The 115,343-nt window shown below is 42.9% G+C and carries 77 protein-coding genes, 1 pseudogene and 2 riboswitches (2 of these 80 running past the window's edge); of the genes and pseudogenes, 51 read left to right on the top strand and 27 right to left on the bottom strand.

Going from position 1 to position 115,343, the window contains the following annotated elements; all coding sequences use genetic code 11:
- The 7 genes from BK049_RS06305 to BK049_RS06275 all read left to right on the top strand — a co-directional run.
- A protein-coding gene (locus BK049_RS06305; RefSeq protein WP_071168109.1) for an ABC transporter permease crosses the window boundary here: on the top strand, positions 1-504 show its 3' portion. 300 nt of this gene lie to the left of the window's left edge; 504 of the gene's 804 nt are visible here — the last part of the coding sequence; the start codon falls outside the window, past its left edge; the stop codon is at positions 502-504.
- 367 nt (positions 505-871) lie between these two features.
- Positions 872-965, top strand: a riboswitch (cyclic di-GMP riboswitch).
- A 146-nt stretch (positions 966-1,111) separates the two neighbouring features.
- Positions 1,112-11,830 carry a non-ribosomal peptide synthetase gene (locus BK049_RS06300; RefSeq protein ID WP_071168108.1) on the top strand — a complete coding sequence of 3,573 codons (10,719 nt, stop codon included), beginning with the start codon at positions 1,112-1,114 and terminating at the stop codon, positions 11,828-11,830.
- A gap of 19 nt (positions 11,831-11,849) precedes the next feature.
- A complete protein-coding gene (locus tag BK049_RS06295) occupies positions 11,850-22,547 on the top strand; it encodes a non-ribosomal peptide synthetase (protein WP_071168107.1) in 10,698 nt (3,565 codons plus the stop codon).
- Positions 22,548-22,592: 45 nt separating this feature from the next.
- A complete protein-coding gene (locus BK049_RS06290) occupies positions 22,593-26,426 on the top strand; it encodes a non-ribosomal peptide synthetase (protein ID WP_008357659.1) in 3,834 nt (1,277 codons plus the stop codon).
- Positions 26,427-26,488: 62 nt separating this feature from the next.
- Complete coding sequence (locus BK049_RS06285) at positions 26,489-36,625, top strand: non-ribosomal peptide synthetase (protein WP_071168106.1); 10,137 nt, start codon at positions 26,489-26,491, stop codon at positions 36,623-36,625.
- Positions 36,626-36,639: 14 nt separating this feature from the next.
- Positions 36,640-44,838: a non-ribosomal peptide synthetase gene (locus BK049_RS06280; protein ID WP_071168105.1), complete on the top strand. Its 8,199-nt coding sequence runs from the start codon at positions 36,640-36,642 to the stop codon at positions 44,836-44,838.
- A gap of 6 nt (positions 44,839-44,844) precedes the next feature.
- Positions 44,845-45,585, top strand: a complete 741-nt coding sequence (locus BK049_RS06275) for a thioesterase II family protein (RefSeq protein WP_071168104.1) — start codon at positions 44,845-44,847, stop codon at positions 45,583-45,585.
- Positions 45,586-45,612: 27 nt separating this feature from the next.
- Here BK049_RS06275 and BK049_RS06270 read toward each other — a convergent pair whose 3' ends face one another.
- The 6 genes from BK049_RS06270 to BK049_RS06245 form a co-directional block, all read right to left on the bottom strand.
- Complete coding sequence (locus BK049_RS06270) at positions 45,613-46,152, bottom strand: hypothetical protein (protein WP_071168103.1); 540 nt, start codon at positions 46,150-46,152, stop codon at positions 45,613-45,615.
- A 19-nt stretch (positions 46,153-46,171) separates the two neighbouring features.
- The gene (locus BK049_RS20085; RefSeq protein WP_071168102.1) at positions 46,172-46,705 is read right to left on the bottom strand and encodes a stage II sporulation protein M; all 534 of its coding nucleotides are present in this window, start codon (positions 46,703-46,705) and stop codon (positions 46,172-46,174) included.
- On the bottom strand, positions 46,662-47,351 hold the full coding sequence (locus BK049_RS06260; protein ID WP_071168101.1) for an ABC transporter ATP-binding protein: 690 nt from the start codon (positions 47,349-47,351) through the stop codon (positions 46,662-46,664). The genes BK049_RS20085 and BK049_RS06260 overlap by 44 nt, the downstream gene beginning before the upstream one ends.
- A gap of 8 nt (positions 47,352-47,359) precedes the next feature.
- Positions 47,360-48,784, bottom strand: a complete 1,425-nt coding sequence (locus tag BK049_RS06255; RefSeq protein ID WP_071168100.1) for a hypothetical protein — start codon at positions 48,782-48,784, stop codon at positions 47,360-47,362.
- A gap of 61 nt (positions 48,785-48,845) precedes the next feature.
- Positions 48,846-49,145, bottom strand: a complete 300-nt coding sequence (locus tag BK049_RS06250; protein WP_071168099.1) for a hypothetical protein — start codon at positions 49,143-49,145, stop codon at positions 48,846-48,848.
- Between the two features lie 1,036 nt (positions 49,146-50,181).
- Positions 50,182-50,883: a 4'-phosphopantetheinyl transferase family protein gene (locus BK049_RS06245; RefSeq protein ID WP_071168098.1), complete on the bottom strand. Its 702-nt coding sequence runs from the start codon at positions 50,881-50,883 to the stop codon at positions 50,182-50,184.
- Between the two features lie 74 nt (positions 50,884-50,957).
- Here BK049_RS06245 and BK049_RS19725 point away from each other — a divergent pair, with 74 nt between their 5' ends.
- Both BK049_RS19725 and BK049_RS19720 read left to right on the top strand, forming a co-directional pair.
- Positions 50,958-51,131, top strand: a complete 174-nt coding sequence (locus BK049_RS19725) for a hypothetical protein (protein WP_232532074.1) — start codon at positions 50,958-50,960, stop codon at positions 51,129-51,131.
- Between the two features lie 73 nt (positions 51,132-51,204).
- Positions 51,205-51,363 carry a GyrI-like domain-containing protein gene (locus BK049_RS19720; protein WP_237739201.1) on the top strand — a complete coding sequence of 53 codons (159 nt, stop codon included), beginning with the start codon at positions 51,205-51,207 and terminating at the stop codon, positions 51,361-51,363.
- On the opposite strand, the gene BK049_RS06240 is transcribed toward BK049_RS19720, so the two are convergent.
- Together BK049_RS06240 and BK049_RS06235 are read right to left on the bottom strand one after the other, a co-directional pair.
- Positions 51,350-51,940 (bottom strand): hypothetical protein, encoded by a 591-nt coding sequence (locus BK049_RS06240; RefSeq protein ID WP_071168097.1) that lies wholly within the window; start codon positions 51,938-51,940, stop codon positions 51,350-51,352. The two genes, BK049_RS19720 and BK049_RS06240, sit on opposite strands and share 14 nt — an antisense overlap.
- An 85-nt stretch (positions 51,941-52,025) precedes the next feature.
- Positions 52,026-52,670: a YczE/YyaS/YitT family protein gene (locus BK049_RS06235; protein ID WP_008357646.1), complete on the bottom strand. Its 645-nt coding sequence runs from the start codon at positions 52,668-52,670 to the stop codon at positions 52,026-52,028.
- Positions 52,671-53,215: 545 nt separating this feature from the next.
- Between BK049_RS06235 and BK049_RS06230 the strand changes: the two genes are divergently transcribed.
- The 3 genes from BK049_RS06230 (at position 53,216) to BK049_RS06220 (ending at position 58,213) form a co-directional block, all read left to right on the top strand.
- Complete coding sequence (locus tag BK049_RS06230; RefSeq protein WP_071168096.1) at positions 53,216-57,253, top strand: isopeptide-forming domain-containing fimbrial protein; 4,038 nt, start codon at positions 53,216-53,218, stop codon at positions 57,251-57,253.
- Between the two features lie 6 nt (positions 57,254-57,259).
- Positions 57,260-57,820: a class D sortase gene (locus BK049_RS06225; RefSeq protein ID WP_008357642.1), complete on the top strand. Its 561-nt coding sequence runs from the start codon at positions 57,260-57,262 to the stop codon at positions 57,818-57,820.
- Positions 57,821-57,928: 108 nt separating this feature from the next.
- Positions 57,929-58,213: an AbrB/MazE/SpoVT family DNA-binding domain-containing protein gene (locus BK049_RS06220; RefSeq protein WP_008357640.1), complete on the top strand. Its 285-nt coding sequence runs from the start codon at positions 57,929-57,931 to the stop codon at positions 58,211-58,213.
- 39 nt (positions 58,214-58,252) lie between these two features.
- On the opposite strand, the gene BK049_RS06215 is transcribed toward BK049_RS06220, so the two are convergent.
- The 3 genes from BK049_RS06215 to tcyA are packed head-to-tail and all read right to left on the bottom strand — an operon-like array spanning position 58,253 to position 60,503.
- On the bottom strand, positions 58,253-58,996 hold the full coding sequence (locus tag BK049_RS06215; protein ID WP_071168094.1) for an amino acid ABC transporter ATP-binding protein: 744 nt from the start codon (positions 58,994-58,996) through the stop codon (positions 58,253-58,255).
- A 12-nt stretch (positions 58,997-59,008) separates the two neighbouring features.
- Complete coding sequence (locus tag BK049_RS06210; protein ID WP_008357636.1) at positions 59,009-59,701, bottom strand: amino acid ABC transporter permease; 693 nt, start codon at positions 59,699-59,701, stop codon at positions 59,009-59,011.
- Positions 59,688-60,503, bottom strand: coding sequence for a cystine ABC transporter substrate-binding lipoprotein TcyA (tcyA, locus tag BK049_RS06205; protein ID WP_008357634.1), 816 nt, complete (start codon positions 60,501-60,503; stop codon positions 59,688-59,690). The genes BK049_RS06210 and tcyA overlap by 14 nt, the downstream gene beginning before the upstream one ends.
- 328 nt (positions 60,504-60,831) lie before the next feature.
- Positions 60,832-60,933, top strand: a riboswitch (purine riboswitch).
- A 262-nt stretch (positions 60,934-61,195) separates the two neighbouring features.
- On the opposite strand from tcyA, the gene BK049_RS06200 reads away from it, so the two are divergent.
- From BK049_RS06200 to BK049_RS20225, 9 genes are all read left to right on the top strand, one after another.
- Positions 61,196-62,464, top strand: a complete 1,269-nt coding sequence (locus BK049_RS06200) for a cytochrome P450 (RefSeq protein WP_034738804.1) — start codon at positions 61,196-61,198, stop codon at positions 62,462-62,464.
- A gap of 52 nt (positions 62,465-62,516) precedes the next feature.
- On the top strand, positions 62,517-63,146 hold the full coding sequence (locus BK049_RS06195) for a dienelactone hydrolase family protein (protein ID WP_071168093.1): 630 nt from the start codon (positions 62,517-62,519) through the stop codon (positions 63,144-63,146).
- On the top strand, positions 63,143-64,330 hold the full coding sequence (locus BK049_RS06190; protein ID WP_008357628.1) for an MFS transporter: 1,188 nt from the start codon (positions 63,143-63,145) through the stop codon (positions 64,328-64,330). Before BK049_RS06195 ends, BK049_RS06190 begins: the two co-directional genes overlap by 4 nt.
- A complete protein-coding gene (locus tag BK049_RS06185; RefSeq protein WP_083381092.1) occupies positions 64,320-64,766 on the top strand; it encodes a hypothetical protein in 447 nt (148 codons plus the stop codon). Before BK049_RS06190 ends, BK049_RS06185 begins: the two co-directional genes overlap by 11 nt.
- Positions 64,767-65,038: 272 nt before the next feature.
- The gene (locus BK049_RS06180; protein ID WP_083381091.1) at positions 65,039-66,472 is read left to right on the top strand and encodes an amino acid permease; all 1,434 of its coding nucleotides are present in this window, start codon (positions 65,039-65,041) and stop codon (positions 66,470-66,472) included.
- Between the two features lie 278 nt (positions 66,473-66,750).
- On the top strand, positions 66,751-66,999 hold the full coding sequence (locus BK049_RS06175; protein WP_008357622.1) for a hypothetical protein: 249 nt from the start codon (positions 66,751-66,753) through the stop codon (positions 66,997-66,999).
- A 57-nt stretch (positions 67,000-67,056) separates the two neighbouring features.
- The gene (locus tag BK049_RS06170; protein WP_008357620.1) at positions 67,057-67,785 is read left to right on the top strand and encodes an ATP-binding cassette domain-containing protein; all 729 of its coding nucleotides are present in this window, start codon (positions 67,057-67,059) and stop codon (positions 67,783-67,785) included.
- Between the two features lie 640 nt (positions 67,786-68,425).
- On the top strand, positions 68,426-69,106 hold the full coding sequence (locus tag BK049_RS19715; RefSeq protein WP_237739200.1) for a hypothetical protein: 681 nt from the start codon (positions 68,426-68,428) through the stop codon (positions 69,104-69,106).
- A gap of 253 nt (positions 69,107-69,359) precedes the next feature.
- A complete protein-coding gene (locus BK049_RS20225; RefSeq protein ID WP_145939395.1) occupies positions 69,360-69,734 on the top strand; it encodes a metalloprotease family protein in 375 nt (124 codons plus the stop codon).
- Positions 69,735-69,796: 62 nt separating this feature from the next.
- Here the strand turns inward: BK049_RS20225 and BK049_RS06150 are convergent, their stop codons facing one another.
- On the bottom strand, positions 69,797-71,290 hold the full coding sequence (locus BK049_RS06150; RefSeq protein ID WP_071168089.1) for a peptide MFS transporter: 1,494 nt from the start codon (positions 71,288-71,290) through the stop codon (positions 69,797-69,799).
- 262 nt (positions 71,291-71,552) lie between these two features.
- Between BK049_RS06150 and BK049_RS06145 the strand changes: the two genes are divergently transcribed.
- The 12 genes and pseudogenes from BK049_RS06145 to BK049_RS06085 all read left to right on the top strand — a co-directional run bounded on the left by BK049_RS06145 (position 71,553) and on the right by BK049_RS06085 (position 84,763).
- The gene (locus BK049_RS06145) at positions 71,553-73,337 is read left to right on the top strand and encodes a right-handed parallel beta-helix repeat-containing protein (RefSeq protein WP_083381090.1); all 1,785 of its coding nucleotides are present in this window, start codon (positions 71,553-71,555) and stop codon (positions 73,335-73,337) included.
- Between the two features lie 198 nt (positions 73,338-73,535).
- Complete coding sequence (locus BK049_RS06140) at positions 73,536-74,861, top strand: LLM class flavin-dependent oxidoreductase (RefSeq protein WP_071168088.1); 1,326 nt, start codon at positions 73,536-73,538, stop codon at positions 74,859-74,861.
- 17 nt (positions 74,862-74,878) lie between these two features.
- A complete protein-coding gene (locus tag BK049_RS06135) occupies positions 74,879-75,382 on the top strand; it encodes a GNAT family N-acetyltransferase (protein WP_071168087.1) in 504 nt (167 codons plus the stop codon).
- Between the two features lie 22 nt (positions 75,383-75,404).
- On the top strand, positions 75,405-76,199 hold the full coding sequence (locus BK049_RS06130) for an amino acid ABC transporter substrate-binding protein (protein WP_008357604.1): 795 nt from the start codon (positions 75,405-75,407) through the stop codon (positions 76,197-76,199).
- A 24-nt stretch (positions 76,200-76,223) separates the two neighbouring features.
- Positions 76,224-76,898, top strand: coding sequence for an amino acid ABC transporter permease (locus BK049_RS06125; protein WP_008357602.1), 675 nt, complete (start codon positions 76,224-76,226; stop codon positions 76,896-76,898).
- Positions 76,899-76,910: 12 nt separating this feature from the next.
- The gene (locus BK049_RS06120) at positions 76,911-77,657 is read left to right on the top strand and encodes an amino acid ABC transporter ATP-binding protein (RefSeq protein WP_071168086.1); all 747 of its coding nucleotides are present in this window, start codon (positions 76,911-76,913) and stop codon (positions 77,655-77,657) included.
- Positions 77,658-77,730: 73 nt separating this feature from the next.
- Positions 77,731-78,849: an amidohydrolase gene (locus tag BK049_RS06115; protein WP_167358869.1), complete on the top strand. Its 1,119-nt coding sequence runs from the start codon at positions 77,731-77,733 to the stop codon at positions 78,847-78,849.
- Positions 78,840-80,174, top strand: coding sequence for an MmgE/PrpD family protein (locus tag BK049_RS06110; protein ID WP_071168085.1), 1,335 nt, complete (start codon positions 78,840-78,842; stop codon positions 80,172-80,174). The genes BK049_RS06115 and BK049_RS06110 overlap by 10 nt, the downstream gene beginning before the upstream one ends.
- A 121-nt stretch (positions 80,175-80,295) precedes the next feature.
- A pseudogene (locus BK049_RS18785) lies at positions 80,296-81,448 on the top strand (IS3 family transposase).
- A 284-nt stretch (positions 81,449-81,732) separates the two neighbouring features.
- A complete protein-coding gene (locus BK049_RS06095; RefSeq protein WP_071168082.1) occupies positions 81,733-82,281 on the top strand; it encodes a GNAT family N-acetyltransferase in 549 nt (182 codons plus the stop codon).
- A 369-nt stretch (positions 82,282-82,650) separates the two neighbouring features.
- Complete coding sequence (locus tag BK049_RS06090; protein WP_008357026.1) at positions 82,651-83,343, top strand: response regulator transcription factor; 693 nt, start codon at positions 82,651-82,653, stop codon at positions 83,341-83,343.
- Complete coding sequence (locus BK049_RS06085) at positions 83,333-84,763, top strand: sensor histidine kinase (protein WP_008357028.1); 1,431 nt, start codon at positions 83,333-83,335, stop codon at positions 84,761-84,763. The genes BK049_RS06090 and BK049_RS06085 overlap by 11 nt, the downstream gene beginning before the upstream one ends.
- A 148-nt stretch (positions 84,764-84,911) precedes the next feature.
- Here BK049_RS06085 and BK049_RS06080 read toward each other — a convergent pair whose 3' ends face one another.
- The 4 genes from BK049_RS06080 to BK049_RS06065 form a co-directional block, all read right to left on the bottom strand.
- A complete protein-coding gene (locus BK049_RS06080; RefSeq protein WP_071168081.1) occupies positions 84,912-85,757 on the bottom strand; it encodes a GAF domain-containing protein in 846 nt (281 codons plus the stop codon).
- A gap of 162 nt (positions 85,758-85,919) precedes the next feature.
- Positions 85,920-87,296, bottom strand: coding sequence for an aspartate kinase (locus BK049_RS06075; protein ID WP_008357030.1), 1,377 nt, complete (start codon positions 87,294-87,296; stop codon positions 85,920-85,922).
- Positions 87,297-87,470: 174 nt separating this feature from the next.
- Positions 87,471-88,904 (bottom strand): MDR family MFS transporter, encoded by a 1,434-nt coding sequence (locus BK049_RS06070; protein ID WP_008357031.1) that lies wholly within the window; start codon positions 88,902-88,904, stop codon positions 87,471-87,473.
- A 16-nt stretch (positions 88,905-88,920) separates the two neighbouring features.
- Positions 88,921-89,787, bottom strand: coding sequence for a TetR/AcrR family transcriptional regulator (locus BK049_RS06065; RefSeq protein ID WP_008357032.1), 867 nt, complete (start codon positions 89,785-89,787; stop codon positions 88,921-88,923).
- Between the two features lie 247 nt (positions 89,788-90,034).
- On the opposite strand from BK049_RS06065, the gene BK049_RS06060 reads away from it, so the two are divergent.
- Entirely contained in the window at positions 90,035-90,346 is a 312-nt protein-coding gene (locus BK049_RS06060; protein ID WP_008357033.1) for an ArsR/SmtB family transcription factor, read from the top strand.
- 79 nt (positions 90,347-90,425) lie between these two features.
- On the opposite strand, the gene BK049_RS06055 is transcribed toward BK049_RS06060, so the two are convergent.
- Positions 90,426-90,977, bottom strand: a complete 552-nt coding sequence (locus BK049_RS06055) for a DUF4865 family protein (protein WP_071168080.1) — start codon at positions 90,975-90,977, stop codon at positions 90,426-90,428.
- A gap of 99 nt (positions 90,978-91,076) precedes the next feature.
- Between BK049_RS06055 and BK049_RS06050 the strand changes: the two genes are divergently transcribed.
- Positions 91,077-91,808 carry a LysR family transcriptional regulator gene (locus tag BK049_RS06050; protein ID WP_071168079.1) on the top strand — a complete coding sequence of 244 codons (732 nt, stop codon included), beginning with the start codon at positions 91,077-91,079 and terminating at the stop codon, positions 91,806-91,808.
- Between the two features lie 65 nt (positions 91,809-91,873).
- On the opposite strand, the gene gabR is transcribed toward BK049_RS06050, so the two are convergent.
- On the bottom strand, positions 91,874-93,298 hold the full coding sequence (gene gabR / locus BK049_RS06045) for a MocR-like transcriptional regulator GabR (RefSeq protein ID WP_008357046.1): 1,425 nt from the start codon (positions 93,296-93,298) through the stop codon (positions 91,874-91,876).
- A gap of 108 nt (positions 93,299-93,406) precedes the next feature.
- Here gabR and gabT point away from each other — a divergent pair, with 108 nt between their 5' ends.
- The 3 genes from gabT to BK049_RS06030 are packed head-to-tail and all read left to right on the top strand — an operon-like array spanning position 93,407 to position 97,502.
- Positions 93,407-94,723, top strand: a complete 1,317-nt coding sequence (gene gabT / locus BK049_RS06040) for a 4-aminobutyrate--2-oxoglutarate transaminase (RefSeq protein ID WP_008357047.1) — start codon at positions 93,407-93,409, stop codon at positions 94,721-94,723.
- A gap of 21 nt (positions 94,724-94,744) precedes the next feature.
- Complete coding sequence (locus BK049_RS06035) at positions 94,745-96,133, top strand: APC family permease (RefSeq protein WP_071168078.1); 1,389 nt, start codon at positions 94,745-94,747, stop codon at positions 96,131-96,133.
- Positions 96,108-97,502 carry an NAD-dependent succinate-semialdehyde dehydrogenase gene (locus BK049_RS06030; protein ID WP_008357051.1) on the top strand — a complete coding sequence of 465 codons (1,395 nt, stop codon included), beginning with the start codon at positions 96,108-96,110 and terminating at the stop codon, positions 97,500-97,502. The genes BK049_RS06035 and BK049_RS06030 overlap by 26 nt, the downstream gene beginning before the upstream one ends.
- 47 nt (positions 97,503-97,549) lie before the next feature.
- On the opposite strand, the gene BK049_RS06025 is transcribed toward BK049_RS06030, so the two are convergent.
- The 3 genes from BK049_RS06025 to BK049_RS06015 form a co-directional block, all read right to left on the bottom strand.
- Positions 97,550-98,146 carry an NAD(P)H-dependent oxidoreductase gene (locus BK049_RS06025; protein ID WP_071168077.1) on the bottom strand — a complete coding sequence of 199 codons (597 nt, stop codon included), beginning with the start codon at positions 98,144-98,146 and terminating at the stop codon, positions 97,550-97,552.
- Positions 98,147-98,278: 132 nt separating this feature from the next.
- On the bottom strand, positions 98,279-98,893 hold the full coding sequence (locus BK049_RS06020) for a YcnI family copper-binding membrane protein (RefSeq protein WP_008357054.1): 615 nt from the start codon (positions 98,891-98,893) through the stop codon (positions 98,279-98,281).
- An 18-nt stretch (positions 98,894-98,911) separates the two neighbouring features.
- Entirely contained in the window at positions 98,912-100,546 is a 1,635-nt protein-coding gene (locus BK049_RS06015) for a copper resistance CopC/CopD family protein (protein ID WP_008357055.1), read from the bottom strand.
- 506 nt (positions 100,547-101,052) lie between these two features.
- On the opposite strand from BK049_RS06015, the gene BK049_RS06010 reads away from it, so the two are divergent.
- From BK049_RS06010 to BK049_RS19705, 5 genes are all read left to right on the top strand, one after another.
- Positions 101,053-102,495, top strand: coding sequence for a PTS mannitol transporter subunit IIBC (locus tag BK049_RS06010; RefSeq protein ID WP_008357057.1), 1,443 nt, complete (start codon positions 101,053-101,055; stop codon positions 102,493-102,495).
- 96 nt (positions 102,496-102,591) lie between these two features.
- The gene (locus tag BK049_RS06005) at positions 102,592-103,026 is read left to right on the top strand and encodes a PTS mannitol transporter subunit IIA (RefSeq protein WP_008357059.1); all 435 of its coding nucleotides are present in this window, start codon (positions 102,592-102,594) and stop codon (positions 103,024-103,026) included.
- A 1-nt stretch (position 103,027) separates the two neighbouring features.
- Positions 103,028-104,149 (top strand): mannitol-1-phosphate 5-dehydrogenase, encoded by a 1,122-nt coding sequence (locus BK049_RS06000; protein ID WP_071168076.1) that lies wholly within the window; start codon positions 103,028-103,030, stop codon positions 104,147-104,149.
- A 97-nt stretch (positions 104,150-104,246) separates the two neighbouring features.
- Complete coding sequence (locus BK049_RS19710) at positions 104,247-104,534, top strand: cache domain-containing protein (protein ID WP_071168075.1); 288 nt, start codon at positions 104,247-104,249, stop codon at positions 104,532-104,534.
- A complete protein-coding gene (locus tag BK049_RS19705) occupies positions 104,510-104,953 on the top strand; it encodes a methyl-accepting chemotaxis protein (RefSeq protein WP_244887373.1) in 444 nt (147 codons plus the stop codon). Before BK049_RS19710 ends, BK049_RS19705 begins: the two co-directional genes overlap by 25 nt.
- A gap of 62 nt (positions 104,954-105,015) precedes the next feature.
- Here BK049_RS19705 and BK049_RS05985 read toward each other — a convergent pair whose 3' ends face one another.
- From BK049_RS05985 to BK049_RS05960, 6 genes are all read right to left on the bottom strand, one after another.
- Positions 105,016-105,915, bottom strand: a complete 900-nt coding sequence (locus tag BK049_RS05985; RefSeq protein ID WP_071168073.1) for an RnfABCDGE type electron transport complex subunit D — start codon at positions 105,913-105,915, stop codon at positions 105,016-105,018.
- Positions 105,906-106,847, bottom strand: a complete 942-nt coding sequence (locus BK049_RS05980; protein WP_071168072.1) for an FAD:protein FMN transferase — start codon at positions 106,845-106,847, stop codon at positions 105,906-105,908. The genes BK049_RS05985 and BK049_RS05980 overlap by 10 nt, the downstream gene beginning before the upstream one ends.
- A gap of 15 nt (positions 106,848-106,862) precedes the next feature.
- A complete protein-coding gene (locus BK049_RS05975) occupies positions 106,863-107,339 on the bottom strand; it encodes an FMN-binding protein (protein WP_008357068.1) in 477 nt (158 codons plus the stop codon).
- Between the two features lie 203 nt (positions 107,340-107,542).
- Positions 107,543-107,785 (bottom strand): DUF2651 family protein, encoded by a 243-nt coding sequence (locus BK049_RS05970; RefSeq protein WP_071168071.1) that lies wholly within the window; start codon positions 107,783-107,785, stop codon positions 107,543-107,545.
- A 31-nt stretch (positions 107,786-107,816) separates the two neighbouring features.
- Positions 107,817-108,107 carry a DUF5316 domain-containing protein gene (locus BK049_RS05965; protein ID WP_008357074.1) on the bottom strand — a complete coding sequence of 97 codons (291 nt, stop codon included), beginning with the start codon at positions 108,105-108,107 and terminating at the stop codon, positions 107,817-107,819.
- Between the two features lie 25 nt (positions 108,108-108,132).
- A complete protein-coding gene (locus tag BK049_RS05960) occupies positions 108,133-108,510 on the bottom strand; it encodes a VOC family protein (protein ID WP_034738615.1) in 378 nt (125 codons plus the stop codon).
- A gap of 185 nt (positions 108,511-108,695) precedes the next feature.
- On the opposite strand from BK049_RS05960, the gene BK049_RS05955 reads away from it, so the two are divergent.
- The 8 genes from BK049_RS05955 to BK049_RS05920 all read left to right on the top strand — a co-directional run.
- Complete coding sequence (locus BK049_RS05955; protein ID WP_008357077.1) at positions 108,696-108,962, top strand: excalibur calcium-binding domain-containing protein; 267 nt, start codon at positions 108,696-108,698, stop codon at positions 108,960-108,962.
- 103 nt (positions 108,963-109,065) lie between these two features.
- The gene (locus BK049_RS05950) at positions 109,066-109,845 is read left to right on the top strand and encodes a Cof-type HAD-IIB family hydrolase (RefSeq protein WP_406566825.1); all 780 of its coding nucleotides are present in this window, start codon (positions 109,066-109,068) and stop codon (positions 109,843-109,845) included.
- A gap of 216 nt (positions 109,846-110,061) precedes the next feature.
- Positions 110,062-110,820: a LamB/YcsF family protein gene (locus BK049_RS05945; RefSeq protein ID WP_008357081.1), complete on the top strand. Its 759-nt coding sequence runs from the start codon at positions 110,062-110,064 to the stop codon at positions 110,818-110,820.
- 24 nt (positions 110,821-110,844) lie between these two features.
- Entirely contained in the window at positions 110,845-112,062 is a 1,218-nt protein-coding gene (locus tag BK049_RS05940) for an NRAMP family divalent metal transporter (protein ID WP_008357083.1), read from the top strand.
- A 4-nt stretch (positions 112,063-112,066) separates the two neighbouring features.
- Positions 112,067-112,858 carry a putative hydro-lyase gene (locus BK049_RS05935; protein WP_046527410.1) on the top strand — a complete coding sequence of 264 codons (792 nt, stop codon included), beginning with the start codon at positions 112,067-112,069 and terminating at the stop codon, positions 112,856-112,858.
- Positions 112,859-112,877: 19 nt separating this feature from the next.
- Entirely contained in the window at positions 112,878-113,624 is a 747-nt protein-coding gene (gene pxpB, locus BK049_RS05930) for a 5-oxoprolinase subunit PxpB (RefSeq protein ID WP_008357087.1), read from the top strand.
- Positions 113,621-114,637, top strand: a complete 1,017-nt coding sequence (locus tag BK049_RS05925; protein WP_071168070.1) for a 5-oxoprolinase subunit C family protein — start codon at positions 113,621-113,623, stop codon at positions 114,635-114,637. The genes pxpB and BK049_RS05925 overlap by 4 nt, the downstream gene beginning before the upstream one ends.
- A gap of 14 nt (positions 114,638-114,651) precedes the next feature.
- Positions 114,652-115,343: the 5' portion of an IclR family transcriptional regulator gene (locus tag BK049_RS05920; RefSeq protein ID WP_008357091.1), read on the top strand. Its footprint extends 70 nt past the window's final position; the window shows 692 of its 762 coding nt (coding positions 1-692); it begins with the start codon at positions 114,652-114,654; the stop codon falls past the right edge of the window.

Raw genomic sequence — 115,343 nt, 5'->3', positions numbered from 1 at the left:
GGGAAGGAGGCTATTCAAGCCTTTATTTTGTCGCCTCTCATGATTCCTCAGGTCGTACTAGGGATTGCTATGCTTTATTTGTTTACGGCTATGGGCTTTACAGGGTCTTTGTGGGCGCTAGTCATTGGTCATGTCATCATTGGTTTTCCTTATGTGGTTCGAACGGTGGGTGTCAGTGTGTCAAATCTTGATCCACGTCTCGAGCTAGCTTCTATGAATCTTGGTGCAGGGCCAATACGCACATTCTTTCGCATCACGCTGCCTTTGATCAAGCCAGGAATCATCGCAGGCGGGGTGTTTTCAGCTGTTACGTCATTTGGGGAAATATCGATTAGTTTATTCGTCTCTTCTCCCCAAACCATTACGATTCCAGTGAGGACGTTTAATTATATTGAGCAAACCTTTGATCCTAGTGTCAATGCGATATCTGTCATATTTATTATCATTTCTATCATTGCGTTGCTAATTATTGAGAAAACGATTGGCTTGTCTAAGGTGATGTAAATATAATGAAGAAACAAGGAGCTGTCATTTGAAATGGCAGCTCCTTTTTTGTTGTTTTTATGGTAAAAATATTCAGAGTTTTAGGGAATATAGTTCTTAAGGTTTAAGAAAATGTGGAGCGTGAGAGGAGACCTCTCTCCTACATTTTCGGTCATATTTGCAAAAATTAAGGGGAAACATGAAATTTTTGCGGTATTTTGTCATTTATTTTCGGTGAAGCGCAACTATTATTAGTTAATTTCGGTAAATATCGTAAATTATGATGTGATTCCTTCGGCATAACGCATGAATCTTTACACCCATTTTTCGGTGAAAAAAACAATATTTTCATATAAAGTGTACGTAAATAGAAAATATCTAAAAGAAAAGAAGAAAAAGGCAAATCTATGGAAACATAGAGACGCAAAGCCATGTCCTAAGGTAAATGTTTCTTTTTTTGCTATGGTCGGCAGGCTACCGAATCAAAATGGGAGTCCCTCCGTTTTATTCGGGGTGGGCTCCTTTTCTGTCATTTCGTCTATTTTAATGAAATAGACTTGGTTCTTTTGATATAGAGGGTAAAGGGGATCGTATTGGTGTAGAAAACATAGAAGAGCGGAGGATGAGAATGAGTACAGTTTATTACCCCTTAACACATGCACAAAAGCGAGTATTCTATACAGAAAGATTTTATCCAGGTACAAGTATTTCTAATTTGGGTGGGTTTGCCAGATTAAGGTCGGTATCAGGTCTAAATCCTTCTTTGGTTGTTGATGTGCTTCAAGAGTACATTCGTCAAACTGACTCTCTTCGTTTAAGGCTGGTGTATCAAAACGAGCAGGAGGAGCCTGTTCAATATATCAAGCCATATGAAAAGCAGCCGATACGCCTGGTGAAAGGATGGAGTGAAGAGGAAGTAAGGACATGGGCGAACGAGCAAATCCGTGAGCCGATGGCGTTGATTGACAGTTCGTTGATTGAATTTACGGTCTTTCAAATCAGTGAGCAAGAATGCTGGCTGTTCTGTAAGGCACATCATATTGTGGCTGACGGTATTTCAATTATTCTGATGGGAAACCGCATCATCGATTTATATCATGACATGCTGCAGGGGGTAGACATCTCTCCAGTTGAGGATATTTCTTTTGTTGATCATATTATGAGTGAGCAAACCTATGAATCTTCTAAACGTTTTCAGAAAGACCGAAGTTTTTGGAACGAGCAATTTGCCGATATCCCAGAATTCGCTTCTTTAACACCGCATAAGGGATACGAGATGAGCTTACATGCGGAGCGGTTCTCGGGTGATATTCCAGCATCTTTGAAGGAGAAGCTTCGTGCTTTTTGTGAAGAACAGAAAGTCAGTATGCTTTCTATGTTTATGTCCACTGTTTATATTTATTTACACCGATTTAGCGGCATGGAGGATGTTGTCCTTGGAACCTTTATGGGCAACCGAACGAATGCAAAAGAAAAAAAGATGATTGGTATGTTTGTTTCCACCATCCCGATGCGGGCATCTGTGAATGGGTCACAATCCTTTCTTGATTTCGTGAAGCAGGTCATGGCGGATCAGATGAAGATATTGCGTCATCAAAAATATCCTTACAATCTGCTCATGAATGATTTGCGGGAAAGAGAAGGGTTTACAGGACGTCTTTTTGATATTTCTTTAGAATATCAGGTCATGCAATGGCAGAAAAAAGAGAATCTGTCCTTCATTACTGAGCCTATTTTTAGTGGAAGCGGCATGAATGACATTTCGATTCATGTGAAAGACCGCTGGGATACAGATACATTGACCATTGATTTTGATTACCGTACCGATTTATTTAGTGAAGATGAGATGAGTCAGATGTTTGATCGATTCACGATCTTACTAGAAGCGGCGGTTTCTCAGCCTGAGCAGCTCATCGGGACATTGCCTCTATTGTCAGCAGATGAACAAAGCGAATTGCTTCAATTATCTGAGTCTGTGGGAGATTCATTTGAATTACCAGTAGCGAAGCCGGTTCACCACTTATTTGATGAGACAGCAAAAAAGCATGCAGATCAGGCAGCCGTGGTAGCGGAAAATGGAACGCTCACTTATGGAGAGCTGTATCAACAGGCTGACAAGCTGGCACGTTTTTTACAAATGAAAGGTGTTTCTCGTGATGTACCCGTTGCAGTTTTAATGAACCGGACGGCGGATGCGATGGTAGCTATTTTTGGCATATTAAAGGCTGGCGGAGCATATGTACCAATCGATCCGGCATTACCTGAGGAACGTATTCACTTCATTGTGGAGGATTCGGGTGCTTCTATTGTTTTAACAGAGGAGTCGTTAGCTCAGCAGTACCCATCCTTCAAGGAGAAAATGATCGTCCAGCAGCATGTGTTATTAGATGATTGCTCGCTGCCAGACCTTTTCAATCAGACGGAATCAAAGGATTTGGCTTATATGATTTATACATCGGGTACAACGGGAAAGCCGAAGGGTGTCATGATTGAGCATCTTCAGCTGCATCATTTGGTTCATGCACTGCATCACGAAGTGTATCAGGGAGCAAGTCAGCTGCAAATGGCGCTTCTTGCACCATTCCATTTCGATGCATCTGTAAAACAAATCTTTGCTGCACTTTTATTTGGGCATACGCTTCATATCGTGCCAAGGGAAACGACAAGAAATGGTGTACAGCTGGCTGCGTATTACAGAGAACATCAAATTGAAGCGGCAGATGGAACGCCAGCGCATGTACAGCTTTTACTTGCAGCCGATTTGGATGGGCTTGCACTCACTCACATGCTGATTGGGGGAGAAGCATTGCCTGCGAAAGCGGCGCTGTCTTTAGTTGAAGCTGTTCGCATCAGCCAGCCGAATTTTGCTCTATGGAATGTGTATGGTCCGACAGAGACGTGTGTGGATGCGGCGGTTCATCGTATAGATCGAAGTGAGCTGCAGGAATCGTCTGAACAGCGCTATGTTTCGATTGGCAAGCCGCTAGGTCATCACCGGATGTATATTTTAAATGAATATGAGCAATTGCAGGTGCGCGGGGCGGCCGGAGAGCTATGCATTGCGGGCATAGGTGTTGGGCGCGGCTATGTGAATCAGCCTGAATTGACGGGGAAGGTATTCAGAGCAGACCCGTTTGTTCCTCATGAACGGATGTATCGCACAGGTGATTTAGTCAGATGGCTTCCAGATGGCACGATTGATTATCTTGGAAGAATGGATGACCAAGTGAAAATAAGGGGCTACCGTATAGAAACGGGCGAAATTGAAGCTGTGATGGAGCAGGTAGACGGCGTCGTTAAGGCTGTCGTACTTGTGGTCGATGAAACGGATGGTGAGAAGGCTTTAAGTGCTTATTATCAATCCCGTCAAGAGGCCCTCTCAGTGGACACGCTGCGAGCCGCTATTCAACATCAGCTGCCAGCTTACATGATGCCGCTTTATTTCAAACAGCTCGATGCATTTCCACTCACAGTCAGCGGTAAAGTCGATCGGCGTGCGCTAGCCGCATTAAAAGGAGACAAGGCTGTTAGTGCTGTTTATGTAGCGCCTAGAAACGATATAGAAACGAAGCTTGTTCGTTTGTGGGAAGAAATTCTTGATCAAGAGAACATTGGTGTGTATGACTCATTCTTTGATCGAGGCGGACATTCGCTCAAAGCAATGACAGTTCTCACGCATGTTCAGCGAGCTTTTCAGGTGGAGGTGCCGTTGTCCGTTTTATTTGAACAGCAGACGATTGCCGCACTTGCTGTCTATATTGAACAAGCGGAAAGATCTTCTCAAGTGGTGATACCGAAAGCGCCGCTTGCCGCCGATTATCCATTGTCACCACCACAGCAGCGTGTCTATATGGTGAGTCAATTGGAGCAGAGTACCGCATATCATATGCCTGCCGTTGTGAGGTTAAGAGGAACGCTGCAACGAGAGAAGCTGGATGCCGCCTTTGAAAAAATGATCGCACGTCATGATATGCTGCGGACTTCTTTTCATACAATCAAAGGAGTTCCTCGTCAGCGGGTCGCTTCATCAGTCCCATTTCAAATGGAACAGCTGACAGGCAGCACGATGGAAGAGAACATGAAGCAATTTGTCAGACCTTTTGACCTCGAGCGCGCGCCGCTTTTGCGGATTGGGCTTCAGTCTTTACATGATCAGGAGCACCTTCTCTTTTTTGATATGCATCACCTGATTTCAGATGGTCTTTCGATTGATTTGATATTGCGTGAGTTGTCAGATGCTTACGAGGGAGTGGTGAAAGCGCCATTGAAGCTTCAATATCAGGATTATGCCGTTTGGCAAGAGCATCAGGCAGATCAAGGTGACCAAAAGGACGAAGCATTCTGGCTGCAAGAATTTTCGGGAGAAATTCCTGCTTTACAGCTGCTCACCGATTATCAGCGCCCAGCTGTCCAGTCTTTCACAGGGGATCGTGTCATGAAAGAAATAGATGGTACGTTAAAAGCCCGATTACAAGAGCTTGCAGTCAATCATCACACCACGCTGTATACGGTTCTGCTTTCTGCTTACTATACACTGCTTGCGAAATACACAGGCCAAAAGGAATTCGTCGTCGGGACACCGACAGCAGGACGTGTGCATGCAGATCTGAATGATATGATCGGCATGTTTGTCCAGACGCTGGCTTTGCGGTCAGAGGTTGATCCGAACAGCACAATGACGCAGTTGATTGAGCATGTAAAGGAAAAGACGATGCGGGCGTTTGAACATCAGCAATACCCATTCGAGCGGCTGCTTGAAAAGCTGAATGTGCAAAGAGATTTTAGCCGCCATCCATTGTTTGATACCGTCTTTGCCCTGACGCCGGATCATTCGAAAGCACAGCATATTGGAGAGATGAAAGTCGAAATCGAGGAAACCAATTTCCATATTGCGAAATTTGATTTAACACTGCAAGCGATGGAGTCAGGTCAAGGTGTATCCTTCGTTCTCGATTACAGTACTGCTTTATTTAAACGCAGTACAGCAGAGCAGATGCTCAAGCATTATGTGTATCTTCTGGAGCAGATAGTTGAAATGCCGGAGGAAGCTATTCGATCGTACCGCTTACTGTCTGAACAAGAGGCGGAGGATCAATTGAATATGTGGAACCCGTTGCCTACGCCTTATCCTGCGGAAGAAACCATTGTGACGCAGTTTGAAGCACAGGTGCAGCAACAGGGGCATAAGCCTGCACTGCAATTTAAAGACGTGGTTCTTTCTTATCAAGAACTGAATCACAGAGTCAACCAGCTGGCTCATTATTTACGAGAACATGGTTTTGAAAAAGGGATGAAAGCGGCTTTATTCTTTGAACGGTCCAATGAGATGGTGATGTCAGTTCTAGCTGTACTAAAGGCTGGCGGTGTTTATGTACCAATTGATCCGGACTTCCCTGATGAGCGTGTAAAGCACTTTTTGACAGACAGCGGTGCACAGTTTGTGCTCACGCATCAGGTGCTGCGTCATCGTTCTGTGCTGGCTGATTTTGAAGGGACCATCATAGAAACAGAAGATCAGGCTGTTGATCAGCAGTCAGACAGCAATACGGGTATAGGTGTGTCACCTGAGGATTTGGCGAATTTGACCTATACATCTGGTACTACAGGCAAGCCTAAAGGGAACATGGTGACACACCGGAACATTTTGAGGACGGTGAAGCAATCGAATTATCTCACCATTCATCACGAAGATACGGTGATGAGCATCTCAAACTATGTATTTGATGCCTTTATGTTTGATGTGTTTGGGGCTTTATTGAACGGAGCGAAACTCATTGTTCTGCCAAAGGACAATATCTTAAACATGAATGAGCTTTCTGGAGCGATTGAGAAGGAAGAAGTCAGCATTTTAATGATCACAACGGCTCTTTTCCACTTACTGATTGATATGAAAAAGGACAGCCTGAAGAACGTGAGAAAAGTACTGTTTGGCGGAGAGCGCGCGTCAGTACCTCATGTTGCGTCAGCGCTTGAAACGGTAGGGGAAAACAAACTTGTTCATATGTATGGGCCGTCTGAAAGCACGATTTTTACAACGTATTATCCTGTCAATCAAATAGATGAACGGGCGTTATCTATTCCCATTGGAAAGCCAGTGAGTCAAACGGCTGTTTACATTGTAGATGAATGTGGACATGTGCAGCCGCCAGGTGTTGCAGGAGAGCTCTGTGTTGCTGGTGATGGACTGGTAAAAGGGTATTATCGCCGGCCAGAACTAACAAGCGAAAAGTTTGTAGCAAATCCTTTCCGATCTGGCGAGGTCATGTATAAAACGGGTGATTTAGCACGCTGGCTGTCAAATGGAGATATTGAATTCATTGGACGAATGGATCAACAAGTGAAGATTCGAGGACAGCGGATTGAACTGGGAGAAATCGAGCACCAGCTGCTGCAACATCCACAGGTGAAGGAAGCTGTTGTAATTGCAGCGTCAAATGATACATTGTGTGCGTATTTCACAGCAGACGGAGCTGTTCCGCTAGCGGATTTACGTGAGCAAGCAGGACGTGAACTGCCTGTTTATATGGTGCCAGCCTTCTTCATGCAATTAGACGAGCTTCCGCTGACAGGCAACGGCAAGGTAGATAGACGGGCTTTACCGGTGCCTGATTTGAGTGAGCAGACAGCAAATGAATTCGTCCCTCCTCAATCAGATACAGAGCGTATATTGGCACACATTTGGGAAGAAGTTCTTGAAGTGCCGAGAATCGGAAGACACGATCATTTCTTTGAATGCGGGGGTCATTCGCTGCGCGGCATGAAAATGCTGAACAGACTGTATGAAGAGATGAATGTGGAATGCACCCTGAAAACTTTATTTGAATCACCAACATTAGAAGCGTTTGCTCTTGCGGTTGATCAAACAGATCAAACCGAAATCAAGCGAGTGGAGAAAGCGGAAAAGGCGGCTTTTTATCCAGTGACATCTGCTCAGAAAAGACTGTTCGTTCTGCAAAAAATGACAGATGCTGAAAGCTATCATATGCCTGCCGCTTTAAAGCTTGAAGGCGTATTTGATGAAAAACGATTTGAACAAGCCGTTGAACAGCTTGTTCATCGTCATGAAGCGTTCCGTACGAGCTTTGATTTCGTTCAGGGTGCACCTGTTCAGCGGATTGAAGCAAATGTCTCTGTAGACATTGAAAAAATCGAAGGGAATGGCCGAGACATTCAGCAGCTAATGAATGACTTTATCCGTCCATTTGATTTAGAAAAAGCGCCTCTACTCAGAGTGGGGCTTGTGTCTGTCTCCGTCAATGTCCGTTATTTACTGATTGATATGCACCACATTATTTCAGATGGTGCGTCTGTCGGAATTTTAATTGAGGAACTTTCGAGCTTGTATCGAGGAGACGAACTAGAGGAATTACCTGTTCAATATAAGGATTATGCTGTTTGGTCAAAAAGTGAGGAATCCCTTGCGCAAAAAGAAATTGATGAGGCGTTCTGGCTGAAGCAATTACACGGAGAACTGCCTGTATTGGCACTGCCTGAAGACCTGCCAAGACCAAAAGTGCAGACATTCGAAGGAGATCGCGTCGCATTCTCGATCGACGGCCCGCTTAAAGAGAAATTGGATGAGCTGGTCAGATCGCTCAACAGTACGACGTATACAGTGCTGCTTGCTTGCTACAGTACACTTTTAAGCAAGCTTTCGAGACAGGAAGATATCATCATCGGTTCTCCGGTTGTGGGCAGAACTCATCCTGATATTCAATCTGTGATCGGCATGTTTGTCAATACGCTGGCACTCAGAACAAAGCCTGCGGGACAGCAGACATTTGCTGAATTTGCGTCAAAAGTTCATCAGCTTGTATTAGAGGCAAACGAACATCAACTGTACCCGTTTGAAGAATTGGTGGATCAAGTACAAACGGTGCGCGACACAAGCCGCCATCCAATCTTTGATGTGGTGTTCTCGATGGAAAATGCAGATATCCGTGATTTGTCAATGGATGGAATTCACATTGTTCCACAACCATTCAAAGAGAACATCGCCAAATTTGACTTGACCCTAACTGGAAATGAATCTGCTGATCAGATTGAGCTTGTGTTTGATTTTAACTCTGCTATCTTTCAACAGCCGTCAATTGAGAAGTGGAAGGAATATTTCCTTTATTTGATTGAACAAATGGTGTCAGCACCAGATCAATCATTAGATCAGATGCAATTATTGTCACCACAGCAGCAGCAAAAACTGCTGGGCGAATGGTCAGGGCCAGTCCTAGACGTCCCGTCCGATCAAACCGTTCATGCACTAATTGAAGCGCAGGCGTGCAACACACCTTATCAAAAGGCGGCTACCTTCTGCGGCACAAGCTGGACGTATGAAGAACTGAACAAACGGGCGAATACTGTGGCCGCAAGACTCATGTCCAGCGGCACAAAACCGGGAGATCGCGTCGGCATTCTCACCCGTCCGTCGCTGGATATGACAGCCGCTGTCCTTGGTGTTCTCAAGGCAGGTGCGGCATTTGTGCCAATTGATGCCGACTACCCTGCGCAGCGCATTGCGTACATGCTGGAAGACTGCGGGGCAGAGGTGCTTCTTATTCAAAAAGGGCTCACTGGACCACCTTCTTTCACAGGTCATACCCTCTTAATAGAAGAGGCGGCAGAAGGAGAAGCGCACGCGATTCAGGTTCCTATCAAACCAACGGATCTCGCCTATATGATTTACACATCTGGGACGACTGGACAGCCGAAGGGTGTCATGGTCGAGCATCAGTCACTAGTGAATCTCGCTTTCTGGCACAATGATGCCTTCCAGGTGACAACGGAAGATCGAACCGCAAAATATGCCGGCTTTGGCTTTGATGCCTCCATTTGGGAGATGTTCCCGACATGGATAGCCGGCGCAGAGCTGCATATCATCGACGAAGCGATCCGTCTCGATATGATCAAGCTCAATACGTATTTCAATGACGAAGGCATCACCATTGCGTTCCTGCCAACGCAGCTATGTGAGCAGTTTATGTCAATGGACAATCATTCTCTCCGTTACTTACTGACAGGCGGAGATAAGCTGAAACAGGTGAAGCCCGTTTCATACAAACTAGTGAATAACTACGGGCCGACTGAATATACGGTCGTGGCGACCAGCGGGATCATTGATCCGCATCAAGGCACGCTTCCTATCGGAACAGCGATTGCCAATAGCCGTTTTTACATCATGGGTTCGTTATATGATCTCTCGCCGCCAGGCGTACCGGGTGAGCTTGTCATTGCGGGGAAAGGACTGGCCAGAGGCTACTGGAATCTCCCCGAGGAAACGGACAAACGATTTGTCCCAGATCCATTTCATCCAGGAGAGCGCATGTACCGCACAGGCGACTTGGTGAAATGGACAGAGGATGGCGAGCTGATCTATCTCGGCAGAAAAGACCATCAGGTCAACATCCGAGGCTTCCGTATTGAGCTGTCGGAAATAGAAGCGCAGCTCCTTGCGATAGATTCTGTAAAAGAGGCAGTCGTGACAACAGTCCAAGATGCCAGCGATCAAGATGCCCTTATCGCTTACGTTATGACGGATGAAGAAACGACAGCCCTGAAAGAAAGCCTAAAACGCACATTACCAGAATACATGGTGCCATCATGGATCATAAAGCTAGACCAATTCCCCATGACGGCAAATGGCAAAGTCGATCTTAAAGCACTGCCAGTACCTGATATGGAAGCGAATCAAACGGCGTACGAAGCGCCAAGAGACGAAGTCGAAACACTGCTTTGCGGCATTTGGGAAGATGTGCTTGGCGTAAGCCAAGTCGGTATTCACGACCACTTCTTCTTCCTTGGCGGAGATTCAATTAAAGGCATCCAAATGGCAAGCAGGCTCACGCAAGAGGGATGGAAGCTCGATATGAAGCTGCTTTTCCAATATCCAACCATTGCGGAGCTTCGCCCATATATCGAAGAAGCCGACCTTCTCACAGCGGATCAATCACCGGTCGAAGGGGAAGTCATTTTAACACCGATTCAGCGCTGGTTCTTTGAACGCAACTTTAGTAGCCAGCATCATTGGAACCAGTCCGTTATGCTCCATTCGCCAAATGGCTTGGATGAGGCAATTGTTAAGCAGGTGCTCGAGCAGCTGATGATCCATCATGATGCCTTGCGAATGGTTTATCCAATAGAAGAAGGACGCATCATCCAGCGTCATCGAGGAGTAGAGGAAAACAATGTAGCAGTTGACGTGATAGAAGTGAAAGGGGAGCTATCACAGCAAATTGTGCAGGTGGAAAAGCTGGCAAATGAAGTGCAGGCGAGTATTTCTTTAACAGAGGGACCATTAATAAAACCTGCTATTTTCCGAACGGATCAGGGAGATCACTTATTGCTAGCGGTACATCACCTTGTCATTGATGGTGTGTCATGGCGTATTTTCCTTGAAGACTTCATGGCTCTTTATGAACAGTCGAAACGCGGGGAAGCCCTAACACTTCCTGAAAAAACACATTCATTCCAAGAATATGCCCAAAAGCTGACAGAATACGCTGTTTCAGACGATCTGCTAGCGGAAAGGGCCTATTGGAAAAAGGTACTTGCGCATTCAATCACGCCGCTTCAGAAGGATCATGTCACGGAGGATCAAAGAATGCTGCATACGAAGACAATCCGCTTTACTTTGTCTGAAGAGGAAACAGAAAGCCTGCTGACGGATGTACATGAGGCTTATCATACGGACATAAATGATATTTTGCTGACAGCATTAGGATGGTCCATGAAAGAGTGGACAGGTGAAGACAGACACTTGATTCACCTTGAAGGACACGGAAGAGAGGAAATCCTTCCAGCGGTTAATGTGTCACGGACAATCGGCTGGTTTACGAGCATGTATCCCGTGTTACTAGATATGTCGCATACAGAAGATCTTCCTTATCAAATCAAATATTTAAAAGAGGAACTCAGGCACATCCCGAACAAGGGAATCGGTTATGGCATTTTAAAATACTTAACGCCTGACAAGATGAAAAGTGATATTGCATTTGATGTCACACCAGAAATCAGCTTCAACTATCTCGGTCAGTTTGATGAACAGATCGGCGGCGGTGAGCTGAATCGATCCGCGTGGCATGCAGGACAATCGCTGAGCCCTGAATCAGAGAAACCTCATGCGTTAGATATTGTTGGATTCGTAGAACAAGGCATGCTCCATATGACGATTTCATACAATCAACTTGAATTCGAAGAGCGTACGATGGAGCAATTCAAGGAACTTCTAGAAAAGAACGTGAAGGCCTTAATCTCACATTGTGTATCACAGGATGAGACTCAGATCACACCTAGTGATGTAGGGGATGACGATCTTACCATGGATGAACTTGAAAAGCTGATGGATATATTTTAAGCAAACGAAGAGGTGAACTATGAGCAAACAGAAGATTCAAAAGGTATATCCTTTAACGCCAATGCAAGAGGGCATGCTGTATCATGCCATGCTAGATCCTAATTCCTCCTCTTATTTCACACAGCTAGAGCTTGGAATAAGAGGAGAATTCGATCTCGATCTTTTTGAAAAAAGTCTCAATGAGCTCATACGCACATATGACATTCTCCGTACAGCCTTTGTATATCAGCAATTACAAAAGCCTCGTCAGGTTGTATTGGCAGAACGTCATTTAGAGGTGCATAGAGAGAATCTATCTCACATGAATCATCAGGAACAGCAAAAGGTACTAGAACAATATAAAAAGCAAGTGAGAAAACAAGGCTTCCACTTAACGAATGATCTGTTATTGAAAGTCGCTGTTTTCCAGCTAAATGAAACAAACTGGCATCTCATTTGGAGCAACCATCACATCATCATGGATGGTTGGTCCATGGGTGTTTTGATGAAAAAGCTGTTTCATTACTATGAATCTTATCGAAACGGCAAAACGCCGGATCGCTCACAAGGTAAACCTTATGCAGACTATATCCAGTGGCTTGGAAAGCAAAATAAACAAGAAGCGGAAGGCTATTGGAAGGAGCGTCTAGCTGGTGCTGTTCAGCATCAAGGACTGCTGCATCAGAAAGAGACGGGCGGACAATACGACCATCAGGAATGGACGTTCACATGGGATGCTGAAATGGTCAACACCATTCAAGAGGTCGCAAGAAATTGCCAAGTGACACCGCCAAATATGTTTCAGGCTGTCTGGGCAGTTCTTTTAGGCACATACCATGCGGCAGATGATGTCACTTTCGGAACAGTCGTATCAGGAAGACCGCCAAGTGTGTCCGGTATAGAACGTATGGCAGGGCTGTTTATTAATACGATACCAGTCAGGGTGACAATAGATCAGGCGTACACCTTCAAACAGCTGTTTCAAAAGGTTCAAAAGCATGCGCTGGAAGCGGAAAACTATGATTTTATGCCACTTTATGACATTCAGCAGCAGACAGCCGCTGGAGGACAGCTCTTCGATCACTTGGTTGGGTTTGAGAACTATCCTTTAGATCAAGAGCTATCTGGTGACACCATGTCTGCGCGTCTAGGTTTTTCGATTGATGTAAAAGACGGATTTGAGCAAACGAATTTCGATCTAAATGTACTTGTATATCCAGGTGAAACATGGACATTGAAAATCAAATACAATGCGAAGGCTTTTGAAGAAAAGGTCATTGAACATATATCGAAACACCTGACCCATCTCATGAAGCAGATCATCCACAACCCGGAAATTCGCCTTCATGAAGTGACATGTATCACAGATGAAGAAAAACAGCAGATTGAAGCATGGAACAAGACAGAACGAGATTATCCAAAGCATCTGTCTATTCCTGAGCTTCTTAAAGAACGCATTCAAACGCAGCCAGATCATCTTGCATTAGTCGAAGGAGATCGGTCATTTACCTATAAGGAGCTAGGCCAAGAAATTCATCGCATAGCTGGCAGCTTGGTGGCTGAAAACGGAGTAAAGTCCGAGGATGCCGTTGCTGTGTATATGAACCGATCAGCAGATGCAGTGCTGTCCATATTAGCAGTTCTTCATGCAGGTGCTGCTTACGTACCAATTGATCCATCCCAGCCTGAGGAGAGAATCCGATTTATGCTTGAAGACAGCGGCGTATCGATTTTGCTCTATGCTGACAGTCAGCCGCCAGCTCATGAAGGCATCCAAGCTGTCAATGTGTCAGAGCTGTCTAAGCGTTCACACGTGCCATTGTCAGTCCAGACGTCTCCTGCGCAGTTGGCGTACATCATGTATACGTCAGGATCAACTGGACGGCCAAAAGGTGTTCAAATTGAGCATCAGCATATTGTGAGATTAGCATGTTCACAGGAAAAATTGAGTTTGAACGTGTCGGATCGTATGGCGCATACAGGTGCAGTCAGCTTTGATGCGATTACCTTTGAAATTTTCACGACATTGTTAAATGGGGCGACGCTTTATCCTGTTGAACGTGACACGTTATTAGACATCAATCGATTTGAACAATTTATCCAAACGAATCAGATCTCGGCGCTCTTTTTAACGACTGGATTATTTAATCAGCTCGCTCAGCAGCGGCCGCAGATGTTTAAAGGGTTGTCCACATTGATCACAGGTGGTGATGTGATCAATGTGAAGAGTGCAGAGCTTGTGAAGAAGAGCCATCCATCACTTGTGTTACTGAATGCATATGGTCCAACAGAAAACACCACCATCTCGACCATTTACGAGGTGAGAGGGGATGAAACGGGCACAATCCCAATTGGTCAGCCGATCAATCATTCGTCCGCTTACATTTTAGATGACAATCAAAGGCTTCAACCAATTGGCGCGCCAGGAGAGCTGTATGTTGGCGGTGATGGTGTCTCAAGGGGATATCTCCATCGCCCAGATTTAACAAAGCAAGCATTTATCGCGGATCCTTTTAGGCCTGAAGGACGTTTGTATCGAACAGGAGATATGGCTAGGTATAACTCTGACGGTCAGATCGAATTCCTAGGCCGGACAGATGATCAAGTGAAAATTCGCGGCTTCCGTATTGAGCTTGGTGAAATTGAAACGGTTCTTCAGCAAGAAATGGGTATAGATGATGCGGTTGTAATCGTCCATGAGTCTTCTTCAGATGAAAAAGAAATAACCGCATACTATACAGGCACGATCACAGAAGAAGAAGTGCGGACTCTATTCAATCGAGCGCTGCCTGCGTATATGGTGCCGCATCATGTCATGAAGCTAGAGGCTTTCCCGATTACCTCAAACGGAAAGGTCGATCGAAAAGCATTACCAAAGCCAGACGAAGCGCATGGTGAAGACATCAAGATCCTTCCGCCTGAAACCGAGACGGAAAAGGCGCTTGCTCATATTTGGGAGGAGCTCCTGGGGAAAACGGTTGGAATAGACGAGCATTTCTTCATGGCTGGCGGGCATTCACTCAAAGCGATGATGATGTCAGCGAAGATTCAAGAAGTGTTTCAAAAGGAAGTTCCAATTCAACAGATTTTTGAGAAACCAACGATTCGCTCACTTGCGGCATCTATCGATCAGGATGGTGAACAAGAGCAGGTACATCCGATCTTGCCGGCAGCGCAGGCGGAGGACTATCCGGTGTCACCAGCTCAGCGCCGCTTATACATTTTGCAAACACTTGAACCTGAGAGCACGAACTATCATATTCCGATCGTCTTAACGCTTGAAGGTACACTTGATCATCAGCGGCTCAGCTCAGCGTTTGATGAATTGATTCAAACGCATGAAATCTTAAGAACGAGCTTTCATATGAAAGGGGAACACATTGTTCAAAGGGTGCATGAACGAGCTGCATTTCATCTTCCCGTCCATGTTGTAAAGGAAGAAGATGCAGAGGCGTTTCTTTCTGAACGTCAGGCGCCATTTGACTTGACAGCCGCTCCTCTCCTGCGAGCACAGCTGCTTAAAGTCAGTGAGGACCGTCATCTTCTAGTTGTGGAAGCACATCATCTGATTACAGATGGCAGCTCCATGAAGACGTTCATTCAAGATTTGGCAAAGGCTTATGATGGAGAAACGCTTGCAGAAAGACCGATTCATTATAAAGACTATGCTGTTTGGCAGTTAAGTGCAGAAGAAACGGAGAAACAGCGTGAGCATGAAGCGTATTGGCTGAAGCAATTCGAAGGAGATATACCGGTTTTAGATTTACCAACAGACTACCCGCGTCCAGCGGAACGTGATTTTTCAGGAGAACGGGTGATGTTTGGCTGTGATCAAGCGACGACTCAGCGCATTCATGAATTGCTTCAGAAAACGGATACGACCTTGTACATGTTCTTATTATCCGCCTTTCAAGTGCTGCTCGCTTCCTATAGCGGGCAGGAAGATATCATCGTTGGTTCGCCTGTTGCAGGGCGGACACATCCGGATATACAGGATATGCCGGGGATGTTCATCAATACCATTGCGATGCGCGGGAAACCTGAACAAACCAAGTCGTTTTTACAGCTGCTTGAAGAAATAAAAGAAACGAGTGTAGCTGCTTTTGCACATCAAAGCTATCCGCTCGAAGAGTTAATTGCGCGTCTTCCGCTTGATCGCGATACAACCCGGAGCCCGCTCTTTAGTGTTTCGTTTAATATGCAGAACATGGAGATTCCGGCTTTAAAGCTCGGCGATCTGAACATTTCGCCTTATGCTATTCAACATCGCTCGGTCAAATTTGATCTGTCTCTAGAAGCATTTGAACGCGAGGGAGAATTAAAGCTAAGTCTTGACTATGCAACGGCGTTATTTAAAGAGGAGACCATCCGCCGTTTTGGAACACATCTTCTGACGATTATTCGTGAGGCGGTTTTACATCCAGATGAACAGATCGGCTTGTTCAATCTATTGGATCAACAAGAGCAAATGGAGCGTTTGGAGAAAAGAGACGATGGACAAACGAGTCAGCATGAGCCATTCCATGTGCAATTTTCTCGTCAAGCAAAGGAAACACCTGATGCCATGGCGGTCATGGATGATCAAAGGAAGCTCACCTACCGTGAACTTGAGGACATGTCGAATGCACTGAGCGGTGAACTGAAGGCTCAAGGCGTAGAGAAAGAAAGCACTGTGGCGCTCATCATGGATCGCTCTGTCTATGTCATCGTATCGATGCTCGGAGTGATGAAAGCAGGCGGTGCATTTGTGCCAATTGATCCGGCTTTTCCTGCGGAACGTATCCGCTACACATTAGAAGATTCAGGGGCACAAGTCATCGTGACAAATGAGTCTCTGCTCGATTCCGATCAGTATCACAAATCAATTCAGGTGGTACATGTTGAAAAAGCAGTGTGTCAAAACCATTCGCTAGACCTGCCGGAAGTATCGGTTGATCAGCTGGCTTATGTGATTTATACGTCGGGTACAACAGGGAAGCCGAAGGGCGTACAGCTCACGCATCGTAATCTATCTCATTACGTCAACTGGCTGACCAATGAGGTGACAATGCAAGAATGTGATCGAACCGCACTGCTGTCTTCTTATGCATACGACCTTGGTTACACAAGCATTTTCCCTGTCTTAAAAGCAGGGGGTGCACTCTATGTTCCTCGTGAAGACGTGTATACAGACCCTGTGTGTCTCATGCGTTTTATTGATGAACAAGAGCTGACTTATATCAAAATGACACCATCCTTATTTCATATGATGGCAGACTCTCCGCAGTATGCATTTGATGCTTTGCGCCTTGTTGTACTTGGAGGAGAACCCATTGTTCCTAAGGATGTTGAGACATTTATGAAGCACCATCCTTGCGTGGCAGTGATGAACCATTACGGTCCGACGGAAACAACCATTGGTACAGTCACCAAGCTGATCACACCGCATGAGCTGGATGCTTTGAAGGAGCGTTCTTTAATCGGAAAGCCAATTGCTCACACAAGCGCGCTTGTATGCAATCGTGAGCATCGCCTTGTCCCATATGGCGCACCGGGTGAGCTCTATATATCAGGCGAAGGCGTGTCGAGAGGATATTTGAACCAGCCTGAATTAACAGCAGAGCGTTTTCTTGAAAATCCATTTTTCCCTCAAGAGCGGATGTATCGAACAGGGGATTTGGTCAGACAGCATGCAAATGGAGACATTGAGTTTCTTGGAAGAGTAGATGACCAAGTGAAAATTCGCGGCTATCGAATTGAGAAACAAGAAATTGAGCATGCCGCACGGGCACTTTCATTCATTCAAGAAGTGTATGTCAAAGTGATTCACATGACCCGTTTACCAGAGCTGGCGTTATATTATACAGCGCCTGAACCTATTGGAACACTGGTGTTTAGAGAAAAGCTTTCAGAGACACTGCCTGATTATATGATTCCAACCTATTTTGTCAAAGTGGATCATATTCCGCTTACACAAAACGGCAAGGTGGATGCGAAGTCTCTGCCGCTTCCTCATGAGGCACATATGAGCCGCACAGTACACGCAGCACCAGAAACGGCGCTTGAGCAGGCGCTTTGTGATATTTGGTCAGATGTTCTTGGAATTGAGCAAATCAGTGTTCATGACCATTTCTTTGAATTAGGGGGGCACTCTCTCAAAGGCATGGTGCTCATATCAAAGATGCAAGCTAAGCTGAACAAACATGTGCCACTCAAAGTCCTTTTTGAAAAGCCAACCATACGGGCGATGGCGGCATATTTGGAAGAAGCTGATTCTGCGGCGGTCACAGCCATTCAGCCAGCGAAAAAGCAAGACTTCTATCCTGTCTCGTCTGCACAAAAGCGGATGTACGTGTTACAGCAGCTACATCCAGAAGCAGTCACCTACCATATGCCAGCAGTGTTAATGATGGAAGGAAACCTTGACCTGAAGCAGCTAGAAGAAGCACTTCAAGCATTAATTGACAGACATGAATCATTGCGGACAGCCTTTGTTGAAATTGACGGTGTCCCAGTTCAAAAAGTATATCGACGTGTGCCGTTTACGTTAGAGGTTGTTGAAGTAGAGAGCGGTCAGGAACAATCTGCCATAGAAGCATTCATCACACCATTCTCATTACACCATGCACCATTGATGAGGGCGAAGGTGGCAAAGCTTTCTGATGAGAGATATATGTTCATGATGGATATGCACCATATTATTGCAGATGGTGTCACACGTGGTCTGCTCATTCAAGAATTGGCCGAGCTATATGAGAAAAAGGCATTACCGCCAGTTCAGCTGCACTACAAGGATTATGCGGTGTGGCAACAGGAAGAAAAGCAGCAAGCATTGCTTGAAAAACAGAGGCAGTATTGGCTGGAGCAATATGCACAGCCGCCAGAGGATTTGGTGCTTCCGCTTGATTTTCCGCGCCCTAGTGTTCAGTCATTTGAAGGAGATCGAGTCGATAGATGGCTGTCTGCTGAAAAGACGCAGCACATCAAAGCGCTTATGGCTGAAAAAGGTGTGAGCCTGAACATGGTCATGCAAACGGCCTTTACTCTTTTCCTTCATCAATTAACTGGGCAGACAGACATCGTCATAGGTGCTGTGACGGCTGGACGTACGCATGCGTCACTCGAACGGATTCCAGGCATGTTTGTGAATACACTAGCTCTTCGGCATGAAGTTCAGCTAGAAGAAACCGCCGAGCACCTGCTTGAAAAAATCAAAGATCACAACCTATCAGCCTATGAACATCAAGCGTTCCCGTTTGAGGAATTGGTTGCGCAGTTAGATCTTCCGCAAGACACGAGCCGTAATCCGTTGTTTAGTGTCATGTTGACAACAGATGATCGTGACCTGACGTTACCGAATTTAAATGGGCTAAAGCTTTCGCAAAAGCAGCAAGAAACGGTTCATGCAAAATTTGATTTAACGCTCGGTGTCTTTGAGGAACAAAATCAAGTGGGTCTTCGCTTTGAGTATGCAGCGGCACTGTTTAAAAAGAGTACCATTCAGCGCTGGAGTCGATACTTTGAACAAATCATAGACGAACTGATGGCGAAGCTGAATCAGCCAATCTCAACACTATCAATCCTAACGAAAGAAGAAAAGCAAGACCTACTGAATGAATGGTCAGGGCCAGTCCTAGACGTCCCGTCCGATCAAACCGTTCATGCACTAATTGAAGCGCAGGCGTGCAACACACCTTATCAAAAGGCGGCTACCTTCTGCGGCACAAGCTGGACATATGAAGAACTGAACAAACGGGCGAATACTGTGGCCGCAAGACTCATGTCCAGCGGCACAAAACCGGGAGATCGCGTCGGCATTCTCACTCGTCCGTCGCTGGATATGACAGCCGCTGTCCTTGGTGTTCTCAAGGCAGGTGCGGCATTTGTGCCAATTGATGCCGACTACCCTGCGCAGCGCATTGCGTACATGCTGGAAGACTGCGAGGCAGAGGTGCTTCTTATTCAAAAAGGGCTCACTGCACCACCTTCTTTCACAGGTCATACCCTCTTAATAGAAGAGGCGGTAGAAGGAGAAGCGCACGCGATTCAGGTTCCTATCAAACCAACGGATCTCGCCTATATGATTTACACATCTGGGACGACTGGACAGCCGAAGGGTGTCATGGTCGAGCATCAGTCACTAGTGAATCTCGCTTTCTGGCACAATGATGCCTTCCAGGTGACAACGGAAGATCGAACCGCAAAATATGCCGGCTTTGGCTTTGATGCCTCCATTTGGGAGATGTTCCCGACATGGATAGCCGGCGCAGAGCTGCATATCATCGACGAAGCGATCCGTCTCGATATGATCAAGCTCAATACGTATTTCAATGACGAAGGCATTACCATTGCGTTCCTGCCAACGCAGCTATGTGAGCAGTTTATGTCGATGGACAATCAGTCTCTCCGTTACTTACTGACAGGCGGAGATAAGCTGAAACAGGTGAAGCCCGTTTCATACAAACTAGTGAATAACTACGGGCCGACTGAATATACGGTCGTGGCGACCAGCGGGATCATTGATCCGCATCAAGGCACGCTTCCTATCGGAACAGCGATTGCCAATAGCCGTTTTTACATCATGGGTTCGTTATATGATCTCTCGCCGCCAGGCGTACCGGGTGAGCTTGTCATTGCGGGGAAAGGACTGGCCAGAGGCTACTGGAATCTCCCCGAGGAAACGGACAAACGATTTGTCCCAGATCCATTTCATCCAGGAGAGCGCATGTACCGCACAGGCGACTTGGTGAAATGGACAGAGGATGGCGAGCTGATCTATCTCGGCAGAAAAGACCATCAGGTCAACATCCGAGGTTTCCGTATTGAGCTGTCGGAAATAGAAGCGCAGCTCCTTGCGATAGATTCTGTAAAAGAGGCAGTCGTGACAACAGTCCAAGATGCCAGCGATCAAGATGCCCTTATCGCTTACGTTATGACGGATGAAGACACGACAGCCCTGAAAGAAAGCCTAAAACGCACATTACCAGAATACATGGTGCCATCATGGATCATAAAGCTAGACCAATTCCCCATGACGGCAAATGGCAAAGTCGATCTTAAAGCACTGCCAGCACCTGATATAGAAGCGAATCAAACGGCATATGAAGCGCCAAGAGACGAAGTCGAAACACTGCTTTGCGGCATTTGGGAAGATGTGCTTGGCGTAAGCCAAGTCGGTATTCACGACCACTTCTTCTTCCTTGGCGGAGATTCAATTAAAGGCATCCAAATGGCAAGCAGGCTCACGCAAGAGGGATGGAAGCTCGATATGAAGCTGCTTTTCCAATATCCAACCATTGCGGAGCTTCGCCCATATATCGAAGAAGCCGATCTTCTCACAGCGGATCAATCACCGGTCGAAGGGGAAGTCATTTTAACACCGATTCAGCGCTGGTTCTTTGAACGGAGGTTCGAAAATCAACACCATTGGAATCTCTCGATGATGCTTCATGCGCCGAAAGGATTTGACTTGGCGATCACAGAACAAGTCCTGCAAAAACTGTTTTCACATCACGATGCACTGCGCATGGTGTACAGACAAGAGCATGGTGACATCCTGCAATATAATCAGCGGGAGCTCACAGAACCGATGTCGATTATTTCTTGTGATGTTTCAAAAGAGAAGGACGTGAAAAAGGCCATCTCCACATATGCCAATGAGTATCAGCGTCAGCTGAATCTCGAAAAAGGTCCATTGATGAAAGTGATTTGTTTCCATACAGAACAAGGTGATCACTTACTCATGGTCACGCACCATCTTGTCATTGACGGTGTTTCATGCCGGATTTTACTAGAGGACTTTATGACTCTTTATCATCAGGCAGAACAAGGAGAAGCGCTGGTTCTGCCGCCAAAAACCCACTCCTTCAAAGAATGGGCAGAAGCGATTGAACGATACGCACAGTCACAGCCGCTCAAAAGTCAAAAGGAGTATTGGGCAGAGATTGAGAGCATGCCATTTATCACTTTACCTGTTGACCATGAAGTGAAAGAAAGAAAAGTCACCGATACGAGAGCGGTTAAAATGCAGCTGACAGAAGCAGAAACCGAGCATTTGTTGACCGATACTCATCTTCCGTACACAACAGAAATGAATGATATTCTTCTGTGTGCTCTTGGGCTTGCCGTTCAGGAATGGACAGGGCAATCTCATGTACACGTGCAGCTCGAAGGTCATGGAAGAGAGGATATTTTATCAGGGTTAGATGTATCCCGCACGGTTGGCTGGTTTACGAGCATGTATCCAGTCGTTCTTGAAGCGAAGCCGAATCAGACAATAGCAGATGCTATTAAAGGAACGAAAGAGATGCTGCGGCGTGTCCCAAATAAAGGAATTGGCTACGGTATTTTAAAATACATGACAGCATCTGATCCGTCGGCCAAACACGTACACCCTGAAATCAGCTTGAACTATTTGGGGCAGATTGATCAGGAAGTCGCGACAGAACTCTTTGGGCCGTCAACCTATGATATGGGCCGACAAGCAAGCCCTGAATCAGAAGCTGTTTATAAGCTGAACATTAGCGGGCTTGTTCAACACAACCAATTCATTCTGTCATGTTCCTATTGTGCAAGTGAATACGAAGAACAAACGATACAGCAGTTCATCGCATTGTTGAAGGAGAAAATTAGGTCCATCATCACCCATTGCTTAGCACTTCACGAGCGGGAATTTACGCCAAGTGATTTCTCTGCTGCGGATCTTGAAATGGATGAAATGGATGAAATCTTTGACATGCTTGAGGAGAAATTGACCTAACACCACTAGATCAGTCATGAAAAAGGGAAAGGAGGAATGGAATAGATGAGTCAATTTAAAAGGGATCAAGTTCAAGATATGTACTACCTGTCGCCGATGCAAGAAGGAATGCTGTTTCATACCCTCCACCATCAAGAAAAGGGCTTTTATGTAGAACAAATGGATATGAACGTGAAGGGCACACTTCGCCATGACTTGCTTGAGAAAAGCATGAATATCATCGTGGAACGGTACGATATTTTTCGTACCGTGTTCCTCCACGAAAAAGTGAAGCGTCCTGTCCAAGTTGTCTTGAAAAAACGACCTTTCCAGCTTGATGTGGTGGACATACAGAACCTTTCTGAAAGTGAACAGCTTGAGCGTATTGAGCGCTTTAAAGAACAGGATCAGCTAAGAGGATTTGATCTCTCGAAGGATCTGCTCATGCGGGCATCCGTTTTTCAAACGGGCCCTTCAAGCTATCGCTGGATATGGAGCTATCACCATATCCTTCTAGATGGCTGGTGTTTTGGCCTTGTCGTGCAGGAGTTATTTGCGATTTATCATGGGCTTTTGCATGGTACGCCTTACAAGCTGCAGCCAGTCAAGCCATATAAAGAATATATTCAATGGCTGGAAAAACAAGATAAACAAGCATCACTTGAATATTGGACGCAATCGTTAGCCGGGTTTGATGGACAAACAACCTTTAAAGAACAGCGAAAGCAAACAAATGAGCATGAATTAGGCGAAATCGAATGGTCCATGAGTAGAGAAGAAACGGCTGCTTTATCAGAGTTAGCCTTGCAGCAAAATGCCACGTTAAGCAGTGCGCTTCAATCGGTTTGGTCCATTTTATTGAGCAGGTATCAGCGGTCAAATGATGTTTTGTTTGGAACGATTGTGTCAGGACGTCCGGCAGATTTGGCTGGTGTGGATCGGATGGTGGGATTGTTTATCAATGTCATTCCAAGAAGAATTCAGCTGACAGACCAAATGACGTTCCGTTCTCTATTATCAGAGACGCAGCAGCAGTCTTTAGCAGCTGAACCGCACCAATATATCCCAATATATGATATCCAGGCCAAGACAGGTCAGCGGCAGCTCATTGATCATATTGTGGTGTTTGAAAATGTCCCCGCTGCTAAAAAAGACGAGCAAGAGTCGCTGTTAGGCTTTACCGTAGAAGAAATGAAGGTATATGAAAAATCGAACTATGATCTCAATTTGCTTGCATCGCCCGGGGAACAATTGCAGTTGAAGCTGGCCTTTAACCAACGTGCATTTAATCCTGCATTTGTTCATCGATTAAAGGAGCAGCTGATTCTGTTGATCAAAGAGGCCATCGAGCATCCCGATCAATCAGTTCACACACTCACACTTGTGACGAAACGGGAAAAGCAGCGGATTCTTGAGGACTGGAATGCACCTGAGCTTGAACATGATCAGCTCTATTTGTCTAAGTGGTTTGAGCATAATGTCCGCAAACAGCCGAATGCGGTGGCATTATCAGCAGAGAATCACACAATGACCTATGCGGAGCTGAACGAACAGGCGAACCGTCTGGCAAGGCATTTGCAAAAACACGGAACCAAACATCAAACGGTTATCGCCATTTTAGCAGAGCGCACGCCTGAACTCATTGTGAGCTTGCTTGCCGTTTTAAAAGCAGGCGCAACCTATGTGCCAATTGATCCTGATTATCCAGAAAGCCGCATCCAATATATGCTGAGAGACAGCGGAGCGACGCATCTTCTCACTCATTCATCCTTTATCAGTCAAACGAAGGCGCTCGCGTTTAATGGTACGTATCTTTTTGTAGATGATCAGGAAATTTCACTGATGAGCTCAGAGAATCTGCCGCTTGAAGCTGGATTAGATGACACAGCATACATCATGTATACCTCTGGCACAACCGGACAGCCAAAAGGTATCATGACGACCCATTCAAATATTGCCCGAGTGGTCAAAAATACGAACTACTTAACCATTTCAGAAACAGATACATTGCTGTCGTTATCAAATAGCGTATTTGATGGCTTTACATTTGATGTATATGGCGCGCTTTTGAATGGAGCAAAGCTAGTCCTGCCGAAAAAAGACACCATTTTAGACATGCACGAGCTGACCAGGCTGATTAGGGGAGAAAATATCTCTGTCATGTTTGTTCCAACGGCTTTATTCCACCTTCTTGTTGATGAAGGAACAGACTGGATGCGCGGTGTGCGTAAGGTGCTGTTTGGAGGAGAGCGGGCATCAGTCCGGCATGTGAGAAAAGCCTTTGATGTGATGGGGAAAGGCAGATTAATCAATGTTTACGGTCCAACCGAATCGACCATCTTTGCGACCTATTATCCTATAGATGAAGCCATTCCGGCAGAGGCACGTTCAATTCCAATTGGAAAGCCGCTCAATCAGACGGGTGCTTATATATTAAGCAAGCAAGGACAGCTTCAGCCGATTGGCATGGTTGGCGAGCTTTGTCTGAGCGGCAAAGGGCTGGCGAAAGGATATGTGAATCGGCCTGATCTGACGAAACAAGCCTTTATCGCTCATCCATTCGCTGCGGGCGAGCGGCTGTATCGCACGGGAGATTTAGCTTATTTTCGAGAAGACGGTCTCATTGAGTATGCAGGCAGAGTTGATGATCAGGTGAAAATTCGCGGACACCGAATTGAACTGACAGAAATTGAAGCCCATCTCCTCCTGCATCCAGGTGTCAAACAGGCTGCACTTATTGCGGATCAGGATGAAACCAATCATACAAGGCTGTTTGCTTATATCACATGTGATGATGAATGGAAGGGCAAGCTCGATGAGATCGAATCAGGGCTGAAAGAGCGTTTACCGGCTTATATGCTGCCTCATAAGCTGACGGTGCTAGAGAACCTCCCGCTCACGCCAAATGGAAAAATTGATAAACGCAAGCTGCCAAAGCCAGAGGCGCCGCAAGGAAACCGCCATGTGAAACTGCCGGTAAATGAAGTAGAACAAAAGCTGCTGGTCATGTGGCGGGAAGTACTGGAACGAGATGATATTAGCACGGACGATCATTTCTTTGAGCTTGGCGGACATTCATTAAAAGCCATGTCTCTTTTGTCTAAAGTGTCAAAAGAGTTCGGGGTTCAGGTGCCTATTCACTTGCTGTTTGAGACACCAACGATAGAAGCGCTCAGTCGTTTCATTCAACAGCAGGACCAAGAAGCTGCTGGCTATCTTGTATTCAATGAATCTCAATCATCTACGGTCTTTGCTCTCCCACCATTACCAGGCTATGGCTTTATTTATCAGGAAGCAGCAAAAACGCTTGATGATGTTCGTTTGATCGCCTTTGATTTTATTGAAACGGATCAACGAATAGCGCAGTACGTTCAGCATATTCAGCAGCTTCAACCAGAAGGGCCGCTGACTTTGATGGGGTACTCTGGCGGATGTTACCTTGCCTTTGAGCTTGTTCAAGCGCTTGAACAAGCAGGGAGGACAGTCGAGAAGGTTATCATGATCGATTCCTATAAGAAAATTGGAGAAAGTAATTTAGAGGGGCGGAGCATTGATGACGATATAGAAGCGATTGTCCATCAGTCGAAACAAAGTGAACTTGCTCAAAGCGAGCTTGTCCAAGAAGCGCTTGCACAAAAGACGCGTGCCTACTATGAAACGTTTGTGAAGGGGGTGAATCAAGGAGCGATACAGGCAGATATTGCATTCATCCAATCTGAAGAACAAATCTCGATTCCGGACTGGATGGAGGGCTGGGAACATGCGACGACCGGTGCTTTTAGCCAGTATCAAGGCTGCGGTCGACATGCTGATATGTTCAAAAACAAAGAATGTGCAGCCCAAAATGCACAGCTGATAAAAAAGATACTGAATCAAAAAAATAGAGAACCAGTCTTGTAAACTTTAGATTAGGCAGGATGCAGTCTTGTACTCCTGCCTAACAAAAAAGGAAAGGAACTCATATGAAACCATCAACCATTAACCAAACGAGTGTACATGAATCAATGGATGCTATTTTACAAGATGTAAAGACAGCCATATTACAAACCAATGAAATCGAACGCTTCGCTGTTTTTTCACGTGAAAAAACCATTCGACCGCGGCCATATCACCTCTCTCATTTATTTCTCGACAAGCATATTGAGCAGGAGGCCGCAGCTGAAACTATACAGACGCAAACGGCTGAGCCTGCTTTGGCAGACATGCCGCCCGCCCTTTCTTATGGAGGAGATTTAGATGTTACAAGAGGTGCACAGACCTTACAGGAAGTCTTAACAGAGGCGGCAAAAACGTCAAATGGGCTTACGTATATTGTGAACAGTGAGAACGAACTCACGCAATCCTATGCGCAGTTACAGGAAGACGCCGAGCGGGTTTTGACTGGTTTAAGGGCACTGGGTCTTGAGGCAGGCGATCCTGTTTTCTTCCAATTTTCATCGAATCATGCTATGGTCACTGCCTTTTGGGCATGTGTATTAGGCGGATTTGTTCCAACACTTGTATCCGCTGCTCCCACCTATCGAGAGATGAATGCGGCAGTGAAGAAGCTTCATCATGCTTGGAAGCTGCTAGAGCATCCGCTCATCCTAACAGATGACTCACTGATCGACGAGGTGCAAGGATTAGCTTTATTGTGGAACACAGATCAATTGCGTGTCGCGGCAGTCGAACCGATGCTTTCTTTAGAACGGGATACAAGGGCTCATCCTGCCGCGCCAGATGATTCCGTCTTCTTTATCTTAACGTCTGGAAGCACAGGGATGCCAAAGTGCGTAGAGCATTCCCATAGAAGTGTGCTTGCGAATGTCAAAGGCACTGTGGCAGCCAATCAATTTACACAAGAGGATGTTTCGTTAGACTGGATGCCTTTAGATCATATTGGCGGTATCGTGATGTTCCACCTTGTCAATGTGTACACAGGGTGCGAGCAGGTACGGGCGAGAACAGATGATTTTATCGCTCAGCCGCTGCGCTGGCTGGACTGGATGGACCGCTACCGTGCAACGAAGACATGGGCACCTAACTTCGCATTTGCAATGATCAATGATTATGAGAAAGAGATTTCTTCAGGATCTTGGGATCTTTCTGCCATGACCTGCATGATCAATGGGGCAGAGGCGGTCGTACCAAAAACCATTCACCGATTTTTACATCTGCTTGCTCCGCATGGTTTAAAGGGAGATGTCATCAGGCCGGCTTTCGGCATGTCCGAAATCTCATCAGCGGTTGTCTTTTCCTTTGCGATTGAGCGGGGAGATGAAAACAGCGGGGTATTGACCTTTGAAGAAACTTCGCTGACAGAGCAGTTGAGGCCGGCGGAGGCACGTGAGACAGGAACCGTCAGCTTTACAGAGCTCGGAAGACCGATTCCAGGCATCACCATCCGCATCGTCAACCATCAGCACGAGCTTCTTCCAGAAGATCATATTGGTTGCGTGCAAATAAAAGGGCCAACCACAATGAAGGGCTATTACCAAAATGACGAAGCGAATGAAGAAGTATTTCAAGCGGATGGCTGGTTTCATACGGGGGATTTAGGTTTCCTTCACGAAGGAAGGCTGACATTAACCGGTAGAGAAAAAGACATGATCATCATCAACGGGAAAAATTATCACAACTATGAAATTGAAGCCATAGCAGAGGAAGTACCAGGCGTAGAAACGAGCTTTGTGGCTGCCTGCTCCGCTCGAATGGAGGCTTCTGCATCCGATGAACTGATTCTCTTTTTTACACCGAAGCTGTATGAGCCGTCTTATATTATGAGGGCAAGCCAGCACATCAAATCCCATATTGCGACAAAAATGGGTTTGTCTACAGCGCGTATCATTCCTGTCCAGAAGCATGCCTTTCCAAAAACAAGCTCTGGAAAAATAGAAAGGGCGCAGCTGAAGACGCGATGGCAGGAAGGCGAATTCGATGAAATCATCAAGGAAATGGACATAAGGCTTGAAAATGAGCATACCTTGCCTGATTGGAGTTATCAAAAGCAGTGGACACCTGCTCCGCTTGATGCAGCAGCTGACAAGCAAACAATAGGCGACATGGTGATCTTTGCAGACACATTAGGGCTGGCAGATCAATTGAAATCTCTTTCAAACAGCGAACAAGCATCTATTACGGTTGAACCGGGTCAAACATTCAAACAACTCACACACACACACTTCATCATCCACCCGAATCGGCCGTCTGACTACGAACAACTCTTTGAGACGCTCCGTTCGTATGGCGTTTCGGTGAAACACATCATTCACCTTTGGAACTATACAAACCAAGAAGACAAGCTTCATGTGGCCAAGGCGAAACAAGCGCAGAAAACGGGCAGCATGAGTGCATTATTTTTAACAAAAGCGATTTCCGTCTATGAGGAACCTGTGGCCATCACCTTTGTCTCAGCTCATGCAATGAATTTGCCGGAAGATCATACACATGATGTAGAAAAGGCAACGACAGCCGGGCTGTTGACAGCGGTTCAGCATGAATGGCCGTTTATTCAAGTGCAATGTCTTGATTTTTCTCTGACAGAATCGGCATCAAGTCATTCTCATGCATCAGCGATTATGGCAGAACTCACACATGACAAAGACAGTCATGTGACTGCTTATCGTGAAGGTGTTCGTTATATTCCCCTTTTAACCCCTCTTCATTTGGAAAAGGAACAGAGGGTGAAGAAGCCGCCATTTGAAGCATCTGGGCTCTATGTGATCACAGGTGGGCTTGGCGGAATTGGGCGTATGCTTAGTGAACATCTGCTCACATCCTATCAAGCACATCTCGTATTGCTTGGTAGAAAAGAGCAAGAGGCTTTATCTGCGGAGCAGCAAGAGACCCTGTCTTTACTGAAGGAACAGGCAAAAGTCTATGGCGGCACGGTTCTTTATGAGAAAACGAACATCACCGATGCAAAAGAGATTGAAGCCGCCATCTCAAGACATGAGGTCACTCGAGATCAAAGGCTGGATGGCATCATCCATTTCGCAGGCATTATTCAAGAAGAGCTGCTTGCTGATATGACGTCTGTGTCGCTAAATAAAATGTACGAAGCGAAGGTATATGGAACGATTGCGCTTCATGAGGCTGCCTCCAAACGGCAGAACGTCTTATTCCTTTCCAGCTCGTCAGCACGTACATTAAAGGGCGGAATGACGGTCGGCGCCTATTGTGCGGCGAATGAGTTCGTTGAACAATTTGCTCATTATCAGAAAATGACGTCTACAGTGAAGCCGTATTGCTTTAGTTTCAGCATGTGGGACGAGGTCGGAATGAGCGAAGGCTCCATGATCAAAGGCATTTTAAAAGAAAGAGGTTATCTTTCGATGTCCAAACAGGCAGGCTTCCAAACGATACTGGCATGTCTGATGACAGATGCTCCGCTCATTTATACGGGATTAGACCGGTCAAAGAAAGAGATTCAAGAGATGGTGGATGCGGAGATGCAAACAGAACAAGCCATTTATGTCTTTTTCAAAACCGATCAAACAAAGGCGGTTGAAGAACGACTGTATCAATTAATTCATACCTGCTTACAGTCCCGGCTGTCTGGTGAATACACGGTGCATCTGTATCCTGAAGAATATTGGAAAGAAACAGAAGATGGCATGCCGGACGAGGCGTATTTTCATGAATTAATAGAAGAAAGCGGACTAGATTCAGAGAACAGAGCACCTCAAACAGAGACAGAGAAACTGCTCGCACATATTTGGGCAGAGCTGCTCGATGTCTCAGATATCAGCTGCGGTGATCATTTCTTTCTACTAGGAGGTCATTCGCTGAAGGCAACGCAAATGCTGTCTGCAGTGAGACAAAGAACCGGTTTTGACGTGCCGCTTGCAGTTCTTTTTGAACATACGAGACTTGGAGAATTAGCGGACTGGATCGATTCACATGCGAAAGCAGATGAAGCAATTCCGATGAGAAAAATGGAAAAGGGTCAGGAGATTCCGATGTCTTATGCCCAGCAAAGACAGTGGTTTCTCTATCAATTAGAGCCCGATCTGCCATTTTACAATAATACGATTTCTTTTCGAATGAACGGACCTTTAGATATAAAGGTGCTTCAGGACAGCCTGCATCAAATGGTGGAAAGACATGAATCGCTCAGAACATCCTTTGCAATGAGCGGGGATGAACCGGTGCAAATCATTCATGACCATATGACCCTTCCAGCGCTTGAAGTGATAGATGTATCAGACCTGGAATCGCAGGAAGAAAAAGAACAAAAAGCGGCTGAATGGGCGAAAAAAGAGGCATCTACCCCTTTTCAACTAGAACGTGAAGCGCTCTTTCGAGTGAAGCTGATTCGGCTTTCACACGCAGATCATTTGCTGCTCATGTCCATCCACCATATCGTGTCAGATGGCTGGTCGATTGGTATTGTCGCAAGAGAATTATCCGAGTGGTACACAGCGGCCATCGAAGGAAGAGAGCCTCACCTGCCGCCGCTGCCGATTCAATATGCAGATTACGCATTATGGCAGAAAGAGTATTTGACAGGAGAGCCGCTCGATAAGCAGCTTTCCTATTGGAAGGAGCAATTTGCTACACCTGTTGAAGAGTTGGTCTTACCGTATGATCATCCGCGGCCGGTCGTTCAATCCTATAAAGGAAAAACGAAAACGTATCAGTTGTCGACGCCGCTGTCTGAACAGATTGTAGCCCTATCCAAGAAAACAGACAGCACACTCTATATGACTTTGCTGTCAGCCTTCTCTACGCTTTTACATCGGTTGTCTTCACAGGATGAGTTTGTCATTGGCTCGGTGATTGCTGGGAGAAATCGAGCGGAAATCGAGCATTTAATAGGTTTTTTTGTGAATACATTGGCACTTCGGATCGACCATAGCGGGAATCCAGCTTTTACAGAACTATTAGAGCGAGTGAAGGAGACGACAGTCGGCGCTTATGCGCATCAGGATGTGCCGTTTGATATGGTGGTCGATGAACTGAATATTGCACGTGATGCCAGTAAGCAGCCGCTGTTTCAGGTCATGTTCGTTCTGCAAAACTTACCGCTGGAAGCTTCTCCAATGGGAGAGGCAACATCGGTTTTAGCCATTGAAGATCATGATACAGCCAAATTTGATCTATCCTTGTTTGTTTTTGAAGGCGTTGAAGGTCTCCAGTTAAAGCTTGAGTATCATGCGGACTTATTCTCTGATGACACGATGGAGCGATTCCTCACATACTACGAGCACCTGCTCGAAAGGATTTGTGAGAATCCAGCGCAGCCGATCAAACAACTGAATTTCCTCCCAGAGAAAGAAAAGCATCAATTGCTCTATGAATGGAGTGGAAAAACAGATCAACCAAAAGGCCCGATTCTCATGACGGAACGATTTGAAGCGCAAGTGAAAAAGACACCTCATGCAGTGGCTCTTGAATTCCAGCGAGAGCAGTGGACGTATCGTGAATTACAAAAGAAAGTCGACCGACTTGCCGCTTATTTGCAGCAGCGAGGCGTCACGCCGCATGAACCAGTCGGACTGCTCATCGACAGATCGCCCGAAATGATTGTTGGGGTGCTTGCCATTGTGAAAGCAGGCGGGGCTTACGTGCCGATTGATCCTGAATATCCAGATACACGCATTGACTATATGCTGAGGGATACAGGCATTAAACTTTTGCTGACAAAAAATGAATGGCTGAAAAAGGTGTCCATCAATCAAACTGAACTCATTTGTCTAGATCAGGGGTATGAAGAATTTTTACCAGAAGCAGAGGTCATGCCTGCTGCACTAAGCCCTGATGGACTTGCTTATATCAATTACACATCGGGGTCGACTGGACAGCCAAAAGGGGTCCTCATTCCGCATCAAGCGGTCATCCGGCTTGTATGTGAAACGGACTATGTCACCCTTGATGAACATACACGAATTTTACAAATCGCCAGCTTCTCTTTTGATGCCTTTACGTATGAAATATGGGGAGCGCTTTTAAACGGGGGTAGGCTCATACTCACAGATCGAAATACGATTTTATCAATGGACGCACTGGCAGATACGCTGAAAGCTTATCAGATTACAACAGGTTTCCTGACTGTGCCGCTGTTCAACCGTTTAACAGAAGAGCATCCAGAAGCCTTATCTGGATTTCATGCATTATTGGTCGGCGGAGATGCATTATCAGCCGCACATATCCGAAAAGCACTGCCGTATTTGCCTGAAGGGCTTTTAAACGGTTATGGACCGACGGAGAATACGACGTTCTCCTGTGTGCATCATATTCGAGCATTGGATGAAGGGCAGGCGACGGTCCCCATTGGACGGCCAATAGCTTATTCACAGGCTTATATATTAGACGACCAGCTGCAACCAGTCCCGCAAGGCGTCATCGGTGAGATCTACGTTGGCGGAACAGGGCTTGCACTCGGTTACCTTGGAGATGAAGAAAAAACAGCGCAATCATTTATCCCGCATCCTTTCCAAGAAGGAGCGCGTTTATATAAAACAGGCGATATGGGCCGCTGGCTGTCAAATGGCCTCATTGACTGCCTTGGAAGAATGGATCATCAAGTGAAAATTCGTGGACACCGCGTCGAATGTGGAGAAATTGAAGCCGCTATGCTGACATTTGATGACATCACAGAATGTGCCGTTATCCCGCATCAGCACGAGAGTGGTCATAAGCGGTTGATCGGTTATTTTGTCCAAAAAGGTGACATGACCCCGCAGGACATTCGCCAAAACCTAAAAGATATACTGCCAGATTATATGGTGCCAAGCCTATTGATGGAGCTTTGCGAACTGCCGCTTACGCCAAACGGGAAGGTAGATCAAAAGCGTCTCCCGCCGCCGGAGTGGAGACAGGAAGAAGTAGAAACAACAACTGACAGAGCAGTCACTGAAGAAGAACGAGTGCTAGAAAAAGTATGGTCTCAACTGCTCGGTGCTCCTTCTATCGGCGTCCATGATAACTACTTTGAGCTTGGCGGAGATTCTATTATTGTCATACAAATGGTGGCGCGCTTAGCACAGGAAGGCTACGTCATCCAGCCGAGAGATGTTTTTGAAAAACAGACCATCTCGCAGCTTGCCAAGGCGATGAAACAGGCAGATGTCTCCGTGTCCTATGATCAGTCACCTGTGACAGGAGAGGTTCGTCTGCTCCCGATCCAATCTTGGTTCTTTGAGCAATCCATGACCAACCAAGATTATTGGAATCTATCGGCACATATTGAATTCAAGCAGTCAGTGACGCTAAAGCAGTTGACACAGGTTCTCTCAAAGCTTTTCGATCATCACGATATGCTGAGAGTGGTGTATACAAAAGAGGCAGATGGAACGTGGATACAAACAATTCGTGAGCCGGGCATCCTCCCGTACATCACATGCTTTGATTTGACGAATGTCTCTCAGGAGGAAGCGGTTGAACAAATTCGTTTAGAGACAGAGGCTTGTCAAGGTACATTGTCCTTAGAGCGTGGAGAAGTGATCAAAGCCATTCTTTTTCACACAAGTCATGACACGTCAGAGCTTTTCATTGCTGCACACCATCTCGTCATGGATGGAATTTCATGGCGCATCATACAAGAAGATATATTAAATGGACTGAAGCAGCTTGCTGCGGGGCAGGACGTGGTCCTTGCAAAGAAAACCGCCTCCTATAAGCAGTGGGCAGATGCGCTATATGAATATGCACAAACAGAGCAATTACAAGAGCAGGCCTCTTTTTGGCAAAAGATCACAGATCAAGAGGAAGTGGGCTCTCCTTTTCAACCGCCTGCGCTTTCTAACATAGAAGAACATGCAGAGATTCTGTCTGTTCAGCTCACAAAGGAACAAACAGATATTTTACTAAGACAGGCATCACAAGCGTACCGGACAGAGATAAATGATTTGCTGTTATCAGGACTTGTACAAGCCGTTGGACAGCCGGTGCTTATTACGTTAGAAGGGCATGGACGCGAGGATTTATTTGAACAGATGGATTTGTCACGGACAGTCGGCTGGTTTACGAGCTCTTATCCTATTTTTATTCCTTTTATTCAAACCGATGTTGAAAGACAAATCAAAGACGTCAAAGAAACCTTGAGAGCTGTGCCGCAAAAGGGAATTGGCTATGGCTTGCTTCAATACATGACAGAGCCTCGTCTGCTGAAAACGGCAGCGCCGCAGATAAGCTTTAATTACCTCGGTCAGTTAGATCAGACAGATGGCGATGCAAAGCTATATATAGCAGACGAGCGAAATGGGCATGTACACGATCCGAAGGCAGAAAGACAGCATTTAATTGATGTGTATGGGTACGTGATACATGGTCAGCTTCAGATGAATTTTATGATCAATCGTGAATTGCTCCAACAAGAAAAGGTGCGCCTGTTACCTGAACGATTCAAAGAGAGAATGGAGGATATTCTGACGCATTGTGTAGAAACGAAAGGCGGTTTTACGCCATCTGATTTTCCTATGGCTCAGCTCACGCAAAAACAAGTAGATGAGCTTCCAGACAATGTGGTAGATGTGTATCCGCTGTCTCCAATGCAGCAAGGGATGCTGTTTCATGCACTGCTGGATCAAGCATCACAAGCTTATTTTGGTCAGGTGCATATGACGCTCGAAGGCTTAACTAACGGCGATGCCTATGAACAAGCTTGGAATCTGCTTGTAGAGCGTCATTCCATTTTGAGAACAAAATTCGCTTGGGAAGGGCTAAAGGAGCCTGTCCAGTTCATTCAATCAGAAGGAAGCATTCACCTCACTCAGTACGATGTGCGCCACCTGAGTGATTTGGAGCAGCAAGAGACAATCGAACAATTTCTAGAATCTGATCGTTCAAAGGATTTCAATTTAGAACATATTGATGAACCACTCATTCGTATTGCTTTATTCCATTGTGATGAGAAAAAAAGCACGTTTGTCTTTAGCTTTCATCACATTTTAATAGATGGCTGGAGCTTGTTCAGCTTTATAGAAGAATCCTTTGCATTGTATCGCTCTCTTGTGGACGAACGAGAGATTCGCCTTCCTGCTGTCCGCCCATATAAAGATTTTATTGAATGGCTGCACAAGCAGGATCAAGAGAAGGCGCAAGAGTTCTGGCAGCGTTATATGTCAGGCGTAGAGGAAGCAACACCGCTGCCTGGAGACGGTGAGCATGCTTCGGATCAAAGAGCAGGCACTACGCAGGTGAGCGTGAAACTAACGCCGCAGATGCAGCAGAAGCTGGAAGAAATGACTGGCACGCAGAAGGTCACGTTGAGCACACTGATTCAGTCAGCGTGGGGGCTGCTCCTGCATCTTCATTCAGGATCAGAGGAAGTCATATTCGGCGTGACAGTATCAGGCCGGCCAGCGGACTTACCAGAAGTGGAAAGCATGACAGGTCTCTTTATTAACACATTGCCGCTCCGTTTGCCGATCACTTCAGACAAGACCATTGCGCAATTGCTGGCCTATACGCAGGAAACTGTTTTTCACATAAGAGAATTCGAGTATACCGTACTGCCAGATATTCAGCAGATGACCAAGATTCCGAATGGAGAAGCTTTGTTTCACAGCATTGTCGTGTTTGAAAACTATCCGATTGAATCTATTGAACCGTATGGTGTACGCATTTTAGACATTGCAAGTCATGAAGAAACGAACTATGACTTAACCCTTGTTGCAGTGCCTGGAGATACGCTTGAGCTTCGGGTCACATATCACTTAAATCAATATACAGAAAAGCAAATACAAACGCTGATGCAGCAGCTGATTCACACACTTGAGGCCATGACAGAACAAGTGAATACACCGCTCTCTTCCTTCACGATTGTGACAAATGAAGAAAAAGAACGGATGATCAGTGACTGGGCGCAAAACGCACAAGTCAGCGTGCTGTATCCAGACCAAGCAGAGGTCTATGCAGGAGTAAATGATCCTGCCTATGAAACAGAAATATTTATCCTGAATGAAGAGCATCAGCTCATGCCGGTAGGATTTCCTGGGGATATTTTTATCGGTGCAAAGGAGATTAAAGCACTTTGTGGGGAGCTTGCCGATTGGATGGAGACGCATAAAATTTCGCATCCATTCAAACATCAAACAGGCGAATTCCTCTATCCGACAGGGGATGTCGGCGTTTGGACTGAAAAAAGCAAGATTCAGATTTTGGATTGGATGTAGGAGGAGAAAAAAGAATGCTAGTAAGTAGACGAAAAGGAAATGCAGCAAATCATATTGTCAGGATCAACGGAAAACGAATCGATCTTAAAGCACTAGAGAGAGTCATGATGCTTCATTTTCCACTAGAGGAATGTGCTCTCATCCCGAAGAAAAATCAAGAGGGAGGCCTATCGCTTGTGCTATTTGCACAGGCGAAGGACCCTTCGCTGACAAGAGAGGATCTGATGAAAGGCCCGCTTCATCCTTATGAAGTGCCAGCCGCGCTCGTCTTATTACCTTCCTTGCCAAGGGCAGAAAGCGGAGCGGTCGATACAGAAGCGCTCCTTTCAATTGATGTACTAGATGAAGAGGAACGAAGAAAGATAGAAGAGCGCACCAAAGCCATAGATGGAGTAGAGGAAGCAGCCGTTTTGATAGATAGTCAGACAGAAAAACAAACACCCTATCATTTAGATGACTTATTTCCAGATAGACAGCGTACGAATGGAAATGAATCGTTTTCAAAAAATGAAGTCAGCCAAACAATAAAATCCTCCGCACAAGAAAAACCACCAGCTCTTGTTTATGGAGGTGATGTGATTAGAAAACCTGGTACACCAGTCACATTGACAGAGGTACTGATCCGAGCCGCCTTTATGTCACCAAATCGCGGAGTCACGTATCTCAAAGAAGGCGGTCAGACGGTGACCCAGACTTACCCGGAATTGCTCACAGGAGCGGAACGTGTCCTGTCTGGATTAAGGGCAGCCGGACTTTCAAACGGCGATCAAGTGTTGCTTCAATTGAAAGATCATCATGATTTTATCACGGTGTTCTGGGGCTGTATTCTCGGAGGAATTATTCCAACCCCAGTCTCTGTACCGCCTGTGTATGATGAAATGAATCAAGGGGTGAACAAGCTGAAGGGCGTGTTTCAGCTGCAAAATGAACCTTTCATTATTACAAACGAAGCGAGTGCTGAGGACATTGCTGGGCTGCGTGAAATGTTCGAATCAAAAGCGATTCCTATTTTAACAATCGAAACATTACTCGCCTGTGATCCAGATGAACAGCATTATGAGCCAGAGCCGGATGAGCCTGTGCTTCAGTTGCTGTCCTCAGGAAGTACGGGTGTACCAAAGTGTATCCGGCACAACCATCAAAGCATTTTATCTAGAATCATCTCCTTTGAGCAGGCAAACGGCTTCACGCATGAGGATGTATCACTGAACTGGATGCCGCTTGATCACGTTGGGGGCATTGTCATGTTTCATGTACATGATGTCTACCTCGGCTGTCAGCAAATAAGTCCATCCATTGATCAATTTATCGAACGGCCGATGGTGTGGCTGGATTGGATAGAAAGATACGGTGTCACCAGGACGTGGGCGCCAAACTTTGCCTTTGCCATGATGAATGAATATGAAGACGACATTCGCAAGGGTAGATGGGATCTTTCCACCTTGACTTATATCATGAATGCAGCTGAAGCGGTTGTTCCAAAAGTAACACAGCGATTCATGCACATCATGGGTCAGCACGGATTAAGCCGTCATGCGATGGTGCCTGCTTACGGCATGTCAGAAACATCCTCAGCCATTGTTCAGTCAAAAGAATTCATGCGTCAAGATGATCAGGATGGACAGCTGACCATTGATCAGACCTCATTAACAAGTGAGATTCAATATGTGGCGCATGATCATCCGCACAAGATGACCTTTACAGAGGTAGGCGTACCGATTCCGTCTGTATGGATTCGAATTGTAGATGAGCATCACCACGTGCTGCCAGAAGATCAGGTGGGACGATTGCAGGTGAAAAGCCCAACGATTATGATGGGCTACTATCAAAATGAGGAAGCCAATCAAGAAGTATTTGCAGAAAACGGCTGGTTTCACACAGGAGATCTAGGGTTTATTCATGAAGGGCGCCTTGTTCTCACAGGCCGTGAAAAAGACATCATCGTCATCAACGGAGCGAACTATTTGAATTATGAAATTGAAGCCGTTGTGGAAGAAGTCGAAGGGGTGGAAGTCACCTTTGCCGCTGCGTATGGCATTTACAACCCAGAATCAAGCAATGATACACTCGCCGTCTTTTTTGTCTCGCAAAAGGAATCAATAGAGGAACAACTGACAATGATTCAGCAGATTAGAGAGGCGGTCATTCGGAAAATAGGGATCGAACCTGACCACATCATTCCGGTGAAAAAAGACCAGTTTCCGAAAACAGAAAGCGGAAAAATTCAACGTGCCCAGTTAGGTGCGGCACTAAAAGATGGAATGTTTCATGATATTGAACGTGCACTTGATTTGGCTTCGGAAAATGAACAAACCCTCCCAGATTGGTTCTTTAAGCGTATTTGGGTAAAAGAGAATATCGGTCCATCTCAGCCGGTGTCAACTGATTATGTACTCGTATTTGAGGATGAAAAAGGGCTTTATCAATCGCTTTATGCACAATTTGAACAAATGAACCTGCCTTATGTTTCTGTGAAAAAGGGTCATGAATTTTTACGCCTGTCAAAAGGGATGTATCAGATGAATCCTCGAATCAAGGGGGATTACGTCAGGCTCGTGGCAGCGCTTGAAGCAGATGAATTAAAGGTCGACCGAATTCTTCATTTGTGGAATGTGTCAGACAAGCAGATGATTGCCAGCCCTGCGCAGTTCAAAGAACTGAATGCGAGCACCAGTCAATCCATTTTGTATTTGTATCAATCGCTGAGACAAGAAAATAAAGAGCCGATGCGTCTCGCTGTTGTGACAAACGGTGGTCAATTTGTGAAGGCGCAAGATGAGCTTCATGTGGAGAAAACATCTCTTGTCGGTTTATTAAAAACCATCCCGCAAGAATGGGAAGGAGCAGAAGTATCGCATATTGATATTGAAGCGGAGAATGTGGAACAGGATGCCAAGCACATTGTGGACGAACTCAGTGCGGTTCATATGAAAGCAGAAGTGTCCTATCGACAGGGGCAGCGCCTCGTACCAAAACTGGAAAAAGTCAATATGTTGGAGGCACCTCAAACAGAAGGATTTTTAGAATATGAAGGCCTGTACTTGCTGACTGGCGGACTTGGTGGCATTGGGTTTGAACTGTCTAAGCAAATGCTCCAATTTGGCTTAAAGCTCGTGTTAATTGGACGGACATCACTTGAAGTGGATAAGGAAAAAGAGGAGGCGTTCTCACAGCTTGAAAGAATGGGAGACGTCATCTATGTACAAGCGGATGTGACCGATTTATCTGACGTCGAGCAGGTAATTTATGAAGCAGAAAATCATTTCGGACAATCAATCCGGGGAGTCCTTCATTTAGCCGGGGCCGGCAATGTGTCTGAGCATTTTCAGCATGTGGACAAGTATACACTGGCTCATACAACGGAAGAAGATTTCACAAAAGAACTTTCAGGTAAAGCAGACGGTGCTTGGGTGCTGCAGGAAGCCTTCAAGCATGACCCGGCAGTACCGCTTGTCTTTTTTGGATCAGTGAATGGCTTTTTTGGCGGCACTACATTTGGGGCATATTCTGCGGCGAACAGCTTTTTAGATGGACTCGCGCATGTCCTTACCCATCATGAAGGAAGAAGAGCGATCTCTTTGAACTTCAGCATGTGGGATAACCTTGGTTTGTCAAAAGGGCATACTGGAGCAGCGCTAACCGTTCGCAAGGGCTTTCAATTGATTGGAAAGAAACAAGGTCTCCATTCATTATGTCTAGGTACTCGTCTAAAAGAAGCGCATCTATTTATCGGCCTGGACGGGGCAAATCAAGAAATCGCTGGACATCTTAAGCCGGCTCCGATCCCGCGTTTTGAAAAGAAGCTTTACTATACGGTTCAACCAGGCAAAGAAGTGCATGTGGGCAAGATCGCAGGCATCACAGAGGGGAAATGGGACATCAAGCAAGTGCCGGATATACCGAAAAAACAAGATGGCTCTATTGATCATCAAGCCCTCAAACAGCTCCATCACAAAAACGCACAGCCGCTTGAAAAGCAATTGCCAGAAACGAAGACAGAGCAGGTGCTTGCGGCAATATGGGAGGATATTTTAGAAGTAGATCGTGTGTACAAAGAGGATCAATTTTTTGACCTTGGCGGACATTCATTAAAGGCGACTCAAACGATTTCCCGCATCAATCATGAGTGTTCAATCAAGGCACCGCTAAAAATTTTATTCGAAAGCAAGAATCTGGCACACTTGGCGCAAATGGTGGATGACATTCAAGGAGCACCAGCCATTCAGGAAGCTGGCATTCCTAAGCTAGAAAAGCAAACAAGCTATGAGTTGTCACATGCCCAGCAGCGGATTTGGTTCTTATCCACATTAGAAAAGAGCCATCATTACAATATTTTAGGTGCTTGGAAGCTGACAGGCCGATTACACATTCAAGCTTTAACGAAAGCCATTGGACTTTTGACCAAACGACATGAGGCATTGCGTGCAACATTTCAAACGCTTGGCGGCAAGCCGGTTCAACTCATTCGAGAAGACCTGCCGCCATCAGTAACAGTGGCGAATTTTTCATTATTTAATGAAAAAACAAGAGTGAGAAGATTAGACCAGCTCATTCATCAAGAAGCAAATCGTATCTATGATCTAGAAAGAGGTCCGCTTGCACATTGGACGATTGTGGATATGGGCAAAGAAGAATATTATCTGCTTTGCGCGCAGCATCATATCATTTCAGATGCATGGTCGCTCAGCCTGCTCATTCAAGAATTAGAAGTGGTGTATGACGCTTTGCTTTTAGAAAAAAACCCTCAGCTTCCGTCGCTTGAGATTGAATGGACAGATTATGTCCATTGGGAAAATGAGCAATTAAAGAACCATCAGGACGCCCAGAACTATTGGCTTGATACCTTACAAGGAGAGCTTCCGGTGTTAGAGCTCCCATTTGACCGCCCTCGTCCGCCGGTTCAAACATTCAGCGGGGCTACAGAACAAATCGTGATAGATGAACCGCTTGTCCGGCGCTTACAGGCCTTGTCTAAGCAGCAGGGCACAACGCTGTTCATGACGATGTTGTCAGCGTATTATGTCCTGCTTCACAAGCTGTCTGGACAAACAGATGTCATTGTTGGATCGCCGATCGCTGGCCGTGATGTCGAACAATCAGAGCAGCTCGTTGGAATGTTTGTCAATACACTTGCGCTGAGACAGGACGTCTCAAAAGCGGGTACATTTGCTGATTTGCTGGCAAAGGTGAAAGAGATGACGTTAAAAGCCTTTGAACATCAGCATTATCCATTCGACAAGCTTGTGGATGACCTTTCGATTGATAGAGATTTAAGTCGCTCACCGATCTTCCAAGTCGCGATGGGATATGTAACCGACTCGTTAGAGATCAACCTAAAAGGGCTGACATCTGAACAAGTGATGGTCCATCATACAGTATCTAAATTTGATCTCACCCTGCATGTATTTGAGCAGGAAGACAAGCTGTCTATTCACGTAGAATATAATACGGATTTATTTGATCAAGAAACCATCCATCGTTTTATGAAGTATTATCTAAATCTGTTAGATGGCATGACGGCTCAGCCTGAACGGACATTTGTTGATTTTTGCCTAATGGACAAAGCAGAACAGGATGCCATGATCATTGGAAAAAATCAAACCGATACATCTTATCCAAAGCGTACGCTTCAAGAATTGTTTGAAGAACAAGTGCAGCGTGATCCGCATCGCATTGCTTTATCCTATATGGAAGAACACATGACGTATCAAGTTTTAGACGAGAAGGCGACACAGCTTGCTGCCTACTTGCAGTCAAAAGGCATTGGACCCGGTTCCCTTGTCCCGATGCTCTTTGATCGTTCCTTTGACATGATGGTCTCGGTGTTAGGGATCGTCAAGTCGGGTGCAGCTTATGTTCCGATGTCACCCGAGTATCCAGATGCCCGTATCGGTCTGATCGTCCGAGATACACAAAGCGATCTCATCTTAACCCAGTCTCATCTGATCAATCGTTTAGAGGGTCTGACCGCTACAAAGATTGAAATGGACAAGCCGTTACCAGAAACAGACGCAGTGTATCAAAGGGATCAATCGATTGTCGGAGAAGACCAGCTTGCCTATGTCAACTACACTTCAGGGTCAACAGGCACACCTAAAGGCGTGATGCTCCCTCATGCAGGAGTTGTCCGCTTAGTAAAAGAAACAAACTATATTGAACTAGGTTCAGACGATAAAATGCTTCAGTTGTCTAACTATGCATTTGATGCCTTTACATTTGAATTATGGGGAATGCTGCTAAATGGCGGTCAACTGATTCTGATTCCAAAATATGCCGCACTAAATATGGACGAATTAACTCGGTTAATCAAAACACATCAAGTCACATCCAACTGTCTGCCAACCGCGTTATTCAATCGATTGATTGAGCATGACCCTAAAAGTGTCGCTGGCTACCGCACACTGCTCGTTGGCGGAGAAGCCATGTCTAGTGAGCATGCACGAAAGGCATTGCCGCATATGAAAGGTGTGCTGATCAATGCTTACGGCCCAACAGAAAACACGACGTTAGCGACCACTCATCAAGTCACACACGTACCGGAGGATGCAAGATCAGTACCAATTGGTGTACCAGTCGCAAACTCAACAGTCGTCATACTAGATGAATACCTCAATCCAGTACCAATAGGCGTTAAAGGAGAAATCTATATTGGTGGAACTGGACTGGCGAAAGGGTATCTCCATGACCCAGAGCGGACGCAAGAAAGGTTTATTGACAATCCATTCCCGCAATTAAAAGGGGACAAGCTCTATCGCTCAGGTGACCTAGGCAAATGGCGGTCAGATGGCAGTATTGAATATCTCGGCCGAAAAGACAACTTGGTCAAAATTAGAGGCTACCGAATTGAATGTGGAGAAATTGAGACAGCCCTGCTCAAGCATCCGCAAGTAAAAGAATGTACCGTTATCGCCAAAACGTATGGCAGCTCAAAACGGCTGGCAGCCTACCTTGTCACAGACGGGGAAAATCCGGTTCCCGGCTGGAAAGCATTTTTACAGGAAAGCCTGCCAGGCTATATGATCCCAAGCTACTTTATCGTACTTGACGCAATCCCCGTCACAACGAATGGGAAGGTCGATCAAAAAGCACTGCCAGAGCCAACAGAAACGCTTTCTTCCTCACATGAGGACGATCAGCCGGCAACGGAAACAGAACAACTCATTGTGGCAGCTTTCAGGGAAGTGCTTGGTGTCAAACAAGCAGGTATTCATGATTCATTCTTTGATTTAGGTGGAGATTCGATTATGAGTATTCAAGCCGTTGCCAAATTAAAAGAAAAAGGTGTCCGTGTGGATCCGAAATGGATTTTCATGCACCCAGCGCCAGCACAGTTAGCGGCATATTTGGACACAGTGCCAGAAACAGGCGAGCCTGTCGAAAGAGCGCCGAAAGACTATGTGATCGAGTTGAAAAAAGGGGATCCGGCTGAACCGAGAATTTTCTTTGCACCGCCTGCTGGTGGAACGGTGATGGGGTATATCGATGTGGCCAAGCTCATGACACATGAAGGATCTGTTTATGCCTTGCAGTCTCCGGGCTTGTATGAGGATGAAGAACCACAATTCCTTCATTATACAGAGCTTGTCACCATTTTTATTGAAGCCATTGAGACATTCTATCGACCAGGCATTGATTATCTGGCAGGGCATTCCATGGGCGGACATCTTGCTTACGGAATGAATCAGAGACTCTGTCATGCAGGAAAAGCGCCAAAAGGATTGATCATTTTAGATACGGTTCCGGTATTAAGAGATGAGGCAGATCAAGCGCTTCATGCCGATATGAACGAAGAAGAAGTGAAAATGCTCGCCCTCGTCCTTGGTATGGGGAACCTCGTCGGCATCAAACCAGAAGCATTACAAGGGCTCAGTTTCCAAGAAGTGAAGCAGAAAATCCTCAAAGAAGCAGAAAAGGATGAAGTCGTTCATCAATTTATGAATGATCACTATTTAGATAAATACTTGCAAATGCAAACGCATAATACCATTATGTCACAAGCCATTGAATTAGAAAAAGAACCATTCCCTGTGCCGTTTTATATTGTACAGAGCAGTGACCACGCCACAGATTTTCAGAAGAAGTTTGCCGACTGGGAGGCTTATACGAAAGGGACGTGCACGTATTATCACATCAAAGGCGACCATGTCACCATGATGAAAAGACCTCAGGCAGATCATCTTGCACAGATTCTTGAAACGATTGTAAAGGGGTAAGGACGTATGAATCCATTATTTAAAACCTTTGAAAAAAAATCAGATCTCATTCAGCTTATTTGTTTTCCTTTTGCAGGCGGATATTCCGCCTCTTACCGTCCGCTCTTTGAACAGCTAAAGGGTACGGCCGAAGTGACAGCAGCAGAGCCTCCGGGTCATGGAACCAACCTCATGCCGCTAGAAACCAGCATTGACCGGCTCGCTGAATTGTACAAAGAAGGACTGACCGGCCAATTGAACCGTCCATTTATCTTGTTCGGACATTCAATGGGCGGACTAGTGGTGTATAGACTCACCCAGCTGCTAGAAAAGGAAGGCATCTATCCTGAAGCAGTTGTCATTTCTGCCATTCAGCCGCCGCAAACAAAAAGACAGATCCTGACCCATCTGTCCAATGAAGCATTTGTTCAGCATATTGCTGAAATGGGCGGGATTCCAAAGGAATTGTTGGATAACAAACCAATGATGGATTACTTTACACCGTCCTTACGTGCAGACTATCAAGCACTAGAAACCTTTCAGCATACGGACAAATCCATCATCGAATCACCCGTTTATTTATTCAACGGTAAGCAAGATAAGACATGCATGGAAGATGCAAACGGCTGGTTAAAATGGGCCAACACCATCGAACGCACTGATTTTGATGGAGGCCACATGTATATCAACACACACCTCGAGCGCTTCGCAGAGCATATGAAGCATGTCATTGAGCATAAAAAAAGACATCGATTATTAAAGGTTTAAAAAAACGGGCCCATATTGGGCCGTTTTTTATTGTGGAATGAAACTGGAAAACGCTGAAATAGCTAAAGAAAATAAAAACAATAATACAAATGGTATGTAAAACTTATAGTTTCTGTTTTCTTTGTCCTTTACGTAGGAATAGCACCATAAGCTAAAAGATACTAGGACAAAAATATTTAAATTCCATAGTATTGGAAGTGTTATCATATGCTCGGCATTCGATACATTCAATAGGTATAAAATAATAACAATGAGATTACCTAATAAAATACAGTAGTAAGCGAGTATCCCTCTTTTAAATATACTCTTATAGGATTGATTTATTCCGAGTGTAACAAAACCTAGAAAAATTACTAATGAAAAAAGCAAAACTTCTATTACTGGCTTGAATGTTTCCCCAATTACAGCAAGTGATATACCTATCCACTTACTCACTTCAATTATATCCTGATTTCCTTCAAGTTGAAGCTCTAGTAGATTATTATTAATTTCATCCATTTTCAATATAGAAAGGATGAAGGCTATAATGCCAGAGAGTAGACTTACTAATATAATATGCTTTTTCATATTACCATCCTTTTCAATATCAAATGTTTATAAAATAAAATTCAATAACCGAAGCAATAAATAACAAAAATAATCCTGTTAAAAGTTGTATGAAGTATATTTTCCCTCTTGTTCTAAATGGAATTCTATCTTTAGAAAGTATGTACTTTATTATGTGCTTTGATATATCGTACGATACAAAATAAAAAAGAAACAAACCAACAATTTCTACAGGTGAATGGAAAATTATATAATATAAGGCTATATCAATTCCATATATATAAGTATATGATATAAAAAAAGCTCCAAGGAAAAATCCATTTAAAAATATGATAATGCTAGACAGCAAACCTAAACTAACAATTCCGGATATTAAAATGAGGAGGGATACAAAAAGATTATTGATGAAAATCTCTTGATAACCATTAATTTGAATGTTGTTCTTAAAATCTATACTTCTTATAAACTTTGAAGTGAAAATACTTAAGATAAAACCACCAAAGAAAAATATCAAAAAAATTGAAAAGTTTTTAAGATAACTTCTCAAAAAACTTCTTTTTAAGTTGATCTTCATGAAACGTCACTCCTGAAGATTTTTTTTCTGAGTGTATGATACTACCATCATCAATAAAAAGGATTTCATCGCATAAATCTGCAGCGAACTGAATGATATGTGTGGATAATAAAATGATCTTGTTGTCATCTCTTAACTTTCTTAAATGTTTTTTCATATCGGCCATGTTCGTAGGATCAAGACCAGTAAAAGGCTCATCTAATAATATGATATTTGGGTTATGTAATAGGGTTAAAATAAAAGATATTCTTTGTCTCATTCCTCGAGACAAATTTGATGTACGACGATGAGCTTGTTCTTCTAACCCATATTTGTTCAATAGATCATTTATTTGATTAGTTTTCAAGGGGCGTTCTACAAGCATAGATTGATATTTTATCAATTCAAAACAGGTTAAGTTTTCAAAGAGGGTAGGATCGTCTTCCATGTATCCAACATAAGAAAAGCTTTGCTTGCTGTTATTTATGAAAATTTGTCCTTCATCTGGGACTATCAATCCCGCAATCATCTCTAGAATAGTAGTTTTTCCAGCTCCATTTCTTCCTAATAGCCCAATAATTGAACCCATTTTAAAATGCATCTCTGGAATCATTACTTTAAAATTAGAGTCTTTATATTCTTTAGTTAGATTATGAACTGATAACATAAAATCCCTCACTCAAATAATGTTTTAAACGATTTGTAATTCTTATTAATTGTTTTATTCCAAAATGAAAGTGTTAAAAATATTATTATAATTGTACTTGCAATCATAACTGTGTTTGTCACAATGAAATAAATTGTGCTATATGAGGAGATAACTGATAAAGCTAAAATAAACCCGTAGCAAATATTTAAGGTCAATTTACTAAGAGAACTTGGAACTTGATATACATATTCCCATTTGAAATAAGGAAATAAAACAGTCGTACCAACAGTACAAGTAGCTATTAAAAAGCTTGTGTTTATTAGAGTAATAACAACGAAAAATGGTTGGTCTAACTGTATAGTAAAAGTAGAAAATATGGTATACAGAATACAAAAAAACAAATGAAGTATGATAGATAAAGTTATTTTAGCTTTTATTTTATTGATGACCAAATTAGGTAATTTCTGTTTTAACGGGAGAATTGGACCATCTATATCGAATGAGACGTAAGGTTGTATTGCGTTCGATATTAAAATCATTGGAAAAATAACACTAAAAATAAATAAAAAATCGTTTTCTATATTTAGTGTTTCAAGCTGGTTTGTATGAACACCATATAGAATTAAACCAAATAAACCTCCAGATATTGTTAATATAAATAGTAAAACAGACCACTGTATAGGTGGATTTCTCAATAAAAGTATAGTCTCATAAAGGAAAATATGATCGAATTTTCTGGATTTTCTTGTTTTTATTTTTTTTGTTTTTCTCTGGAAATGAAAAATTGGCACATTACGAATGTTTTTGTTCCAATTAAGTATCAATAAAATACTAATTAAAACAAATGTTAAAATGATATAAATCGAGTTTATAGGTAGCGGGTTATTTAATAAGTTAAAATTGAATACTGTGAATACCCAAAGTGCAATAAGGCCTGTAGTTATATACCCAATTGTTGATGAAATGGAAAAAAATCTAGGGTTTGAAAGTACTAACAAGAAATGTAGTCTAAGTAGGTAGCCTAAAATAAAGGCAGTACCGCCCAACACTGCTAATGTAATAGATTTATCATACCCGTTTATAAGTATATTTGTTAAAAAAGATCCCAAAAAAAGGAATAACAAGCTAACAATAATACTGAAAAACTTGCTCATGTCTTTGGCGAAAATGTATTGATCAAGATTTATTTTTAAAATAGCCATCTGTTTTTTATCTTTAGAAAAGAGAATTCTCATCAAACTTTTATCAAGATTTATTGTTAATATTATAATGAATATTGATATATAGATAATTGGCAAATTTTTAACAAAATAAGCAGACAAAATTCCTAGTAATAGAGGGGCAATTATGTATAAGAAAGAAAAAAATGCAAAAATGAGAGCATTATTACGTTTATGATTTCTAAAATCATTGATTAATAAAATCTTTGTGTATGTTAAGTATTTATGCATTTACAACACTTCCATTTTATAATTGTAAAGAGAAGGTATTTACACCTTCTCTATTTAAAAATTAGAAAGCAATAGCGTATTTAACTCCATATTTTCTAGCATAACTAATTACTAGAGAAGCAATGGCGCCGAGTCCAAAAGTACCTAAAACTGCAGCGATAGCACCAACTGTACCAGCTGCATTAAGGATTGCACTAACTGAAGTCAATGCCCAAGTAGGTATTTGAGGATAGTTAGCTACTAGATTTGCAAATGGTGTAACTGGTTCAAGAGTCAATAAAACCATAGTTGTTAAAGTTAAAGTGAAAATAAGACTCAAGCCTAAAATTGCAAAAAATCTATTTTTTAAACTCATTTCCATATTTTCCACCCCCTCCCTTGATATACCTGTATTATACAAAAAAAGGATTTATAATAAATAGGTTTTTTATACTGTATTTAACTAATTTGGATTTGAATGTAAATTTTGATTTTGACATAAAAACTATTTTGTGTTTTGGCAACTAGTAAACAAGAAGTTGATCAATAAACAAATGAGTTTTTCCATGTTTTCATAACAACAGGGTTTCTCATTCACATTTTCACAGGTTAGTTACAAGAAGATAGAGAATTGAGAAATATATGTACTTAATAGTTATTATTGCAGAATACATTAGGCATGTCATTGAGCACACAACAAAAAAACAATTCTCCAGCCAATAAAAAAAGACACCGTCAAACGAGTGTCTTTTTCTTTATGAATTCTCCTTCCTCACCACATTCCCGCCAATGACCAGCAAATTTCCAATGATATGGTATGTATAAATCGATGAGCACCCCGGCGGCGACTGTAATAAAGGCAGACAGATTGTTGACCTTTGCTGCTTCAAGAAGGGAGAGAGCATTATTTGATGAATACGCTCTGAGTAGCGAGATAGATTGCCTAAGAAAAGTATAGACTATACAAAAGATGGATGTGTAAATGGACTGAAAAACTGTGGCAGTGTATCGTTTGCCGAGTGGCGAAAAAGCGCAGCGACATTGAAAAAGACAAACAAAAAGAATGTCATCACGAAAGTGAGTTCAATTACATGGAACCGATTCGCTTTTTCTATAAAATGCCAAGATGTCAAAGCTCACTTTGAATAAATTATTAAAAGCATGAGAAAATAGCCATTACTGAAACATAGGATGGCTACTTGGCTGATTTGGAATTCGATACAAAAAGAGACCCGATCTATTCATATGATCAGGCTGGGAAAGTCATTTAATAAAAAAGCTTCTTAAAAATCATTTTTCCAAGACTTCAAACAGGTGCTGTCGTCTTACCTGAGGAGCCAATCGACCGACATTACATTTCTACCTGTCATAAGAACCCCATTCTTCAGCTAACATTTAGCATGAGAAAGAAGAGCAAATCACACGTTATGAAGGCGGGCCAGTATTTCCTTGCAAGTGAGTATCTCGACGCTCTCAGCTGCAGCGGGCTTTCTTGTACATACAGCCATTTGGTAGGCAGGGTCGAGCGAGTACGTTTGAACCACACAAGGAGCTTCATGATCAGGCAAGGTCAAAGAAGCCTGTCCATCCTCTGACAGACGGGCTGTAAAGGACGAAAGACCATAGGATAATCCCTTTCCAGTCAGCTTAATAAAGGCTTCCTTCATTGACCAAAGATGAAAGAAATAAGCTTCCTGGCGCTCTGCCGGCTGCGAGAGTAAATCCTGATATTCATCAGCTGAAAAAAACCGTTTGGCAATGGCTAAATCAATGGGCTTGATCTCTTCAATATCTATACCAACAGGCGCATCATCTACTGCACAAACCACCCAATCGCCAGAGTGAGAAAGATTAAAATGAAAAGAAGGAATGTGCCGGACAACTGGCTTGCCGTTTTCTTCCGTTTCAAAAGTGATCTGTTTCATAGGCAGATCGTACATTTCATGAATGATTTGACGAATCAGTACCTCACCTAACAGCGTTCTTCTTGCATCTATCAAAAAACGAAAGCGCTCAGCGGCCGCGCGTTTTTCAGATGACACAAAGGGTTTGAGCTGATCTATTTGTTTTCGTGCATTGATTTCATCTAAATGTTGTAATTGGATAGCGAAAATCTCCATAACGGACCTCAATTTTTTACATTTATTGTACCATTGGAGGAACCTCTGCAAAAGAGAAACAGGCATCCTGTTCAATGAAAGCACAAACAATCATGGACAGTATTCAGTATATGGAAGAGAGGCTCGATCAGCCTGTACTGATTGAAGAAGTGGCGGAGGCCGTCTGTATGTCGACATGCCATGATCAGCGGCTGTTTCATTTGCTAACGGGAATTCCCGTACAGAATACATTCGAAAAAGACGGTTAAAGCTTACAGCTGAAGAAATGTTTTTCAAGCAAATGGACCTGTCGAACACACAGTTCATTCAACATGGACACGCATGTTCACTGAATGGTTTCCCGCCTCAGGATATGAACATGCTGGGGGAATGGAAACGTATCCCGTTGGTAGAGATATACTTTCTCAAGATCATGTGACGTTGATTTGGATCCCAATCGGCAAAGCAGCATATTCCGCTGCTTTTTTTATGTTTGTTTAAGGACGTGAACACCGTTCGGATCGATGGTATTCTTACAATTTGCATCCTTTATCATCACTTTCAGTAAGGAGAGGCGTTCTCCCTTTTCCAAGTGGATGGGCTGTATCAAACCGTCCAGCAGCTGATCGACGTTAGGTGTATGAGTCAAATCAGGCACTGCGATTGTCATCCCGCTAAGTGCTTCCTCTCCCGTTTCAATTACATCTGTCCGTCGCTGCAATTCAATTCTTAACCGAATCGGTGTTGAAAGAAATGTTCTTCGTTCCCCTGTTTGAATTCCCCAATGCTGCTTTTTCGCCTGTATTAGTAGCTGGTGATATTCATCGTCAGTTACAAGAAAGCCAATGTGATCAAAAATCACTTTTTTGCTATACCCAAATGTGACATTGATCTGTCCCTTTCTCATTTCAACGATACGAAAAACTGGGTTCTTTTCTCTAAAATCATCCCATGTCAGCGGAGGATGAAAGGAACCTTCCTTTGTGAAACGACTTTTTACGTCAAAGCCTAATGAAGTGTATGCCTTCTCCGTCTCTTCAACAAAGGGTGTCCAGTAATGATAGTGAAAAAGCTGCATCCTAGGATCAACTCCAATTGTAAGAATTATTTGTTTATTTAGTTTAGCACAAGAAAAGCCATTCTTTTAGAAGAATGACTTGTTCTTATCGGATAAGGGTTTGAACGGGTTTCTCTGCCGTTTTTGTAATGAGCAGCTGCAAGAGCCGTGTCGATTGCGGCAAGGAGAAACGGAGGACGAGTCCTGTAAAGATGGCGGTCAGAATCGTTCCAATACCGATCGGTCCGCCGAGCATCCATGCAAATACAAGCACGGTTAACTCAATTCCATTTCGAACCCACTGTACGTTCAACCCTGTTTTTGCGGAGATGAGCAGCATTAATGAATCTCTTGGCCCGGCGCCAAGATTGGCTGAGACATAAATGCCAACGCCATATCCAGACACAACAACACCCGTCATAAACACATATAAAGCAGGTAAATACCCATGTGGTGCAGGTAATACCGCGTTAAAGAAATCAATAAACACACCAATCAGCACCATGTTCAGTAAAGCGCCGACCTTTGGCCATGATTTCGTAAAAACAGAGGTCAGTGTCACAATCAGTGCACCAATCAGAATGGACCATTGTCCAATGGTTAAACCAAAGTGCTGAAACAGCCCATAATGGAAAGCGTCCCAAGGACCAATCCCAAGAATCTTTCCTTTCACTGTCAGCGATAGTCCAAAAGCAAGTACGATCAATCCAACAAAATAAAAAAACCAACGTAAAAGATGTTCCCGCTTCAAAGCATTCCCTTCTTTCTTAAACACTCGATTTTCATCGTAACATACTCGCACGCCCCTTTAAATGGCATTGCTCAATTGTAATCGCTTACTCGAAAAAAAGAATTTATTCAATAAAAAGAGTGAAAAACATCAAAAATTGGAGCAAGACTTTTAGATTGTTTTTTTTAACAAAGCGAACCAATTATTAACTTTTTTTATAAGAATAAGAAAAAAATTCATTATAAATTGACAAAAAAACAACCTTTATCCAATTAAAGATTCATTCATATAAAATAGAAGAGGTTGTATGTAAATTGCGTTATTAGGCCTGTTTGAATGACTAGATAAACTATTTATCACACGATAAAAAAACGTTCATTGTTGGAAAAAACATAGATGAATCATATGTTGAGAGTTGTATATGTCTAAAGGGCTATTTTTGTCGAAAATAGTCTTTTAGTCATGTTGAGGGTTCTGAAATGTTACTGATATTCTTTACCAAAGTATAGGAGGTGAGCTGGTACATACCTTTACTCGATGAACCAAGAAAAAAGGGAGGTCAAAGAATGAATATATTAAAAAGAACGAGTCAATTATTTCTTATATTGGTGCTGATTGTTGGAAATCTATTAACGGTCTCACCACCTATCTCAAAGGCTGCAGGAACGGTTGTAGTGAACAACACAGATTCCTATATGATTGGAAGTAGCCCATTAATTCTTTATCAGCTCGATGGGAATAACCCAACTAACGTAAAGGCTAGTGTTCAAGTGAAAGGAATCAATTCGACTTTAGTGAACGGTGTTGCCGTCAATGATCAAGAGAACGTTGTGTATGCAACGACATCAGTAAGCGGAACTCCTGTTCTTTATAAAATAAATGCAACTTCTGGACAAGCACAAGAAGTAGGTGCTTTAGCTGGAGCAGCGTCTAATGCAGTTGTGCACAATGGAAAATATATACACTCTTATTCTTCAGGTGGAGAGTACTTCCTTGGAACATATGATCTAACAACTGGGCAAAAAACGTCTAAAAAAATTGTCGGCTATGACATCGGCTCTGGTGTTGGCGGGGACCTTGTTGTTGATAAAGACGGTTATCTTTGGTTCGCATCAAATGGGAGTGGAGCCATTGCACAAATGAATCCAGATACGGCTGAAGTCATTCGTGTGATCCCAATTAAAAGTGCGGATGGTAAAAGCATTGATGGAGGCGTTCGAGGAATCAGCTTTTTGCCAAATGGGCAAATGCTGTTGCAGTCAGGATTAAATGCATCTATTGGCCATTCTACTCTGTATACACTTGATGCAAAAACATTAAGCACGACTTATATGGGCACTGTTGGTGATTCATTATCTTATGACTTAGCTTCACGAGTAAAGCCAGAATTTGATCCATATCCTCCAGAGCTTGAATCAGAAAAATCTGTGGTCTTACAGAAAAAAGCAGAGGGTAACACAGATGAGAAGCACCCGGAAGTGGGAGATACATTACTCTATACAATTAAAGCAAGAAGTACTGTTCAATATGGTATTGTTAAAAACTTAGTCATATCAGATAACCTTCCGAGCAGCTTAACCTATGTTCCAGGTAGCCTTAAGGTAGATGACGTAAGCGTGACAGATGCAAAAGACCAAGACAAAGGTGACTATACAAACGGCACCGTGACGGGTCAAATAGGCGATGTGAAAAATACCGCTTGGCATACAGTCACATTTGAAGCGAAAGTAGGAACAGGTCAAGCGGGTAAAGACATTCAAAATACGGCCAATGTCAAAGGGGAAAACACACCGCCAGATAAACCAACAACAAACATAGAAATTTATCCTCGTGATCCCAAGCTTGAATCAGAAAAATCAGCAGTCTTACAGAAAAAAGCAGAAGGTAATACAGATGAGAAGCACCCAGAGGTAGGGGATACGTTACTGTATACCATTCAAGCACGTAACGCTGTTGAAGACAGTGTGATTGAAGACCTCGTGATTTCTGATCAGCTGCCTCAAGGATTAGCATATGTACCAAATTCACTTCAACTAGATGGGAACCCAGTAACCGATGCAGTAGATGACGATAATGGCGATATGACAGATGGAATCATTACTGGAAAGTTCGGTGAGGTGAAAGATGCGAAATGGCATCGTGTGACGTTTGAAGTAACGGTTGAAAAAGGCCAAGCAGGCAAAGACATTCAAAATACGGCCAACGTTACAAGCGGTAACACACCACCAGACAAACCGACAACGAATATAGAAATCTATCCTCGTGACCCAAAACTAGCTTCAGAAAAAACAGCGGTCTTGCAGAAAAAAGCAGAGGGCAATACAGATGAGAAACACCCAGAAGTAGGAGATACCCTTCTCTATACAATTCAAACAAAGAATACGATAGAAGACAGTCTCGTTGAAAACTTAGTGATCTCAGATGAACTGCCAGAAGGATTATCGTATGTGCCGGATTCACTTCAAGTGGATGGAGAGGCAGTCACAGACGCAAAAGATGACGACAATGGAGACTTCACAGACGGAACCATTTCAGCTCAATTTGGTGACATAAAAGATACAGATTGGCATACCGTGACGTTTGAAGTGACGGTTGAAAAAGGTCAATCGGGCAAAGACATTCAAAATACAGCCAGCGTCACAGGCGGCAACACACCACCAGATGAGCCGACAACGAATACAGAAATCTATCCTCGTGACCCAAAGCTTGAATCTGAAAAGTCAGCGGTCTTGCAGAAAAAAGCAGAGGGCAATACAGATGAGAAGCATCCAGAAGTAGGAGATACCCTTCTCTATACAATTCAAACAAAGAACACGATAGAAGACAGTCTCATTGAAAATCTAGTAATCTCAGATCAATTACCAAAAGGGCTAAAGTACGTCACTGGATCACTTCAAATCGACGGGAATGCAGTCACAGATGAGAAAGACAATGATAACGGTGACTATACAGATGGAACGGTCACAGGTTATTTCGGTGATATCAAGGATACAGACTGGCATACCGTGACGTTTGAAGTGACAGTTGAAAAGGGACAAGCTGGTCAAAACATTCAAAATACTGCCGAAGTAACTGGTGAAAACACGCCGCCAGATGATCCAACAACGAAGACAGAAATTTATCCTCGTGATCCAAAATTAGAGTCTGAAAAAACGTCCGTTATTCAGAAAAAAGCAGAAGGCAACACAGATGAAAAGCAACCACAGGTAGGAGATACCCTTCTTTATACGATTAAAACAAAGAATCTTGAAGAAGATAGCTTCATTGAAAATCTAGTGATTTCAGATGAACTGCCAGAAGGACTTGCGTATGTTTCAGGCTCTCTCAAAGTAGACGGACAAGCGGTGACAGATGCAAAGGATGACGACAACGGAGACTACACAAAAGGTACGGTGACAGGACAATTTGGTCAGATCAAAGATACTGATTGGCATACAGTAACGTTTGAAGCGAAAATTACCAAAGGCCAAGCAGGTAAAACCATTCAAAACACTGCCAAAGTCACAGGCGATAATACCCCGCCAGACGAACCGACAACAGAAACGAAAATTGATCCAAGAGATCCAAAGCTTGAATCAGAAAAAACATCTGAGATCTCTCAAAAAGCAGAAGGCAATAAAGATGAAAAACAAGTACAAGTAGGCGACACCCTTCTTTACACGATCAAAACAAAAAACAGTGTAGAAGACAGTGTCATCAAAGATTTAGTCATTTCAGATGAACTTCCAGAAGGACTTGCATATGTCAAAGGTTCATTAAAAGTAGATGGACAAGCAGTGACAGATGCAAAGGATGACGACAACGGAGACTACACAAAAGGTACGGTGACCGGTCAATTTGGTGATATCAAAGACACAGACTGGCATACGGTTACTTTTGAAGCGAAGGTTGCTAAAGGCCAATCAGGTAAAAGCATTCAAAACACAGCGAAAGTAACAGGCGAAAACACGCCACCAGATGAGCCGACAACGGAAACAAAAATTGATCCAAGAGATCCAAAACTTGAATCAGAAAAAACATCCGAGATTTATCAAAAAGCAGAAGGCAACACAGATAAAAAACAAGTGCAAGTAGGCGACACCCTTCTTTACACCATTAAAACAAAAAACAGTGTAGAGGATAGTGTCATCAAAGATCTAGTGATCTCAGATCAGCTGCCAGAAGGTCTTGCATATGTCACAGGTTCACTCAAAGTAGATGGACAAACAGTGAGCGATGCTAAAGATGATGACAAAGGAGACTATACAAAAGGTAAGGTGACGGGACAATTTGGCGATATTAAAGATACCGATTGGCATACTGTGACGTTCGAGGCAAAGGTTGTCAAAGGTGCTGAAGGCCAGACAATCACGAATATCGCAGATGTGAAGGGCGAGAATGTAGACGAACCAGATCAACCAGAAAACACGACAACAGTTGAACCTCCTCATGAACCAGAGGTGCCGACTGTACCAGATCAGCCATCTGAGCCTCACACTGAAACACCTGGTCATCCACTGCCGAATACTGCAACCGTCATGTACAATCTTCTGCTTGCAGGATTTGCTCTAGTTCTCATTGGTGCATCTCTAATGGTGTGGAATAGAAGAAAAAGAAACGGATAATCCGCCATGTTTCAAAAAATCATTTCTACTGTATTGATCACAGCGGGCTTTTGTTTGTTGATTGGCGGGTATATAGGTATGATAGGTGGACAGAGGGAAATAGAGACATCGTTTCAGTCTGCTCAAGCAGTCGTTCAGCATCAGGTGCAAAAGGATTCATCTTTTGCGCCGCAGGCTGGTGAAACCATTGGGCTTTTGCACATTCCAAAACTAAAGGCTGAGCTGCCGATCGTTGAAGGAACAGCAGCAGATGATTTGGCAAAAGGTGTTGGACATTATCAGAAGAGCTATTTCCCTAATGAGCAAGGACAAATTGTGTTATCTGGACATCGTGATACCGTATTTAGACGAACAGGAGAGCTTGTGAAGGGGGATCAGCTTGTCATTGAGCTTTCATACGGTCGATTTGTTTATGAAATAGAGAAAACAAAAGTTGTTAAAAAAGACGATACAAGTATTGTGACACTGCAGCATGAAAAAGAAGAACTTGTCCTCACGACATGTTATCCTTTTTCTTTTATTGGGCCTGCACCAAACAGATATATTATATATGGAAAGCGTGTGTAGTCACTGATCCAGCCTGCGGCGGCTCCTTCATTTTCATGCCATCGAGCAGATCGCCCGATAAGGAGGTGATCGTCCATATAGTATCTATAGATGCAGGAGGGGGTCAATTTGATAAATGAAGACTATGTAAGGCATATAGATAAATTCGGGAGAGTTGTCCTTCCGACAGATGTTAGAAAACGATTAAAAATTCGACCGCAAGACTTTATAGAAATCTATCAAGAAGAAGGTCGCATTGTGATAAAACCTTATTGGCAGGATAAGCCTTGTATCGTCACAGGGCAAGTCACCTGTTCCAATAAGGCGCTGTCAGGCGGAGTAGTTGTCAGCCCAGAGGGAGCGAGACTGCTCCTTCAAGACTTATTGGCGCTTCGCCTGCAAAAAGAGATATAAAAAAAGGCTGTTCTCATCACATGAGAACAGCCTTTTTCATCATACTGGATTCAAAATCCGGTTTAAAAATTGCTTTGTTCGTTCTTCCTTTGGCCGTTTGAAGATTTCTTCAGGAGGACCTTGTTCGACGATCACGCCTCCATCAATAAAAATCACTTCGTCCGCCACTTCTTGGGCAAACTTGATTTCATGTGTGACCACCGCCATCGTCCAGCCTTCTTTGGCCAGATCCTTCATGACCTTTAAGACCTCACCGACAAGCTCAGGATCAAGTGCAGAGGTTGGTTCATCAAAAAGCATAAGCTCTGGCTGAATGGCAAGTGCACGGGCAATGCCGACACGCTGCTTTTGACCGCCTGACAGCTGGAAGGGATACAAATCTTTTTTATCCTCAAGTCCTACCTTTTGCAGGAGCTGAATCGCTTCTTTTCGCACCGCTTCTTTCGGACGGCGCTGGACTTGGACTGGACCTTCCATCACATTCTCAAGAACAGTGCGATGTGGAAACAGATGATAATCTTGAAACACCATGCCTGACTTCCGGCGAAGCTTGAGCAAATCAGCTTGTTTATTTTTTTTAGAAAAATCAATCGAGAAATCATCGAAGGTAAAGGAGCCGCCATTTGGTATTTCAAGTGCATTTAAACAGCGAAGCATCGTTGTTTTTCCTGAACCTGATGGACCAAGGATGGCCACAACCTGCCCTTTGTTGATCGTAAAATCTATTGACTTTAAAATCTCATTTTCACCAAAGGATTTGTTTAAGCCTTTGACTGTTAGCATGTCGTTCCCTCCTTACCTTGCGACATATCGATCGAGTCGTTTTTCAATGCGGTGCTGCACGAGTGATAGAATGAAGCAGAATACCCAATAGATCAGGGCGGCTTCCATATAAATAAATAAGATTTGATCCAAGTTTGCCGCAGCAATTTCCTGTGATTTACGGAACATCTCTGCCACGAGGATTTGGGAGGCAAGGGATGTGTCCTTCACTAAGCTAATAAATGAATTAGACAGCGGCGGAATGGATACACGCACTGCCTGCGGTAAAATCACACGGACGAGCGTTTTGCGATGGGTCATCCCGATCGAATAACCCGCTTCCCATTGCCCTTTTGGAACAGAAAGGACGGATGCCCGGATGATTTCCGACGCATACGCACCTACGTTTAATGAAAAAGCGATAATGGCACTTGGATATGGATCAAGTGTGATATTAAAGGTCGGAAAGAAATAGAAAATAATAAACAATTGCACAAAAAGCGGCGTTCCACGAACAGCCGACACATAAATGGAAAAAATCCATCTGAGCGCTTTGATTTTAGACATTCTAGCAAGAGCTGTTACAAGTGCGATAAAAAGACCAATGATAAAGGCAATGATGGCTAAGGGAATTGTATAATAAATTCCCTGCATCACCATTGGCCAAAAAGATTGCTGAAGAAGATCCCAAGGAATGACGACTCCTAGGGTATTACTTTGTAACATCTTCACCAAACCATTTCTTAGAAATCTTAGCAAGTGTACCGTCTTTCTTCATTTCTTTTAGTGCGCCATTCACTTTGTCAACGACTTCGCCGCTGCCTTTTCTGAAGGCAAAATAAGTTTCTTGAGGATCTCCTGTTTCAAATGCAACTTTTAGGTTTTTGTTCCCGCTTGTTTTCAAGTAATTCAAGACAGCCAGCTTGTCATTGAATGTCAGATCAGCACGTCCTTGCTGAATCAATTGAATGGATTGTGCAAGACCTTCGACGCCTTCAATCTTCGCACCAGCATCTGTTGCAAGTTTATTGTAGTTACTTGTTAATGATTGTGCTGCTTTTTTGCCTTTCACATCAGAAAGTTTCTTGATGTCGTTGTTATCCGATTTTGTCACAACAATGGCTTGAGACGTTGTGTATTTATCAGAGAAATCATATTGATTTTCACGTCCAGTTTTACCAACTTGGTTTGCTATCACGTCAAAACGTTTAGAATTCAGTCCAGCAAACATGCTGTCCCATTGAGTTTCTTTGAATTCTGGTTTTAAATCAAGGCGTTTAGCTACTTCTGTGATAACCTCAACATCATAGCCAGTTAATTTATCTGTCTTTTTGTCATGGAATGTGAAAGGAGCATAAGTACCTTCTGTCCCTATTGTTAAGACGCCTTTATCCTTTATAGATTTCCAAAGGTCACCTGATTCCTTAGACTCAGATTGTTTATTAGCGTTGTCATTTGCAGCTGATCCACATGCTGTGATCAATGCAACACAAGCGCCTAAAATAATGGCAAACAACATCTTTTTCATTTTATTCCCCACTTTTCTTGTTGGTATTTACAACATATGATCTTACAGAGAAGCAACCTAAAAGTAAAGCATTTGAAACTAGCTTGAGCGAATCTCACCAACTTTATGCCTGCTGTTACAGCCTTCTAGTAAGAAATAGGCCAACTAATGCCGCTATCCATATACCCGAATTAAAAGAGAGATCAAACTAAAATCGAGCAAATAGCGAAATGATCGTCAAGATATTTGAAAAATGTAATCATTTTTTGAACCATTTCAGAGTCAAATATGCTATGATAAAAATGTAAAAATAAAGTATTTTATTGTATTTTTTTACATTCGATTCGAATTTGATGTAGGCAGCAATACTCGTATACCTTCAGAAATATGGTCTGAGAGTCTCTACCTAATTCCCGTAAAGAATTAGACTACGAGAAGATTGCTACTTAATCTTACTTATAGGAAAAATGACAGGAACTATAACATTTTATATTGTTAGATTCCTCTAACTAAAAGCCTCTGTGAATCGTTTCAATCATACATTCTTTAAGACCAAGATCAGGTAGAACTTCTCACGCTATTCAGCGATGGTGGCAGGTTCTTTTTATCTTGGTTTTTTTATATGCCCCAGACTGATGAGAAGAGAAAGTTGTCATATTTCCACCAATCTCAAAAATGAATCGAAAATTTTGTATGTGAAAACAGAAGGGATGATGTTGAAATTGAAGACAGAACAGAGTGTGGAACAGTTGAGTTTGTATAGTAATGAATATTTTGAACGGCGATATGACATTTATAAGCAATTAAGAAATGAAGCCCCTGTGTGTTGGAATGAAGAGATGAAGTCTTGGTTCATCACAAGGCATGCTGACATGACCACAAACCTTCCAGGTGATCGGTTTATTTCTAGTCAAGTTATTCCTTTAAAGATGAATAACCTAGAAAAAGGTGAAGATCAGCACTTTAAAGATATCATTGACATCATTAAAACATGGATGGTTTATCATGACCGTCCTGACCATACAGAGCTAAGGGGGTATATGAATCGTGCGTTTTTAGTAAATGAAATTGAACTGATCACTCCTGAAATTAAAAAAATTGTTGCTACAATTATTGACCGTGTTCTTGAGAGCCACACAGAATCATTTGATTTCGTAGAAGAAATCGCACATCCTATCCCAGCGATGGTTCTTTGTAAAATGCTTGGTATTCCAGGAACAGAAGTAGATAAGTTTATCAAATGGTCTGATGATATTGCTCTTTTTATGCAAAACTTTGTTGTATCTCATGTACCTAGTAAAGAAATAAGCGAACAAGTCAGAGGAAGTGTGAAAGAGATTTATGCGTATTTATCAAATGCTATAGCTGAGAGAAGAAAAGAGAAGAAGAATGATTTGTTAAGTCGGCTTATTTCTGAGACACCGGGTGTTAATGGTGAGTTAACAGATGATCAATTAATTGCCCAGACGATGCATCTCATTTTTGGTGGGCATAAAATTCCGCAGTTTGTTCTCAGTAACTCGCTACATTTGTTATTTAAGAATCCAGAGATCCTCAAAATGTTGAAAAAGGATATGTCATTATTACCTAAAGTTTTAGATGAAACAATGAGGTTAGAAGGCCCCATCCAATATATTGTCAGACATGCATCCTCAGATATTGAGTTGCATGGTAAGCAAATTAGGAAGAACGATTCTGTTTACTTTTTCTTGGCATCTGCTGGAAGAGATGAAAGAGTTTTCGAACATCCTGACAAAATGGATATCACAAGAAAGGGGTTTCGTCATATGGCCTTTGGCGGGGGGTATCACACATGTATCGCAGCAGCATTTGCTCGTGCGGAAATTATGGAAATATTAAAAGAAGTCATTTCACGTTGTCCTGATATACAGCCTTTATATGATCTTGAAAATCCAGAATGGACTTCTAACCCTACATTTACAGGTATTTTACACATGGAAGTAAAGGTGAAGAGGAATTAAGAGTGGGGAAAGTCTTCTTGTTTTGCACTCTTAAGAAGGGAATGATGGACATTTGCAAACATTACATCAAAAACCCGTCATCATCTTGATACATGAGATTTATGGCATAAATGATCACATGGAGACTACGATCAAACATTTTGAAAGGGCTGGTTTTGAAGTCTATTGTCCTGAGCTATTAGGTCAAATCAAACCATTTGGTCGTGATAGTGAAGGCGATGCGTATCGCTATTTTATGAAAGAAGTAGGTTTTGACCGATCAGTCGACAAAGTCCTTCATTTAGCAAGAGAATTAAAAGCGAAAGATAAGAGTGTCTGTCTTTTTGCATTAGGTTTCAGTGTGGGAGCAACAGTCGCTTGGCTATGTAGTCGATATGATGGTTTATTTACTGGAGTCATCGGGTTCTATGGTTCCAGGATAAGAGATTATATGACGATTTCGCCTAAATGTGAAACGTTGTTGTTTTTTCCGACCATTGAAAATGCTTTTAAACCTAGGGAAATTGTAAGTGTTTTGGAGAAAAAGAAAGGAGTTCATGTGATGATGGTAGAGGGAAGACATGGATTCGCCAACCCATATTCAGAGGCTTTTAAAGCTCCCTCTAAAGATCGCTGTTTTCAACACATGAGTGAGTTCATAAAAGTACAATTGAATAAAGTCAGATCGGCAGAGAGAGTATGAATGCTAACAAATGGATGTCTATGCAGTTTTTTGGATTCTTTTTCACATTTGGTATATTTGTTCCCTATTGGTCGATTTGGCTTGTTGCAGATAAGAACTTTTCACCTGATCAAGCCGGCATAATTATTGCGATTGGATTACTGACCCGAGCGATGACCACCTTTTTTCTATTTCCTTTGGCAAGTCAGTATATGGGCTTGGCTCGTTTAAATCAATGGGTGGTTTTTTTATCGGTGCTCCTCTTTGTTCTTCTTATACCGGCAAATAGCTTTTTAGCGGTCATTGTGACCACGTTCTTCATTAGTCTTCTCTATCCAATGCCTTTAGCTATGCATGAAGCGATGGCCTCTAGACTGATGAAGAAAGGAGAGATTGCTTATGGGCGCAGCAGATCCTTTGGCTCTTTTGGATACATTGTGGCATTGCTACTTATGGGGATTATGATCTCCATATTGGGAGAAAGAGTCATTATTTATGTGATGATTGGGGGGCTGCTGTTATTTGCCTTATTGGCTTCTTTACGAGCTCCTAGTACCTTGCGAGAAAAAAATGACCCAGCGGGAATGAGCATAAAAAAACTATTTCAGTCAAAGTCCTTTGTGTTTGTTCTGCTTCTTTGTGTCATCTTACAGTCTGCGCATGCTGCATATTACAGTTACGCTGTGCTTTTTTTAGGCAATTTAGGGGTACGGCCAGAATATATAGGATTTCTTTTGTTAATAGCGGTCATTGCAGAAATTGTCTTCTTTTTTATTTCGGATTCGTTGTTTAAAAAAGGTTCAGTGACCACTTTATTGATGTTTAGTGTAACAGCATCAATTGTAAGATGGATGTCGCTCTTCCTTTTCGGGAATGTTTTCATTTTCATCCTGTCTCAACTACTTCATGCCTTTACGTTTGGCCTTACTCAAGTGGCCTTTATGAAATACCTAGATAGGCATATAAAAAATCAATTTTTCCCATATGCTCACGGGCTGTACGCAGCTTTAGGATTAAGTCTTGGTAACGGTCTGTTAACCATAGTGAGCGGGTACTTATTTTCTATATCTCCTTCCTATGCATTCTTAGGAATGGCTATTATTTGTCTGCCATGTTTTCTTTTGATTTATTTGTTGAAAGTAACTTTGAAAAATCACAATGATCATAAAAAAAGTAATGAGGAGCGACAAATGCATGCGAATTAAAAAAGAGAAGGAGTTCCAAGAGGTAGATGGCCAATTAGATCAAGTGATGAAAACGGATGTGGTTCATTTTTCAAATGAGCAGTCGATACAAGTTAAAATCCATCATACAGCGTCTTCACGTAGACAGGGAATTGTTCTTTTATCAGAAAATGGTTTTATTGTAGGGGGCGATAAAGTCTCTACTTTGATATTTTGGGAGAATACAGAAAATGATGAACACATGGTTACTTGTGTTGGAGGTACTATGAATTTATTCAATATCTGGGAAGAGGAAAGAATGCCTGGTTATCATGATCGAGGGTCAGGGATGAAAGTTGAAAAAAATCACAATGGCTTTGTTTATCATTGCTATGACAGGTACACGAAAGAAAAAGACACTTCTATGATATTCTCCATTTCCTTCTTGTCAGAGGGCTTCTGCAAAACAGATGAATAGAAAAATAAACTACAGACCAGTGTGAAAGTCTTCAACAGACGCACACTGGTTTTTATATTTAGGTATTCATGGAGCAGAAATATCACTTTCAAGGTGAGGATCTTCTTTGAGTTGTGCGAACATTACTAAAATAAAGACTTTGTGACAGTGACGTTAGAAGGAAGCATATTTATTATAAAAGATGTATAATTAGTAGGTTGTTTTGAAAATGGAATAATCACATGGAGACATGTTTTGATAACAGAACATCTTAGAAGAAGGAGGGCATCATTGTGGATGTTGGACAAAATCAGCCCGAACAATTGAAAAGGGCGATGACCTCCCGCCATTTATTTATGATTTCTCTTGGCGGTGTCATTGGGACAGGCTTTTTCCTTGGAACAGGCTATACGATTGGACAAGCAGGGCCAGTTGGAGCTGTTCTTTCCTATATTGTGGGCGGATTGATCATGTATTTAACCATGCTGTGTCTTGGAGAGCTGTCAGTCGCGCTTCCTGTGTCGGGGTCGTTTCATACGTATGCGACCAAATTTGTCAGTCCTGCCGCAGGCTTTGCTGTTGGCTGGATTTATTGGCTTGGCTGGGCAGCCACTGTGGCGCTGGAATTTTTATCAGCAGGGCAGCTGATGAGACGCTGGCTTCCACAAGTGGATGTGTGGATTTGGTGTCTCATATTTGGGCTGTGTTTGTTCTTATTAAATGCCAGGTCAGCAAAAGCGTTCGGGGAGTCGGAGTTTTTCTTTTCAACCATTAAGATTGTTGCCATCTTACTATTTATTGGCGTAGGCGGAGCGGCGATGTTTGGTTTTATTCAAACGACGAGCGGGGAACCAGCTCCTTACTTTAGTCATTTTGTGAGTGACGGTCTGTTTCCGAATGGCTTGCTGGCCGTTGTCGTCACGATGATCACGGTGAATTTTTCGTTTCAAGGAACGGAGCTGATCGGGATTGCGGCAGGAGAAAGTGAAAATCCAGAGAAAACCGTGCCTCGTTCGATTCATCAGACGGTTTGGCGCACCCTTGTCTTTTTCGTTTTATCTATTTTTGTCTTAGCGGGCATGGTGCCTTGGAAAGAAGCGAGTGTGCTGCAAAGTCCATTTGTGACCGTATTTGAGAGAACGGGCATTCCTTATGCGGCAGATATCATGAACTTTGTCATTATCATTGCTTTATTATCTGTGGCGAACTCTGGTCTGTATGCTTCGACAAGAATGCTGTACTCCTTATCGAAGGAAGGAATGGCAGGGAAGGCGTTTAGACGAGTCAATCAGCGCGGTATCCCAATGAATGCGCTGCTGCTTACCTTTCTATTTACAGGTATTTCGCTATTATCTGGTTTTTTTGCAGAGAAAACCGTCTTTGCCTGGATTGTGTCTATCGCCGGCATGAGTGCCCAGACCGGCTGGATTACAATTACATTATCACAGCTGCTTTTCCGCAGAAGATATGTGAAAGCAGGCGGCAAGCTGGAAAACTTAAAATTTAAAACCCCTCTTTATCCGGTACTGCCGATCATTGCCATCACGCTAAACTCGATTGTGTTAATCAGCCTTGCCTTTGATGCGGAGCAGCGGATTGGGCTATATGTCGGCGTACCGCTTATGATCATTGGGTATGTCGTCTATCACCGCTATGTGAAAAAGCATCAGGCGAAAAGTGAACCGCTCAAGCTGCAAATCCACGGAGAAGATGAGATTCGGTTTTAAGATCAAAAAAGAAATACTAAATATGTGAGTATGAGATATTTTAAAACACCTCTGATATAAATCTGAAGGTGTTTTTTTCTTGTGATCAATTGGGAAAATTTCATATTCAATCAGTCTATTGGACTTAATAATTATTGAAATAATGGATCGAGGAAAGGGTGATCTTTAAGAATAATAGATTAAAATAACCTTAAAATTGTAAAACAACCTTGAATTTTCCATATAATAAAATTAATATTATCTTGTATTTTGGAGAACAGCAGTTAGGAGAGAATAAAGTGTTTGTCATTAGTAAAATTGAGAATAAATTAATGTCTGGCCTATATAAAATGGGATCTTATTTAAATGAGAAACATAAGAACGTTATTGAAAATAAATGGATAGTATGGGTTATTATTTTAATAGCATTACTTTCGGGTATTGCTTATGCATTTTATTGTACAAGTAAAGGCTACAGTTTCTCTGGTAAAGTTAAGTGGAATTGGCCAAAGGTTTGGGATATCGGGATAGGCTGTAACGCAAAATAAATTAGTATATATGCTGTTCTTCAAAATCGCTATTAATCAAAAATAGGAATGATAAAAATGATTACTATAAATGAATTAGAAAAAAACTATAATGGTAGCCCTGTTCTGAATAACTTAAGTATAACGTTTGATTCTAAAGGAATCGATATCATTGTTGGAGTAAATGGGTCAGGAAAAACTACACTTCTAAATTGTATATGCGATATAACGTCCTTTCAAAAAGGAGATATAAAAATTAATTCAGTTAGCAGAAAGGAAAAAGAAGCAAAACTTAAAATGTTCTATATACCATCTGACTTTTATTTGCCTGAATATCTGTCTGGTAATGAATATGCTGATTTTATTTTTAGGAGATATAGGGATGTAAATAAGAAATTATTTGAGTTTATTACTGAAATGTATCATCTGACATCATTTTTAGACGAAAAAATTAGCAATTATTCTTATGGTATGAAAAAGAAATTACAAATAGGGATTGCTTTGGCTTTAGAAGTTGAATATGTATTGGCGGATGAAGTATTTAATGGACTCGATTATGAAAGCTATTTATTGACAGAGTATTTAATAAAAAAATACTCTGCACTCAGAAAATTCATCTTAATTTCACATAACATGGATTTTATTATGCGTAACGAACAGGCCAATGTTTATTTACTGAGCAAAGGCACCTTGAGCACTATTAAGAACGTTGGAGAAATTGAAGGGATCGTAATAAATAATGGAGAATTACAAAAATACTATGAAAAAATTGATGGATTCATTTCTCGTAACAAAAGTCTTGCTTAATGAGATTTGTCATAATTTATTATCAAATAATATTTTCAAAAAAAGGCATAATAGATATCTGTTATTAGGTCTTATCTTAGCTGTTTATATCATGTATTTCTATTTAAATATGACTGAATTAAATAAAATTTTTATAAACAGGAATGAAGTTTCTAATGAACTGAGAAACTCGTTGTTCTCTAGTCTAACTAATATGATCATTATTATCACTGGTGTTATTTATTTAATTGTAACCCTATCCTTCTCTCTTACAAAAAAAATGCAATTTCTGCTAAAGATCCTTCCTTTTGAAAAAGGGAGTATATGGTTTGGTAGCGTTATTTTCAAACTATTATTAAGTTATTGGTCTTTTTTAATTGTTTTTGCAATAATGATCCCTATGTTGAGGTTATTCCACTATAGTATAGGATTAAATTTTTTAATTTTGATATATTGCCAGCTTTTATTCGTTGCAAGTATCTGTTTTTATTATTTAATTTTTTATTCTTTAAGTCGACTTGTTAGGTTAAATTTTTTTAATATAAATAATGGGTTATTAGTGTTGTTTCTTTTCCTTTATTATTTCTCTTTTCGTTTTAGAATTGACATGAAATTTCAGACATTTAATATGATTATTGATCATGTCTTAGTGGTTAAGTTCATGCTTATTTTAAGTATTTTAATTGCTCTATTTGTGCTATGTATCCATTATCTACACACAAAGATTGATAATGATATATATACTACTAATGATTTTTATATTTTAAAATTGCCTTTTAATATGAAAATGAATAAATTAAATTTAATTATACTCGGAACTATTAGGAGTAAATTAACTATAAGGCTTTTAGGTGTAGTATTTTTAGTCTTTGTATTATCCCTTTTTGATACTAAAAATATCCTCATTTCATTGACTACACTTGCATACATATATCCTATTATTTCATTTTCATCTATTAGATATTTTAATACAACTGTATCATATCGCAAAATGAATTCTTTTTTTGGGATAACTTCTTTAAAAGAATCTTTTATTACAACATTTATGAATTTAATAATCAATTTCCCACTTGTAATCACATCATTGATGTTATCAGGTGATTTCGTAAAAAGTCTCTATTATGGTGTCATTTTATTTGAAGCAGGGCTGATAATGAGTATTATATTTCCGAAAAATAAGAGTTCTTTAAATGAGTTCTCTGCTTCTGTACTATGTATTGTAATGGCTGTAGGACTTTACCTAATTTCAAATAGTGTGCTTATTTTTGTCTCTGTATATTTGTTGCTATTCTCAGTTAAATATTATTTGTTGGAAAGGAGTTATTTAGATGAGACTGCCTAGGTGGATATTTTTAGGTACAATTTTATATTTAGTTGCTTTTTTAATTGATTATATAACGACTCTTTTTTCTATTGATGAGACTGGCGTATATATGTCAAAATTAGGGCTGAAAATTGATATGACAATGAATAAAGAAGAATTGTATACGAATTTTTCATTTACATCTCAAATTTTAATTATATATATGATATATATTCTTTTTATTATTGCGCTATTTGCTATTATAAAGTCTAAAAAAACAACGAAATAAAGTATGGAAAACATGATTTTATTTATAAAAGGGTTTATCCTTTTTTATCTTATATTGATGAGTGTGCTTATAATCCATGAAGCTATTCATTTGTTGTTGATAAAAAAATTTCAAAAGAAGATATTAGGGCTGAAGCTTAATATATTTGGAGCTAGTGTTTCATACCTAAATGATAAAAAATATCTTCATATTTTTGTCATTTCAGTAGCACCTAATATTATTTTACCGATTAGTGGTGGGCTCTTATTATACTATGATATCAGTATATACTGGAATGCATTTGCATTTATTTGTATATTAAACCTTGTGAATTTGTTCCCTTTTACTGCTGATGGATCCATCATATTATATTCCATAATGAAGATGCTGAAAAAATGAAGGATTATTATGAATAAATAAAATAAAAAACTGAACATGAGTACTTCATGTCCAGTTTTTTATTAATGAACACCTTTCATCGCTTTCTTAATCACCGGTGTAAACAGAAGCATGACAACACATAAAACGATGGCGATGAGGCCGATGATCCCGAAATAGACGGTTTCTGGCACTTTATCAAACAGTTTGACCACCTGTGCATTGATCGCCTGTGCCATCGCATTTGAAAGGAACCAAAGGCTCATGGTTTGCGCTGAAAAGGCAGCAGGTGCAAGCTTTGTTGTGGCTGACAGCCCAACTGGTGATAAGCAAAGCTCTCCAATCACAACTAGGAAGAAGCTGAGGACGAGCCATATTGGGCTTACAAGTGTATTTGGACCAGACATGTATGCAGGAATGATCATGATGATGAAGGATAACCCTGCAAACAGTAGACCAAGTGAGAACTTAACCGGGGTAGACGGCTGTTTTTTACCGAGTCTGATCCATAACCAAGCAAATACTGGTGACAGCAGCACAATAAAGATCGGGTTCAAGGATTGGAACCACGAAGAGGCTAGTGTCATTCCAAGGAAATTCAGATTGGTTCGTTGGTCTGCATATGTGGCTAAAATGTTTGAGCCTTGTTCTTGAATCGCCCAGAACATGACCGCAGCTAAGAATAATGGAATATAAGCGAGTACCCTGGATTGCTCCACTGTGCTCGTTTTTTTACTAAAATACATCACAATAAAATAAACAATCGGAATGAGTACACCAAGGACGCTGACAAACCAAGTGAATAGATTAATGGTGAGCGCTCCTGTTTGGATGCCAATGACAGCAAAAACAACGAGAACAATCACAATCAATGTTCCGAAAATTTTGAAGTTCTTGCGTTCAGTAGCTGTTAGTGGATTTGTCACATAAGTGCCGGCAAGCCCAAGATTCGGCTTTTTCGTGATCACAAACGTAATGAGTCCAATAAGCATACCAACGGCAGCAAGTGAGAAACCAAGATGGAAATTCACTTTTTGACCGAGTGTTCCGACAATTAATGGGGCAATAAAACCACCCATGTTGATCCCCATGTAGAAAATACTAAAACCAGAATCTCTGCGAGGGTCCGTTTTTGTATACAGGTCACCGACAATGTTTGAAACGTTCGGCTTTAGAAGACCTGTCCCAATAATAATCAGCCCCATACTAATAAAAAGTGCTGTTACTCCGCTTGGCAGTGCCAAAATCACATGACCAAGCATAATGAAAACCCCGCCATAAAAGACCGTACTAGATGAACCGAATACCCGGTCGGCGAGCCATCCGCCAATAATTCCTGACATGTAGACAAGGGCACCGTAAACAGACATGATCGAATTGGCTGTCGTCTGGTCAAAGCCAAGACCGCCTTTTGTCACCTCTGTGTACATATAATAGATGAGAAGTGCACGCATGCCATAATAAGAAAAACGCTCCCAAAATTCAGTGAAAAACAGTGTGTAAAGTCCTTTAGGGTGTCCAAAAAAACCTTTTTGTGGAACACTTTTAACAATTTTATCGTGGTCAATTGTAGACATGGCATAGATCCTTTCTTAAAAAAAGAGATATGAGAAAAATGATATTCTTGTATAGTTCTTGTGTCAATATAAAACTATTCTAAAACAGGAAAATGTTAGTTCAATAGGCGAAAAGACTCAAAAAATTAAAAAATTCAATCAAATAAAAATCATCGGAAAATTATTTCGAAAGAATTTATCTAAAATTTTAAGTAATGTACAAGCAAACCTTTTTCGCATGCATAGGATGACGAGAGAACATGTGAAAAAAGGAGGGGTTTGGTTGGGGGAATTGAATGAATCTGATCTGAAGAAGCCCATTGTCAATGTATTAGACTTTGGCGTGATTGCAGACGGGAAAACGGACTGTACGGCGAAGCTGAACGAATGCCTAGAATGGACAAAAGCACAAGGCTACTCCCACGTCTGGCTGCCGAGTGGTACGTATGTAATAGATGCGGTGTACAGAGGTGATCCATTTTTTCCTTTTCGGAATGCCGGCATACGGGTGCCTAGCCATATTTGTATTGATATGGCATCAGATGCCGTGATCAAAGTAAAACCAAATGATTCATGGGGATATGCGGCATTTTATATAGGAAAAGTTCAGCATGTGACCATTCGAGGCGGACGGATTGAAGGAGACCGGGATACGCATGTGTACAAGTCACTCCCTTCTGAAAGAAAAACCCATGAATGGGGTTTTGGTGTGTGTATCGAAGGTGCTTCCCATGTGAATGTGCATCATGTACAGATTCAAAATTGTACGGGAGACGGCATCATTGTCAGTCCTCATGGTTTATTGACCCATATCGAATCGTACTCACCTGCTTCGTCTATTCATATTTCTGGCTGCACCATCACGGATTCAAGGAGGAACAATATTTCCATTACAGGCTGTGACGGGGTCATTGTTGAGGATTGTTTAATTGAAAGAGCAGGGGTCAACGGGGTCGAGCCAAAAATGGGGATTGATATTGAAGGATATGGAGAAAATGCGACCAATCTGGAGGAACCGCTGAATATTCAAATCCGAAACAACATTGTGAGAGGCGGGGTAGCAAGCGCCATTTATAACTTCAACGGCTATGGTGTGATCATTGAAGGCAATCAAACGGACAGCAGTATCTCCTATGGCTTCGCCACTGAAACGATCATCGCAAATAATTTGATTCGTGCAGTGGGAGGGGGCGTGACAAAAGCAGGGATTACGAGCTTAGGTGTCTCGCTTGATCAAACGGAAAACAATGTCATTATTATTGGCAATATGATTGAAGGGTTTGAAAAGGGCATTGACGTAAGGGGAGACAGCGTGCACATCACAGGGAATAAAATCAGTCTTTTCGAAGATGCGGCTGTGTCCGTATATATGGCGAATCGTATTTTAATAGAAGGAAATCATATTGAGTCAGGGACAAACACACGGCTCAGAAGTGCATCGCTTCGGATTTATCAATCAGATAGCATTGTCTTTTCAAACAATACCATCTACTCTGTCATCGATGCAGCAATTGTCAGAGGAACAAATATCCTGATTCGACATAATCAATTCAAGGAATTCAGCAGAGGGATATGGGTGCAGGGTGGAGAAGCGGGGATTAACGGCAATCACTTTATTCAAGAAGGAGTATCAGAGCTTACGTCTTCTTATACGATCAGTGTCACAGGAAATGCAAAGGCTCTCATTTGGCGGAATCGCTTTAAACAGTATCAAAACTACGCCGTATACAGCAACACCACAGGACCTTTAGAAATTAAAGATAATTCCTTTGAAGAAACATCCTTATATGTGGTGATGTATATTAAAAACGGTTCACCCCAAATCGGAGATAACCGCTTTTATTTAAATCGTTCCATCGGACAGCCGACAGCGATTTTTCTGGACCAGACCGTCTCAGCACGAGTGCTGAGGAATAATATCATCAATTTCTCGCCTCAAAAAGCGATTGCCTTCCGCACCATGTCTTCCACTCATTCGGTGATTGCCCATAACGTGCTGGAGCGCAGTCAATGGATGACACACAACACAGACCGGCTCATCGGAAATATTGAAATCGACCCACCGTAAACGCCTGTAAATCCCTTTTTTTGGAGGTTTAGAAGGCGGTTGACAATCATGTGAAAAGGGCATATAGTAATAATTATTTTTCATTTTTCACAACATTTGCCCTTTTTTTATGGATAAAACCGATTAATTCAATCAGAAAAATGTATCTTGTGAAAATAACAGCTTGATACAGGAAGATATAGAAAGGATGAAGAACAAGTGTCACAGCCAAAACGGAAGCTCAAGCTAGGCGTATTCATCGCAGGAACTGGGCATCATGTCGCCTCTTGGAGACATCCGAAAGCAGTACCAGACGCAGCCATGAATCTTGATTACTTTAAACAATTAGCGAAAAAGGCAGAGGAAGGAAAGCTGGATTTGCTCTTTTTAGCCGACAGCTTATCCATTAATCATACCTCTCATCCGAATGTATTGACAAGATTTGAACCACTCACACTGCTTTCTTCCATTGCAGAGTCTACCTCTACAATCGGCTTAGCAGCAACAGCATCGACTACATACAGTGAGCCATTCCATATTGCGAGACAGTTTGCTTCACTCGATCATTTATCGAGCGGCAGAGCGGCTTGGAATGTGGTCACATCTTCTATTGAAGAAACAGCGAAAAATTTTAGCGGAGAAGAGCATTTAGCGCATCACAAACGATATGAGCGGGCAGAGGAATTCGTAGATGTCGTTAAAGGTCTTTGGGATTCTTGGGAAGAAGGCGCACTTGTGAGAAACCAAGAAACGGGAGAATTCTTTGATCCTAGTAAGCTCCATGAGTTGCATCACAAAGGTGAGTTCTTCTCTGTTCGAGGGCCGCTCAACGTATCACGTACGCCGCAAGGGCAGCCGGTGATCATTCAAGCAGGATCTTCCGAAGATGGTCAAAAGCTCGCAGCTAAAACGGCTGAGCTCATTTTTACGGCACAAAACGATCTTGCCAAAGCGAAGGAATTTTATCAAAGCTTGAAGGGGAAAGTAGAGGCAGCTGGACGTGCTAGAGAGGATGTCAGCATCATGCCGGGCATCTTCCCAATCATTGCCGATACAGAGGAAGAAGCAAAAGCAAAGTATGAAGAATTACAAGAGCTGATTGTTCCAGAGATTGGCCTTAGTATTTTACAAAACTATTTAGGTGGAATTGATCTGACGCAGTACCCATTAGACGGGCCGCTTCCAGAGATTGATCCAAGCATGTCCAATGCGGTGAAAAGCCGTTTTGATCTTGTCATGAATATGGCGAGAAAGGACAACCTGACCATTCGCCAGCTCTACCAATCTGTTGCCGGCTCTCGCGGTCATCATATTTTCATTGGAACACCTGAACAGCTGGCAGATGTAATGGAAACATGGCTCACTGAGGAAGCAGCAGATGGCTTTAACGTCATGCCGCCATTATTGCCAGAAGGACTCGATGTATTCGTAGATCGCGTCGTTCCGATCCTTCAGGAAAGAGGCTTGTTCAAAACAGAATACACAGGACAAACCTTACGAGAAAATCTCGGATTAAAACAGCCAAAAAATCGTTACACGACATAAGGGTGAGGTGACTAACGTTGGGATACACGTTTCGTCTGGCAACTGAGGAAGATATAGAGGCGCTGCTTGAACTGACAACAAGAGCCTACGAGCCGATTCGTGAGCTCGGCATCCAGTTCCAAGCAGCACATGCAGATTTCGCTCTCGTTCAGAAAAATGTACAAAAGAACCTTTGCTATGTAATGGAAGAAAACGGAGAGCTTCTCTCCACCTTATCACTCCGTATGCCTTGGGGTGAACAGCCAGGACCGTTCGGCGTTCCACACATTTGGTGGTTTGCCTCAGAACCATCGGCGAAAAAAGGGACAGGCTCTGCTTTACTTGAGTGGGTTGAAACCGAAGTGCTGAGGGATACACTGAAGGTACCGTATGTGTCTCTCGGTACAGCTGATAAGCATCCGTGGCTTATGGATATGTATCAGCGCAAAGGCTACGTCAAAGCAGGTGAAAAGGATTTAGGCAAAGGTCATATCACCATTTATTTCAAAAAACAATTAAGATCAGATATTACACAACCATAAAAGGAAAGAAGGGTTTACGAACATGAAAAACAAAAAGTGGCTCGTTGTTTTATTTGCGGCAATGCTGGCGGTGTTAGCAGCTTGCGGCGGGGGCAAGCAGAGTGAAGGCAAAGACGATAAAGTACTGAAAGTAGGCGCTACAGGCCAAAGCTATCCATTCGCTTATAAAGAAAACGGCAAACTAGTAGGGTTTGATGTCGAAGTCACAGAAGCTATTGCGAAAAAGCTAGGCTACAAACTAGACTGGCAGCTGAGTGAATTCAGCGGACTGATGGGACAGCTGACATCTGGTAAGCTGGATACAGTATCAAACCAAGTAGCGATCACAGATGAGCGTAAACAAACGTTCAACTTTACAGATACGTATGCGTACGCAGGAACTCAAATCATCGTGAAAAAAGACAACAATGACATTAAAGGGCTTGACGACTTAAAAGGAAAAACAGTTGCGGCTGTTCTTGGCTCAAACCATGCCAAAAATCTAGAGAGCAAAGACCCAGACAAGAAAATCAAGATCAAAACATATGAAACACAAGACGGCGTATTAAATGAAGTGGCAAATGGCCGTGTAGATGCGTACGTCAACGGACGCAGTGTATTATTGGCTCAAATTGAAAAAACAGGTCTTCCACTGAAAATCGTAGGCAATCCAATTGTTTATGAAGAAGTGGGCTACCCATTTGCCAAAGATAAAAAGCATGACAAGCTAAGAGAAGAATTCAATAAAGTGATCAAAGAATTAAGAGAAGACGGGACACTTAAGAAATTGTCTGAGAAATATTTCAAAGACGATGTGACAGTGCCAATTAAAAAATAAAGACAGCGGCGGTGAACAGCAGACATGAATCACATTGATTGGCAGTATATGGTGACGGTTTTTCCGACCTTGATTCAATACTTGCCGATAACGATCTTCATGGCGATTGTCTCCATGGTATTTGCCATTATCATTGGTGTGGTATTCGCGCTCATTACAAAGAACCGGATACCTGTCCTATACCAATTTGCCAAGCTGTATATTTCTTTCTTCAGAGCGGTTCCAACTTTGGTTCAGCTCTTTCTCATTTATTTTGGTCTTCCGCAGCTATTCCCTGCGATGACCTCAATGGATGCCTTAACAGCGGTCATTATCGGATTAAGTATTAAAAACTCAGCGTACTTAGCAGAAATTTTCAGAGCGGCACTTAACTCTGTGGATGAAGGGCAGCTTGAAGCCTGCTTATCTGTCGGCATGACAAGATGGCAGTCTTACGTGCGAATTATTTTCCCGCAGGCAGTCAGAAATGCGATTCCAGCGACGGGGAATACCTTTATCGGTCTTTTAAAAGAAACATCTCTTGCCTTTACCATTGGAGTGGCAGAAATGTTTGCACAAGGGAAGATGATTGCATCAGCCAACTATAAATACTTTGAAACGTATTTAGCGGTTGGGATTGTGTATTGGGTGCTGACCATTATTTATAGCTCCCTGCAAGACCTATTTGAACGAAAAATCAGCAAACCTTACCGGAATTAAGGAGGTGTGGACATGATCAGGCTCACCAATTTGAAAAAATCATTCGGCGATCTTGTTGTGTTAGACGGAATCAATCTCGATGTACAAAAAGGGCAGGTTGTGGCCATTATCGGACCTTCTGGCTCCGGTAAATCAACATTGCTGCGCTGCTTAAATTTATTAGAGACGCCAGATGAAGGTATGATTGAAATTGGCGATGCAAAGCTGAATGCGGCCAAATATACACGCAAAGAAGCGCATCACCTGCGTCAACAAACAGCTATGGTGTTCCAAAACTATAATTTATTCAAAAATAAAACAGCTCTTCAAAACATTACAGAGTCACTGCTTGTGACGAAGAAAATGACGAAACAGCAGGCAAATGAGATCGGTATGGAGCTATTAAAGCAGGTAGGTCTAGAAGAAAAAGCTGACAGCTACCCAGTCACGTTATCTGGCGGCCAGCAGCAGCGGATTGGGATTGCCCGTGCGTTAGCGGTCGATCCACATGCCATTTTGCTGGATGAACCGACGTCAGCCCTAGATCCAGAGCTCGTCTCAGGCGTGCTTCAAGTCATTAAATCCATTGCCATTCAAGAAACGACCATGATCATCGTGACACACGAAATGGCGTTTGCAAGAGAAGTGGCGGACCATGTGATTTTTATGGCTGATGGTCATATTATCGAGCAGGGGACACCAACAGAGCTATTTGATGAAACGAAGAATGAACGAACAAAACGATTTATCCAAAAAGAAGCAGCGGCTGAAGAAGCATAAGCTGCTTTTTATTCTTAAAAGGGGTGAAAATGCAGTGAAATCAATCGAAAAGAAAGACTTAAACAAACGTTTGATGAACATTCGCCGATCGCTTCATGAACATCCAGAATTGTCATTTGAAGAATATGAAACGACCAAAAAACTGCGCCGCTGGTTAGAAGAAGAAGGAATGACGGTTCTCAATATCCCTGCCCTTCAAACAGGGGTTGTCTGCGACATCAAAGGAGAACAAGAGGGGCCAACGATTGTCCTTAGAGCGGATATTGATGCACTTCCGATTAACGAAGCATCTGGCGAACCATTTTCTTCAAAGATACCCGGAAAAATGCATGCATGCGGTCACGATTTTCATACGGCTTCGATTTTTGGTGCGGCGGTCTTATTAAACGAACGTAAGCACGAAATAAAGGGAACGGTCCGCATTTTGTTCCAGCCGGCTGAGGAAGTCGCTCAAGGGGCCAAACACGTCATAGAGGCAGGCGTTTTAGATGGTGTGGATGCGATATTCGGTATGCACAATAAACCCGATCTGCCAGTCGGCACCATTGGCATCAGAGAAAAGGCGTTAATGGCGAGTGTCGATCGGTTTGAAATTGATATTCAAGGAACGGGTGGTCATGCGGGGATTCCAAATCACACGGTCGACCCGATTGCCATCAGCGGACAGATCACAAGCGCCCTTCAGCAAATTGTCAGCCGCCGCATTAGTTCTTTGCATCATGCGGTTGTCAGTATCACACGTATTCAAGGCGGCACATCATGGAATGTAATACCTGATCGTGTCGAGATGGAAGGAACCGTGCGAACGTTTGAGCCGGAAGTAAGAGCAATGATTCCAGACCTCATGAAACAAATCGTCAGTGGAATTGCCGAAGGGTTTGGAGCAAAGGCAGAAGTGAGATGGCATCCGTATTTGCCTTCTGTCATGAATGATGAACGCCTGACAAAGGTTGTAGAAGAAACGGCTGGTGCGCTTGATCTGACAGTCGTTCAGGCAGAGCAGTCACCAGGCGGGGAAGACTTTGCCCTTTACCAGGAGCGCATTCCAGGCTTTTTTGTATGGATGGGGACAAGCGGTACAGAGGAGTGGCACCACCCTGCCTTTACGTTAAATGAAGACGCACTTCCAGTCGCCGCCGCTTTCTTTGCGGAGCTTGCAGTTCGGGCATTGGAGTCACGATCATGGAACTAACCAAACAATTGGCAGAGTCTGTACTGTCTGCTCATCCACTTCAAGATCAGCGGGCGGTAGAAATGGCTCGAAATGGTCTATTAGATGCTGCGGCGGCAGCGCTTGCCGCGAAAGAGGATGAAGGAATTCAAAAGCTCATGGCACTTGTGGAACAAGAAGGCGGAGCAGCTCAAATTCCCGTCATTGGACAAGGGAAAAAGGTCAGCCGCCAAGCAGCAGCCATGCTAAACGGCTACCTGATTCACGCCCTTGATTATGATGATGTGCATTCAGATGTGAGAGGACATCCAAGTGCGGTCATCATCCCTGCCTTGCTTTCCCAGCTAACAGACGGGGAGGCATATGGTGACCGATTTTTAAGTGCCTACATCACAGGTGTTGAAGTGATGGCAAGGCTTGGGGAATCCATTGGTAAGGCGCATTATGAGCGGGGCTGGCACAATACGGGGACTCTCGGAGCCATTGCAGCAGTCTGTGCCATTGGTCATTTGAAACAAGTTTCACAGAAAGAGCTTGCGAAAGCGATCGGCTTTGCTGGTGCGCAATCAGCAGGAATGCGCAAGCAATTTGGCACTGACATGAAGCCATTACAAGCCGGCCTAGCCGCTAAAACAGCCGTATGGTCCATGGATTTAGCTTGTTCAGGTTTTGGCGGGAGTGAATCGGTTCTGGATGGAGAGCTTGGCTTCTTTTCTCTCTATGGAGATCAGAAACTAGCGGAAAGACGTTTGCTAGAGGGCTATGGTGCGGCGTGGCGTATTGTTTCGCCAGGCCTATGGTTCAAAGTGTATCCGTTCTGTTCAGCGGCGCATCATGCTGCCGATGCAATCCTATCCTTATTAAAAGAGCATACTTTCTCACTGGAGCAGGTGAAACAAGTAGATGTCATATTCCCGCCAGGCGGAGATGCAGCGCTAATTGAGAGGACACCTTTGACGGGTGAAGAAGGACGATTTAGTGTCGAATACGTCATCGCACTAGCGGTGTTTGGACAACCTTTATCACTGGATGCCTTTACGAAAAAAGCCATTTCACCAGAGATGCGGGCATGGATGAAGCGGGTAAATAGAGTGTATGATCAAACGACAGAACCCCATCCAGACGCAGTGCCAAAAGGACGCTTTACGATTGTGAAACTCACCTTATTTGATGGCACGACCATCAGCAAACGGGTCGATATCCCGCGGGGAGCACCAGGACATGCGCTATCGACAGAAGACATTTTGAAAAAGGTAAGCAGTGTCACAGGTGCATCACAAGCGCAGCAGATTTTACAGGCTGTTGAAGAGGGGAATGACGCTGCCTATCTGAAGTTGCTCGTGTGATATGAAAAAAGCTCATCTTTGGGGGACGGGACTGACCCCATAAAGTGAGACAAATAAAAACACCTTCAAGTTTGAAAATGGATCGTTGTGATCCGAAATAAAACATGGAGGTGTTTTTTCTATGGGGACAAGAGTGAGTTATCCGGTTGAAGTCAAACAGAAGGCTGTAGAAATGAGATTGGCAGGCGTACCTATGAAAGAGATTATACAAAAATTGAATATCAAGAATAAGACGCAGGTTCAGACATGGGTGAGGTGGCATAAGGCTGGGGATACACACCGGTTTGAACAGCCTGTTGGAAAACAATATACCTATGGAAAGGGTCCTGAGTACTCTTCCGAATTAGAGAGACTTCAGGCAGAAAATCGCTATTTGAGTCAACAGAATGAAGTTTTAAAAAAGTACAACGAATTGGAAAGGAAGTTGATAAGGAAACGTCAATCAAACTGGTAGAAGAATTGTGCGAAACGATGACGATACAGGACATCTGTTTCCATTTAGGTATCTCACGCACTTCGTACTATAGATGGAAAAAGGATCTGACTCAGAATCATCTAAAAGACAACTAGAGAAACAGGTCGGCACGTTGTGCCGAGAGCACAAGTATCGATATGGTTATCGAAAAATCACCGCCATACTAAAAATGAGCATGCGTATTAACCATAAAACTGTTCAACGTATCATGCAGAAAAACCAGTGGCAGTGCCGAGTTAAAATGAAAAAGCGTAAGAAGAATGGACAGCCCTATGCCGTGGCTGGTAATATACTGGATCGGAACTTTCAGTCTGATCGCCCTCTTGAAAAACTAGTAACGGACATCACGTATTTGCCTTATGGACAGAAACAATTGTACCTTTCCAGTATATTGGATTTATATAATGGAGAAGTGATTGCTTTTAATATTGGTGATAAGCAGGACACAGACTTTATCTTAAACACACTTAATCAGCTCCCATCACTGCCTGAGAACTGCGTGTTACATAGCGACCAAGGTTCTGTGTATACATCTTACGAGTATCAGAAAGCTGTTCATAAGAAAGGCATTACCATGAGCATGTCCCGTAAAGGGACGCCCGCTGATAATGCCTCCATCGAATCGTTTCATTCCTCACTAAAGTCTGAAACGTTCTATCTTAACAGGATTGATCGAACTACGAACACCATCGTAGAACGCACTGTCAAAGAATACATTTATTATTATAACAACATTCGTATTCAAACGAAACTAAACAACCAATCACCGATAAACTATCGGCAACTGGCTGTTTCGTAAAGGTGTTTTGATCCCTGTCTCAAAAACGGGGGTCAGTCCCGTCCCTTGGAGATGAGCTTTTTAAATGTCTTTATTCTTCATAAGAGTGAATACACTCTATGACGTCAAAGAAGATCTTCTCTTCGTCAGGTGAACAATTGATCTTGATCTACAACAATCACATATAAAAACGACCCTATTCTATTTTATCTTTTAGGTGTATTTTTAAAGGTATCAAATCGCAAATCGACGAATTTAGTAGTACGTTTAAAAGATTTAAATCATTGAAATGAAGGGAGAATGAAATGTTAACTATTCGTCGTATCTATCAAAAAAATTATCCTAAAGGAAAACAAGTATATTATCAATATACATCTGAAAAATACTATGAAATTCATATGGAAACCAGTCACAATGGTTGGAACATTTCCCTTACAGAAGAAGTATTTGAAGCTCCAGTTAAAAAAAATCTAAAAGAGGAGATTTTTGATCCATATAAAGAGGGTTCAGAGGTTTACGTGTCAGAGATGAACGGTGAAGAAACTGGAATTATAGTCATTCAATACATGAAATGGAATAATACATTACTCATTCATGATTTATATGTGGATAAACAATTTAAAAGAAAAGGTATTGGCAGCACTCTCATTAAAATGGCACAAAAACGAGCTCGTGAATTGAGAGTTAGAATGATTGTATTAGAAACCCAATCATCCAATTTTCCAGCTATCCAGTTTTATTTGAAAAATGGCTTTCAACTGATTGGATTCAATGTCAACTCTTATTCAAATGAAGATATAAAGAAAAAGGAAATTCGCATCGAAATGGGGTGCCTTATAGAAAATCACAAATAGCTTCTTTAGGGCACACCGCCCTCGATATGCATGTCCAGTTCCAAACTGTTTTATATATACCATTTATAACGATCAGGAAGCGTGTCATTTCATTCTTTTACTACATGGGAGACTTCTTCATCTCAAAGAACGTAAATGACACTGTCCTCATCTTAGACTATCCTCTACAATTCCTTCATTTTTCCATTCTACTATATTAAAAAAGAACAATGTGATTCCCCAAAATTTCAACTCCTTCAAAAAGTATGAAAAAAATATGACCAAAGCATGATAAGTTCATGAAATCGTATCAATCCGATTGAGATTTAAGAAGGAACATGTAAAATAAGGTTACATAAAGAAAAACAAAAGCAACAGCGGAGGCTGATGATGAAAATATTAATGATTGAAGATAACCAGAGTGTTTGTACAATGACAGATATGTTTTTTCAACGAGAAGGATTTCAAGTGGAATTCGTCCATGATGGACTAGAAGGATTGAATCGGTTTAAGCAAGAGGAGGATTGGGATCTGCTCATCCTAGATGTCATGCTCCCTTCTATGGATGGTCTTACCATTTGTCAAAAGGTGCGCAAGATCAGTGATGTTCCCATTATCATGCTGACAGCAAAGGAAACCGAATCTGATCAGGTACTTGGCTTTGATCTTGGAGCAGATGATTATGTGACGAAACCTTTTAGTCCTCTGACCTTAATGGCAAGAATCAAAGCGGTGAAAAGGCGCTTTGCTCATACATCCGTTCAAGAAGAAGCAAAAGAGGATGAACGACTGGTGACCGCACATTTTCAGTTGGATAAGAAAACGAGAGAAGTTTTTCTCGAAGGGAAGCGGATTGAGAATTTGACGCCAAAAGAATACGATCTGCTGTGCTTTTTTATTCAGCATCCTCGGCAAGTGTTTTCACGGGAACAATTGCTGGAACAAATTTGGGGATATCAATTTTATGGAGATGAACGAACAGTTGACGTTCATATTAAACGGCTTCGCCAAAAAATTGGGGACGGGCCTAAGCCCTTTTTGTATACAGTATGGGGTGTAGGGTATAAGTTCGATGAAGATTAAATATTTTTACCAGCTGCTGATTAGTCACCTTGGGTTATTGCTCATTGCCATCATTATTATCAGCACCCTTTTGTCTCATTTTGTGAAGGATATTGCCTATCAAAACAGGGTAGATGAAATGAGCTCGTATGGGAATGAAATCTTGGAGAATTATAAACAGCTTCCTAAAACCGAGATGAACTTCCGTCTTCGTCCATTTGAAGATATTCTCTCGACAAGACAAATTCGCTTTTTCGTGTTTGATGAGAATGGGGATGTTTTGTCTCAGCAGCAAGGGATGCCGCCGCATGAAGCTTTGCTGACAAAAGATTTATGGGCCAAGCTTTCCAAAGGAGAGCAAATCATTGTAAAGCGGAGTGATTCACGCCGTCTTGATCAAGAAGCTTCCCTTGTGGCACTTCCTGTCATGGAGGACGGAAAGCTGAAGGGCGGGGTCGTTCTCATTGCCCCAATCCAAGGAGCGGAAGAACTGATTGCTCAGATGAATCGTTATCTGTATATCATCGTGTTTGTGGCACTGACGATTACCTTTATTCTCAGTCTGTTTCTGTCTAAATTTCACGTGAACCGGATCAAAAAATTGAGAGAGGCAACGGAGAAGATTGCGCAAGGCGATTACAACATCAACCTTGAAAACAAACACTTCGATGAAATCGGTACACTTAGTGAGGATTTCAATATGATGGCCAAACGCCTTCAACAATCAAGAGAGGAAATTGACCGGCTCGAAAAACGGAGACGACAATTTATCGCGGATGTGTCGCACGAATTAAAAACACCGCTGACCACCATTCGAGGATTGGTCGAATGGCTGAACACAGCGGATGGTGTGCCCGCAGAAGAGAAAGAGAAATGCTATGCATTAATTACAGACGAGACAAAACGAATGCTGCGCCTCGTCAATGAAAATATGGATTATGAGAAAATTAGATCGAATCAAATTACCCTTCAAAAATTTCACTATCCACTCATTGATACGTTTGAAGTGATCAAAGAGCAGCTCAACCGAATCGCAGAAGAGAAAAACAATCAGCTGATTGTAAACGTTGATCCTGAGCAAAAGGTATATGCAGATTATGACCGGCTCATCCAAATTTTAGTGAATATCACAAAGAACGCCATTCAATTTACAGAGGGCGGCCTTATTTTCTTAAGAGGGAAGCAAGGCGATGGGGAAACGATCATTGAAGTGGAAGACACGGGCATTGGCATTGCGCCAGAAGAAGTCAAACACATATGGGAACGTTTTTATAAAGCGGATATTTCGAGAACGAATACGCCTTATGGAGAATACGGACTTGGCCTGTCCATCGTGAAGCAGCTTGTGGACTTGCATGACGGACATATTGATTTAAAAAGTGAGAAACATAAGGGAACGACATTTATCATCCGTTTGCCGCTTCCACAGGAAAAGGGCTAATCTCGGGTTTAACCAGACAAACCCTCGTATTCGGTGCTGACGAATGTCAAATTCGCTCCGCTCCAGTGCTCGTTTCAAGGGTTTTCTATCACGCTGAAAAGAAGAAAAAGGGCTAATCCGAGTTTAGCCCTTTTTGGTGTATCATCATTCATTCTGTTTTTGAAAACGTCAAGCCGATGTGGGCAAGCGCCTGCGGTAAATCTTTGCGAATGGTGATGTCTTTAAATGAAATATTCGACTGAATCGCACTAAGCGCAAGGTCTTGCTTAATGCCGGTTAAAACAGCTGAAATGCCTAAAAGTCTTAACGTTTGTGCGTAGCTGACCAAATATTGAATGCTTTGTTCATTTAGCCGTTTTGTTCCCGATACATCAATGACCAAATGAGAGAGCGACAGCCTGTAGCTTTCCTGTAAAATGGTCTCTAAAATATGCTGAGCACGTGTTTCCTCGATATCTCCAAGAAGAGGAAGCACGGCGACACCGTCAACAACTGGAACAATCGGTACAGACAATTGCTGAATCTGCCGATTGGCTCGATCAAGTTCCAGGACATAACTCAATAGAGAGGCCATCGTTTCAAACATATGAACATGCTCCTCTGTAAACTGCTTCGGTCTTAAATCAAGTCCACAGATTGTTCCATAGTTCGTCCCATCTGTAAAATCAATCGGTACCCCAATAAATGAGCCGCTTTGGAGCCGATTGGTTACCTCTAAGTATTTAGAGCGCTCATCCAATCGAATATCAGGGATGACGAGTGTATCCTGATGATCGACCGCCAGCTTGCAAAATGTCTTCTCGTAAGGCAGTGTTTCTCCCTCTTCAAGAAGCTGCTCGTCATGATTCAGCACCTTCACCATTTGATTGGTGGTTTGATCATTTTTAGCAATAAACAGTGTATTCACATCAATGAATTGGCTCATCATGTTTAAAATACTTGTAGAAGCATCATGAAAATTGCGAAACTGTTTTAATAGTTGTTGACGAGGCATGGATTAGGACTCCTTGTAGCTCCGATCAAAGGCCGGAACAATAGTTGATTTGTTTCTATCATACAAAATCAAACGAGAAATAGATATACTTTAATGCGCAAATCAGTTCGAATCGCGCGAGAACAAAAAGACTGCCGATCCGGAGATCTGACAGTCTGCTAATTAAATGGAGACAGGCACAGTCGACATAGAGAAAAATTCCTCATACAAGGCTTGAACGGCTTCTTTTTCTTGAGCCGCTTTGACGCCAAACATCATGCTCACCTCTGAAGAGCCTTGATTGATCATTTCAATATTCACTTTCGCTTTTGACAGTGCTTGAGCCGCTCTTGCTGTTGTACCAACATTATGACGCATCGCTTCTCCTACGACCATAATCAGGGAGAGATTGCGTTCTAAAACGACTTCATCGGCTTCAAGCACGAGCTTCAAGCGGTCTAAAAGCTCTTGTTCAATATGCTGCTCCTCAAGCTGATCCTGTCTTAAGATAATGGTCATATCATCAATGCCTGAAGGAACGTGTTCATAAGTAAGTCCATATTCCTCTAACGTTTGCAGCACCTTACGTCCAAAACCGACTTCTCGGTTCATTAAATACTTGCTGATATAAATGCTGCAAAATCCCTTGTCTGAGGCGATTCCCACAACAGGGCCATTCGTATGATCCCGTTGATTCACAATTTTCGTGCCTTTTGCAGATGGGTTATTGGTGTTTTTAATCTGAACAGGAATGCCTGCCCGAAAGGCTGGAATGAGTGCTTCATCATGAAATACAGAAAAACCCGCATAGGACAGTTCACGCATTTCACGATACGTCAGCTCTGTAATTTCCTTTGGCTCATGAACGATCGTTGGATTGACAGCGTAGACGGCATCCACATCCGTAAAGTTTTCATACACATCTGCCTTCAGTCCGTTTGCCAAGATGGAACCAGTAATGTCTGATCCACTGCGGGAAAAAGTGACGATATCACCCGCTAGACTAAAACCGAAAAATCCAGGAAACACAATGATGCCAGAGCGTTCTCTTAATTTGTACAAATGATCATACGATTCTGGAAGGACTTGCGCTTGACCAGGTTCATCGCTTACAAATAGACCGGCTTCTTTCGGATTCACATAGTGTGCTTCGACACCTTGATGCTGAAAATACGCTGCAATCAGCTTTGCGTTATTATCTTCACCGCTTGCTTTAATCGCATCAAGATAACGTTCAGGATGAGCCGAATCAGCCTGTAATAAGGCGTCTACATCGCGGCGGATGGTATCAATAATATCATGACCTAACCCCAGCTCATCCGCAATCGACGCATACCGCTCGATGACGGCTTCCTGTAAATCATGTGCTTCACCCAAACGTAAATATTGTTCACCACAGCTAATTAATAGATCGGTGACCTTCGTATCCGTTGAATGCCGTTTTCCTGGTGCGGAAACAACGACTGCTTTTCGAGCTGGATCTGCTGTGACAATGTCAAATACCTTTTGCAGCTGCTTGCCAGAAGCAAGAGAACTGCCACCAAATTTAACGACCTTCAATGCATACATCTCCTATAGTAAAAATTTTCTCACAAATTGAATAGTTTCTATTATCAACTCTTTTCTTTAAATTATCAAGGTTTTTCTTCTCTGTAAAAACAAATGTATTTTTGGAGAGGACGATTTAAGTGTATATATGAAAAAAAAGCCGGCGATATGCCGAGCTCTTTGTCTTTATGAAGAAGAGGAGGAAGAAGATAGCTCCTGCTTCATCATTTTGTTTTCACGTTTTTCTTTTAAGAAGAACGAGAGGACAAGTCCAATGACCGCAATAGCACCAGACACGATAAATGATGTATTCATGCCATGCACGGCTGACTTCATTGGATCGGATAATGCTGCATTTGCAGCAGAGCTGCTCATAATGGAGACAAGCACAGCCGTCCCGATAGAGCCGCCCATTTGTCTCATCGTATTATTCATCGCTGTCCCGTGCGGAATCAGGTGCGGTGGTAAAGAGTTAATCCCGGCTGTTGTCAGCGGCATCATGATCATGCCAACCCCAATTAAGCGAAGCGTGTAGGCCACGGTAATGAGGGCAATTGATGAATCAAGGCTCAGCATCATAAATGGCAGGGAAGTGACAGCTAATATCGTAAACCCACCTAGAGCCAGCCCTTTACCGCCGACTTTATCAAAAATTCGTCCGATAATCGGTGATAGGAATCCCATAAAGAGAGCCCCTGGCAATAAGATCAGCCCTGTATCAAGGGCAGATAACCCTCTGACATTCTGCGTATAGAGCGGCAGAATCGTCTCTGTTCCAATCAGTAAAGCAAAGACAAGCATACCGAGGAAAGTCGTTAAGCTGAAGATCGCAAACTTAAAGACGCCAAACTCAAGCATCGGTCTTTTCAAATTCGACTGACGCAGGATAAAGAAGAACAAGCTCACAGCGCCGACAATGAGTGAAATCAGAACGGTCGCACTCGTCCAGCCATACGTTCCGACACTAGAAAATCCGTACAGCAGCCCGCCAAATCCGAAGGAAGACAGGATGACCGATAAGACATCGATACGAGTGTCTCTTTGCTGTGTGACATTTTTCATTAAGAAGAAAGCAAGAATGAGATCAAGGATACCGATTGGAAGAACAATATAGAATAAGAACTTCCAGCTAAAGGAATCGATAATCCAGCCGCCCAGTGTTGGTCCAAGCGCCGGTGCGAATGAAATCACAAGTCCGACCATACCCATGGCCTGCCCGCGTTTTTCTTTTGGGAAAATGGTTAAAAAGATCGTTTGCATGAGCGGCAATAAAATCCCTGCACCGGCTGCCTGCACAATACGTGCTGCAAGAAGCACCGGGAAGTTCGTGGCGAACGAAGCAAGGATTGTACCTGCTGTAAAAATGCTAAGCGCCGTTAAAACTAAAGAACGGCTTGAAAATTTCTCAATTAAGAAAGCCGTAATGGGGATGAGAATCCCGTTTGTCAGCATAAAGGCTGTTGTGAGCCATTGACCTTTGCTGACATCAATATTGAATTCCTGCATGATATGCGGGATCGCTGGAATGAGCAGTGTTTGGTTAAGTATTGCGACGAATGCCCCAACGAGGAAAATCCCAACAATCACAGGTCGATTATACGATGTTGTTGATTGGTTCATGTTATCCCTTCTTTATCTATAAAATAATGCTTTTCAGCTGTGACACGCTATGTGATAAAACGCTGTTTTTGCCTAAATAATCAAGCAATGAGCGGATTAAAAAGTTTCTCGGTTGGTCCTTTGACAGCTCTTGACTTAGCAGCTCAAACGCAGAGAGGAGATCGTCCTTTTCTTCTCCGTTTGATAGTGTATGAAGCTCTTGTTTCATCTTTGTTAAGTACGAGATGATAAGCTTTTCTTCATCATATTCTTCCTGTGTGGAAAGCAAATAAGAGTCCATCAGCTGATCTGTTAATACAGGCTCAATGGAGCAAGGCTTTATTGATACACGGTCCATTACACCGATGATCATTTCGGCGGCATTTTCTAATTGGATGTTCTTGTGCTCAATCGCCAACATCAAGATGAATTCTCTCATTAATCCGTTGAGGACAATCACAAGATCCCACACATAAGGCGCAACAGATTCACCATATGTGCTTAAAATGATGTCTCTGTGCCGCTGCATGATAATGGAGCGTGTCTCACGTAAATGCTTAATGACGATGGGCGAATGTTGTGAAAAAGCTTCAAAGGACAGCATATTCAAAAATTTATGATTCTCTTTAAACTCTTCAAGCTCAAGCTTAATCTTTTTTGTGAATTTTTCCTTTTTGGACAGCGTCGTTTCGGAATGAATGATCTGAGAAATCTCTCTCATTTTGCGCTGATTGTATTTAATCAGTTCCAATAGAAGAGCTTCCTTTGAATCAAACAGTTTATAAATAGACGCTTTTGATATTTTACAGGCATCAGCAATTGACTGCATGGAGACACTCATATAGCCTTTTTGAGAAAATAATTTCTTCGATACCCGCAAAATCTCTTCTTGCTTTTCGTTCATCTTCATAAGTCCTTTCCGAATCGGCAAAACCATATGGTCACAATGGAAACCGAGTGGTCACTTTTGCTATGATAACAAAACCAATGGCACATGACAAGAAAATGAACTTAAAAAAATACATGTCTCAATGACATGTATCCGATTGTTGACAAAGGGCTAAAATGAACTTTATTTTAGCCCTTTGTCTTCTTTGTCATAGGCGAGTAACGAGATTGTATGTTAGAACAAAATACGATACATTTATCGTATGAATAATCCAAATCATCCAACCCAAGAAAACATGAGACTCATTTCTGTGCTGCAAGCATTGGCTGACCCTGTTCGGCTGGAAATTGTCCGCTGCTTAGCAGAAGCGGGTGAAAGGACTTGCGGTGCGTATAAAATGAACATTGCAAAATCCACGCTTTCCCATCACTTCAAAGTGCTAAGAGAGGCAGGCATCGTGAAAGTGAGAATTGACGGGAAGCACCGTTACTATTCTCTCAGAAAGGACAACATTGATACCGCTTTTCCAGGCCTCTTGTCATCCGTTTTAGCTGTAGGCCAAGAGCGGTGGTAAGAGAGTCTTGCATCAGCAAATGAAAAATCCCAAGGTAACAACGCCTTGGGGATTTTTGATCCGCCTCGTTCAAAACGAGTTATGCCAATGAATGATCGATAGACAAATGGACAATTTCATATGTGTGGACCTTCTTGTCTATATTCTCTGGTAATGAGTCCAAAAAAGAATATTTTACGAGCTTCCATTTATCAGGGTTATATACGATGACTTCTCCCTTAGTGTCGTTAAAATGAGAAAAGAGATGAGAGATATCTAGGGTTTCAAGGCAATCGGTAGGATGAATCGTCACATATTCTTCAAGAACGTATTTGCTACAATTAAAATCATGCGTGAAATGGACGGAATACGTGATACCAATATGGATTTGTTTCCAGCCAAAAGAACGTAAAATATGATCAAAAGACCCCTTAAACACAAAATCAGTCATGCCCTTAGCTTGTTTCCAAATATACAATGGGCAATAGCCATTGTGTAAACTCCTATGTTTGTCTTTTTCAGTGATCAAATAAGCCTTAAATAATAAATCCTTATATCCATCTGTTTTCCATCCATTGTCCATCACTCTTCTTCTAATGATATTCATATCATAATCTGCAGGCAGATCAATATGATATTGCATGGCATGCATCGAAACACTCCCTTTCAATAGCCATCATAAGCGACTTCAAATCTTCTGAATAATACATATTTGTGTTATTGTTATCACAAAAAGTGATAGGTGATCATGATGAATATAAATGATTTGATTATTTTCATAGAGGTGTATCAAAAAGAATCGATTAATCAAGCGGCTAAAGCTTTAGGGTATGCTCAATCCAATATATCTCAAAGAATCAAATCGCTTGAAACGTTATATGACTCAACATTTTTTATCAGGCATCATGATGGAATCAGTTCAACAGGACAGGGGGATTTATTTTATCAATACGCTCAAAAAGTCATAAAAGAAACGAAGGCCATTCAACAAAAATTGACTTCAAAGAAAAAGAACATTTTATGCTCTGAAATTCTATTTAACGTCTTATACGAGCAACATGTTCTAGAGGATATTCAATTCACTGATTTTATCATTGCCTCATCGAGTACGATCAACAAAAAGCTAACAGAGGATATTTATGATCAAATCATTTCTTTTAATCAAATTGAAAAAGCGGAATATCAATTAAAAGAGGTCAAGAGCATAGCATTGAACTTATATGGAAAATCAAAAGATATATACGATGATCATATTTCATTGGTCGTAAATCGTGATCAGCTTTGCCCATTAAGACATGAGGCCACGCGTATGCTAGGTGATCGTACTCTATTTGAGCTAGATTCGTTTGAAGGAATGATCAAGATCGTTGAACAGGGAGATGGTATTGCATTAATGCCAACCAACTTAAAAAGCCTTCAAACGCTCGTGAAATTGCTGGAGAAAAATATTCACATTAACTATTACGTTTATGAAAGAATGTGATCGTAACACTCCTTTATCGGTATACCCCATCAAAGGAGTGTCACGACCCATCTACATAGGCTGTTTTATGTCCCATAAATCGACTCATACAGGCGTTTCACCGCAGGTTCAATATCCTCTGGCCGCATATGAGAGAAGCCGAGGACAAGCGGGACAAAGCCTTCTTGATGACCGGGTACATGCTCATCGAGAGTAAAACGGTCCATCCCGTACATTTGCAGCTTTCTTTCTTTGGCACGCTGTAAAATCTCATGCTGCGTTCGATCTGAGCGGAACTCTGCGATAAAATGTAGCCCTGCATTTTCCCCAATAATTTGTACGTTGTCACCAAAGACAGTGTCGAGCTCTCCGATGAGCTGCTTTCTTTTTTCTTCATATAATCCATTCATTCTCTTAATATGACGCTGATACGCTCCATCTTTTATAAAATGAAGAAGGGTGTATTGTGTAAAAAGGTTGGCCGTTTGAATGAAAAAGTGCTGCTCTTCCTTATAGCGTCTCAATAAATGCTGCGGCAGCACCATGTAGCTTAGCCGCAAACCGGGCAGCAATGATTTCGAAAAAGTCCCCATATAAATGACTTTGTCATATCGATCAAGACTTTGTAGCGCGGGTATGCTGTCTGTGCCATACTTAAATTCACTATCATAATCATCCTCAATGATATAACGGTCTTGCTGATCAGCCGCCCAGTTTAACAGCTGAATCCGCCTGGAAATCGGCATGATCACCCCTGTTGGGAACTGATGTGAAGGGGTAATGATTAAGACATTCGGCTGTTTTTGGTGAATATCGCTCATCCGCACACCTTTTTGATCAATGCCAATCGTTTCAATTCGGTGGTGATTGTTTTTGAGCATTTGATACAGTCTGCGGTAGCCGGGGTTTTCTAATCCATATATTTGATCGGCCGGAAGAATGCTTGATAACGAATGAATCAGTGATTGTGTACCTGCACTTAAAATGAGCTGTTCAGGATAGCATTTGACCCCTCGCGCAAGTCCAATCAGCCGGGCAATCGTTTCCCGCAGCTCATAAACGCCTTGTGGATGCGGAAGCTCACCAAACGCTTCATGGTGGAGATGAATCGCCTTTTGTTCACTTTTCAGCCAGCTTTTAAATGGAAAATTGGCTGTATCAACAGAAATATGTGAAAAAGAATACCAGTCGTCTCGCGCAATAGGTTCTTCCTTTAAATCCGCTGGAAGGGAAGAGGGTTTCAACTGACCTGATTCATGAAACGTTTCTAGTGATTCCACAAAAAAACCTTTCCGCTCAACCGAATATAAATATCCTTCGGCAAGCAGCTGCTGATATGCGCCATTCACCGAATTAACGCTGACTTTTAATGTATCGGCTAACTCTCGTTTAGAGGGTAATTGATCGTGAGGCTGAAGATTTCTATTTAAAATTTCATCTTTAATTTTTGTATAGATTTGATGATAAATATATCCGTTTTCTCCTGTTTGATCTAGTTGAATTGTCAGCATGTCGTCATTTCATCCTCTCTGGTACCATCAAAAAAATGATATTGGTACTTTCTATCATACCAAAAAATATTCAGAATAATAAAAAAGACATAAAGGGGATGGATGACAATGAGTCAAACGACAACAAATCGCTTTTCAACAGAGGAATGGCAGGGAAAAAGAGATCAATACGTCGCAAGGGGCGTAAGTAACGGCAACCGTCATCTTGCAGCAAAAGGGAAAGGCGCCGAGCTTTTCGATATCGACGGCAATCGTTTTATTGATTTTGCAGGCGCTATCGGTACGTTAAATGTAGGACACTCACATCCAAAGGTTGTGGAAGCCGTCAAGGCACAGGCAGACAGCCTGATTCACCCAGGATTTAACGTCATGATGTACGAATCCTATATCGAATTGGCAGAAAAACTATGCCACCTCACACCAGGCGACCACGACAAAAAAGCCATTTTCTTAAATTCAGGTGCAGAAGCGGTTGAAAACGCGGTGAAAATTGCCCGTAAATATACGAAAAGACAGGCTGTTGTCTCGTTTACAAGAGGCTTCCACGGCAGAACGAATATGACGATGAGCATGACAAGCAAGGTCAAGCCTTATAAATTTGGTTTCGGACCATTTGCATCAGAGGTGTATCAAGCACCGTATCCTTATTACTATCAAAAACCTGAAGGGTTAAGTGATGCAGCCTATGACGACTTCATCATTGATCAATTCAATCAATTCTTTATCGCAACGGTTGCACCAGAAACAGTCGCTTGTGTGGTGATGGAGCCAGTCCAAGGGGAGGGCGGATTCATTGTACCATCGAAGCGTTTTGTACAGCACGTCGCTTCATTCTGTCAGCAGCACGGGATCGTATTTGTCGCAGATGAGATTCAAACAGGATTTGCGAGAACAGGAAAATACTTTGCAATTGAGCACTTTGATGTTGTGCCAGACTTAATCACTGTGTCAAAATCACTTGCAGCCGGCTTACCACTGAGCGGTGTCGTTGGCAGAAAAGAATTGCTTGATGCAGCGGACCCAGGGGAGCTAGGGGGAACGTATGCTGGAAGTCCGTTAGGCTGTGTGGCAGCATTAGCCGTTCTTGATATTATTGAAACAGAACAATTGAATCAACGATCTGAACACATTGGACAAGTCATTGAGGACAAAGCGAATGAGTGGAGAACAAAGTACTCATTCATTGGGGAAGTCCGCCGGTTAGGGGCAATGGCAGCGATTGAAATGGTGGAAGATCAAACAACGCGTACACCAGATAAGAAAAGAGCAGCCGCGATTGCAGCCTATGCAAACAAGCACGGACTACTCTTATTAACGGCAGGGATTAATGGGAATATTATTCGCTTTTTAACGCCGCTTGTCATCACAGATGAACTGCTGCATGAAGGACTAGGGATTATCGAGGACGCCTTCAACGCACGCTAAACAACAAAGGGGGATGGTTGTATGCACAAACAAGAAATGGCCAAAACGATGTCTCAGTCAGACGTACTGTTTTTGTCCATTGGTGCAATGCTTGGCTGGGGCTGGGTTGTACTTTCGGGAGATTGGATTTTAACAGCTGGATTTTTAGGAAGCGTGATCGCTTTTGTCATAGGGGGCATTCTCGTCATTTTTATTGGACTCACGTATGCCGAGCTATCGTCTGCAATTCCAGAGACAGGCGGAGGGCTCGTCTTTGTCCAGCGGGCATTTGGGATGAAATCTGCTTTTGTCTCCGCATGGGGTGTATTGTTCGGTTATGTGTCCGTGATTACGTTTGAAGCTGTCGCACTTCCGACAGTCATTGACTATGTCATTCCAACACAGCATGTTGGCTTTCTATGGAATATAGGGGGATGGGACGTCTATTTCACTTGGGTATTGATTGGATCTCTCGGTGCGTTATTTTTAACAGCACTGAACTATATTGGTGCAAAGCCAGCTGCCATTTTTCAGTCGGTGTTCACAGTGGCGATTATCCTAACAGGGTTTCTCCTTTTAGGCGGCGCGACATTCAATGGAGATTTTGCAAACCTTGAGCCGATGTTTCAAGGCGGGGTTGGCGGTCTTATGGCCGTTTTAGTGATGATTCCCTTTTTATTCGTTGGATTTGATGTCATTCCGCAAGTGGCGGCAGAGATCAATGCACCGAAGAAAATCATCGGGAGAATCTTAATTATCTCCATCGTGAGTGCGGTTGTTTTTTATCTGCTCATTGTCTTTGGTGTAGCTGCTGGGATGTCCAAAGGTCAGCTTGAAGCTTCTTCATTGGCGACAGCAGATGCCATGGTACAGCTTCTCGGTCATCAGGCGTTTGGGACAGTGCTTGTGATTGGCGGGGTAGCAGGGATTGTGACAAGCTGGAATGCTTTTATCATTGGTGCAAGCCGTATTTTATACGCAATGGCGGAAAGAGGCATGATTTCCAAATGGTTTGCGTATATTCACCCAAAGTATAAAACACCGACAAATGCTATTTTATTTTTAGGGGCATTGGCCTTTTTTGCTCCGCTACTAGGCCGTCCTGCCCTTGTCTGGATTGTGAATGCAGGCGGCGTGGGCATTATTGTCGGGTACTTAATTGTGTCCATCGCCTTTATGAAACTCCGCAAAAAAGAACCTGAACTAGAGCGTCCATACCGCATTAGATATTGGCGGACGACTGGCGTCTTAGCCATTGGACTGAGTTTTCTTTTTCTTTCATTTTATTTTCCGGGGATGCCGGCTTCCTTATCATGGCCAGCTGAATGGATTTTGCTTTTAGGTTGGGCACTCATTGGGTATATACTATATGTAATGAATCCAAGAACGAAGGAGAAGGTAGCGCATGACAAACGAACTCAAAGTGTATAATCCTGCAACAGGAGAAGAAATTGCCTCAGTTGCTCAGCATACAAAAGAACAGATCGAAGACGCGATCTCTCGCTCACACAAAGCATTCAAAACATGGGCAAAAACGTCAGCCCATGAACGTGCAAACATCATTCGCAAGTGGTTTGATTTGATGATCGAACATAAAGAAAGGCTTGCCAAAATCATCACAGAAGAAAACGGGAAGCCGTATCAAGAAGCATTAGGAGAAATCGTCTATGCAGCTGGATATATAGAATGGTACGCAGAGGAAGCAAAGCGTATCTACGGCAGAACCATCCCGTCTCATACGACAAACAAACGTCTTTTCGTTACAAAGCAGCCAGTTGGTCCTGTCGCTGCGATTACACCGTGGAATTTCCCTGCGGCCATGATTACGAGAAAGGCAGCTCCAGCGCTTGCGGCAGGCTGTACGTTTATTGTGAAACCTGCTGAAGACACGCCGCTTACGGCCATTGAGCTTGTGAAATTAGGCCATGAAGCTGGAATTCCAGAGGATGCTCTTCAATGGGTCGTCGGAGATGGAAAAGAAGTGGGTGAAATCTTTACAGATAGTCCATTGATTCGCAAGATCACCTTTACAGGCTCAACACCAGTCGGAAAGCATCTTATTAAAAACAGTGCCAGCACAGTCAAACACGTATCGATGGAGCTTGGCGGTCATGCCCCGCTCATCGTGGACAAGGATGCGAATCTTGAATTGGCTGTGAAACAGGCAGTTGCATCTAAGTTTCGTAATGCAGGACAGACCTGTGTCTGTGCCAACCGTTTAATCGTACACGAAGAAATTCATGAAGCATTTGCGCAAGGCTTCAGCAAAGAAGTAGAAAAGCTGAAAGTCGGAAATGGCTTTGAAGAAGGTACATCAATCGGTCCAATTATCAATAAGCGCGGCTTTGATAAAATTGTCAACCAAATTCAAGATGCGGTGGATAAAGGGGCGAAAGTCCTTGTTGGCGGCGATACGCATTTTGACGATGAGAAGTCGTATTATTTTGTTCAGCCGACGGTTCTCACGCATGTCGATCCTTCCATGAACATTATGCATGAAGAGACGTTTGGTCCAGTGGCGCCGATAACGACGTTTCAAACATTAGATGAGGCGATTCAATTAGCCAACGATACACCTTTTGGACTGGCGGCTTATTTCTTTACAGAGAATTACCGGAATGGGCTCTATATCTCAGAGAATCTTGATTACGGGATTATTGGCTGGAATGATGGGGGGCCATCGGCTGTTCAAGCACCGTTCGGCGGTATGAAAGAGAGCGGAATTGGCCGGGAAGGCGGCATCGAAGGAATCGAGCCATATTTAGAAACAAAATACGTATCCATTGGTTTAGACGAATAAAACGTGAAAAAGACTGACCGAGAAAACCTCGGCAGTCTTTTTTTATGTCAAACAGCAGGGGGGGAAAGTTGATCCACTGTTTCTTTTGTTTCCTTGAGAATTTCATGGATGTCATCTGCAGATGCTTGTTCCATGCTGCTGAATAAGAGCCGTTCCACTGGCTCAATTCCGATAAAATTGAAGACCTCTGTATCTGTCGTCATATGATGGGATGGGGCAGCGATCATATTTGAATCAAGAAAGGTCCTTGGGGCATCGTGCGTATTGATAATGACAGCTTTTTTGTCCTGAAGAAGATTGTCAATGGCTCCATGTTCATTGATTTGATAAGCGAAGCCCTCTGAAAAAACGCGTTCCACATAGCCCTTTAGCATAGCCGGAAAGCCCGTCCACCATATCGGGAAAATAAACGTCAGGACATCCGCCTGCTGAATCAGCTTCTGCTCTGTTTGAATGGCGATTGGCACATCACCGCTTTTCATGGCAGCCTTTTCTGCTAGTGTCAGCTCTGGCGGAAAACCAATGGCATACACATCACGAACTGTCACATCATGACCATTGTTTAAAAGAGTGCTCACGACAAGATCTAATAAAGTTTGATTTAAACTTTGCTGCGGATGTGCAAATATGATTAGATGGTTCATCTCATAGCCTCCTAAGTGGTCATCTGTCTCATTATGGCATGCACCTGAATCCTATTCAATCCTATATTGGAAATAATAGGTTGGGAAAATAAAAAGCGACGGCTTCAAAAAGCAATCGCTCATGTAAAACGTTTATTTTTTTCTAAAAGCAAGTCCAAGTGCAATAAGGGCAACGACTAGAGCGGCAATGGACAGACCAAGAACAAGTGGTGAGGAAGAAGTAGAGGCAGTCTCGGATGCCTGTTCTTCTTTTGGTTTTTCTTGACCATGTGCATCTGTTACGGTATTAGATGCGACAATGTTTGTGATGGAGTGAGGTTTATCAGCATCTTTATCGCCAGTCCATTCCACAACCGTTCCATCCTTATAATATTGATACGCATCCCATTTGGCTTCGCCTGCTTTTTCAGGGTTTTTTGCCACAAACACGAATTGCTGGAACTGCCCCGCAAGCACACCATCGCCTGTTGCTTCCCAAGTGACTCTTGTGACCTTGCCATCTTTCTCTTCAGTCGTTGTTTTCCAGCCGGGTACTGGCTCGTACTGTTGGAATTCTACGCCTTTAGGCATTGTGATGACAACCTTTGTTGTCGGACTGTCGCTTTCAGAAGGCACTTTTAACGTATAAGTTTCCCAAGCGTTTGTCGCAGATGTATCAGGTTTGACGGTCACGTGTGCACTCACAGGAATCGCCAGTAAAAATGAAGCAAGAAGCATTGGTAATAAAGCTTTCACATATTTTTTCATTTAAGATGAACTCCTTTTTTAGTTTCTTCTAATAAATGTGGTATTGATGTTCTCAAAAGAACCAGTTAACGCATGTATGTCTATTTTCCAAGTGCCCTTTTCATTTAATAAAAGATTTTCAGCAGAGAAATGGCCATTCTTTAATCGTTTCAGCTGAAATTCATTCGGCGTTTCATCACCGAATAGGGCCACTTTATGAATCTTGGCTGTCACTGATTGAATGTCTGTGATCGTTTGTCCATCCTTCTTCGTAAATGCCACCTCAAATGTGTTTTTTCCAGGGGCATTCGGGGTAATGCTCAAGGACACAATGTCACGATGCTCGACCTGATTGGCTCCAAAGAATGGCTCTGGCGCAGGCGGAGGAGGACTTGGAATATTCGTGAATACGGCTGTTAATAACAAAATAGCGACCCCAATCATCCATTCTGCTCGTAAAGATATGTTTCGTTTCTGCTTCTTTTCCCATCTCAGCATTAGGTAATGGACAAGTCCAAGAAGGCCCATGATGATAAATAAACCAAGCTTGATTAAGAAAGTACGTCCATACGCTGATTGGAAGAGAGCATCAAACGATTGCAAAATAAAGATCGCATTCACGAACCCTGAAAACACAATGAGTCCAACTGAGAGCAGTGCCCACGGATGAAAGGCTGTCAGGGTGCTACGTATGAGCGGCTGGTCTTCATTTGGCAGCTTCTTCATCAAAAGAAGGACAATCGCTGTTAAACCGCCGACCCAAATGGATGCAGAAACGAGATGGATGAAATCAAGTGACGTTGTCAGTATTTTATTATCTGTTGCGGCTGGATGACCGATTTGCGCTTTCAGCCAAAGGAGCACAGTGAAAATGAGCAGTGGAAACAGCCAGACCCGGAAGGAAGTGAAGTTTCCTTTTTTCATCGCCACCATCGTCCAGATCGTCAGAAGAACAAATGACGCCATGAGCATCATCCACAGACTTCCACCAGAAGTCGACGCAATGGTTTCTTTTAAAAGCGATGGTTGAAATGCCCCTAAAAAGGACACGTCTGCTGCTGATCTTGTTTGAATTGGCAGCTGGAACAAAAGTGCTCCGCCCATCATGATCAGTGAAATGGTCAGAAGCCGCTTCATTCGTTTGGCTAATATGTCTGTCATCGCCGCTTTAAACCAAAGGAGTCCAAACAAAATGGTCCCGAGGAATAAGCTGAACGATGTATACAGAAAGGCTTTGTCGATGGTCGAAGCCAAATCAATTGATTCATTCGCTTGCGCCTGATCCAATTGATCGAATCCGCCATCTGCTTTTCCAATACTAAACGGGATCATGCCAGAAACAGAGTGCCCATCGGCTGATACCGCATTCCACTGAATGGTGTAAATCCCTTTTGGTAAATTCTTTTTTAAAGCCGCTTCCATGATCTTTTGATCTTTGATGACCGTATCTCCTTGATCCACACGATCCCCTTTTGCATTTAACACCTTAATGGCATGAAATCCGCTTTCGATTCCTTCACTGAAGGTGATAGAGACGGAAGGAGGCTGCTGATCAAGCTCTTCATTCGCCGCAGGATTCGAGCTCACCACATATGCATGAGCCGATGCCTCCTTTGGTATGAAAAAAGAGAGCATGACGATCAGTACCAGAAGCCACTTACTATATGTCAACAATGTGAATAACCGCCTTTCTACCTATGAAAATATCTCATGTATCAGAAAGAAAGCGGCAGTAAACTGTGAGTCACAGAAAAAACCGCTCTTTCTAGTGTACCGCCTACTCTAAAAGGTAAACGAAACAAATAGCAAGATGGTTCACTTTTTCTGTGTCCTGTCTGCGCAGACGTTTCTTGAATGAATAGGTTTGATCAATATAAGCCTATTCGATTTAAGAAGAGGAAACAAGAAGAGACCATTTGAAATTTGTGAAATTCCAATGAATTTTGTGCCAAAACAACGGCAGATTCCCCTTTTCACTCATGATCATTTATGATCTTCCAATGATTTCACATCATTTTTCAATTTTGTCACACACTATGTGACAAAGTGACATTTAGTTTCAATTGAAGGGAAAGTGAAAGCGTTTTACGATAGGTATAAGGGCTTCACTGACACTTGTTCTTATATCTTTTGACCTATAAATCCCTGAACTAAGGGAAAGAAGAAAGGGGTTTTCACAGATGCAGGAAAAAAGCGGATTCCGCGTAAAAGTACAGCGCTTTGGAAGCTATTTAAGCGGCATGATTATGCCGAATATTGGTGCATTTATTGCTTGGGGACTGATTACAGCTCTGTTCATTCCGAGTGGTTATCTTCCAAATGAACAGTTAGCGACACTCGTTGGACCAATGATTAACTACTTACTGCCGCTATTAATTGGTTACACAGGCGGTAAACTCGTCTATGACCATCGAGGCGGAGTGCTCGGTGCTACGGCTACGATTGGGGTCATTGTTGGCTCAGACATTCCAATGTTTTTAGGTGCCATGATCATGGGACCACTTGGCGGTTATCTCATTAAGAAAATCGACCAGCTGTTCAAAGACCGAATCAAATCAGGCTTTGAAATGCTTATCAATAACTTTACGGCTGGTATCCTTGGTGCCATTCTTGTTGCCATTGCATTCTACGCAATTGGCCCAGTGGTATTAGGCCTTAACAAAGCCCTTGCCGCAGGTGTAGATATCATTGTCAATGCACATTTACTTCCGCTGGCAAGTATCTTCATTGAACCAGCGAAAGTATTGTTCTTAAACAATGCGATTAACCAAGGTATTTTAGGTCCTTTAGGGGTGGAGCAAGCAGCGAAGACGGGTCAATCTATCCTGTTCTTGCTTGAAACAAACCCTGGACCGGGTTTAGGTGTTCTTCTTGCGTATATGTTCTTTGGACGAGGGAATGCGAAGCAGTCTGCACCAGGTGCGATTATCATTCAATTCTTAGGGGGAATTCATGAAATTTACTTCCCGTACATCCTAATGAAGCCAAAACTCATTTTGGCTGTCATTGCAGGTGGGGCAAGTGGTGTTCTGACTTTCACATTATTAAATGCAGGTTTAAAGGCTGTCCCATCACCAGGCAGTATTATTGCGCTTATGATTATGTCACCAAAAGGCGGTCATCTTGCCGTTTTAGCAGGTGTTGTGGTGGCAGCCATCGTATCCTTCCTTGTCGCTTCTGTCATTTTGAAAACATCAAAAGCAGTTGACGAAGACTTAACAGCAGCAACCGAAAAGATGCAAGACATGAAAGGAAAGAAAAGTGCAGCAGCAGCAGCTCTCACAGCGCAAAAGGAAGGTGCGGAAGCAAACGAGCAAGCAGCATCTCCGCATGATATCCATCCAGATGACGTGAACAAAATCATCTTTGCCTGTGATGCAGGAATGGGCTCAAGTGCGATGGGCGCTTCCATTTTAAAGAACAAAGTAAAAAAGGCAGAGCTTGATATTGATGTGACAAACACATCCATCAGCAACATCCCAGATGATGCCGATGTGGTCTTTACCCATAAAGATTTAACAGACAGAGCCAAGGCAAAACTGCCGGGAGCTGTGCATATCTCAGTTGATAATTTCTTAAACAGCCCAAAATATGATGAGCTGATTGAGAAATTGAAAAAATAACATGACGAAACGGGTTGAGTCCAATTTTTCCTAATTGAACTCCCCGTTTTGGTTGTTTTCCTGATTTTTTATTCTAAAAAAGGTGTGTGATCATTCATGAAACAAGTTCTTTCAAAAGACAATATTTTTCTAAACGAACAAGCAGGCTCTAAAGAGGAAGCCATTAAAAAAGCAGGAGAAGTCCTAGTGGCAAACGGCTATGTCACGAGCGATTATGTGGACAAAATGTTTGAAAGAGAAAAGATCTCTTCTACATTTATGGGCAACGGGATTGCGATTCCTCATGGCACTGAAGAGGCCAAAGCGGCTGTCCTGCATTCAGGGATTTCCATCATCCAAATTCCAGATGGCGTTGAATATGGAGAAGGAAATGTAGCGAAAGTCGTATTTGGCATCGCTGGGAAAAACAATGAGCATCTCGATATTCTATCTCAAATTGCGATTGTCTGTTCAGAAGAAGAAAATGTAGAACGCATCATTCATGCAAAGGATCAGGATGAACTGATCGCCATCTTTAACGAGGTGAACTAGCATGAAGGCACTTCATTTTGGAGCAGGGAATATCGGCAGAGGATTTATTGGGTCTTTGTTAAAAGCATCAGGCTTTGAGCTTGTGTTTACGGATGTAAATGAAGCGGTCATCAACGAGTTGAATGAAAGAGGAGAATACACGGTTGAACTCGCAGCACCAGGGCAGAAACAAGAAGTGGTAGGTCCTGTGTCAGCAATCCATTCCTCGCAAAACCGAGCGGCATTAACAGAGGCTGTTGCCACAGCCAATTTGATTACGACAGCCGTTGGACCAGCTGTATTGAAGATCATTGCTTCATCTATTGCTGAAGGGCTAAAACAAAAAAAGCCTGACCATCTCATCAACATTGTGGCCTGTGAGAACATGATTGGGGGCAGCTCTCATTTAAAAGAAGCTGTTTTTTCCTATTTGACATCAGATGAACAAGAAGCGATATCGCAAACAGTGGGTTTTCCAAACGCTGCTGTTGATCGAATTGTTCCGATTCAGCATCATGAGGACATTCTCAAAGTGTCAGTTGAGCCATTTTTCGAGTGGGTCATTGATGAGACTGGTTTTGTGGGAGAAGTTCCTAAAATTGACGGAGCAACCTTTGTACAAGATTTGACGCCATATATTGAGCGGAAGCTCTTCACTGTCAACACAGGACATGCCCTAGCTGCATACGTCGGTTATCAGCAGGGCGTTCAGACGATCAAAGAAGCTGTCGACACACCAGAGATTCGCCAAGTTGTCGAAGGGGCCCTTCATGAAACGGGCAGCTATTTAATTGACACATATGGCTTTCAACAGGAAGAGCATGATGCGTATATTCAAAAAATCATCAAACGATTTGAGAATGCTTTTATTTCCGACGAAGTGACTCGTGTCGCACGCTCTCCGCTTAGAAAGCTAGGTGCAGATGACCGCTTGATCGGTCCAGCGAAAAAAATCAAACAGCCTGTCTACTTAATCAAAGGCATTGCCGCAGCTTTGGCATACGATTTTGCAGAAGACGAAGAAGCTGTTCGTCTGCAGGCATTAAGGAAAGAAAAAGGCGTTGAAGGTGTGCTCCAAGAAGTATGTGGACTACAGCCTAAAGACGAACTTTATCAATCTATTCTCAAGGAAACAGTTCTATAATTAGAAAATCCCTTTCCATCATGTGAAAGGGATTTTTTATGACTTTTTCAATACTTTTCCCCGTTTGACGATATATGAAAGTAAGGGGGAATAGAACATGGGAAAGAAAGTGTTTTCTTCGAGAGGTGTCTTTTTTCAATTAACGTCGGCCATTATCGTCATCACCATTTTAACAGGCGGACTTGTTGGCACAACAGGGTATTTATTAGCGAAGAATGTATTAATTGATTCGGGAAAAGCAGATTTAAAACACATCGTCAGTGGAGCGATGGCCACACTTGAACAATTGAATGATCGTGTGGAGAAAAAAGAATTGACGCTTGAACAGGCGCAGGAGAGCATGGCAAAGGCTTCTCAGTTGTGGCGAGTGAAGTGCGGAATTTAGCTGAGCAGACCAAACAGTCAGCAGTCCAAATACAGCAGATGATTCAGGGCATTAAAGAGGAAACGACGGCAACAGCCGGCATCATGTCGAGCACAATGGAGCGTTTTGCCGAGTTAGATGAGGCTGTTCACGCAACAGAACAAGAATTTAATACCATCTCTACATCGATTTCACAAACCATCGTTGAAACGAATGCAATGACAAAAGAGCTGAATGCATTGCTGGAGCAAAACGATCTGATCACAAAAGCGATGCACGGTGCCGTCAATATTTCTCAAGAAAATGCAGCCGCTATTGAAGAAATAACAGCATCTACAGACGAACAAGTCACAGCGATCTCCAATGTGGCGAAGGCAGCAGAAAGACTCAATGAGTTGAGTATGCGATTAAATCAGGATATTGCGCGTTATCGGCTTTAATGGAGCACAAAAAAAACGAACCTTCGATTGGGGGTTCGTTTTTTAGCTATGTGAGCAAGAATTTATACGGTCTTTGCACGTTTCGCCTGTCGTTTTTGTTGTGTTTGAAATGCACGCCAAGCTTTCCAAGCATTTGCACATAGCAGCCCTGTGAGTAAGTAGGATAAGCTGTTAAATAAATAGAAGTCCACACACGATACAACCGCACAGAGAATGCCAAAGATGATTTGATCTCGATTCTTTGCTGGGGATGTGGGTGGATCAGTCAGCATGAAGAATGCAAGAAACAAGACAGCGTTCAGATAGGGCGTAATAAAGGCAGATGAAGCATCCGCTAAGCCGATAAATCCAAATATAAGGTGAATGAGACCGTATGTTGCTAAAAAGGCGAAAACTTGCGGGAATTTTTGTACGCGGTTTGTGACCAAATAGCCGCCGGCTACCACAAGTAATATGGTCCACCAAGGGAGTAGAGACATGCCGCCCCACCAGCTTTGATTCGAAGAAAATAAAATGATCGAGAGCCATAGACCGAATGCGGCTGGATTCAAAATCGGTTTCTTTTGATAAGTGATGAAATGCTTAGATAAAATGGCTGCTGCGGCTGTGAAAACCGATATAGCAAATGAAGTGGCTGGACTGAGGACAAGCCCAATGATCAGCCCTGTCAGCAGAGCGCCATCAGGGAATGTTTGCTTTTTATTTTTCCAAATCAATCTTGAAATCAAAGTATCGAGAAGCATAGCTGTTCCAATGGTTGTGGCAACGGTGGTGATGCCACTTAGAAATCCTGTATGAAGACTTCCAATCAACAGGGAAAACAGAAGCGTAACAATGGCATAGCGTTTCGGTGTTCGAATGTAAGCCTTTAGTGGACGAGATGGAGGTGATGCCGACTGTTTGATGATCTTTTGATCTGTGACAGGTGGTGCTTTTGCTATTTGTGATGGGTTTAATTCCATGATTGAACCTCCTTCATCTCCGGTGTTGTGGTGATATCGACATGTTTATTTATCATGACGGCAGGCAACTCATTTTCAGTTAAAAAAGCATAACCTTCTTTCTCGCCTAATATAAAGGCGGCTGTTGAAAGACTATCAGCAAGCATCCCAAGTGGTGCAATGACCGTACAGCTTAATAAACTTTTTTCAGACAGCTTGGTTTGAGGGTGAATTAAATGGTGCGTATGAGGGTCATCACGGCTGATTCGTTCATAGCTTCCTGATGTACAAATCGCACAATTTGTTGTTTGAATGACCATCATATTGGTCTGCTTCTGAATGGGATGACGAATGCCAATAGACCATTCCTCTTGGTATTCATTAAAACCAGATACCAATACATCCCCCCCAGCATTCATCATAAAGCCTTCCCATGCTTCAAGCTCTTTTGCTGCCAGGTCACACGCAAATCCTTTTGCAATGGAACCGAAGTCGAGAATGAGCGGCTTTTCCAAGTAGATTGTTCGATTCTCTTCGTTTAACTTGATGTCACGATAATGAACGGAGGCATCTGGCACGTGTGACGTATAGGTTTGTCCTGTCATGTACATGCGATTGAATCCTTTTTCTTCCATTACTTTTCCGATGGTGGGATCATACCTGCCATTTGTTAACTCAGCTAACTCTAGCGCATAGGCTGTCAAATCAAAGAGCATTTCACTGACAAATACCTCTTGGCGGGGCTGATTTGACAAATTCATCACTTCAGAATCGGATCTGAAACGGCTAAATTTACGCTCGATTTCATAAAAAAGTGAAAAGGCACGGTCCATATCTGCTAAAACGGCTTGTCTATCTTTTTCATACGCAACCACTTGAATATCGATGACAGTTCCCATCGCTAGCATGGACTTTTGAATAGTCGTCAGTTTTTGTCGTTTTAACTGTTTCATGATGAAGTCTCCTCTCTAAGCCTTGGCCTGCTCTAATGCCTGAGCTACTGCTGTTTCAAAATCCTGTGTACTTAATGTTGCACCACTTACTGTATCTACATCAGCGCTTTGTCTGATGACCACTTGATTAGGTAATGATGAAATGGAGCTTTGCCCATATCTTGTGTTATCACTAGTAATTTCTACAGCAGTGATGGCTCCTTGCTTGATCGTAACGGATACGCTAATAGATCCAATTTCATTTGATCCAGTTCCTGAATAAGTCCCGTCTTGGAGCTCAGATTCTGAGCTGGTATCTTCTGTTTGAGTTGTAAGAGTAGCTGATGTGCTAGATGTATTGTTTGAAGAAGCGTCTTCTTGTGTATCTTCTTGTGTATTTGATTGTGTTGTCTGAACGGCTTGGGCGTGATGGGTAGCTGCATAACCAGTGATGTATAAGCTGCTGATGGCTGCGGTGCAGAGACTAATCATTTTCTTATTCATTTTTGCCATGATGTTTTCTACCTCCTATTATTGTCTACTTTATAGAAGAAGTTTGAACAAACCATGAACAAGAAAAGAACTTTTTAGATAATGTGCACCTGGATGTAGAATCGAAAGAAAGCGGCCACAAATTACAGAAAAGACTGTCGAGATTCTCTCAACAGCCTTGAAAGGTGAAGCCTATGATGGTTATAGATAAAATGGTGTTGTATTTATGAAATAGTTCTCAACTGCTTTGTCACCAATCCAGCGAGAAACGCACAGACTGTGTAGATGATGACCCAAATGAAAAAGGATTCATTTCCACCAATATAAGTGAACATCAGGGTCACACTCGCTAACAGTACAATCAAAGTAGGAATCCAAACGTTTTTCAAAAGCAACGTGCCGAAAGTACCAATCAGCCCAGAGATAATGGGAAAGCCGAATACAATGAATAATACAAAAACAGCCATATGGATATCTCCTTTTCATGACATTCATGATTTACATCAAAACATATAAGACCGCCGCAGCCATATGCGGAAGGGCAAAGATGATAAAAAGAAAAGCCGTATCAAGACGCCGCATGCGGTGCTCTTTTGTTTCAGTGTGATAGGCTGCTCGCGTTTCTTCCCCATTTGTCCATGCCCCCATTAAGAAACCAGATACAACGATTCCAATAATAGAGATTCCTCCACTGACCCACCCAATCCATTCGTGGTGCTGTAGAAGGAAGGACATACTGCAAATGACAATCATTGAGCCAACACCAGCATAAAAAGCTTTTTTTCTCATTACGCTTCACTCCTTCGATCGAGTATTAGGAGATCGCATCACATATTTCAATGAAATGACCATCAGGATCAGACACATAAGCGACCGTTTGCCCCCATGGTTTCTTTGCCGGTTCTTTCACGACAGGTACCCCTTTTTCTTTCATGAATGCAATCGTTTGATCCACGTCATCCACAACAAAGCCAATCTCAAACGTTTGAGACGAGCTATTCGCATCTGGAACGGGCAACCCAAGGGCATCTTTCACATCTTGGCGTGAATTAATGGATAAGGTCACTTCTCCTGTATCGAATTCAACATAGGATTCAACTCTTAATTTAATAGGGAAACCAAGTACATGATGGTAGAAATGAATACTCGCTTCAACATCATGTACATATAGAATGGTATATTTCATTTTCATGTGAAAAGCTCCTTTCTTCATATACGTGTCAAAACCGGAAAGGTTTCCCACCAATTTTACCACATAGGAAATAAGGTTTGTTTTATTCCAAAAAAATCAATATTTTTAGCTCAATCGTCTTGAAAAACAAAATGTGGTGTCATATGATAAAAATGTAAAATGAGAAAAAATAGGGGGAAATCTGTATGTTGAAAAAAATCATGGTGGCTGTCTTGTCTTTAGGTCTTTTACTTAGCTTTACACAAGTCGACACGCACACAGCGGATGCAAAGACAGTCAAGTACAAAAACTGCAAAGCGCTCAACAAGGTTTATAAAGGCGGAGTGGCGATCAGCAAAAATACGAAAAACAAAGGTGGAAAAACAAGGTACAAGCCTTATGCATCAAAAGCGCTTTACCTAAAAAATAAACACCTTGACCGCGATAAAGACGGCATTGCGTGTGAACGCTAAGAAGATATGAAAAGACCTGTGACAGGGTCTTTTTTCTATGGGATCAAACTCGTTCCTTTGTGCCATCTTCGTCTTTATATTAAAATAAAGGTAGATTCAAAAAATGATACAAAGTGGGGTACTCAATTTGTCAACACAAGCTGATAAGAAAGACATCCGATTGATTGCCATTGATATGGATGGCACGCTGTTAAACAGTGAGCACGTCATTCCTGAGGAAAATAAACAAGCCATTAAAGAAGCAGAAGCAAAAGGGGTTCATGTGGTGATTAGCACAGGGCGTACGCTGATGACATGCCGAGAGTTGGTCGAGCCGCTTCAGCTTTCTTCCTATCTTGTGACAGCCAACGGAAGTGAAATTTGGGATTCGAATTTCCAGCTGATTGAACGAGAACTGCTGCATCCCGATCACGTTCAAATGATGTGGGATTTAAAAAACAGGTACGAAACCGATTACTGGGCTTCCACTGTGGATAAGGTGTGGAGAGGTGAATTTCCAGAACGCATTCATGACCACGAATGGTTGAAATTCGGCTTTGATATTCATGACGATGACGTTCGTGAGGAAGTACTCAATACATTGAAAACAAATGAGCATCTAGAGATTACAAATTCAAGTCCAACCAATATCGAAGTCAATGCGGCAGGTATTAACAAAGCTGCGGCTCTTGCGAAAGTAGCAGAACGAATTGGCTGTACAATGGATAACGTCATGTCACTTGGCGACAGCCTAAATGATATGGCCATGATTCAAGAAGCCGGATTAGGCATTGCGATGGGGAATGCACAAGAAGTCGTGAAAGAAGCCGCTGATTGGATTACCGCTCCTCATACCGAGCACGGTGTAGCAAAAGCTATACAACATTGGGTGCTGTCTAAATAGAGGAGAAGGATGAAATGGATGCATTTCATCAAACATCTTCATAACCATTAGAAAAAAGCGAGAGGACATTCCCTCTCGCTTTTTTGTTTTCTTCTAGTTCTATGGTTATGTTTTCTGACAATTTAATGTGAAGTGTGTCCAAAGCTGATATAATCAATATAAATTCGAATATTCGGACTTTTGATTCCGTTTTTCGGAACGATAAGGAGGGTTCCTATGTATCAAGTGGATATCAATTGTGATTTGGGAGAAAGCTTTGGTCCATACACAATCGGTTCAGATGAACAAATTCTTGAATATGTCACCTCAGCCAACATTGCTTGCGGTTTTCATGCGGGAGATCCAACGGTCATGAGAAAGACGGTCAGAATGGCGCTGGATAAAGGGGTTCAAATCGGTGCGCATCCAGGCTTGCAGGATTTAGCCGGCTTTGGCAGACGTCCAATGGCCATCTCGCCAGACGAAGCCTATGATCTCGTCATCTATCAAATTGGTGCGCTATCAGCCTTTCTAAAAGCAGAAGGCGGCACGATGCAGCACGTCAAACCACACGGTGCCCTCTACAACATGGCGGCTGAAAATACTGAATTATCTGAATATATTGCGAAGGCTGTATATGATGTAAATCCGAATCTTGTGTTATTTGCGCTGTCAGGCAGTGAACTTGCGTCAGCAGGGGAAAGAATCGGCCTTCAAGTGGCACATGAAGTTTTTTCTGATCGAACATATCAACCAGATGGAACACTGACATCGCGCCGAAAGCCTCATGCACTGATTGAAGAAGATGACATGGCGGTGCAGCAGGTTATTCGTATGGTCATAGAAGGAAAGGTTCGTACAGTTCAAGGGGAAGATATTCAGCTCAAAGCAGATACGGTTTGCATTCACGGAGACGGCAGTCATGCACTTCAATTTGCAAAAACCATTACAGCGAAGCTAAAAGAAGCCAACATTCAACTTAAAGCCTTTCAATAATTCGTCAACAAAGGGGGAAACAACATGAAAAGAGAAAAAGTCAAAAACATACAGTCATCAAAGGGGAACCGTTCTATGCTGATGGGCGCAGCCTTTTTAATGGCTACGTCCGCCATCGGACCGGGATTTTTAACACAAACAACGGTTTTCACACAGCAGCTTGCAGCCAGCTTTGGATTTGTCATTTTGATCTCCATTGTGTTAGACATTTTTGCACAAACGAATGTATGGCGTATCATTGCCGTCTCGGAAAAACGAGGACAGGACATTGCGAATATGGTGCTGCCCGGCCTCGGTTATGTGCTAGCCTTTTTGATCGTCATCGGCGGGCTTGCCTTTAATATTGGAAATATCGCCGGTGCTGGGCTAGGTTTTCAGGTGATTTTCGGTGTCGATCCACGGATTGGCGCAGGGGTCAGTGCTGTTATTGCCATTCTTATTTTTGTCATCAAAGAAGCTGGAAAAGCGATGGATCGTTTTACGCAGATCGCCGGGTTTGTCATGATTGGTCTCATGCTGTATGTGGCGATTTCAACAGCGCCGCCTGTTGGAGAAGCAGCAGTGAGAACGTTCGTCCCAGAGAAAATTGATATTTTATCCATTGTGACACTTGTAGGGGGAACGGTTGGCGGCTATATCGTCTTTGCTGGCGGTCATCGCCTGCTGGATGCTGGCATCAAGGGGAAGGAATCCTTGCCGCAAGTGACGAAAAGCTCCATATTCGGTGTCCTCATCACGTCGGTTATGCGTGTAGCACTCTTTTTGGCCACATTAGGAGTGGTCGCAAAAGGCTTGCAAATTGATCCATCGAACCCGCCTGCTTCTGTTTTTCAATTAGCATCTGGGAATATCGGGTATAAAATGTTCGGGGTTATTATGTGGGCTGCCGCCATTACCTCGGTCATTGGCGCAGCATACACATCTGTCTCCTTCTTTAAAACCTTTTCACCAAAAATTGAGCAAAATCAACGCGGCATTATCATCGGATTTATTGCGCTATCGACCCTTTGTTTTATTACGATTGGACGACCTGTCAATATCTTGATTTTGGTTGGGGCGATCAATGCATTGATCTTGCCGCTTGCACTAGGAACATTGCTGATTGCAGCCTATAAAAAAGAGATTGTCGGTGATTATCGTCATCCATTCTTTTTGACAGCAGCTGGTGCATTTGTGGTCATCATCATGGCGATTATGGGCGGATATACCATCATGAATGAAATTCCGAAACTATGGAGCTGATCACATGAAAGCATATCAAACCTATAAGCCGTCACAAATAAGGGAATTGATTCGTAAGCAGAAGATCACAGAACCAACGGCTGGCTTTGCTGAGGGATTTGCGCAAGCCAACTTAATGATCGTCAAAAAAGAGCTGGCCTTCGATTTTCTTTTATTTTGTCAGCGGAATCCGGCTTCGTGCCCTTTGCTTGATGTGCTCGACCCAGGTGATCCAGTGCCAAGGCGTTCAGCACCTGATGCGGATATTCGAACGGATTTCCCTAAATATCGTGTTTACAAAAAAGGGGTTCTTCAAGAAGAGGTAACAGATATTTCTTCCTATTGGGAGGATGATATGGTGGGCTTTCTCATCGGATGCAGCTTTACGTTTGAGCATGCACTGATGCTGAATGACATTCCTGTCCGCCATATTGAAGACGGTCATAATGTACCAATGTATCAAACGAACATTCCATGTGAAAGGGCAGGTGTATTCCATGGTCCGATGGTTGTCAGTATGAGGCCGATCCCAGCGCATCAAGTCACAAGAAGTGTTCAGGTGACGTCTAGATTCCCATCGGTACATGGCGGTCCTATCCATATAGGTGATCCAGCTGTGATTGGCATTGAACATGTAGATCAACCAGACTTTGGAGAACCATCTGTGATCAAAGAAGGAGAAGTCCCGGTGTTTTGGGCATGCGGTGTGACGCCGCAAGCCATTGTCATGCACACAAAGCCAGACATTGCGATCACCCATGCACCCGGTCATATGTTTATCACAGATGTAAGAGATCAAAAGCTCGGTGTCCTGTAGAAAGAGAGGTGTCATAAAAGTGGCATTTTCAACGATAAAAGATTCGATCACTTTTCACCCGCTAGGAGATGCAGCGATTGTCATCCAAGCAGGGGCCGACATACGTGAAGACATACATGAGCGTGTGAAGCAGCTGTTCTCATGTATTGAACAGCATCCATTCGACGGATATGTTGAAGCTGTTCAGGCCTTTACAAACGTGACCGTCTTTTATGAGCCGTATACGGTGTATCAATCTGCTCAGCTTCAACAACGTGATATGTCTCCGTATGAATGGGTCCAAGCCTATATTGAAAAACTGCTTGAAGACAAATGGCAGGAAGGGATTCAGTCAAATCGCCGCACCGTCGATATTCCTGTATGCTATGGAGGAGAGCTGGGTCCTGATTTAGAAGAGGTTGCCTGTATCAACGATTTAACGCCTGAAGAAGTCGTGCGAATTCACACAGCCGGGACGTATCTTGTCTATATGATTGGATTTGCCCCGGGGTTTCCGTTTTTAGGCGGGCTTTCTGAAAAAATTGCAGCCCCGCGCAGAGAAACACCAAGAATGTCGATTCCAAAAGGGTCTGTGGGCATTGCGGGGAAGCAGACAGGCGTTTACCCAATTTCCACACCAGGAGGCTGGCAGCTCATTGGACAAACCCCGCTGCCATTGTTTCGGCCAGATGATGAGAGTCCAAGTCTATTGAAGGCAGGGGATGAGGTTAGATTTGTCCAAATGTCTGAAAAGGAATTTTTCAGCATGAAGGAGGCAGAACGTTGAGTATTCATGTCGTCAAGCCAGGAATGTTCACCACCATTCAAGATAAAGGGAGAAAAGGCTACCAGAAGTATGGCGTGTTAACGAGCGGCGGCATGGACCCGCTCTCACTGCGAATCGCCAACATCCTCACTGGGAATCAAGAAAACGAAGCCGTACTGGAAATAACTTTGATGGGACCGGGTCCTGTGTTTACAAGTCAGAAGGATCAGCTGGTTGCAGTGACTGGTGCTGACGTGGAGATTGATATTGATGGGGAACAAGCCCCTCTATGGAAACCGCTCTTCATTCGGGCAGGAAGTACGATCACCTTTGGACCTTGTAAGAGGGGATGCCGTTCCTACCTCGCCGCAGCAGGTGGATTTGACGTGGAGCCAGTCATGCAGAGCAAAAGCACCTATGTGAGAGCGAGGATAGGCGGGCTAGAAGGTCGTCCGCTAGAAAAAGGCGACGTTTTGCCTGTTGGAGAGCCATCACCTCTAGCCAGTAGCCTATTTCAAATGCTAAAAAGCAAAGTGACACGCGGGGCATACAGCGCGCCAGATTGGACAGTCAACCATGCTCATTTTTTGCCGCTGCGGAAATCCCCAGTGATTCGGGTGCTTGCCGGCAGACATCTATGTGATTTTCAGAAAGAATCGCAGCAGGCTTTTTTTGAGCGGCCTTATCAGGTCACGCCCCAATCAGACCGCATGGGATGCAGATTGAAGGGGGAACCCATTCGCTTAAAACAAAAGCTGGAATTAATTTCAGAAGCTGTTGCCTTCGGCTCTATTCAAATCCCTCCTGACGGCCAGCCGATTATTTTGCTGGCAGATCGACAAACAACAGGCGGATATCCGCGTATTGGTGAGGTGGCAACAGTCGATTTGCCGCTCATTGCACAGGCGATGCCTGGGGCGAATCTGACTTTTCAACAAATCGACCGTCAGGAAGCAGAGCAGGCCTTATTTAGTCAAGAGGCAGACATTAAAGAACTAACCACACGATTAAAGCTGGAAACATTTTCATTTTAGAAAAGGTGAGGAACATGCAAAACACAAATAAAACCGTTGTGAAATCAATGGAGATTTTGCGGCTTTTTATCACACACGAACAATTAACGTTAAATGACATGATTGAGCTGTCCAAGATGCCGAAAACATCTGTACACCGCATGGCAAGCTCATTAGCCGATATGGGGCTATTAGAAAAGCAGGCTTCAGGTGTTTACCGATTGGGATTGATGTTTCTTGAATACGGCCAGCTTGTAGCCGATCGCCTTGATATTCGGAAAATTGCAAGGCCTTTTATGGAAAGTTTGCGTGATGAGGTAGGGGAAGCCGTACAGCTCATTATTCGTGAAGGAGATGAAGCCATTTACGTTGAAAAAATCGAAGGAACGCAGCCTGTCCGGCTTTATACCGCAGTCGGCAGGCGATCTCCATTATATGCGGGAGCCTGTGCAAGAAGCATCCTTTCCTTTTTACCAGAGAAAGAGAGACTGGCTTATATTGACTCCATTGAGCTTGGCAAAATCGGAATTGGGACCATTACGGATAAAGATGTCCTGCGAAGTATGCTAGAGGAATCGAATAAGCGAGGCTATACGTTAAGCTATTCAGAACTTGAAAACTATACAGCAGCTATCGGAGCGCCGATTTTCAATCATCACGGGGAAGTGGCAGCAGGGATTAGCATTGCAGGATTTGAAGCGGGTTATCAAAAGGAACGGCTTCCTTA

The sequence above is a fragment of the Bacillus xiamenensis genome (assembly GCF_001857925.1).
Lineage (GTDB): Bacteria > Bacillota > Bacilli > Bacillales > Bacillaceae > Bacillus > Bacillus xiamenensis.
This window is presented reverse-complemented; position numbering and strand designations above follow the sequence as displayed.

Bases quoted from the DNA above. Each gene is read 5' to 3' on its own strand.
- BK049_RS06300 (WP_071168108.1), top strand. From the start codon at position 1,112: ATGAGTACAGTTTATTACCCCTTAACACATGCACAAAAGCGAGTATTC.
- BK049_RS06295 (WP_071168107.1), top strand. From the start codon at position 11,850: ATGAGCAAACAGAAGATTCAAAAGGTATATCCTTTAACGCCAATGCAA.
- BK049_RS06290 (WP_008357659.1), top strand. From the start codon at position 22,593: ATGAGTCAATTTAAAAGGGATCAAGTTCAAGATATGTACTACCTGTCG.
- BK049_RS06285 (WP_071168106.1), top strand. From the start codon at position 26,489: ATGAAACCATCAACCATTAACCAAACGAGTGTACATGAATCAATGGAT.
- BK049_RS06280 (WP_071168105.1), top strand. From the start codon at position 36,640: ATGCTAGTAAGTAGACGAAAAGGAAATGCAGCAAATCATATTGTCAGG.
- BK049_RS06275 (WP_071168104.1), top strand. From the start codon at position 44,845: ATGAATCCATTATTTAAAACCTTTGAAAAAAAATCAGATCTCATTCAG.
- BK049_RS06270 (WP_071168103.1), bottom strand. From the start codon at position 46,152: ATGAAAAAGCATATTATATTAGTAAGTCTACTCTCTGGCATTATAGCC.
- BK049_RS20085 (WP_071168102.1), bottom strand. From the start codon at position 46,705: ATGAAGATCAACTTAAAAAGAAGTTTTTTGAGAAGTTATCTTAAAAAC.
- BK049_RS06260 (WP_071168101.1), bottom strand. From the start codon at position 47,351: ATGTTATCAGTTCATAATCTAACTAAAGAATATAAAGACTCTAATTTT.
- BK049_RS06255 (WP_071168100.1), bottom strand. From the start codon at position 48,784: ATGCATAAATACTTAACATACACAAAGATTTTATTAATCAATGATTTT.
- BK049_RS06250 (WP_071168099.1), bottom strand. From the start codon at position 49,145: ATGGAAATGAGTTTAAAAAATAGATTTTTTGCAATTTTAGGCTTGAGT.
- BK049_RS06245 (WP_071168098.1), bottom strand. From the start codon at position 50,883: ATGGAGATTTTCGCTATCCAATTACAACATTTAGATGAAATCAATGCA.
- BK049_RS19725 (WP_232532074.1), top strand. From the start codon at position 50,958: ATGAAAGCACAAACAATCATGGACAGTATTCAGTATATGGAAGAGAGG.
- BK049_RS19720 (WP_237739201.1), top strand. From the start codon at position 51,205: ATGTTCACTGAATGGTTTCCCGCCTCAGGATATGAACATGCTGGGGGA.
- BK049_RS06240 (WP_071168097.1), bottom strand. From the start codon at position 51,940: ATGCAGCTTTTTCACTATCATTACTGGACACCCTTTGTTGAAGAGACG.
- BK049_RS06230 (WP_071168096.1), top strand. From the start codon at position 53,216: ATGAATATATTAAAAAGAACGAGTCAATTATTTCTTATATTGGTGCTG.
- BK049_RS06225 (WP_008357642.1), top strand. From the start codon at position 57,260: ATGTTTCAAAAAATCATTTCTACTGTATTGATCACAGCGGGCTTTTGT.
- BK049_RS06215 (WP_071168094.1), bottom strand. From the start codon at position 58,996: ATGCTAACAGTCAAAGGCTTAAACAAATCCTTTGGTGAAAATGAGATT.
- BK049_RS06210 (WP_008357636.1), bottom strand. From the start codon at position 59,701: ATGTTACAAAGTAATACCCTAGGAGTCGTCATTCCTTGGGATCTTCTT.
- tcyA (WP_008357634.1), bottom strand. From the start codon at position 60,503: ATGAAAAAGATGTTGTTTGCCATTATTTTAGGCGCTTGTGTTGCATTG.
- BK049_RS06200 (WP_034738804.1), top strand. From the start codon at position 61,196: ATGTTGAAATTGAAGACAGAACAGAGTGTGGAACAGTTGAGTTTGTAT.
- BK049_RS06190 (WP_008357628.1), top strand. From the start codon at position 63,143: ATGAATGCTAACAAATGGATGTCTATGCAGTTTTTTGGATTCTTTTTC.
- BK049_RS06185 (WP_083381092.1), top strand. From the start codon at position 64,320: ATGCGAATTAAAAAAGAGAAGGAGTTCCAAGAGGTAGATGGCCAATTA.
- BK049_RS06170 (WP_008357620.1), top strand. From the start codon at position 67,057: ATGATTACTATAAATGAATTAGAAAAAAACTATAATGGTAGCCCTGTT.
- BK049_RS19715 (WP_237739200.1), top strand. From the start codon at position 68,426: ATGCTTATTTTAAGTATTTTAATTGCTCTATTTGTGCTATGTATCCAT.
- BK049_RS20225 (WP_145939395.1), top strand. From the start codon at position 69,360: ATGGAAAACATGATTTTATTTATAAAAGGGTTTATCCTTTTTTATCTT.
- BK049_RS06150 (WP_071168089.1), bottom strand. From the start codon at position 71,290: ATGTCTACAATTGACCACGATAAAATTGTTAAAAGTGTTCCACAAAAA.
- BK049_RS06130 (WP_008357604.1), top strand. From the start codon at position 75,405: ATGAAAAACAAAAAGTGGCTCGTTGTTTTATTTGCGGCAATGCTGGCG.
- BK049_RS06125 (WP_008357602.1), top strand. From the start codon at position 76,224: ATGAATCACATTGATTGGCAGTATATGGTGACGGTTTTTCCGACCTTG.
- BK049_RS06120 (WP_071168086.1), top strand. From the start codon at position 76,911: ATGATCAGGCTCACCAATTTGAAAAAATCATTCGGCGATCTTGTTGTG.
- BK049_RS06115 (WP_167358869.1), top strand. From the start codon at position 77,731: ATGAACATTCGCCGATCGCTTCATGAACATCCAGAATTGTCATTTGAA.
- BK049_RS06110 (WP_071168085.1), top strand. From the start codon at position 78,840: ATGGAACTAACCAAACAATTGGCAGAGTCTGTACTGTCTGCTCATCCA.
- BK049_RS06095 (WP_071168082.1), top strand. From the start codon at position 81,733: ATGTTAACTATTCGTCGTATCTATCAAAAAAATTATCCTAAAGGAAAA.
- BK049_RS06090 (WP_008357026.1), top strand. From the start codon at position 82,651: ATGAAAATATTAATGATTGAAGATAACCAGAGTGTTTGTACAATGACA.
- BK049_RS06085 (WP_008357028.1), top strand. From the start codon at position 83,333: ATGAAGATTAAATATTTTTACCAGCTGCTGATTAGTCACCTTGGGTTA.
- BK049_RS06080 (WP_071168081.1), bottom strand. From the start codon at position 85,757: ATGCCTCGTCAACAACTATTAAAACAGTTTCGCAATTTTCATGATGCT.
- BK049_RS06070 (WP_008357031.1), bottom strand. From the start codon at position 88,904: ATGAACCAATCAACAACATCGTATAATCGACCTGTGATTGTTGGGATT.
- BK049_RS06065 (WP_008357032.1), bottom strand. From the start codon at position 89,787: ATGAACGAAAAGCAAGAAGAGATTTTGCGGGTATCGAAGAAATTATTT.
- BK049_RS06060 (WP_008357033.1), top strand. From the start codon at position 90,035: ATGAATAATCCAAATCATCCAACCCAAGAAAACATGAGACTCATTTCT.
- BK049_RS06055 (WP_071168080.1), bottom strand. From the start codon at position 90,977: ATGCATGCCATGCAATATCATATTGATCTGCCTGCAGATTATGATATG.
- BK049_RS06050 (WP_071168079.1), top strand. From the start codon at position 91,077: ATGAATATAAATGATTTGATTATTTTCATAGAGGTGTATCAAAAAGAA.
- gabR (WP_008357046.1), bottom strand. From the start codon at position 93,298: ATGCTGACAATTCAACTAGATCAAACAGGAGAAAACGGATATATTTAT.
- gabT (WP_008357047.1), top strand. From the start codon at position 93,407: ATGAGTCAAACGACAACAAATCGCTTTTCAACAGAGGAATGGCAGGGA.
- BK049_RS06035 (WP_071168078.1), top strand. From the start codon at position 94,745: ATGCACAAACAAGAAATGGCCAAAACGATGTCTCAGTCAGACGTACTG.
- BK049_RS06030 (WP_008357051.1), top strand. From the start codon at position 96,108: ATGACAAACGAACTCAAAGTGTATAATCCTGCAACAGGAGAAGAAATT.
- BK049_RS06025 (WP_071168077.1), bottom strand. From the start codon at position 98,146: ATGAACCATCTAATCATATTTGCACATCCGCAGCAAAGTTTAAATCAA.
- BK049_RS06020 (WP_008357054.1), bottom strand. From the start codon at position 98,893: ATGAAAAAATATGTGAAAGCTTTATTACCAATGCTTCTTGCTTCATTT.
- BK049_RS06010 (WP_008357057.1), top strand. From the start codon at position 101,053: ATGCAGGAAAAAAGCGGATTCCGCGTAAAAGTACAGCGCTTTGGAAGC.
- BK049_RS06005 (WP_008357059.1), top strand. From the start codon at position 102,592: ATGAAACAAGTTCTTTCAAAAGACAATATTTTTCTAAACGAACAAGCA.
- BK049_RS06000 (WP_071168076.1), top strand. From the start codon at position 103,028: ATGAAGGCACTTCATTTTGGAGCAGGGAATATCGGCAGAGGATTTATT.
- BK049_RS19710 (WP_071168075.1), top strand. From the start codon at position 104,247: ATGGGAAAGAAAGTGTTTTCTTCGAGAGGTGTCTTTTTTCAATTAACG.
- BK049_RS05985 (WP_071168073.1), bottom strand. From the start codon at position 105,915: ATGGAATTAAACCCATCACAAATAGCAAAAGCACCACCTGTCACAGAT.
- BK049_RS05980 (WP_071168072.1), bottom strand. From the start codon at position 106,847: ATGAAACAGTTAAAACGACAAAAACTGACGACTATTCAAAAGTCCATG.
- BK049_RS05975 (WP_008357068.1), bottom strand. From the start codon at position 107,339: ATGGCAAAAATGAATAAGAAAATGATTAGTCTCTGCACCGCAGCCATC.
- BK049_RS05970 (WP_071168071.1), bottom strand. From the start codon at position 107,785: ATGGCTGTTTTTGTATTATTCATTGTATTCGGCTTTCCCATTATCTCT.
- BK049_RS05965 (WP_008357074.1), bottom strand. From the start codon at position 108,107: ATGAGAAAAAAAGCTTTTTATGCTGGTGTTGGCTCAATGATTGTCATT.
- BK049_RS05960 (WP_034738615.1), bottom strand. From the start codon at position 108,510: ATGAAAATGAAATATACCATTCTATATGTACATGATGTTGAAGCGAGT.
- BK049_RS05955 (WP_008357077.1), top strand. From the start codon at position 108,696: ATGTTGAAAAAAATCATGGTGGCTGTCTTGTCTTTAGGTCTTTTACTT.
- BK049_RS05950 (WP_406566825.1), top strand. From the start codon at position 109,066: ATGATACAAAGTGGGGTACTCAATTTGTCAACACAAGCTGATAAGAAA.
- BK049_RS05945 (WP_008357081.1), top strand. From the start codon at position 110,062: ATGTATCAAGTGGATATCAATTGTGATTTGGGAGAAAGCTTTGGTCCA.
- BK049_RS05940 (WP_008357083.1), top strand. From the start codon at position 110,845: ATGAAAAGAGAAAAAGTCAAAAACATACAGTCATCAAAGGGGAACCGT.
- BK049_RS05935 (WP_046527410.1), top strand. From the start codon at position 112,067: ATGAAAGCATATCAAACCTATAAGCCGTCACAAATAAGGGAATTGATT.